This is a genomic window from Corynebacterium xerosis NBRC 16721 = ATCC 373, from assembly GCF_001552415.1.
Lineage (GTDB): Bacteria > Actinomycetota > Actinomycetes > Mycobacteriales > Mycobacteriaceae > Corynebacterium > Corynebacterium xerosis.
Window position 1 is genome coordinate 1 of record NZ_BCRD01000005.1, and the last position, 113,783, is coordinate 113,783.

The following is a 113,783-nucleotide window of genomic DNA, read 5'->3' on the forward strand; positions in this document are numbered from 1 at the left end:
GCCCGCGCGGGAAGCCGGTGAGCTTCCCGCGCGGGCCGATGGACCGGGTGCGGGGCCGTCAGCGCCCCGGGCGCCAGGTGGACGGGCGGGCCTCGCCGGCCTCGCCGTCGCCGCCGTCGCCGCGCTTGGGCGCGATGTCGCCCGCCGCGGTGTTGCGCGTCGGAGGCGTCGGCGTCGCGATCGGGCGGCGCACCGGGGTCTTCGCCGGAGACGACCCGTCGGCCGTGGCGGCCTCCCCGTCGACGTCGTCAAGCGAACCGGTCCGACCGTCGCCGATATGGTCCCCGAACTCCGGGGCCGTGCCCGCCGCGCGGGCGTCGGCGACCTTGCGGTCGTGCTCGGCGTGGATCTTCTGGCGGCGCTTGAGCGACACCAGGAACGACGCGGCCAGGAAAATCGACGAAAACGTGCCCTGGATGATGCCGATGACCTGCACCAGCGCCAGATCCTTCAGGGTCCCCACGCCCAGCATGCCGACGGCGATGACCATCAGCGCGATGATCGGCAGCAGCGACGACACCGTGGTGTTGATCGAGCGCATGATCGTCTGGTTCACCGCCAGGTTGACCTGCTCGGCGTAGGTGCGGCGCGTGGAATTGCGGAAGCCGGCGGTGTTCTCGCGGACCTTGTCGAAGACGACGACGGTGTCGTACAGCGAGAACGACAGCACCGTCAGCAGGCCGATGACGGTCGCGGGGGTGACCTCGAAACCGACCAGCGAGTAAATGCCGGCGATGACCACGCCGTCGACCACCAGCGCGGCGATCGCGGCGATGGCCATGTCGCGCTCGAAGCTGAACGCAATGTAGGCGAACACCAGCGCCAGGAACACCGCCATGGCAAGGATCATGCGTTCGGTGACCGCGCCGCCCCACGACTCGGAGACCGTGGAATCGCCGATGGCGTCCGGCGTCGACTCGCCGGAGGCGTCGACCGGCTGGAACTCCTCGTAGAGCGCCATGCGGGCGTCGTTGATGGTGTCCTCGCCGAGTCGCTCGGAGGTGATCTCCAGGACGCGGGCGTCGCCGGCGCCGATGATCTGCACCAGGTCCGGGGTGACTCCGGTGGCCTCCTCGAAGACCTCCTCCGCCTGCTCCTCGGTGACGTTGGCCGGCGGCATGGTCATGCGGGTGCCGCCCTCGAAGTCGATGCCCAGGGTGAAGCCCCGGAAGACCATCGCGCCGATGCACACCAGCAGGGCCACGGCCGTCACCCAGTACCAGGTGCGGCGCTTGCCGATGACGTCGATGCCGCCCGAACCCGTGTACAGGCGCGTGAAGAACCCGCGCTCGGCCACGGTCGCGTCGCGCTCGTCGACCGCGATGGCCGAGGACGAGGTGGCGGGCGCGGTGGTGTCGGGGGCGGTGATGTTGTCTCGGTTATCCGTCATGGCTACTTCGCCTCCTGGAGCTCGGTGCGGGCCTTGCCCGCTTTACGACGGTTGGCGCCCCGGTCGGACGCCAGCTTCATCACCGAGCCGAAACCGTTCATGGACGGCTTCGCCAGCGACGGGTACTTGCGCGTCGCCAGGATCACCAGCGGCGCGGTGACCAGGAAGGCGGTGACGATGTCGAAGACCGTCGACAGGCCCAGGGTGAACGCGAAGCCGCGGACGTCGCCGACGGCCAGCACGTAGAGCACCACGGCGGCGATGATGGACACGAAGTTGCCGGACAGGATCGTGCGCTTGGCGTTGCGCCACGCGTGCGGCACCGCCGAGCGGAACGTCCTGCCGATGCGCAGCTCGTCCTTGATGCGCTCGAAGAAGACGATGAACGAGTCGGCCGTGGTGCCGATGGAGATGATGATGCCGGCGATGCCGGCCAGATCCAGCGAGTAGCCGATCCAACGGCCCAGCAGGACCAGGACGCCGTAGATCATCGCGCCCGCAGCGGCCATCGAGATGATGGAGATCGCGCCGAGGCCGCGGTAGAGCGCCAGGGCGTAGAGCACGATGAGGCCGATGCCGACCAAGCCGGCGATGACGCCGGCGGACAGCGACGCCGAACCCATCGTCGCGGGGATCGTCGTGGCCGTGCCGCCGGGCTCGCCGTCCTCGCCGGCGAAGCTCAGCGGCAGCGCGCCGTACCGCAAGTTGTTCGCCAGCGTCTGGGCCTCCTCGATGGAGAAGTCGCCCGTGATGCGGGTCGCCTGGCCGACGGGGGTGGGATCCTGGATCACCGGGGCGGAGATGACCTCGGAGTCCAGGACGATGGCCACCTGTCGCTGCAGGTAATCCGTGGTCAGCTGGGTCCAGGTGCGGGCGCCGGCGTCGTTGTTGCCGGACTTGAAGCTGAAGGAGACCTGCACCTCGCCGGACTGCTGGTCGTAGCCGCCGTTGATGGGGGCATCCGTGTCGATGTCGTCGCCCGACAGGCGCTTGCCGTTGACCTCGTCGGTCTCGCCGACGAGCAGCGGGGCCGGGTCGAGGGTCAGCGTGGCGCCCGGGGTGTTCGGGTCGCAGGTGACCAGGGGCTTGGACGGGTCATCGGCGCCGGCCAGGGGGTCGGCGGCCTCGGGATCGTCGCAGCGCATGAGTCCCTGGGCCGCGAACTGCGTCGTCGGGTCGTCCGACTGGCGGGACTCCAGGAGGACGGCGCGCACCGCTTCGCGCTGCTCCGCGGCCTCCACCGAGTTCGAGGGCTCCTCCGGTGCGGCTTCGATGACCTTTCCGGGTTCCCCGACCTCGAACTGGAGCTCCGAGGGAATGGGCTGATCCGGGTTCTGCTCCTCGAACATGGTCCGGGTCCGCTCGAGGTCGGCGCCGAGGGACTCGTGCAGCTGCTCGAGGCCTTCGTTGGCTTCCTCGGGAGTGATCAGGCCGACGGAGACCCACTTGTTGGCCATGTCGAGGGTGGCGTCGGTCAGCGCGGCGGGATCCGGTGCCCCCGGCTCCGCAACGGGGCGGAAGAACAGCTGGGAGGTCTGGCCCAGGGCGCGGGCCTCCTGCGAGTCTTCGCCGGGGACGGTGATCACCAGCGTGTCGCCGTCGGCGACGACCTGGGCGCCGGTGACGCCCATGCCGTTGACGCGGTTTTCGAGGATGCGGCGCGCCTGGTCGAGCTGGTCCTGCGTCGGCTTCTCGCCCTGCGGGACGAGGGTGACGCGGGTGCCGCCCTGCAGATCGATGCCGAGCTTCGGCGTGGCCTCGCGGTTGCCGGTGAAGAACACCAGCACGTAGGTCAGCACGAGCAGGGCGACGAACAGCAGCAGCGACCACTGCGGCCATTTCGCGCGGAAACCGCGGTTGGCTCCGCGGGATGAGCTTGCCAAGGGGAACTCCTGGGGGTGCGGTGTGTGCGGGCTCGGGCCGGTCGTTTAGGAGGTCGCGGCGTCGTCGCCGGCGGCCTTGGGCTCCGGGGCGGCCTGAGGGGCGGTCTGGGAGTTGGGCTGCGCGGAGGCGGACTGCGCGGCGGCGGCCTCCTCTTCGGAGACGTTGCGGACGATGGCGGCGCGCTCCCAGCGGGTCACGATGCCCTCGGCGATCTCGAGATCGACGGTCTTCTCGTCCACGGCGACGACGATGCCGTGCTGCCCGGAGCCCGTGAGGACCTCGGCGCCGACGGCGAGGCGAGCCTGCATGTCGCGGATCTGGCGCAGCTGCTTGTTCTGCCGGAACGTCGTCCAGATGGGCAGCGCCAGCAGAACGACCATGAGAATGAGGAGAAGAATCGGGTCCATGGGCGGAGAGTCTAACGGTTGAGCCTTCCGGCGCAGTGCACCCCGTGCCCCTTGGGACCTTCTGAGACCTTCGTCACCCTCAACGCAGGCCGATGGCCCCTTCCGGCGGCTCCAACCCGAGATGGCGCCAGGCGGTGGTCGTGGCGACGCGGCCGCGGGAGGTTCGCGCGATCATGCCCGCGCGCACCAGATAGGGCTCGCAGACTTCCTCGACGGTCCCGGGCTCCTCGCCGACGGCCAGCGCCAGCGAGTTGACGCCCACCGGTCCCCCGCCGTGGCCGCGGACCAGGGCGTCGAGCACCGCCCGATCGAGACGGTCCAGCCCGAGTTCATCGACGTCGAAGACCAGAAGGGCCGCACGGGCCGCGCCGATGTCGATGACGCCGCCGGCGTGGACGTCGGCGAAATCCCTCACGCGGCGCAGCAGCCGGTTGGCGATGCGGGGCGTGCCGCGGGACCGCGAGGCGATTTCGACCGCGGCGTCGGCGCTGACCTCGACGCCCAGGATGCCGGCGGCGCGGGTGACCACCTTCGTCAGATCGGGGACGTCGTAGAACTCCATCTGCGCGGTGAAGCCGAAGCGGTCGCGCAGCGGGCCGGTGAGCATTCCCGACCGGGTAGTCGCGGCGACGAGCGTGAACGGCGGGATCTCCAACGGAATCGACGTGGCGCCCGGCCCCTTGCCGACGATGACGTCGATGCGGAAGTCCTCCATGGCCATGTACAGCATTTCCTCGGCCGGCCGGGCGATGCGGTGGATCTCGTCGATGAAGAGCACGTCGCCCTCCATCAGGTTCGACAGCATCGCCGCCAGATCGCCCGCCCGCTCCAGGGCGGGGCCCGACGTCATGCGCAGCGAAGTGCCGAGCTCTTGGGCGATGATCATGGCCATGGTCGTCTTGCCCAGGCCGGGCGGCCCCGACAGGAGGATGTGGTCGGGCGTCACTCCCCTGCCGCGCGCGCCGCCGAGCACCAGCTCCAGCTGGCTGCGGACCTTAGGCTGGCCGATGAACTCGTCCAGCGACTTCGGGCGCAGGCTGACTTCGGCGTCCTGCTCGGCCGACTGCACGCGCGCGTCGACGTCACGCGGCCCGGTCAAGTTGAATTCGGTGCGCTCCACATCAGACATGATCCGTCATCCTATTCCCGCCATTGCCGTCACTAGGTCGCACACGCGGTCAGCCGCCGAGCGCCTTCAGCGACGCGCGCAGCGCCGCCGACGTATCCAGTGACGGATCCGCCGCCAGCACCTCGTCGACCGCCGCAGCCGCCTCCTGCTCACGGAAGCCCAGCCCCGTCAGCGCCCCGACGACCTGGTCGACGTCCGCCGCCGGCCCCTTGGCCCCGGCACCCGGGCGCACGGCCCCATCTCCCGTGCCCGCACCGTCGGCCGATGCCGCGGGCGGTGCCGCGAAGACCGCGACCTTGTCCTTGAGCTCGACCAGCATGCGGTCGGCCATCCGCTTGCCGACGCCGCTGGCGGTCTGCAACCGCTTTCCGTCGCCCGCGGTCACCGCGGCCGCCACGTCCGCGGGGTCGAGCACCTGCAGCACCGCCATGGCCAGGCGCGGGCCCAGCCCGGACACCGTCTGCAACAGGTCGAACATGTCGCGCTCGGACGGCGACGCGAACCCGTACAACGTCATGGCGTCCTCGCGGACCACCAGCGTGGTCAACAGGAACCCTTCTTCCCCGCGGGTCAGCGTCCCCGCGGTCTTGGCGGTGACGGTGACCAGATGGCCCACCCCTGCACACTCGACGACGACGTGGGCCGCGCCCATGTCGATGACGGTGCCTCGCACCGATGCGATCATCGCAATGCCTCCTTCGCGCGGGCCAGCAACGGCGCGCGCCAGCAATGGCAGATGGCCAACGCCAGGGCGTCGGCCGCGTCCGCGGGTTTCGGGGGCTCGGACAGCCCGAGGATCCGGGTGACCATGGTGGTCATCTGGGCCTTGTCGGCGCGGCCGTTGCCGGTCAGCGCCTTCTTGACCTCTGACGGCGTGTACATGTGCACCGGCAGTCCCCGCCGGGCCGCCGCGAGCATGAGCACGCCCACCGCGTGCGCGGTGTTCATGACCGTGGAGACGTTGCCGCGCTCGAAGATGCGCTCGATGGCCACCACGTCGGGTTCGTACCGGTCCATCCATTCCTCGGCGGCGTTGGACAGGCGCAGGAGCCGATCCGGCAACTCCGCGTCGGCCGGCGTTCGCGCGACGCCAACGGCAATCGGCGTCACCGCCCGCCCACGGCCGCCCTCGGCGATGGACAGACCGCACCGGGTCAAGCCCGGATCGATGCCCATGACCCGAATCGACATCGCGCGCCCCACCGTGTCCTTCCAGCCGTCGTACGCGGGCACCATCTCCGGCACCCCTTCCGGCCACCATTCTTACCACATCATCCGAACAGATGTGCGCCCGGCACTGGACCGGCGGCCGAAACCCGGGGGCAATCGAAAGTCGGGCGGCGGGACCCGCTTTGGCCCCGGCCCGGGTCACGCCGTAATTTCTTCCACCATGGACACACCCAAGAGCCTGTACCGGAAGCTGGCCCTCGCGGAGATGGTCACCTGGACCATCCTCATCATCGGCCTCGTTCTCAAGTACGCCGCCGACATGCCCATCGCCACCCGCATCGGCGGTTCGATCCACGGCTTCGTGTTCCTCTCCTACGCCGCCGTCACGATTCTCGTGTGGATCAACCAGCGCTGGTCCTTCGGCCGCGGCATCCTGGGGCTGGGCTCGGCCGTCATCCCCTACATGACCGTGCCCTTCGAGCGCGCCACCGAGCGCGCCGGCAAGCTCGACGGCCCGTGGCGCTTCCGCGACACCGACGAGGCCCCGCGTACCCTGCCGGAGAAGGTCCTCGCGCCGATCGTCAAGCGCCCCCTGGCCGCCGGCGTGGTCATCCTCATCGCCGTCGCGGTGGTCTTCTCGCTGCTGCTCCAGGCCGGCCCGCCCACCGAGTGGTTCGCCTGACCCGCGTGACGGCCCCCGCAGCCGGCCCGGATGTCCTCGGCACCGTCCGATCCGCATTCCCCGGCCTGGCCTGGGACCGCGCCGACTTCCCCGACCAGGGCCTCGACCATCACGTCGCGGTCCTGCTCGGGGTGTCCGGCATGCCCGGGGACGGGCGATCGGATGACTCCGAGCCGATCGTCGCCCGGTTGGCCACGGCCACGGGCGTTGTCGGCCGCGCCGACGTCGAGGCCCGCGTCCTCGGCGCGGTCGACGGCACCGCGCCGGCGCTGGTCCCCGTTGCGTTCGCCACCGACGGCGACAGCCTCACGCTGGCCCGGCACGTGCCCGGCGTCCCGCTCTCCGATGACGTGTGGGCCTCGCTTGACGACGGCCGGCGTTCCCGCGCAGCGGCGCACCTCGCCGGAACGCTCGACGCCGTGCACGGCCTCGGCGCCGACGATCCGAGCATCGCCGGAGTGGGGCCCTCATGGTTCCCGGTCAAGCACTCGAAGTTGACGGCGGCCGTCGACAAGCATCTTCTGCCGGTCCTCGACCGGCGCGAGGCCGAGGGCGTGCGCACGATCATGGCGCAGGCGGAGGACGTGTTCATCCGCGAGCCCGCCACGCCCCACCTCATCCACGGCGACCTGCACGAAACGCATCTGCGGTGGGACGGCCGCGCCGACGGCGGAAAGCTCGGCGTCATCGATTTCTCCGACATGACGCTGGCCGATCCCGCCATCGACGTCGCCCATCTGGCGGGCATCTCCCCCGAACTGCACGCACGGGTGGTCGCCGATCTCGCGTCGGCCGACCGGGACCTGGAACGGCGCGCGGCAGTCTATTCACGCTGGGACGCGGTGTTCCTGCTGGCCGACCATGTGGTCACCGGAAGGACCCCGGAAACGACTGCGCGCGCCCTGTTCGGGCGCGCGCTGGAGTCGCTGCGGGGTTAGTGCCTCGGGGACGGTCAGGCGTCGAGTTCCGCCAGCACCTCGTCGGAGATGTCCGCGTTGGAGTAGACGTTCTGCACGTCGTCGGAGTCCTCCAGGGCGTCGACCAGGCGCAGGAACTTCTTCGCGCCGTCGGCGTCGAGGGCGACCTCGGTGCCCGCGCGGTAGTCCTGATCGGCGGAGTCGTACTCGATCTCCGCGTCCTTCAGGGCCGTGCGCACCGCCATCAGATCGGTGAAGGCGCTGACGACCTCGAAGTTCTCGCCGAGATCGTTGACCTCCTCCGCGCCAGCGTCGAGCACGGCCATGAGCAGATCATCCTCGGTCAACTCCGACTCGCCGCCCTTGGGCACCACGACGACGCCCTTGCGCTCGAACATGTACGACACCGAACCGGAATCGCCCATGTTGCCGTTCTGCTTGTTGAACGCCGAGCGCACGTCCGACGCCGCGCGATTGCGGTTGTCCGTCAGGCACTCCACGATGACGGCGACGCCGCCCGGGGCGTAGCCCTCGTAGACGATGGTCTCCCAGTCCGAGCCGCCGGCTTCCTCGCCGGAACCGCGCTTGCGGGCGCGCTCGATGTTGTCGTTGGGGACCGAGGCCTTCTTGGCCTTGCGGATCATGTCGTCCAGCGTCGGGTTGGCCGAGGGATCTCCACCGCCGGTGCGCGCCGCGACCTCGATGTTCTTGATCAGCTTGGCAAATTCCTTGCCGCGCTTGGCATCGTTGGCCGCCTTCTTGTGCTTGGTGGTCGCCCACTTGGAATGGCCCGCCATCTGCTGGTCCAAACTCCCTTTTGTCTCGAGGATGCCGGCGCCCCTCGACCGGGGCTAACCGGTCCGCCGGACCAATTCCGGCGGTCGTGGCGATTATACAGGCCCCGTCATACGGGCACGGTGCGCGCGGCCTTTCAGCCCGCGTCGGGTCAGTCCACGTCGAGGCCCGCGCACTCCCGGAGGAACAACCGGTGCACGCGCACGTCCCCGTCGACCTCGGGATGGAAGCTAGCCGCCATGACCGCGCCATCGCGCACGGCGACGATCGCACCGGCCGCGGGGCCCTCCGGCACCGTCGCCAGCACCTCCACGCCGTCGCCGACCGACTCGACCCACGGGGCGCGGATGAACGTCGCGGGAACGGGGCCGTCGATGCCGGCGAAGGCCAGGTCCGTCTCGAAGGAATCGACCTGGCGACCGAAGGCGTTGCGCCGCACGGTGGCGTCCAGGGCGCCCAACTGCACCGCATCGTCGCGGGTGTCCAGCACCGTCGACGCCAGAAGAATCATCCCGGCGCAGGTGCCGAAAGCGGGCAGTCCCGCGCGCAGGGCGTCGGAAAGCAGCTCGAGCAGCCCGTTGAACCGCATGAGCTTCGACATCGTCGTCGATTCGCCGCCCGGCAGGATCAGGGCGGACAGGCCTTCGAGATGCTCCGGAAGGCGGACCTTGCGATGGGCGACGCCGAGCTCGTCGAGCACTCGCTCATGTTCGATCACGCCGCCCTGCAACGCCAGGACACCGACGACGGGGCCGCCGGCGGGGAGGTCCCGGTCAGTCAATGTTCTCTCCCAGCTTCGCCGTCGACGCGGGCGTGAACGGCACGGGATCGACGACGCCCGGTGGGAGATCGCGGGTCAGGCCCTCCTGGGTCACCACGGCCACCAGATCACCGGAACGGTTGAAGATCCGGCCGTGGGTCAGTGCGCGGCCGGCGTGCGCCGACGGCGACACCTGGTCGTACAACAGCCACTCGTCGGCGCGGAACGGGCGCAGGAACCACATGGCGTGATCCAGGCTCGCCTCCTGGATCTTCGCGCCCGGGTGCGGCACCTTCGCCGACGACAGCAGCGTCATGTCCGACATGTACGCCAGCGTGGACACGTGGAACGTCTCGTCGTCGGGCAGGCGCTCCTTCGCCCGGAACCACACCACCTGCTGCGAGGGCGTGTACGGGTTCTTCTCGTACCGCTCCCCCGGAACGACGCGGATGTCCCAGTCCGACCACTCCTCGAACAGCAGACGGCGGGCGCGCGGCATCGTCGAGGTGTCGACGACGACGTCCTCGGGATCCGGCACCACGCGCATCGTGTCCGAATGCTCGATGCCGGTGTCGCCGCGCACGTGGAAGCTGGACTGCATCATGAAGATCGTCCGGCCGTCCTGGATGGCGCGGACGTGCCGGTGGCAGAACGACCGGCCGTCGCGGATCCGGTCGACCATGTAGATCGTCGGGATGTGCGGCCGGCCCGGGCCGACGAAATACGCGTGCAGCGAATGCACCCTGAAATCGTTGTCCACCGTCCGCGTCGCCGCCGCCAGCGCCTGCCCGGCGACCTGGCCGCCGAAGGTGCGCTGCAGCACAGATTCGATGACGGGGCCCCGGTAGATGTCGCGGTCGATGCGTTCCAGGTCGAGCACTTCGCGGATGTCAGGCATGTGTTCCAGTATCGCGCATCGCGTCACGCCGCGCGCAGCAGCCCCCGGCACCGCTGCCGGTGCCGGGGGCCGAGATGATGACCGCGGCAAACGCCGCCGCCCGCTGCTACCAGCCGCGCTCCGCGAGCCGGTGCGGCTGCGGGATCTCGTCGACGTTGATGCCGACCATCGCCTCGCCCAGGCCACGGGAGACGTCGGCGATCACCTTGGGGTCGTCGTAATGCTGGGTGGCCTGCACGATGGCCTTCGCACGCTCCGACGGGTTGCCCGACTTGAAGATGCCCGAGCCGACGAAGACGCCCTCGGCGCCGAGCTGCATCATCATGGCGGCGTCGGCCGGGGTGGCGATGCCGCCGGCGGTGAACAGCACCACCGGCAGCTTGCCCTTCTCGGCGACCTCGCGGACGAGCTCGTAGGGGGCCTGCAGCTCCTTGGCCGCGACGTAGAGCTCGTCGGGGGCCATCGACGCCAGGCGGTTGATCTCGGCGCGGATCGTGCGCATGTGCGTCACCGCGTTGGACACGTCGCCGGTGCCGGCCTCGCCCTTGGAGCGAATCATCGCCGCGCCCTCATTGATGCGGCGCAGGGCCTCGCCCAGGTTCGTGGCGCCGCAGACGAACGGCACGGTGAACTCGAACTTGTCGATGTGGTTGGCGTAATCCGCCGGGGTGAGGACCTCCGACTCGTCGATGAAGTCGACGCCCAGGGACTCGAGGACCTGCGCCTCGACGAAGTGGCCGATGCGGGCCTTGGCCATCACCGGGATGGAGACGGCCTCGATGATGCCCTGGATCATGTCCGGGTCCGACATGCGGGACACGCCGCCCTCGGCGCGGATGTCGGCGGGCACGCGCTCGAGCGCCATGACGGCGGTGGCGCCGGCGTCTTCGGCGATCTTCGCCTGCTCGGGGGTGACGACGTCCATGATGACGCCGCCCTTCAGCATTTCGGCGAAACCGCGCTTGACGCGGGCGGTGCCGTGGCTGGTGTTGTTGTCGGAGGTGGTCAACGAAACCTGCTTTCTGGAGGTTCTATCCGGTGTTCGCTCCGGGAACCCGTGCGGCGCGGCAATGGCGTCGCCGGTCATCCCGGTAGGTGCCAACTATAGACCTGCCATAGACCAATCCGTCTATCGCCCCTGGACGATGTTCAAGGTCGCGGCGGGGCCTCGACGGACACGTCGAAATACTCCGGGACCGGTGCGGTCCCCGCCAGCCGCAGACCCCGCACGAGCGGCCGCATCCGCAGCAGGCGCGTGTCGGTCACGGCGTCGTTGTAGAAGCGCCGCGCCAGCTCCACCCGGGTCGTCGCATCGTGGAGCTCGATGGCCAGGGCCGGCTCAGGCGGACGCGACTCGATGGCCGCGGCGAGCTTCGCCCCCAGCGAGTTCTCCGCGTCGGCCCGGGCATGCGGGTCGGCGGCGGTCAGACGCAGCGACTCAGCCCCGGCGATGTCGGCGCCGAGCTCCGGGTATGCGGCGCGCGCGACGGCACCGCGCCTGCCCAGCGCCGCCTCCAGCGAGGTGCGGGCAAGGTCCGTGCGCACGTGCATCCGGTTCAGACGGGTGGCGGTGGCCGAGGCCAACAACGCCGCGACCAGCACGACGACGGCCAGGACGGCGAGCAGGACCACCCACCAGGGCACGAGGATCACGAGACCACCACCTTTTCCCCGTCCATGCGGACGGTGTCGTAGACCTGGAGCACGCGGTCGGCGATCGTCGACCAGTCGAACTCCCACGCCCGATCATGCCCGGAGGCCACCAGGGACGCGCGGCGGTCGTCGTCGGAAAGCAAGGCAATGGCGGTGCGCGCGAGATCCGCGGAATCGCCGTTGCGGAAATGCTCGCCGAAACGGCCGTCGTCGAGGACCAGGCGGAACGCGTCGAGGTCGGAGGAAATCACCGCAGCGCCGGCCGCCATGGCCTCCACCAGCACGATGCCGAAGCTCTCGCCGCCGCGCTGCGGGGCGATGTAGGCGTCCGCGGACTTCAGCGCGGCCGCCTTGGCCTCCTCGGAAACCCGGCCGGTGAAGCGCAGCACGTCGGCGTGCTCGCCGGCTCGGCGCACCGCCTGGGCGTGATCGCCGTCACCGATGACCAGGATCTCCAGCTGCGGGAACACACGGCGGATGGCGGGCACGGCGTCGAGCAGCACGGGCAGGCCCTTGCGGGGCTCGTCGAAACGGCCGAGGAACACCAGCCGCTTGAAACCGGGCGCGGGCGCACCGATCTCCGGCACGTCGGCGGCGTCGGGTGCTGCGGCATACTCCGCGACGCGCACGCCGTTGGGGATGAGCACAGGGTCGCCGCCGAGCTGCTCGACCTGCCAGCGCCGCGCCACCTCCGACACGGCGATGCCGCCGCGGATGCGCTCCAGCATCGGCCGCAGCAGGGGCGTGGCCAGCTTCAGCGCCAGCGACTGCGTCGCCGCCGAGTGGTACGTGGCCACGATGGGGCCCACCGCGGCGCGCACGGCGAGCATGGAGTAGCTCGGCGAATTCGGCTCGTGGATGTGCAGCACGTCGAAGTTGCCGTCGGCGATCCAGCGCCGGACCTTCCGCGCCGTCACGGGGCCGAACGCCAGCCGCGCCACCGACCCGTTGTACGGGATCGGGATCGCGCGCCCGCCGCGCTCGACGAATTCGGGTACCTCGGCGGCCGGGCCGGCCGGACCGATCAGGCTGACCTCGTGGCCGCGCGACCGGAACTCCTCGCACAGGTCGATCGCGTGCGCCTGCACGCCGCCGGGCACGTCGAAGGAATACGGGCAGACCATTCCGATGCGCATGTCAGGACTCCCCCGCTTCGCGTGCTTTGCGACGCCGCCGTTCTTCCTTGTCCGCCGTCCACAACGGCTGCAGCATGTGCCAGTCCGCGGGGTGGGCGGCGATGTCGGACTCCATGAGCGCCGCCGAATCCTGCACGATGTCGGCGATCTCGCGTCCCTCGGCGGGGATGCGCGGGTGGACCTTCAGGCCCCATTCGTCGCCGTCGAACCACAGGCCCGCCACGTGCAGCGCGGCACCGGTGTCGCGGGCGAGCTGGGCTGCGCCGATGGGCATGACGGTCTTTTCGCCGAAGAAGTCCACTTCGGCTCCGCGCCCGCCGAAATCGCGTTCGCCTACCAGCGCGATGACGCCGCCGGATTCGAGCTTGGCGCGCAGGCCCGCCATCGGCGGCTCTCCCCCGGTCAGCGGCAGGATCTCGAAGCCCAGGCTTTCCCGGAACTCCACGAAGGCGTCGTAAAGCTCCTCGGGGCGCAGGCGCTCGGCCACCGTGGTGAAGCCACCGAAGCGGCGCGCGGCCCACATCCCCGCCATGTCCCAATTGCCGGAGTGGGTCACCAGCAGGATGATGCCGTCACCGGCGGCGGCGGATTCCTCGAGCAGGTCACGGCCGCGGATCATGCCCTCGATGCGCTGCGCCAGCTCGGGGCCGGCGATCGCGGGCAGACGGAATGCCTCCACCCAGTACCGCAGGTAACTGCGCATCGAGGCCTTGACCAGTGCGTCCGGGACGTCCTCCGGTGCCAGTCCCGTCACGCGCGCGAGGTTGCGGCGCAGCTGCGCCGGGCCGCGGCCATCTGCGGAGAAGCGGTCGGCCGCCTTCTTCGCGGCCCACAGCACGGGCCGTTCGGGAAGCTTGCCCACGACCTTCCACCCGGCCAGGTACCCCAGCGCTGCGAGGTCCTCTCGGGACCGGGGGAACCTCATGCGGTCTCCCCGGCCGGGTGATCCTCGGCGCCGGCGGGCGGGGCGATGGGATCGCCGGCGCCGGGGCCGCGGCCGACCATGACCAGCCGCTGGACGACGGTGATCGTGGAGCCGACTGCAAGCGCCCACAAGCCGATCTCCACCGCGTAGGGCACGCCCAGCCCCTGCAGGCCGATGCCGACCAAGGCGAGGATGAGGCGCTCGGGGCGCTCCACCAGGCCGCCGTTGACGGTGAAACCGGACGCCTCGGCGCGGGCCTTGACGTACGACGTCACCTGGCCCGCGACCAGGCAGATCAACGTGGCCACGATGAGGTGGCCGGGTGCGCCATGCGAATGGAACACCCACCACAGGATCGCGCCGAAGAGCGCGCCATCGGTGATGCGGTCGCAGCTGGCGTCGAGCACCGCGCCGAAGCGGGTGCCGCCGCCGCGCAACCGCGCCATGGTGCCGTCGAGCAAGTCGAACGCGGCGAACAGGCCCGTGAGCACCGCCGCGGCGAACAGGTGCCCGGTCGGGATGAGCGTCACCGAAATCGCGATGGCGGCGACCGTGCCGAATACGGTCATCGCATTCGGCGAGACCCCCATCGAGTTCAGCGCGCGGGCGATCGGCTCGACGACGGGCGCGATGGGCCTGCGGCCGTGGGCGCTGAGCATCCGGGTCCTCTCGGGTTGTCGTTCGCGGTGGTGATGGTGGTGGCGGTCGCGTTACCAGGCGTCCGCGAGCAGGGCGCGGGTGTCCCGCAGCATCTGCGGCAGCACCTTCACGCCGTCGATGACGGTCATGAAGTTCGCGTCGCCGGACCAGCGGGGCACCACGTGCATGTGCAGATGCTCCCCCACCGAACCGCCGGACGCGCGCCCGAGGTTGAACCCGACGTTGAGCGCATGCGGCCGCGACACCTTCTTCAGCGTGCGGATCGCCCGCTGCCCGAAGGCCATCAGCTCCGTCATCTCCTCGTCGGTGAGGTCCTCCAGGTTCGCGACCTGGCGGTACGGCACGACCATGAGATGCCCGGCATTGTACGGGTAGAGGTTGAGCACGCAGTAGACCAGCTCACCGCGCGCCACGATCAACGCGTCCTCGTCGGACCGCGACGGCAACTCGACGAACGGGTTGCGGGAACCGCCCGTGGTTGACGACGAGTCGGTGGCCTCGTGCCCCGCGTCATCCTTCGCGGCGCCGTTGTCCGCGATGTAGTGCATGCGGTACGGCGCCCACAGGCGCTCGAGGCGGTCGGGTTCGCCGGCGCCGCGATCGATCATCGCGTCGTCGGCGGCCCCTGCCGCCTCCCGGTCAGCGTCGCGAAGCAACGTTGTCACCGTTGGGCTGGTCGTTGTTGCGCTCCGCGACCCAGGCCGAGATGAGGTCGGCGGCTTCGGCGACCGGCACGCCGTTGATCTGCGAGCCGTCGAGGAACCGGAACGACACGGCGCCGGCCTCCACGTCGCGGGCACCGGCGAGCACCATGAACGGCACCTTCGCCTGCGTGTGGTTGCGGATCTTCTTCTGCATGCGGTCGTCGGAGACGTCGACGTGGGCGCGCAGGCCCCGCGACTTGAGCTCCTTGGCGAACGCGTCGAGGTGCGGGATGCAGTCGTCGGCGACGGGGATGCCCACGACCTGCTCCGGGGCCAGCCACGCCGGGAACGCGCCGGCGTAGTGCTCCAGCAGAACGCCGAAGAAGCGCTCGATGGAGCCGAACAGCGCGCGGTGGATCATGATCGGGCGCTTCTTCGTGCCGTCCGAAGCCGTGTACTCCAGGTTCATGCGCTCGGGCATGTTGAAGTCGAGCTGGACCGTCGACATCTGCCAGGTGCGGCCGATTGCGTCGCGGGCCTGGACCGAGATCTTCGGGCCGTAGAACGCCGCCCCGCCCGGATCCGGGACCAGTTCCAGGCCGGAGGCGTCGGCGACGCGCTGCAGGATCGCGGTGGAGCGCTCCCAGATCTCGTCGGTGCCCACGAACTTCTTTTCGTCCTTGGTGGACAGCTCCAGGTAGAAGTCGTCCAGGCCGTAGTCCTTCAGCAGCGAGATGATGAAGTCCAGCACGTCCGTCAGCTCCGACTCGAGCTGCTCGTCGGTGCAGTAGATGTGCGCGTCGTCCTGCGTGAAACCGCGGGCGCGGGTCAGGCCGTGGACGACGCCCGACTTCTCGTAGCGGTAGACCGTGCCGAACTCGAACATGCGGATCGGCAGCTCGCGGTATGAACGGCCGCGCGACCCGAACACCAGGTTGTGCATCGGGCAGTTCATCGGCTTGACGTAGTAGTCCTGCGGCTGTTTGGTGCAGTTGCCGTCGGCGTCGTACTCGCCGTCGAGCTGCATCGGCGGGAACATGCCGTCCTTGTAGAAGCCAAGGTGGCCGGACTGCTCGAACAGATCGCCCTTGGTCACGTGCGGGGTGTTGACGAAGTCGTAGCCGGCCTCGAGGTGACGGCGGCGCGAATGCTGCTCCATCTCGTTGCGGATGATGCCGCCCTTGACGTGGAACACCGGCAGGCCGGAGCCGATCTCGTCGGGGAAGCTGAACAGGTCCAGCTCGGAACCCAGGCGGCGGTGATCGCGCTTCTCGGCCTCCAGCAGCATGTCCAGGTAGGCGTCCATGGACTCCTTGGACTCCCACGCGGTGCCGTAGATGCGCTGCAGGCCGGCGTTGGACTGGTCGCCGCGCCAGTAGGCCGCGGAAGAACGGGTCAGCGTGAACGCCGGGATGTACCGGGTGGTGGGCACATGCGGGCCGCGGCACAGGTCGAACCACTCCGTCTCACCGGTGCGCGGGTTGACGTTGCGGTAGCCGGTCAGCTCGGCGCCGCCCACGTCGACGGTGGCGTCCTCGTTGGCGTCGATGTCGCCCGAGGACTTGTCGGCGATGAGCTCCAGCTTGTACGGCTCGGCCGCCAGCTGCTCGGAGGCGTCGGCCGGGGACTCGAACACGAAGCGCTCGAACTTCTGGCCCGACTTGATGATCTTCTTCATGCGCTTTTCGATGCGCTTGAGATCCTCCGGGGTGAACGGCTCCGCGACGTCGAAGTCGTAGTAGAAGCCGCCGTCGATGGCCGGGCCGATGCCCAGCTTCGTGCCGGGGAACTCCGCCTGGACGGCCTGCGCCAGCACGTGGGTGGTCGAGTGGCGGATGACCCCGCGGCCGTCTTCGGTGTTCGCGGCGACGGGCTCGACGGTCTCGTCGGCGTCCGGAACGTAGGACAGGTCTCGCAGGTCACCCCGGGGGTCGCGGACGCAGACGATGGCGTCCGGGCCCTTGTTCGGGTAACCCAGTTCACGCATGGCGGCGCCGGCGGCGACCCCTGCGGGAACGGTGAACGGGGCGGGGATGGTGATGGCTTCGGACACGGCGGGCGTGTGCTCCTTCTCGGATCAGGGCGGGTGTCGCATACCTGGCGACCCCCGCGGACCCCACAACCTTAGCGCCCCGGACGGGCTCAGTCCTCCAGGAGGTCCTGGGCCCAGTACTCGTCGCCCGTGGTGCCGCGCGGCATGACGAAAACGGCGGATCCGATGTGGAAAATCCACTCGTTGAGGCGGTCGGCCTCCGCGAGGCGCTTCTGGATGGGGTCGAACTGCTCCAACGGGTTCTTCTGGTAGCAGATGAACACCAGGCCCGTATTGGACGTGAACCGCCCGTCCGGCTCCGGCGGCAGGTCGTAGTTGTAGACGCGGCGCAGGATCTGCTGGTTCGGGTACTCCTTAGGCGGCATGGACCGCGCGACGTGGCTGTTGCGGTCGATGACCGGCAGGCCGTACTCGTCGGTGGCGTCGAGGTCGACCGGGTCGAACTCGTTTTCCTTGCCCAGCGGAGCACCCGTGTCCAGCGTGCGGCCGGCGACTTCTTCCCGGCTCGGGCGGTCGAGGATGTCCCAGCCGTCGATGTCCATCTCGATGCGGCGCACCACCATCGCCGAACCGCCCCGCAGCCAATCGGGCCCGGAGTCGATCCAGACGATGCGGTTGAAGTCGCCTTCTTCCCGCGGATTGACGGTGCCATCGAGCTGACCGAAGCGGTTGCGCGGGGTGGCGGTGGGCTCCTTGGCGCCGCGAGCGTTGAGGAAACCCATCTGCACCCAACGGACATCGAGGTACGGCGCGCCGTTCTTGATCATGAACCGCGCGGCATGGGACAGCATCAGCGGATCATCGCAGCAGATCTGCAGGCACAGGTCGCCGTCGTTCCACTCGTCGCGAAGCTCGTCGGTGGAATACTCCGGCAGCGGATCCAGCCACTCCGGCTTCTCGTCCTCGCGGTCGGCGGCGGTGAAGAAACCCGGGCCGAGCCCGACCGTGAAGGTCAGGTTCGCCGGGGCCTCGTACATCTCCGGTTCGAGGTCGGTGCGCGGCGCCTCGCCCTTCGACATGCGCCGGGCATCCTGGGTCCACACCCGCATGAGCCCCCGCAGCCGGGCCCGGTCGACGTCTTCTTTGACGTCGAACGCGATCAACCACAGATTGGCCTGCGACGGAGTCGCGATGCCCGCCTGGTGCTCGCCGTCGAATTCGACGACCTGCGTCTGCAACGGCGGCAGTTCGGGCTCGTCGGGCTCACGCTCGAGTCCGATGGCGGCGGCCTCGCCGGCGGCCGCGATGCTCAACGCGCCGGCACCGGCACCCGCCCCGAGTCCCGTGAGGAATCGGCGGCGGGACAGGTTGCTGCTCATGTGGGTGGTGCTCCTCTATCGAAGATGTGGGTTCGTGCGCTCCGGGCGTTGCCCGGGAAGGCCGCGCGCGGGTGGAACTAGTGGCCCGCGTGCTCGTCGTCGACGCCGGCGTCCGGATCGGCGTGGCCCGGAGCCGACAGCTCGCCGTCCTCGCCGTAGTCCTCCTCGCCGGCGGGCTGGACGCGGACCTCGATTTCCTGGGTCAGGGTCGAACCGTCGGAGAAGTCGAGCACGATGGTGTACTGCTGGCCGGGTTCCATCGCCTCGTCATTGTCCATGATCATCAGGTGCGCGCCGCCCGGGGCCAGTTCGAACTCGCCGCCGGCCGGGATGGTGTGGCCGCCCTCGATCTTGAACATCTTGCCGTCTTCGGTGGCGTGCTGCTCGAACGTCGTGCCCTCCTTCAGCCCCTCGACGGTGAAGCCGGTGAGATCGATGTCCTCGTCGGTGTTGTTCTTCAGCACGCCGAAGATGCCGGTCATGCCCTTGTCGGCAGGCTTCTCCTTGATGTAGGCCTCCTCGAACGTCACGGCGGCCGACGACTCGGCCTCCGTGCCATCCGCGGCGGTGGTGGTGGCGGCCGACGACGCGGTGGCGTCCGTGGACGCATCGGTCGAGCAGCCGGCCAACACGAGGGCGATGGCGGCGGAGCCGGCGACGACGGCGGTGGCGGTGCGGTTGAGCTTCATGGTGATCAAGCTGCCTTTCGGTTGATGACGGCCACTGCGGCGACCACGGCGAGGATGACGGCCAACAGGCCGCCTCCGGCAACCCACGCCCAGGTGGGAACGCCGTCGTCCTCTTCGAGTTCCGCCCCTCCCCTTGCGTCGACCTGGTGGTCGCCGACGGAGAAGGACAGTTTGCCGCGGGTGGAATGCCCGTCGGACGAGGTGATCTGGAACCCGACGATGTAGGAGCCGGGACCCGGGTCCACCGATTCGGGAACGTCGAAGGAAATGACCTGGTCCTGGAGTTCCGGCTGCTGGGTGATCAGCACTTCCTTCGTGTCGGCGTCACTGATGGCGACGGTGTTGAAGGAATCCCGCGGGACGCCCGAGAAGGTCATCTCGATGCGGCGGGGAAATTCGTCCAGGTTCTGGCCGTCGGCCGGGACGGAGGCGATCACCGAGTCATGCGCGTGTGCGACCGGGGCGGTGCCGGCCCCGTTCAGTGCGGGCGCGAACGCCAGCCCCGTCGCGAGCGTTGCGGCGACGGCCGCTCGCCCGATGAATCCCTTGCGCATGTTCACGTGCCATTTCCTCCATGCCCGGCGCTTCGCCGAACTCGATAGCGGATTACGCGGGCCGGACGCCTCGCGTTCGACCCATCGGACTAGTCGGGGCAACACGTCGATTGGTTCCCGTGATGAATGGGCACACCCCGCCGAATACCCCCGAGTGTACCCGGGTCCTGCGTTAACTTGACTCACCGGGGCGGTGATTCACGCAACTCGGTTCCCGCGATGCTCCAGGGTCGAACCCCGATTCCCCCGGACTCCGGACATGCGAAAAAGCCGCCGGAGGGTGACCTCCGGCGGCGTTGGTAGTCCCAACTGGGTTCGAACCAGCGACCTTTCCGGTGTGAACGGAACGCTCTTCCGCTGAGCTATGGGACTGCATGTAGCGGGGTTGCTCCCGCTTACGGGTGATTAAGTTAGCACGGCTTTCGCGACGCCGCCTAATCGCATGTTCACCGGCAGTTCACCGCGCTCCACCAACCCAACACGGCTCCGCCACGCCAGCCCTCGTGCCCCCCTTGCATCCGACCGTCCGGACACGCCCCGACCCACCGGTCGCCGCCCCTCTTCCCATCAATCGTTTGCTTTTCGACGGCCCGGCGGAAACCCCGTCCCGCCGAAAGGCCGCGGCGCCGCCCTCCGAACACAGCCGAAACTGCTTACATGCTGGGGATTTGTGCATGTTCGGCGAATCCCGCTATTGTTCTTCTCGCACCGCAAGCGGGGCACGGGAAACCGGGCAAGCGCAACGGCAATGCAGTGCGGATGTAGCGCAGCTGGTAGCGCATCACCTTGCCAAGGTGAGGGTCGCGGGTTCGAGTCCCGTCATCCGCTCGGATTTTCTCCGGAGAGACACCATCTGGTATAACTTCTGAGTGAATCACAAGAGGCGGCAACGCCACGGTGGAATGGCCGAGTGGTGAGGCAACGGCCTGCAAAGCCGTGCACACGGGTTCGATTCCCGTTTCCACCTCGCATCAAATTGCATAAGCAGTTTCTGCACAAGCGCGTTTAGCTCAGCGGGAGAGCGCTTCCCTGACACGGAAGAGGTCACTGGTTCGATCCCAGTATCGCGCACCAAGGCACCTTGGTGCCTCAAGCGGATGTAGCGCAGCTGGTAGCGCATCACCTTGCCAAGGTGAGGGTCGCGGGTTCGAGTCCCGTCATCCGCTCCACTCCCCGCCGGATCTTCGGATCCGGCGGGTTTTTTCTTTCCGGGGGTCCGATTGCCGGCCCGTCATGAAAAACAGCGGCCCATGAATACGGCGGAACCCGCCACCGCGTCGGTCATGCGGTGGCGGGTTCGTCGTCAAGCATCAATCACGCCTTGGAGTCGAGCTCCTCCTGGCGGGCACCCAGCTCCTCGTCGATGCGCAGCAGGCCGTGGCCGTCGGCGCCGATGAGCTCGATGCGGCCGATGATGTTGCGGACGGTGTCCTCTTCCTCGATCTGCTCGTTGATGAAGAAGTCGAGCAGCGGGCGGGAATCGACGTCGCGTTCGTCGGCGGCGAGGTTCCACAGATCGCGGATCGACGCGGAGACCTTCTCCTCGTGCTCGAGAGCGATGCGGAAGGCGTCGATGGCCTTCTCCACCTTCACCTCGGGAGCGGCGACGGCACCGAGCTGGGCGTGGTTGTCGCGGGCGGCGAGGTGGTCGATGAACTTCTCGGCGTGGACGATCTCTTCCTCGGACTGGGCGCGCATCCACTGCGCCATGCCCCCGAGGTCGAGGCGGTCGAGTTCGATGGCCAGCTGGCGGTAGACCGCCGAGGCCTGCATTTCCATGGTGACCTGGTCGTTGAAGGCCTTTTCGAGCTTATCGTTGAGTCGCATGCCGCAAGGATATGCGGATACCGATAAATTCGACAAGGATCATTCGGCTTCCCTGAACAGGGTCGCCTGCCCTCGGCCGCATGGCATGTTCGGCCCCGCGTGCATAGGCTCGGCGACCATGATCCGCTTCGAGGAAATGGACGGCGCGGACGACGGCGGCGCCTTCGTCCCCCCGCTCGACGGGGTCACCGCCATCGCGGTGACGTCCATGGACGGCCGCGCCACCGTCGACGGAGTGTCCGGCGGCCTGGGCAACCCGTCGGACGCGGCCCTGCTGCAGGCGGTGCGCCGGGCGTCGGACCTCATCCTCGTCGGCGCCGGCACCGTTCGCGCCGAAGATTACGGCCCGGCGGCGACGCCGACCCGCCTGGCCGTGCTCAGCCGTTCTCTGGACCTCGACCCGGAATCGCGCCTGTTCTCCGACCCGACCCATCCGCCGATCATCATCGGCGGTGCGGCCGCCGCGCCGGAGCGCCGCGCGGCACTGGCCGCCGCCGGGGCGGAGCTGATCGATTTGGGGGACACCGGCCCGGTCCCCGTTCTCGACGCCGTGCGGCGCCTCGGTTTCCGACGCATCACCGTCGAAGGTGGCCCGCGCGTCTACCGGGATTTCCTTGCCGCCGATGCCGTGGACCGGGTCTTCCTGACGCTGGCGCCGATGATCGTGGGCGCCGGGTCGGCGACGTTCGGCAACGACGTCCGTGACGTCCACGACAACCGCACGACCACGCCGCTCGGGTTCCACGCCGATGCCGCGGCCTTCTCCGACTCGCACGTTTTTGTCCGCTATTCCCGGTTGCGCACCGGGTAGCTTCAGACGGGTGACTACCTCCCCGACGACGCTCGACGGTGCCCGCACGCGGCGCATGGCGGCCATGATGCTGTGGCCCCTCGCGATCCTGCTGATCATCCACCGCGCGTGGTCGCTGCCCCACCAGGTCGGCGCCACCGACGATTTCACCACCGTCTGGCGCGCACTGGTCCGCTTCGGGGACGGCAACCCCGTGTACACCGCGAACTACGCGCACGTGGACCCGCATTACCTCTACTCCCCCGGCGGCTCGCTCGCGCTGCAGCCGGTGACGTGGCTCGGTGATTACGAAACCGCCCGCATGTGGTTCATTTTCGCGCAGGCCGCGGGCATCATCGCCGCGGTCGTCCTGCTGCTGAAGTTTGTGGGCGTCTCGCCGCGCAGTTGGATCGTGCCGCTGGTTTTGTCGCTGGGGTTCCTCACCGAATCGGTGACCAGCACGCTGCGCTTCGCCAACGTCAACGGCACGCTGCTGCTGGCGCAGGTGCTGTTCATCATCTTCCTGCTGAGGGACCGCCGCATCCTGGCGGGTCTGATCCTCGGCCTGGCCATCACGGTCAAGCCGATCGTCGCGCCACTGCTCTTCCTCGCGTTCGTGCGCAAGGACTGGTCGACCATTCTCACCGCCGTCGCGGTGCCCGTCGCCTTCAACATCGTTGCATGGCCGATGGCCGCCGACCCGATGGCCTACATCGAGCGCACCATGCCGTACCTGGGCGAGGTCCGTCTTCACGCCAACGCGTCGATTTCCGGCGAGCTGATCTACTTCGGGGCGCCCGATCTGCTGGTGAAGCTGTGGCTGATCGTCTTCGCGGTGCCCGTTATCCTGTCACTGGTGCTGCTGCTGCGCTGGCAGTGGCGCGACGAAACGTTCTGGGCCCTGACGACGTCGGGCGTGCTCATGACGGGCGTGCTGCTGCTGGGTTCGCTGGGCCAGCAGTATTACTCGCTGCTGCTGTTCCCGACCATCATCGGGGCGTTCCACGCCTTCGGCGGCCGCCGCGACGCGCAGGGCGATCCGACTCGGTCGGTCGTCGCGAACTGGCCGGCGGGCCTGGCCATCGCACTGTTCTACTTCAGCCTCAACTGGTTCATGGACGACTACGCCGTGGGGTCGCAGCTCTGGATCCAGGTCATGGCCTGGATCGGGTGGATGCTGTTCTGCCTGACCATGTTCGGCGCGCTGCTGAAATGGACCATCGAGGAACACGGTGCGGGCTACGACTGGCTGGGCCGCAAGCACGCCGCAGCCTTCTTCGGGCCCGGTTCGGGAACACTCGGCACCGCTTCCGGCGTTGCACGGGGTGAACGCCGCGCAACCGAGGCGGACACCCGAAAGAACAGGACGAACGCATGACGGACGATTCCCGCACCACCGATCCCGCCGCCGACTGGAACCTCACCGACGAGCAGTGGCGCGCGCGCCTGAGCCCCGAAGAGTTCCGCGTGCTGCGCATGGCCGGCACCGAGGCACCCTTCGTCGGCGAGTACACCGACACCGAAGCGGAAGGCGTCTACTCCTGCCGCGCCTGCGGAGCCGAGCTGTTCCGGTCCTCGGAGAAGTTCCACTCCCATTGCGGCTGGCCGTCGTTCTTCTCCCCGCTGGCCGGCGACGCCGTCATCGAGCGCGTCGACGATTCCCTGGGCATGCGCCGCACCGAGATCCTCTGCGCCCGCTGCGAGTCCCACCTGGGCCACGTCTTCACGGGCGAGGGATACCCCACCCCGACCGACCAGCGCTACTGCATCAACTCGATTTGCCTGACGCTGGAGGAAAAGCCGGTCGCGCAGTAGCTTCTCGGTCGACGGCTTTTCGCTCGACGGCTTTTGCTTGACGACGGCCAGCGCCCCCGCAACCCGGTGACCGGGTCGCGGGGGCGCGGGTCGTCGTGAAGCAGGAGCAACGGCCTGCTGCCGCAGGAGTCTTACGGAAGCGCGTTGATGATCTCCGCGATGTCGTCGACGCGGCGGCCCGTGTGGAACGGGATCTCCTCGCGGACGTGCAGGCGGGCCTCGGTGTAGCGCATCTTCCACATCAGGTCGACGATGCGGTCGAGCTCCGGGCCCTCGAAGGCCAGGATCCACTCGTAGTCGCCCAGCGCGAAGGCCGGCACCGTGTTGGCGCGCACGTCCGGGTAGTCACGGCCGGCCTGGCCGTGCTCGGACAGGATGCGGCGGCGGTCGGCCGGCTCGAGCAGGTACCAGTCGTAGGAGCGCACGAACGGGTAGACGGCGACCCAGCGGCCCGGCTCCTCGCCCATGATGAACGACGGCAGGTGCGACTTGTTGAACTCCGCCGGGCGATGCAGCGCCGCGTTGGACCAGTGCGGGGTCGACGCGCGGCCCAGCGGGGTCTCGCGCAGGAACGCGTTGTAGAACGCCTGGACGTCCTCCATCTTTTCGGCGTGGACCCAGAACATGAAGTCGGCCTCGGCGCGCATGCCGGACACGTCGTAGAAACCGCGGACGATCAGGTCCGTGTCATCGCCGTCGTAGCGGGCGAGGAACTCGCGCGTAGCGGCGACCGCGGCGTCGCGGTCCTCGCCGAGCGCACCCGGCGTCACCTTGAAGGTGGACCACATGGTGTAGCGGATGGTGTCGTTGAGCTTCTTGTAGTCGAGCTTCGCCATGAAGTGGCACGTCTCCTTGAAGTCGATGACGCGGGCGTCGGATGTCCGCGTCGGGAAAGCGGGTGTCGGGAAAACAGGTGGTCCGACAGGGGTGCAGCTACGGAATACAGGCTACCCTCACCCGCGCTCGCGGCGCGGGTGAGGGCGTTTCTCAGGCCAAGTCGCCGATGATCTTCGCCGCCGCCGCCTTGGCGTCGGCGATGCACGCCGGAATGCCCGGGCCGCGATGCCAGGCGCCGGCGGCCGCCACGCGCGGGGCGACGTCGAGGGCGGCGTCGGCGAACCGCATCAGGTCGCCGTGGCCGGCGTCGTAGCGCGGAATCCCGCCCCACCAGCGCTGCACGACTACCTCGGTCGGCTGCGCGTCGAAACCGGTCAGGGACTTCAGGTCCGCCAGCGCCTTCGCCGTCAGCTCCTCGTCGGGCAGGTGGACCAGTTCATCGTCGCGGAATCGCCCGAAGGAACCGCGCACGACGGCTCCCCCGCGCTCCCCGAGATGCGGCCACTTGCGCGACGAGAAGGTGAAGGCCTTCGCATCGACGTCGGCGTCGGCGGCGATGAGGATGCCCGAATACTCCGGCAGACCCTCGTCCGTGTCGAAGCACATGGCCACCACGGCCGAGGACGCCAACTCGATGCCGCCGATGATGTCGGCGGCCTCCGGGGCGACGTTCGACAGCAGTGCGCCGGTCGTCGGCGCGGGGGCGGCGAGCACGACGGCGTCGGCGCGGATGACGCGGCCGTCGGACAAGGTCACGTCCTTGCCCGCGGTGCCGTCGGCGGCGTCGGCCACCGCGTCGACTCCCGTGCCCAGCTCCAACTCCGGCGCGGAGAGTTCCACCAACCGGTCGTAGACGGTGCGGTAGCCGGACCGGAACGTGCGGAAGATCGGCGCGGCGACGGTGCCGGAGGCCAGGCGGGCCTCGTTGGCCTCGCGGCGCTGGTCCAGAACGCGCTGGGCGGCGGCGGTGAGGCTGATCGGTTCGCCGGCGGCGGTCATGGTGTCCAGCATCGCCGCCAGCTGCGGCACGGTGGCCCGCAGACCGAGATCCCACGCAGAGCTGGAGTAGACGCCGCCGAGCAGCGGCGACACCAGATGGTCGACGACCTCCTCGCCGAAACGGGACTCCACCAGCTGGCCGAGGTTGACGTCGTCGCCCTGCACCCAGTGCATGGGCGCGGTCGACTGCGGATCGGCCTCGGCGTCGATGCGCGTGCACGTCGCCTCGGACAGCAGGCCGTGCAGGCCCTCGGAGGTGGCCGGCACGCCCATCACCGTGGTGCGCGGCATCGAACGCAGCTCGTCGGCCGCGAAAATCATCGACGGCAGTCCGGACGGCTCGACCAGCTCATCGGCCAGGCCCAGTTCGGTGAAGAAGTCCGTGGCGTCCTGGCGGAAGCCCAGGTACGCCTCGGCGCCGACCTCGATCGGGCCGCCGTCGACGTCGACCGTGCGCAGCTTGCCGCCGACGCGATCGGCCGGATCCGCGACGATGATGCGCGCGCCCGGGCCCAGCCCGCGGCGCAGTTGGTGCGCCGCGACCAGACCGGTGAGCCCGGCACCGGCGATGACGACGGTCAGGGGCGCGGCGCTCACAGTTCGTGCACCATCTTGACGGTGCGGGTGATGGCGTCGGCGTCGGTGTTCGGCGGCACGCCGTGGCCCAGGTTGAAGATGTGGCCGCGGGCGGTGCCGCGGTCGATGGCGCGGTCGGCCTCGCCGCAGATGCGGCGGACCTCCGCCTCGATGGCCGCGTCGCTGGCGAAGAACATCGCCGGGTCCAGGTTGCCCTGCAGGACGCGAGCGTGCTCGGCGCGGTCGCCGGCCGGGTCGGCGGCGGCCAGTGCACCGGAGATGCGGGCCGCGGCGTCGTCGAGCGGGACGCGCCAGTCGACGCCGACGACCTCGGGACCGGCCTCGGCCATGGCGCCGAGCAGCTCGCCGGTGCCCACGCCGAAGTGGATGCGCGGGACGCCCGCGTCGGCGACCTCGTCGAAGATCGCCTTCGAGTGCGGCAGGACGTGGCGGCGGTAATCGCGCTCGGTGAGGAAACCGGCCCACGAGTCGAACAGCTGCAGGGCGTCGATGCCGGCGTCGATCTGCGCGCGCAGGAAGCCGGTGACGATGGGCGTGATGCGGCGCATCAGCGTGTCCCACAGCTCCGGCTCGGAATGCATGAGCGCCTTGGTGCGCTCGTGGTTGCGCGACGGGCCGCCCTCGACCAGGTAGGACGCCAGCGTGAACGGGGCGCCGGCGAAGCCGATGAGCACCTGCTGGTCCGTCAGTTCGTCGAGGATCCGGGCGATGCCGTCGGCGACCGGCTTCAGGCTGTCCGGGTCCAGCTCGGGCAGGCGCTCGATGTCGGAGGCGGTGCGCAGCGGCTCCGCGACGACCGGGCCGCGGCCGGCGACGATGTCCAGGTCCACGCCGGCGGCCTTGACCGGCACGACGATGTCCGAGAACAGGATGGCCGCGTCGACGTCGTGGCGGCGCACCGGCTGCATGGTGATCTCCGCCAGCAGCTCCGGGTTGAAGCAGGAGTCGAGCATCCCGACGTCCTTGCGGATTTCTCGGTACTCGGGCAAAGAACGGCCGGCCTGGCGCATGAACCAGACGGGGCGGCGCGACGGCGTGCGCCCGGCGGCGGCCTCAAGGAACGGGGCGTCGGACAACTGGCGGCGATTAGACATGCCTCCATCATGCCCCATCCGGCATCGGCGACAACGCGGCCCCCTTGCGGCGCGCCTCCCCTATGCGGCGTGATCGCGCCGCTACATTCAAGCACCGTGACCGCCACCGAATCCGCTCCGCAGCCCTTCCGCGACGCCGTCGAGTCGATGCACGCCGCGCACGTGCGCGCCGAGATTTCGCTGAGCGACATCAGGCCCCCGCAGAAGCTGGCCCCGTTCAGCCACGCGGTGGGGTTGGAGGTGCTCCATCCGGAGACCGACATGGTGCCCGAGACCTCCGAGGGCGACGCCTTCGGCCGTCTGATCCTCCTCCACGACCCCCGCGCGGACGACACGTGGGACGGGACCATGCGCCTGGTCGCCTACATCCAGGCCGACATGGACGCCGACGTCGCCTCCGATCCCCTGCTGCCCCAGGTGGCGTGGCAGTGGCTGACGGAGGGTTTCGAGGATTGCGGCGCCGGCTGCAGCAACCTCGGCGGCACCGTGACCACCACCAATTCGGTGCGCTACGGCGAGATCGGCGGCCCGCCGGAGGCCTTCCAGCTGGAAATGCGCGCGTCGTGGACCGCGTCGGGCGACGACCTGTCCCCGCACGTCGAGGCTTTTTCCCGCGTTCTGGCCAACGTCGCGGGACTGCCGCCGGAGGGCGTGGCCCAGCTGGGGCGCTGACGTCCCGGCCGCCGGGCGTGCCCGGCCGAATGCAAAGGAACCGCTTGACGACGATCCGGGGGATCCGTCGTCAAGCGGTTCTTTCGTGAAAGCCCTAGTAGTAGACGGCCAAGCGACCGCGGGGACCGTCGACGACCTCGACCGGGGTGTCGAAGACCTCGGTGAGGATGTCGTCGCGCATGATCTCCTCCGGCGTGCCGAAGTGAACGATGCGGCCGTTCTTCGCCGCGCAGATCCGGTCGGCGTAATGGCCCGCGAAGTTGATGTCGTGCAGGACGATGACGACCGTGCGGCCCAGCTCCGTCGCCGCGCGGTGCAGGTGCTGCATCATCTGCACCGAGTGGCGCATGTCCAGGTTGTTCAGCGGCTCGTCGAGGAGGATGTAGTCGGTGTCCTGCGCGAGCACCATTGCCACGTACGCGCGCTGGCGCTGGCCGCCGGAGAGCTCGTCGAGGTAGCGGCCCTCCAGCTCCGTGAGGCCGAGGAAGTCGATGGAGCGGGTGATGATCTTCTCGTCCTCCGCCGTGATGCGGCCCTTGGAGTACGGGAAACGGCCGAAACCGACCAGCTGGCGCACCGTCAGGCGGGTGACGAAGTGGTTCTCCTGGCGCAGGATGGACACGATCTTGGCCAGGTCCGCCGACTTGGTCGACGTCACGTCGTAGCCCGCGACCTCGATGGTGCCCTCGTCCATGCCGACCAGACGGCCGATCATGGTCAGCAGGGTCGACTTGCCCGCGCCATTGGGGCCGACGAGGGCGGTGACTCCCCCGGCCGGGATCTCCAGATCCACGGGGCCGATGGAGACCTCGTCGTTGTAGTGCTTGGCGACGTTGGTCAGCGTGATCACAGGCGGCCCTTTCGGAGAATGTAGGCGAGGAAGAACGAGCCACCGACGACCTCGATGATGATGCCGACGGAGCCCTCCGCGTAGAAGAAGTTCTTCAGCACGAAGTAGGAACCCGACAGCACCACGAAGCCGACCAGCCAGGCCATCGGGAAGACGTGGCGGTGGTCGTAGGTGTCGGCGAGCTGGTACGCGATCATCGCGACGAGGAAGCCCAGGAAGGTCATCGGGCCGACCAGGGCGGTGGACACGGCCATGAGCATCGACACCATGATCAGGACGATGATGGTGTCCTTCTTGTGGTTGATGCCCAGGTTGGTGGCGGTTTCGCGGCCCAGGCCCAGGACGTTGAGCTTGGTGGAGCGCAGCCACAGGACGGTCCCCGCGAACGCGATGATCGGGAGGCTGACCAACAGGTAGTCGGTGTCGGCGTTGGCGATGGAGCCGATCAGGCGCGCGGTGAGCACGTCGAACTCGCTGGGAGTGAGCATGCGCTGCATGAACGTCGACAGCGCGCCCATGCCGCCGCCGAGGATGATGCCGACCAGCAGCATGATCTGCAGATTGCCGAAACGGCCGCCGAACAGCCAGCCGTAGAGGATGGCGGAGAAGACCACCATCACCGCGACCTGGCCCAGGAACTGCGGGGTGCCCGTGATCGCGGCGACGCCGGCGGCGCCGATGAAGAACACCGCGGCGGTCTGGATGACCACGTACAGGGACTCGAAGCCCATGATCGACGGCGTGAGGATGCGGTTGTGCGTCACCGTCTGGAACGCCACCGTGGCCGTGGCCTGGCAGAACGCGACGACCAGCATGACGGCGAGATTGCTCAGGCGCATCTCGGCGATGAGCCAGAAGCCGCGGGAGCCGAAGGGCATGGGGTTGCCCCAGGCGAGGTTGGCCGTCGCGAAGCCCAGCGCCAGGAGGGCCAAGACGCCGAAGATGATCCAGTAGCGCTTCCGGGCGCGCGGCGTCGGCAGCGGGCCGGTGCCGGGGCGGTCGGCGCTCTTCTTCGCCTCGTGGTCCTTCTCGGGCGCGGCGTCGGCGACGTCGAACTCGTCGATGCCGGCGACCTCCGAAAACTCGGCGAAGGCGTCCTCCGACAGCTCCGGGGTCGTGCGGTCGATCGCGGTGCTCATGGTTCGCTCCTCTCGGCTCCGGCGGTTCATGCGCGGCGGCGCTGGCGCAGCAGCAGGGTGATGAAGACCACGGCGCCGACGATCGCGAGAATCGTGGACACCGGGATCTCGAACGGGCGGATGATGATGCGGCTGATGATGTCGCAGACCGTGACCACCGAGATGCCCAGCAGGCACACCCACGGCAGGTTCGAGCGGAGGTCGTCGCCGCGGAACATGGACACGATGTTGGGGACGATGAGCCCGAGGAAGGGCAGGTTGCCGACGACGACCGTGACGATGCCCGTGGCGATGGCGATGAGGCCCGTGCCGATGAAGACGATGCGGCGGTAGTTGAGGCCGACGTTGGTGGCGATCTCCTCGCCCAGGCCGGCGACCGTGAAGCGGTCGGCGACGAAGAAGACGAGGACCACGACCACGGCGACGAGCCACAGCGGCTCGTACTGGCCCTTGAGCACCGAAGTGAACGATCCGGCGAACCAGATGCCCAGACTCTGCAGCATGTTCGTGGACAACGCGATGTAGCTCGACACGGCGCCGACGACGGCACCGAGCATCATGCCGACGATGGGGACGATGACCGACGATCGCAGGGTGACCCGGCGCAGGAACGCGAAGAACACCATGGTGCCCAGGAAGGCCGCGACGACGGCGGCGGTCATCTTCACCAGGATCGACGACTCGGGGGCGACGATCATCACCAGCAGCAGGCCCAGGCCCGCCCATTCGGTGGTGCCGGTGGTCGTCGGCTCGACGAAGCGGTTCTGCGTCAGCAGCTGCATCACCAGGCCGCACATCGCCATCGCGGCGCCGGCCAGCACCAGGGCGATGGTGCGGGGCACACGGGTGATGCCGAACATCTCGGCGCCGTCGTCGGTGCCGAAGATGTCGTAGACGCCGATGAACAGCGACGTGGCCACCAGGGCCGCCGTGACCAGGATGCCGATCAGCAGGGGCCATGTGAGAAGCCGACCCTTAGCCGCCGCGGGAGCGGCTGCGGGGTCGGCGCCGTTCCGCGCGTCGTGCGCGGCCGGCGGGTTCGTGCTCGGTGCGGTCATTCGGTTACGGCTCTCGGATTGCGGGGTAGGCACGGGATGTCTGCGGGCATCGCGTCACCGGACGTGACGTGGCCCCGCGGCGCCGTGGCGTCGCCGGGCCAGATCCGACCGATGGCGCGAACCGGGTGTGGTTCGCGCCGCGGGTGCTACTTCTTCTCCAGGGCGTCGGCCAGGGAGTTGAAGAACTCGGTGTAGGTTTGGATGCCCTCATCCACGTAAGTGTACTGCGGCATGTAGATGATGCGATCCTCGGTCACCGCGGTGACGTTCTTCAGCGCGGCGGAGTTGGCGATCAGCTCGTTGGCCGGGGTGTACTCCTCGCCGTTGTTCTCGGCGGTGGCGGCGTCGCGGTCCATGACGAGCATGATGTCCGGGTTGGAGTCCGCGATGGCCTCGACGGAGATGTCGTCGCCCTCGTGGTCGGTGGAGGCGTTCTCGACCTCCAGGGCCGGGGTCAGGCCGAGGATCTGGAAGATCGGGCCGAGGGAGCGGCCGGAGCCCGGGGCGGCGTAGTTGACGTTGCCGCCGGAGGTGATGACGCCCATGACCTTGTCCTGCTTGTCGTAGGCGGCCTTGGCGCGCTCGATCGACTTGTCGAAGTCCTCGATGAGCTTGTCGGCCTCGTCCTGCTTGCCGAACATCTCGCCCAGGGCGGTGGTCTGGCGGCGCAGCTCCTCGTCGAACGGCTTGTCCTCGCGCGGCGTCAGGTCGACGATGGCGGCCTCGGGGGCGAGCTTGGCGAAGTCCTCGCCGTACTGCGCGAAGCGCTGGCCGTTGATGATCAGGTCCGGCTCGACGGCGACGACGGCCTCCAGGTCGGGCTCGCGGTGCGTGCCCAGGTTCACGATGGAGTCGTTGGTCTTGTAGTCGAGGTTCGGCGGCATCAGGTTGACGGGCGCGGCCGCGAGCTCGATCCCCCAGTCCTCCAGGGTGCGGAAGACGCGGTTGTCGGTGGCGACGACGTTCTCGGCGGGGACGGTGACCGTCTGGGTGCCGAAGTTGTCCTCGATCTGCACGGTGGCGGTCTCGCCGTTGGCGGCGGCCTCGGTGCCGCCGTTCGAATCGTCGGAGCAGGCGACGAGGCCGAAGGTCAGCGCGGCGGCCGCGGCGACGGCCACGGTGCGGCGGCGAAGCGTGGTGATCAAGAAATTGACTCCTCGATGTTTCGGACGTCCTGCCGGCGTGAAGCGGGCCGCGTCCCCAATACGTCAGTGGGATGCCCGGAAGGAAACGAGCGCTTCCCTCTGGGGCTTAGGACACGCTAACACAACAAAGGCTGCCCCAACCTAATCTAATTTCGCGTGTCCCCGATCACCTCCCCCCATCCGATCCCCCGCGCGTCACGTGGGGCGCATTCACCAGCGGGGTTAAGCTCGTCCTCATGTGCGCAGCCCTGCTCTCGCCCCGCGGCGGAACCCCCGACGTCTTGGTCACCGCCGACGAGATCGCCGATGCGGGACGACTTCTGGCCTCGGGCAGCGGCCCGTTGGCCGTCGACACCGAACGGGCCTCCGCCTACCGCTACGACGACCGCGCGTTCCTGGTGCAGCTGCGCCGCGAGGGCGCCGGCACGATCCTCGTCGACCCCGAGACGATGCCCGGCGCCATCGCGGAGGCGGGCCTGGCCGACGCCCTCAACCCCCTCGACTGGGTCGTCCACGCCGCGGTGTCCGACCTCCCCTGTCTGGCCGACCTCGGGCTGTACCCCGGCAACCTGATGGACACCGAGATAGCCGGCCGCCTCCTCGGCCTGCCCAAGGTCAACCTCGCGGCCATGACCGAGGAGCTCCTCGGCGTGGCCCTGGCCAAGGGCCACGGTCGCGAGGATTGGTCGACGCGGCCGTTGCCCGCCGATTGGCTCGACTACGCCGCTTTGGACGTGGAACTTCTGGTGGAGCTTTCCGACGCCTTGAGCACCGCCCTCGCAGAACTCGACCGGATCGACTGGCTGCGCCAGGAATCCGAGGCGGTTCGTCTGGCCCACGCCCCCGGGACGCACGCCGCGGACGACGGCGAGAAATGGCGGTCGATGCGCGGCGTCGGCAAGCTGAAGCGGCCGGAGCAGCTGGTGGCGGGCCGTGAACTGTGGCTGGCGCGGGACCGGATGGCCCGCGAGCGCGACGTCTCCCCCGTGTCCGTCCTGCCCCACGACGTGCTGGCCCTGATCGCCGAAAAGCTGCCGCGCACCGAAAGCGAACTGACCGCCCTGAAGGGGTTCCCCCGCCGGCGGCGCGGCGCCGCGAAACTGTGGATGGGCGAGCTGCGGGCCGCGCTGGCGCTGCCGCGCGAGGAATGGCCGGCGCGCGAGCGCCCGAAGGGCAAGCCCCGCCCCCACCACCGCACCTGGGAAGAGCGCGCACCCGAGGCCGCGGCTGTCCTGGAGGCCCTGAAACACGGCCACGAGCTGCTGGCCGAGGACCTGGCGATCGCCCCCGAAACCCTGTTCCGCCCCTCGGATCTGCGCGAGGTGGCGTGGATCATGTCCGGTGCAGGCGGCGGCGCAGGAGGAAGTCGGGCCGGAAGCAGAGATGACGTGGCGGTACCGCGCACCGACGGCGAGGTCCGCGCCCTGCTGGCGAAGCTGGGGGCACGCCCGTGGCAGGTGGACGTCATGGCCGGCCTCGTGTCCGAGGCCGTCCTGCTGCCGCGCAGGCAGCCGCTGGGCTGAGCCCGGCCTGGCCCCTGACCGGTCTGGCCTGGTCCCTGACTAATCCCGGGCGAGGTCCGCCCACCACGCCGACACGTCGTCGGCGATGGCGCCGGCGGTCAGGCCGAGCTCATCGAGGATCTCGCCGCGCGAGGCGTGGTCCAGGAACTTCTGGGGCACCGCGAACTGGCGCATGGGCACGTCGATCGCCGACGCGCGCAGCACGTCGCCGAGCAGCGACCCGACGCCCGCGTGCACCACGCCGTCCTCCACGACGACGACCATGCCGTGGTTTTCGACCATGGCCACGATGTCGCCCGCAACGGGCACGACCCATCGCGGATCGACGACGGTGACGTCGACGCCCTCGTCCTCGAGGGTGCGGGCCGCCTCCAGGGAGGCGCCGGCGAAGGAACCGACCGCGACGATGAGCACGTCGCCGCCGTCCTCGCGGGAGCGGTGCAGCACGTCGACGCCGTCGGCGGTGCGCTCGACCGCCTCGATGTCGTCGACGATCCGGCCCTTGGGGAAACGCACCACGATCGGGCCGCCGGTGACGGCGACGGCCTCGCGCAGCTCCTCCACCAGACGAGCGCCGTCGCGGGGCGCCGCCACGCGGATGCCCGGGACGATGGACGTCAGCGCCATGTCCCACACGCCGTTGTGGCTGGCGCCGTCCGAGCCCGTGATGCCCGCGCGGTCGAGGACCAGCGTGACGGGCAGCTTCAACAGCGCCACGTCCATGAGCAGCTGGTCGAAGGCGCGGTTGAGGAACGTCGAGTAGATGGCCACGACCGGGTGCATCCCCGCCATGGCGAGACCGGAGGCGGACGTCAGCGCGTGCTGTTCGGCGATGCCGACGTCGAAGAATCGGTCCGGGTGGGCCTTGCCGAACTTCGCCAGACCGGTCGGGCCGGCCATGGCCGCGGTGATGGCGGCGATGTCGTCGCGCTCGTCGCCGAGCTTGACCAGCTCGTCGGAGAACACGGAGGTCCAGTCGCGGACGGGGCTCGACTTCGACTTGCCGGTGACCGGGTCGATCACGCCCGTGGCGTGCATCAGGTCCGCTTCGTTGGCCTCGGCGGGGGCGAAGCCGCGGCCCTTGTGCGTCTTCGCGTGGACGATGACGGGGCCACCGAACTCGCGGGCGTGGCGCAGCGCGTTCTCCAGCGACCGGATGTTGTGCCCGTCGACGGGGCCCATGTACTTCAGGCCCAGGTCCGAGAACATCTCGTGCGGCATGACGGTGGACTTCAGGCCCTCCTTCGCGCCGTAGACGATGCGCGTGAGGAAATCCCCGACCGGGCCCAGGCGCGCGAGGCCGGACTTGCCCTGCCGCATGACCATGTCATAGGCGGGCTGCAGGGCCAGCGCGGCCAGGTTCTCGGCCAGTCCGCCGATCGTCGGCGAGTAGCTGCGGCCGTTGTCGTTGACCACGATGACCACCGAGCGGTCCTTGCCGGCGGCGATGTTGTTGAGCGCCTCCCAGCACATGCCGCCGGTCAGGGCGCCGTCGCCGACGACGGCGACCACGTGGCGATGATGCTCGCCCCGGATGTCGAAGCCCTTGGCCAGGCCATCGGCGGTCGACAGTGCCGCGGAGGCGTGGGATGACTCGGTCCAGTCATGGGGGCTCTCGGCCCGGCACGGGTAGCCGGACAAGCCGTCCTTCTGGCGAAGGGAGTCGAAGTCGCCGGTGCGGCCGGTGAGCATCTTGTGCACGTAGGCCTGGTGCCCGGTGTCGAAGATGATCGGGTCGGTGGGCGAATCGAAGACGCGGTGCAGCGCCATGGTCAGTTCGACCACGCCGAGGTTCGGCCCCAAGTGGCCGCCGGTCGCGGAGACCTTCTCGACCAGGAAGTCCCGGATTTCCTTGGCCAGGTCATCGAGTTGCTCCGGGCGCAATGCGCGCACGTCGGCGGGTGAGGAGATCGATTCGAGGAGAGCCATGAACCTTGTACCCGTTCCTTTCACGTCTCGGCGGCCCGGCGAACTGTCCGGGTTGGTCATTCAATACTACGGTCGTTCACCTCGGGCTCGCGGGTAAGGCGACCCTCGCGAGTCGCCCGCCCGGGTCACTTCGAGGGGACCAGAACCGCGATGGTTTCCAGGTGGTGGGTGCCCGGGAACGCGTCGACGACCTCGAGGGAATCGATGCGGTACCCGTTGTCGGCCCAGGTCCGGGCGTCGCGGGCGAAGGTGGCGGGGTCGCAGCCGATGTGGACCACGCGGGAAGGGTGGGCCGCGGCGATCGCCCTGATGGTCTGGTCGCCGGCACCGGTGCGCGGAGGGTCGAGCACGACCAGATCCACCTTGTGCCCCAGCTTGCCGACGGCCGCCTCCACGCGGGAGGTGCGGAATTCCACGGGAAGGTCGGCCAGCGCCTCGCGCCCGACCGAGGCTGCGTCCGCGAACGTCTCGACGGACGTCACTTTGCCGTCGGGGCCGACGATGTCGGCGAGTGCCGCGGCGAAGACGCCGACGCCCCCGTAGAGGTCCCAGGCGCGACCGCCCGGCGTGGCCGGCAGCAGCTCGCCGATGCGGCGGACATAATGGTCGGCCGCGGCCCGGTGGGCCTGCCAGAAGCCGTCGACTGGCACGCGGAATTCCCGGCCGCCGGCGCGTTCCACGGCCACGGGGTCGCCCTCCACCTGGGTGACGCGGCGCTTGCGGCCCTTGCCGATGACGTGCAGCGCATGTCGCTTCCCATCGGCGTCGCGGACGACGTGGAGCTCTCCCCCGGCCGGCGCGGCACCCTCCTCGCCGAGGCCGTCCATCAGGCCGTCGACGTTCTGGGCGCAGGCCACGCCCGTCACCAGGTCGCGGGATTTGCGCATCCGCAGACCGGCGCGGCCGGCGTCGTCGACGCCGAGACGGATGCGGGTGCGCCAGCCGGTCGCCGGGGGCAGCGCCGTCATGGTGGGTTCCGGCAGCTCCGACGTGTCGAAGCGGCCGATGCGGCGCAGGCCGTCGAGAAGCACGTCCTTCTTCAATTCGACCGCGAAGGCCGGATCGACGAAGCCGAGGTCGCAGCACCCCGCGCCGGCCGCCGCCGCCTCGCACGCGGGCTCGATGCGGTGCGGAGAGGGTTCGAGGATCTCGGTGGCGACGCCCCTCCACAGCTTCGCGTCGGCGTCGTCGAGCGTGATGCGCACGCTTTCGCCGGGGATGGCGCCGCGGACGAGGATGACGCGCCCGTCGAGCAGCGCAATCGATTCACCGCCGTGCGCCGGCCGGTCGACGACCGCTTCGATGGTCGTGGGGTGGGTGGCCGGTGTGGTCATGCGGTGATCCTCCTGGATCTAGGTGAAACGGGGCGTGCGGGGTGGGCGCGGGGATGCGACCCGTTACTCCCCGGGGTTGCCCTGGGGCGCGGCGCCGCCCTGCGGCTGTGCCTGCCCCTGCTGGCCCTGCTGCTGTGCGGCGTAGGCCTGGCGGAGCTGCTCCGCCATGGCGACCGGCAGCGTCACCGGCAGCGGCTGGCCGGCGGGCATCGGGTTGTCGCCGCGGTTGACGAAGCAGCGCGCCATGATGCCGCGGCCGATCTCGGCGAGTTCATCGGCGGAAGCCGTGGGGCCGGACAGCGTCAGGCGCATCATCCAGCGCGGCCCATCGGCGCCGATGATCCTCATCTGCATGTCGTCGCGGACGCCCACGACCTCATCGCCCCACGGGCCATCCTCGAAACGCACCTCCAGCCCGTCCTTTTCCAGGCCCTCGGCGATCTCGCGGCCGGAGGTCCCCCACAGGCCGCCGGAGGTCGGAGCGGCAAAGGCGACCGGGGTGATGCGGCCGGCGGTGGTGACGACATGGAGCATCGTCGGGCCCTGCGGACCCATCTCCACCTGGATGTCGCCGACGTGGGGCACGGCCAGCAGAACCGAACCGAGGTTGACGCTGGCCTTGGCGAAGTCGGAGAAGTCGAACTCCTCCGGCTTGGCGTCGGCGATGTCGAAGGGGCCGAGTTCGAGCGGCTGGAGGCCGTCCTCGCGGACCTCGCCCACCGGGTTCACGGTGCCGCGGTCGACGGTCGCGGAATCGGCGGCGGCTGCGTCGTCGCGCTCCCGGTCATCGTTCTTCTTGTTGCCAAAGGGCCACATGGCCATGGTCTCCCTAATGTCGTCTGACAGTGTCGTCTGATCGTGTCGTCGATTATGGCGTTGTTTCGCGCACCATGCTTCAGCGTAACGGCTGCCGCGCGGCCGGGGCCCGGGATCGGCCCCGGGATCGGGGCAGGATCGGGGCAGGATCGGGGCCGGGTCCAGCTCCGATTCAGGCGCGCGGTGCGAAACCGCCGACGCCGGTGGAACCGTGCCCGCGGGCCCCGCGCTCGGTGTCGTCGAGCTCGTCGACGACGACGAACGGGCTGAGTTCGACCTTCTGCACCAGCAGCTGGGCGATGCGATCGCCCTTGGCGATGGTGATCGGCTCCCGCGGATCGAGGTTGATCAGGCTGACCTTGATCTCGCCCCGGTACCCCGCGTCGACGGTGCCGGGCGCGTTGACGATCGACAGTCCCGCGCGCGCCGCCAGGCCCGAACGGGGATGGACCAGACCCACCGTCCCGGCGGGCAGGGCGATGGCGATGCCGGTGCCGACCAGCGCCCTCTCGCCCGGTTCGAGCACCAGATCCTCGGCGGAGGACAAGTCCACGCCGGCGTCGTCGTGATGAGCCCGGACGGGGGCGACGGCATCGGCCGTCAACAGGCGCACGAGCACCGGGGGGAACCCGTGGTCCGGGCCGCCGTGGTCGCCGCTTCGTTTCTGATTTCGCTGCTGGTCGTCGTTCACGCCCCCAGACGATACGGCACCCCGATCGACTCCCGGACCACCCCGGGTAGGATGGGCACCCGTGAGCACCTCGAACAACAGCACCGCGACGGCCGCCGACGGCGACATCATCTACCGGGAACGTCTGTGGGTGCCCTGGTGGTACTGGGCCCTGGCCATTCCTGCGATCATCGTCTGCACCGCCCAGATCGCGTTCAACCGCAGCATCATCTGGCTGATCATCGGCGGGTCGATCATCACCCTCATCGGCCTATGGATCCTGGTCACTCTGTCGAAGACGAAGGTCTCGGTCGAGGTCGACGGATCCGGCGAACGCTGGCTGCATGCGGGCACGGCGGTGCTGCCGGCGTCGGTGGTGTCCAAGTCGCTGGTGGTCCCCGAGTCCGCGCACCGCAACGCCCTGGGCCGCCAGCTCGACCCCGCGGCGTTCCTGGTCACCCACAGCTGGGTGCGCACCATGGTGCTGCTGGTGCTGGATGATCCGGAGGACCCGACCCCTTATTGGCTGGTGTCCACGCGCAGGCCCGAAGAGCTTCTCGACGCCTTCCTGGGCAAGGACCGCCGAAGCGCCTGACGCGCCGGACGATCGCGCCCCTTGCACGACGACGCCCCGCACGACTGATCCAGCGGATCGGTCGTGCGAGGCGTCGTCGTCAAGCGAAGTCGCGTCGCGGCGGGACCCGACGGCTGCCTGCTACGCGCAGTCGCGGCAGATCGGGAAACCGTCGCCCGGGTCGTGCGCGAGCATCGAACGGTGCTGCACCAGGAAGCAGGAACCGCAGGTGAACTCGTCGTCCTGGCGCGGCACGACGGAAATTTCCAGCTCCTCGCCGGACAGGTCGGCACCGGGGAGCTCGTAGGGCTCCACGATCTCGCCGTCATCGTCATCGGCGATGCGGGCGTCGTCGCCGGCGGCCTGCAGGCCCTCGAGCGAGTCGGTGGCGATGTCCTCGTCCTCGCGGGTACGGGGCGAATCGTAATCGACAGCCATGTTCTAGGCCCTCCTCCAAAGGGGATCGCGGCACACCGTGTGTTGCACCGTGGTTCTTCGCGGATATTAGGTGAATTCTCAGAATCTGTCATATCCCCTGGTCAACACCGGAAAATCGGAGTTCTGCGACATCAAGTGAATGCCTTGCACTTGCGCCGGGTTAGCATTGGCCCCATGACGCACCGTCAGCCGGACCTCCCCGCGCCCCGCAGGTTCCTCCCCTACGGCATCATCGTCGCCGTCGTCGCGGTGGCCGCGGTCATCGCCTGGACCGTCGTTTTCACCCGGACGGTCGAGGCCACCAGCGTCGTGTGCGAACGCCCCGACGCCGGTGCCGTCGTCTCGGCGGCGGACCTGATCGGCGAGGCCCCCGCGGCGCCGCGCGACATCCCCGTGCGGGTGCTCAACGCCAACGGCGAGTCGGGGCAGGCGACGGAGGTGTCGGAGGGCCTGGTTTCCCTAGGCTTCGCGGCAGTGCCGGCGAACCCGGTGGGCAACGACCCGCTGTCCCCCGGGCTCGACCTGGATTGCTACGGCCAGCTGCGATTCGGCCCGGCGTTCACGGCCCACGCAGCCACGCTGCACGCGGTGTTCCCGTGCCTGGAACTCGTCCACGACGGCCGGGAGGACGGGTCCGTCGACGTCGCCCTGGGCACCGGCTTCCGGGGGCTCGACGATTCCGGCCCCGTGCGTTCGGCCATGGAGACCCTGCAGTCCGGCGAGGGCGTCGACGCCTCGACCCTGCAGTCGCTCAGCGGCCGCACCTGCTGATCGGCCCCAGCGCGCCGCGCGCGTCCAGCGCCCCGAAGAATTCCTCCGCGACGGTCGGCGCGGATGCCGCGACCAGTTCGCCGTCCGCGGATGCGGCTTCCGGATCCGGGAGCTTCACGACGGCGCCCGCCTCCCCCGCGATCAACGCGCCCGCAGCCCAATCCCACAGGTTGAGGCCGTGCTCGAAGTAGCAGTCCACCGCACCGGCGGCGAGCAGGCAGAGGTCCAGGGCCGCGGAGCCGATGCGGCGGATGTCGCGGACGTCGCCGAGCAAATCGGCGACCAGCCTGCCCTGCGTCGCCCTGCGCGTCGAGTCGTAGCCGAATCCCGTGGCGACGAGCGAGACTCCCAGGTCATCGGGCGCGGAGCAGCGCAGGGTTTCCTCCCGCCCGTCCACGGTGCGCACGACGGCGCCCGCGCCGAGGCCGGCATGGAAAACGCGGCCGCCGGCGACGTCGGCGACGGCACCCGCGACGATGCGGCCGTCGACCTCGCACGCCACGCTCACCCCGTATGCGGGGATGCCGTAGAGGAAATTGACGGTTCCGTCGATGGGGTCGACGATCCAGCGGACGCCGCCGGGCACGGCCGCGGCACCGCCGTCTTCTTCGCCGAAGACCGCGTCACCCGGCCGCAGGGAGGCCACCAGGCGGCGGATCAGCGCCTCCGATTCGCGGTCGACGACGGTGACCGGGTCGACGCGGCTGGATTTGACGCCGGTGCCCTCCGCTCGACCGCCGCCGACGCCCAACTCGAGGCGGCGGGCGCGGATGTGGTCGGCGGCCGCGGAGGCCAAAAGGACCGACATGGAGCGGAGATCGTCGATGTCGCGGGTGAAGGCGGGTTCGGCGGCGTTGTCGTTCATGGGGCCATTGTCCCCCTTTTCGTATGATCGGCCATATGGCAGACAACATCGGTTTTGGCGTGGACGTGGGCGGTTCCGGCATCAAGGGAGGAGTCGTCGACCTGGATACCGGGGAGTTGGTCGGCGAGCGGATCAAGATCCTGACGCCGCAGCCGGCGACGCCGGACGCGGTGGCGGAGACCATCGCGGAGATCGTGCGGATCGCCGAGTGGACCGGGCCGGTGGGCGTGACCCTGCCGTCGGTGGTGCGCGATCAGACGGCGCTGCTGGCCGCGAACATCGATCCCTCGTGGGTCGACATGGATTGCCGCGAGCTGTTCGGCCGCCACCTTCCCGACAATCGGGTGCACGTGCTCAACGACGCCGATGCCGCAGGTCTGGCGGAGGCCCGTTTCGGCGACGCCCACGCCCGACAGGGGTCGGTCGTGCTGTTGACGTTCGGCACGGGCATCGGGTCGGCCCTGCTTCACGACGGCCTGCTGTACCCCAACTCCGAGCTGGGTCATTTGATCATCGACGGCGAGGAGGCCGAGCACATCGCTTCCGCGGCGGTGAAGGAGCGCGAGGATCTGTCGTACAAGAAGTGGACGAAGCGGGTCTCGAAGGTGCTGCGGACGTACGAGGCGCTGTTTTGGCCGACGTTGTTCGTCGTCGGCGGCGGCATCAGCCGCAAGCACGAGAAGTGGGTGCCGCTGTTGGATTGCAAGACGCCGGTGGTTCCGGCGAAGTTGCACAACAACGCCGGTATCGCGGGTGCGGCGTTGGCCGCCGAGCAGGGGCTGCTGCCCTGATTCGCGGGAACCCGGCGCAACCCTCGCACGGGGGCGCGCCGGGGTCCCTGTCCTCTTTGGGTTACACTGGGGAGTTGATTCACGGACGGTTGAACATGACGAAGCCGGGGCGGCGCGACCGAACCCCGCGATACGGCAGCCGAGATCCGTGGCACGAAACATCGACATTGCAGGCATTTGGCCGGCGGTGGCGCTCTTGAGGCGTCCCGTCCCCCGTTTACCCGGACCGGGTTTTCGGGGCCGCGCACCGGTTCACCCCGGCACGCCGGCGGCAATCGACATCATCGTGAAAGGGCTTTCGTGACAGCCAACGAATCTGAACAGCCGGACGGTCAGGGCACCGCGGGCGGCGCAGCCGACTCGCCGACCCCGGCCAAGAAGGCCGTGAAGAAGGCGATCAAGAAGGCCGTTAAGAAGACGGCGGCCAAGAAGACCGTGGCCAAGAAGGCGGCGCCGGCGAAGTCCGCTGCGCCCGATTCGGCTGCTCCGGCGGAGTCGGCTGGTTCGGTTGCCGGTGCGGAGGTCCCGGCCGAGGCTCCGGAGGTGAAGGCCGCGCCGGCGAAGAAGGCCGCGGCAAAGAGGACCGCCGCAAAGAAGACCGTCAAGAAGGCGGCGGCGAAGAAGACGGCCGCCAAGAAGACGACGGCCCGCAAGACCACCGCGAAGAAGACCGCCGCAAAGAAGACGGCCGCGAAGGCGACCAGCGCGAAGGCGAAGGACGCGCAGGCTGCGGAGGGTGCCGAGGACGAGGAAATCGAGGACGACTCGGACCTCGCGATCGACGGAGATTTCGACCCGGAGCTCGATGAGGGCGTCACCGCTTCCGATGATGAGGAAGAGGAAGAGGCCGACACCGTCGACGAGGTGTGGAACGAGGACGAGTCCGCGGCTCTGCGCCAGGCCCGCAAGGATGCGGAGCTCACCGCCTCGGCCGACTCGGTCCGCGCCTACCTCAAGCAGATCGGCAAGGTCGCGCTGCTGACCGCCGAGGAGGAAGTGTCGCTGGCCAAGCGCATCGAGGCCGGCCTGTACGCGCAGTACAAGATCGACATGGCCAAGGAGGCCGGCGAGCGTCTGGCCCATGCCCAGCGCCGCGACCTGCGCGAGATTTCCCGTGATGGCCAGCGCGCGAAGAATCATCTGCTCGAGGCGAACCTGCGACTGGTGGTGTCGCTGGCCAAGCGCTACACCGGCCGTGGCATGGCGTTCCTGGATTTGATCCAGGAGGGCAACCTGGGTCTGATTCGCGCGGTGGAGAAGTTCGACTACTCCAAGGGCTACAAGTTCTCGACGTACGCGACGTGGTGGATCCGTCAGGCCGTCACCCGCGCGATGGCCGATCAGGCCCGCACCATCCGCATTCCGGTGCACATGGTCGAGGTCATCAACAAGCTCGGCCGCATTCAGCGTGAGCTGCTCCAGGATCTGGGCCGCGAGCCCACTCCGGAGGAGCTGGCCCGCGAGATGGACATCACCGAGGAGAAGGTGCTGGAGATCCAGCAGTACGCCCGTGAGCCCATCTCCCTGGACCAGACGATCGGCGATGAGGGCGACAGCCAGCTCGGCGACTTCATCGAGGACTCGGAGGCCGTCATCGCCGTGGATGCGGTGAGCTTCACGCTGCTGCAGGATCAGCTCGGCGATGTGCTCGAGACGCTGTCGGAGCGCGAAGCCGGCGTGGTCCGCCTGCGTTTCGGCCTGACCGACGGCATGCCCCGCACGCTCGACGAGATCGGCCAGGTCTACGGCGTCACGCGCGAGCGTATCCGCCAGATCGAGTCGAAGACGATGTCGAAGCTGCGCCACCCGTCGCGTTCGCAGGTTCTGCGCGACTACTTGGAGTAGGGCCGCTTGACGACGGATACCGGGCCGTCCCCGCACCGCACTTGGTGAGGGGGCGGCCTTTTCCCATTCCCCACGCGGACATGAAAAAGGGGCGGCACACCGGACAATCGGTGCGCCGCCCCGTCGTCGAGCCAAAGGCCCCGGGGAAACTCCGCGACCTAGTAGACGACTCCGAAGACCCAGCCGAGCAGCGTCATCGACGCGGCCGAAATCACGACCAGCGCCACGATGTTCAGCCAGATGCCGGCGCGCACCATGTTGCCCATGGACACGTAACCCGAGCCGTAGGCGATGGCGTTGGGCGGGGTGGCCACGGGCATCATGAACGCCGACGTCGCGGCCAACGCGACCGGCACGGCCAGCAGCATCTGGTCCATGCCCAGGCCGATGGCCATGGCGCCGACCAGCGGCAGGAACGTCGCCGCGGTGGCGGTGTTGGAGGTGAATTCGGTCAGCACCAGCACCACCAGCGCGACCACGACCACCAACAGCACCAACGGCAGGAAGCCGAGGCCGGACAGCTGCTCGCCGATCCAGTCGGACAGGCCGGATTCGGTGAACTGCGTCGACAGCGCCAGGCCACCGCCGAAGAGCAGGAGCACGCCCCACGGCAGCTCGAGCGCGTCTTCCCAGCGCATGAGCTTCACGCCGTCGGGCCCGCCGGGGATCAGGAACATGGCGATGCCCACCGCCATGGCGATGACGGCGTCGGCGATCATCGTTTCCGGCCAGAACACCGGCACGAACACCCAGGAAAGCGCGGCGATGACGAACACCGCGAGCACGCGGATCTCGCCGGCCGACATGGGGCCGAGCTTGCGCAGCTCCTGCCGCATCAGGTCGCGGCCGCCGGGGATGTGGTCGATTTCGGGCTTGAACAGCACGTTGGTCAGCAGGAACCATGCCGCGGCCATGAGGATCACGGCCACGGGCACGCCGACGAGCATCCACTGGCCGAAGCCGATGTTGACGCCCTGCTCGGCCATGTACGCCGCCAGCATCGCGTTCGGCGGCGTGCCGATGATCGTGCCCAGCGAGCCGATCGACGCCGCGTAGGCGATGCCGAGCATAAGCGCGATGCCGAAGTTCGACTTCGGTTCGACGTCGGTGGAGTGCTCGTAGCCCTTCTCCCCGTCGGCGTCCTCGGCCGCGGCGGCATCGGATTCGGCGTCGAGCATCTCGGCGGCGCCGTCGGAAAGCTCTTCGCTTGACGACGCCCCGGCCTTCCCCGCCTTCGCCTCGTCGCGAAGCATGCCGACGATCAGCGACAGGACCGAGACGCCGATGGGCAGCATCATGACGGCGGTGGCGGTGTTGGACACCCACATGGACAGGAAGCCGGTGGCGATCATGAACCCGAGGACCAGCATCTTCGGCGACGACCCCATGGCCACCAGCACCCACAGCGCGACGCGCCGGTGCAGGTTCCACCGCTGCATGCCCAGAGCCAGCAGGAATCCGCCCATGAACAGGAAGATCGTCGGCGCGGTGTATTGGCCGGAGAAGTCGCCGATCTCCGCGATGCCCAGCGCCGGGAACAGCACCAGCGGCAGCAGGGCGGTCACGGAGATCGGGATCGCCTCCGACATCCACCATGCGGCCATGAGCACGGCGATGGCCGCCGTGCCGCGCAGCATGTGGTCGAGGTCGGACGGCATGAAGAAGTACACCGCCAGCGCCAGGACGATGCCGGTGATCAGGCCGAAGCGCCTGCGGAACAGTTCGCGGGGGCCAATGCCCCGGTCCTTCTGGCCCGGCGACGGTTCCGCCGCCGCGCCTCCCGTGGTTTTCGCCGTCGTGGCGTTCTTCGTCGACATTGCGGTCGGCGCTCCCCTTCTACGCGGGCGCCGGAAATCGCCGGGTGAAACCGGTCACGGCGCGGGCCTGAACGTGATACAGATCGACCATAACCGATTCAGGGCCCCCTCTTATCACCGGCCCGTCATAGGACCGCTTTACGACGCCGCCCCGCCCCGTCAGCCCTTCGGCCCGTAGGTCAGCCGCCTGTGCAGGGTTTCGAGCGGACCGGGCTTGCCCGCCGTGGCCAGCAGCCACGCGGCGATGAGGGTGATTAGCCAGACGCCGGTGGCCCACAGGCTGACGATGGTGACGGACTCGCCGGAGAAGAGATCCAGCATCCATGCCGCGGACAGCACGAGGAAGAACACCGACTGGGCGACGTAGCCCGACATCGATCGCTGCCCCAGCGCCTGCATCATCGCCAGCGGCAGGGGCGGCGTCAGCGCACTGCCCTGCGCGGCCGCCGCCCGAATGCGGCGCTGCACGGGCATGCACAGCAATGCGATGAGGGCGATGAGGCCCGGGCCCGCCAGCAGACCGGCGGATTGGCTCAGCGCCTGCGCCCAGCTGCCGCCGATGGCGCCGAGTTTCGACAGTCCCGACAACACGCCCGTCACCACCGCCGCGCCCGCGCCGACCGCGGCGACGGTGATCAGGAGCTTCTTGTGCGCCTCGGCGTCCTCGAGCACCCGCATGCGGGCCGCCACGAGCCCGACGAGCATGAGCGCCAACAACTGCGGACCGGCCATGATCACGATGAAGGGCACGGTCACCACCGTGATGGCGCCGACGACGAGCTGTTGTCCCACGTACCCGTCGCCCAGGCCGAAGTCGTCCATGGCGGAGACGTCGGCGCCGGCGCCGCCGCCGAAGGACTGCGCGATGCCGCTGAACAGGAACGCCGACCCGACGGACAGCACGGCCAGCACCCCGGCGATCCACAGCAGCGTCTTGTTCTTCAGCGGCACCATCAGCGCCACGACCAGCCCGAGCAGCGCGTAGGTCAGCAGGATGTCGCCGAAGAAGAAGAAAACCGCGTGGACGACGCCGAACAGCGCCAGCCACGCGTACCTCTTCAGCAGCAGGCCCCGGGCCGCGGGCCACGGCACGCCGCGGGCGTATTCGCGCATGACCAGCATGCCGATGCCGTAACCGAACAGCGTCGCGAACATCGGCAGCCCGCGGGTGTGGACCAGCACGTCGTTGATCACCGTCACCGCGGCGTCGGTGGGCAGGGTCCGCTTCTCCCCCGTCGCCGACGAGCCCATGATCACCCACGCGGTGACGGCGTTGGCCACGGCGATGCCCAGGAGCATGAACCCCCGCGCGACGTCGGGCGCGAGGATGCGTTCCTTCACGCCCGTGTGGTGGAAGGAAGGCGTGTGCTTGACGACGGGCCGCTGGTCCATCAGGTTCTCCGGTTCTCGGGGGCTGCCGGGGAGGGTCCGGCGTGGTTACTGGGCGGTGTTCTCGCGCAGGCAGTCGGCGTACTCGGCCGTGGTCTTGTCCAGGTGGCCGCAGGCCTTGTCGGCTTCTTCGACGATGTTGTTGGCGGCGACCAGCAGCGCCAGGGAAATCGCGATGGCCAGTCCGCCCGTGATGACGCCGATCAGGCCCATGCCGAAGGCGCCGCCCGTGCGGGGTTCGCGGCCGGCGGCCTCGATGCGGCGGTGGGCGCCGATGGACTTGACGATCGCGATGAGGCCCAGGGCCACCGCCACGGCGCCGAACGGGGCTCCGATGATGAACGCCGAGGTGATCAGCGCGCCGAGGCCGATGGCCAGCGAGATCAGCCCGAGCTGGCGGCCGACGGCGGAACCGTCGATTCCGTCGGGTCCGTAACCGTCGGTGGCGGGGTTGCTCATGTTCGTGGTGCTCCTGGGTGGGGATGGTGGACGGATGATGCGGGTGGTGGTGATGCGGACGCTGGTGAAGCGGGTGGTGCGTGATGCGCGTGGTTGGCGCAGCACCTCGCCGGACGGCGACGCCCCTCGCCGTCAGTTCAGGCCGAGGCGTCCCATGAGGGATTCCTCGACGCAGGCGTCGAAGGCAGTTTGATTGTCGATGAGGTGCTGGCAGTCCATTGCGGCACCGCCGCCCACGACGACCGCCCACACCATGAACGCGAAAATGAGAAGCCCGACGATGGCGGCGGCGATGCCGATGACCGACATCGCGGTGGTGCCACCGGTTCTGGTGGACCCGAGCTTCCGCGCCTTCGAGCCAGTGCGCAGGGCGAAGAAGGCGAGAATGATGCCGATGATCGCCAGCAGGCCACCGATGAGAATCGGCGCGGTGACCACGGACAACAGCCCGAGGACCAGAGCGGAGACGGCCAGCCCCGTGCCCGTGGACACGTTCGGCTGGCCACCGGGGAACCCGGGCGCCGCGTGGGGGTTGCCGGACGGGGCCGAGTAGTAGCCGCCGTATCCGGAGCCATTGCCGTAGCCCGAGCCGCCCCCGTATCCGGAGCCATCGCCGTAACCGGAACCTCCGCCATATCCGGAGCCACCCGTTTGAGGGGACCCGCCAGAATCGAATGGGTCGTATCCGGAGTTGTCGGGTCGCGACATCGGGGTTCCTTCCGTCGGGCGAATCATTTCGTTGCGGCGTTCACGCTACCGCAATCGGCCAGGGGGCCAACCGTCGGCGGGCCGACCCCACAAACGAGGCCGGCCGCGCGTCACCAGCGGCGCAGATAACCGATCCGGTCGCGCAGCTGCTGTTCGGAGCACAGCGCGGTCGGCGGGCCCCCGCAGTTTCTGCGGACCTCGTTGTGGATCTCGCCGTGCTTGCGCCCGGTCCTCGCCGCCGTCATGGCGACCAGGGTGTTCAACTCCTTGCGGAGCTTCGGCAACGCTTCGCTGGCCACCGAACCGGGCCGGGGCATGGGCACCTCGGGAGCACCGTCGGCACCCGCCGCAGGCGGCACACCGGGAGCGCCGGCGCCGGTACCACCCGCGCCCATCGACTCCCCCAGATCCAGCTCGCCCATCTTGCGTTCGTGCTCCGACCGCGCAGACGACGCCTTCAACTGCTCTTCCTGCCGCTTCTGCAGCAGAGCCTTCATTTGGTCAGCGTCGAGAAGCCCGGGCAGGCCCAGGTAGTCGGCCTCCTCCTCGGAACCGGCCATGGTCGCGGTGCCATAGTTGGAACCGTCGTAGATCAGGTAGTCGAGCTCGGCGTCGGCGCCGATGGACTCGTAGGCCGGAAGATCGTCGGGCTCGTTCTGGGTGCGGTTGGCCTCGGCGACGAGGTCGTCCTCCCAGCCCTCGCTCGGCCGGTGCGGCTTTCCCAGGATGTGGTTGCGCTGCACCTCCATCTGCGACGCCAGATCCAACAAAACCGGCACCGACGGCAGGAACACCGACGCCGTCTCACCGGGCCTGCGCGAACGCACGAAACGGCCGATGGCCTGGGCGAAGAACAGCGGCGTCGACGAGCTGGTGGCGTAGACGCCCACGGCCAGGCGCGGCACGTCGACGCCCTCGGACACCATGCGCACCGCGACCATCCACTCGTCGGTCGAATCGGAGAAGGTCTTGATCCTCTCGGAGGACCCCGGCTCGTCGGAAAGCACCAGGGCCACCGGAGTCGAGCTGAGCTGCTCCAGCACCCGCTTGTAGGCGCGCGCCGTCGTCGCATCCGTGGCGATGACCAAGCCGCCGGCATCGGGGATGTGCTTGCGCATCTGGATCAGGCGGGTGTGGGCGGCGCGCAGCACCGACGGAATCCAGTCGCCGCCCGGGTCCAGCGCGGTGCGCCAGGCGCGGGTGGTCTCCTCCGGGCTCATGATCGTGCCGAGCCGCGCCGAAAACTCCTCGCCCGCCGAGTCCCGCCACCGGGCCTCGCCGGAGTACGCCAGGAACACCACGGGACGCACGACGCCGTCGCGCAACGCGTCGGCGTAGCCGTAAACATGGTCGGCGACGGACTTCTGGTGGCCCTCGCCGTCGTCGGCGTAGCGGACGAAGGGGATCGCCGCGTCGTCGGAGCGGAAGGGCGTGCCGGTCAGGCACAGGCGGCGGGCCGCTCCCCCGTACGCCTCGGCGATGCCGTCGCCCCAGCTCTTCGCGTCGCCACCGTGGTGGACCTCGTCGAGGATGACCAGCGTCGGCCGGGCGTCGGCCACCGCACGGTGCTTGAACGGGTGCACGGCCACCTGCGCGTAGGTGACCACGATGCCGTGGTACGACGGATTGACCACGCCCTTGGCGTTGGTGAACGCCGGATCCAGGGCGATGCCCGACCTCGCCGCCGACTCCGACCACTGCACCTTCAGGTGCTCGGTGGGAACGACGACGACCACCCGCTCGACGATGCGGCGGGCCAGCAGCTCGGCGGCGATGCGCAGGGCGAAGGTCGTCTTGCCCGCGCCCGGCGTCGCCACCGCGAGAAAATCACGCGGATTGGCGGACAGGTACTTGTCCAGCGCCTCCTGCTGCCATTTGCGCAGCCCGCTCACTTGCGGCGGAGGGTCTTGTAGATCCGCTCGCAGTCCGGGCACACCGGCGAACCGGGCTTGGCGGACTTGGTCACCGGGAAGGTCTCGCCGCACAACGCGACGACGTAGTTGCCCGACACGGCGGAGTCGACGATCCGGTCCTTCTTGACGTAGTGGAAGAACTTCGGGGTGTCGTCGCGCGTCGTCTCGTCGACGCGGGTGTCGGTCCGTTCGATGGTCTTCGTGGTCTTCAGGGGCGTGCTCACGGTTCCCGATTGTGCACCATCGGCCGGACCGGCGAGATCGCGACCCCGGAATGCGGGAGTTTTCGCGGGGAGTACCGTTGTGGCCATGTCGAGTCGGCGGACGACCCGTCGGGGCAGGCGCGGCTCCGATGCGGTGCTGATCACGGACGCGCGGCAGTCGCGCATTCGCAACTACAACTACCGGCGCCAGACCTACGCCATCCTGCAGTGGTCGCGCATCCCGATGCTGCTGCTGGCCGCCGCCGCATTCCTGTGGTGGGACCTGGCGTGGCTGGCGGCGATCCTCACCGTGCTGTCGGTGCCCATGCCGTGGATCGCGGTGGTCATCGCCAATGGCGTCGGAGAGCCGGCGGACAAGCGCTCGCCGCGCGTGTACAAGCCGGGCGTGGTCCGCGAGCAGAACCGCCGGTGGGAAGAGGCGCAGCGCGAGCGGATGGCGCAACTCGCCGACGGCCCCGCGCATGCCCTGGGCCCGGCGGCCACGGAGCAGGCGGACATCAACCTTCCCGCCGTCGTCGCCGATGAGCCGGATTTGGGCGCGTACGGCGGCTTCGATCCCTCGATGATCATCGACATGGACGACCTGGGCGACGACGACCTCGACATCGCCGACTTTTCAGAAGACCGATCACCGGAGAACCCCAAGAAGTGAGCATCGACCCGATCACCGCCCCGCCCACCGACGAGGAGCTGGCCGGGCTGCCGGCGCTCGCCCCGCGTCTCGCCGAGGTACTGCGGGACCTCGGTTACGGGGTCGCGGGCCTGCGGCAGTTGCTTGGCGACGCCGGCCTCGCCGCCCTCGACCGGGGCGAACCGGAAGCCGTGGTGCGTTCGATCCATCTCGCACTCGACCGCCCCGGGTTGGCCGCGGCCGTCGCCGCGTTCATCGTCGGCGATCCCGTGGATCTCGTCCCGTGGCTGGGCGAGGACTCCGTGGCCGAGTGCCTCGCCTGCGGTGTCCTGCGCGAGGTGCACGGACGGGATGGAGCGGGCGGAAACGACGTCCGCCACGTCGCCGCCATCGACGTCCGCCCGGTGGAGGTCGACGGCGTCGAGCGCCTCGTCTTCTCCGACCGCGATGCGTCGATGACGGCGCACGTGCCCGGCCCCGACCACGTGCTGGGCGTCGGCCGGGCTTCCCGGTCGCTGCTGGACATCACGCCGACCGATCCCGTCGGCTCGGTGCTGGACCTCGGCACCGGTTGCGGCGTGCAGGCGCTCGGCCAGCACCGCGCCGGGTCGATCACCGCGACCGACGTCCACCCCCGGGCGTGCCTGTACGCCTCGGCGACGCTCGCCGCCGCCGGACTCGACTCCTCGGAGCAGGTTGTTTCGGAGCCTTCTTCCGAAGTGATCGAGGGCTCCTGGTTCCACCCCGTGGCGGGGCGGCGCTTCGACCGCATCGTGGCCAATCCACCGTTCGTCGTCGGCGTCCCCGAGGTCGGCCACGTCTACCGCGACTCCGGGCTCGACCTCGACGGCGCGACCGAATTGATGCTGCGCGAAGTCCCGGACCACCTGGAACCGGACGGCACCGCACACTTGCTCGGCGCGTGGGCGCACGTCGACGGGGAGGACTGGACCACCCGCGTCGCTTCCTGGCTGCCCAAGGAGGGCGTAGAGGCGTGGATCATCCAGCGCGACGTCGTAGATCCCGCGGCCTACGTGGGCACGTGGCTCCGCGACGAATCCATCGACCCTCGCGGGCCCGAGGGGCGGGCGAAGACGCGGACGTGGCTCGACCATTTCGCCGCCCACGGGGTCACGGGCATCGGATTCGGATACGTCACCATTCAGCGCATCGACGGCCCGTCCTCCATCACCTGCGAGGACATGCCCCAGCCGCTCGGCGGTCCCTTCCGCGACGAAGCGGCCGAATGGTTGCTGCGCACGGCTTGGCTCCGCGACCGGAACGCCGCCGGCATCCTCGATGCCCGATTCCGCGTGCGCCCCGGGGTCGCCGTCGAACGCGTCGAATTGGCCGGGTCCGCGCACGATCCCGAACAGGGCTTCTCCCCCGCCGCGCTGCGCATCACGCGCACCGACGGCCCCAGGTGGAGCCACGACACGGACGATTCGATCGTGCGGATCCTCTCGGCGATCACGCCCGATGCGCCATTGTCGACGGTCCTCGACGTCATGGCCATGCTCGGGGCGCTTCCGGAAGACGGCTTGGGCGAGATCAGGGAAGCGCTCGTGCCGGTCATCGTCGATCTCGTCCGTCATGGACTCGTGCTGCCGGCGGAGCTGCTCGGCGGCGGCGACGATGACGCCGCAGGCGACCGGGCGGCAACCGCGGACCACGCGGAAGCCACCGACGAGAAAGACGAAAAGGACGAGAAGGGCGAAAAGGAAGAGGAGAAGCGATGAAGGCGGTTCTGACGCGGGTCACCCGCGCGGCGGTACGGGTGGACGGCGACGTCGTTGGCGAGATCGACGGCGGGGACACGGGCGGGATTCTCGCGCTCGTCGGGGTCGGCCGGGAGGATGCGCCCGACGCCTGGGAGACGATGGCGCGCAAGATCGCCGAGCTCCGCATCCTCGACGGCGAGACCTCCGCCGTGGACGCCGGCGCCCCGGTTCTGGTGGTCAGCCAGTTCACGCTCATGGGCGCGACGAAAAAGGGCCGTCGCCCGTCGTGGACCGACGCGGCACCCGGTGACGAGGCCGAACCCGTCATCGCGAAGATTGTCGGGCGCCTCCGGGAGCGTGGCCTGGAGGTGGCGGAAGGCCGGTTCGGCGCAATGATGGACGTCGAGTCGGTCAACTCCGGACCCTTCACCGTGCTCGTGGAATGCTGACACAGCCACCAATCCCGCGCTTTTCGCGTCTTGCCCGTCACCGTCGAAAAGCCTTGCCCCTCCCCCGAATTGGGGCACTTGAAAACCAGGTGAAACGCATCTCTGTAATGCAGTTCGCGCGGTGTGACGCAGCCCACCTGCACTTTTGCAGGAGAAACCCATCGGTCGCCGAAAGAACCGCATGATCACCGTTCGCCGGGAACCCCATCCCGGGAACAATCCGCGGGGCAGGCCCGTTGAACCCAGTGAGATCGTCGACTTCGCAATGAAAGGCCGGATCACATGACTAGTGCCGATGTCCGAAATGACGAACAGAACGCCCGGGAGCGAGATCGCGGGCGCCGCAGCGGGAACAACAACAACCCCTCCGCGGACCTGGTTCGCGTGTATTTGAACGGAATCGGCAAGGTCGCCTTGCTCAGCGCGGAGGAAGAGGTCGAACTCTCCAAGCGCATCGAGGCCGGCGTCTACGCCGAGCACCTTCTGGTCAGCGGCGCGAAGATGACGCGCGCGATGAAGCGCGACGTGAAGATCATCGCCAAGGAGGGCAAGGCCGCCCGCGCCCACCTGCTGGAAGCGAACCTGCGTCTGGTCGTGTCCCTGGCCAAGCGCTACACCGGCCGCGGCATGCCGCTGCTGGACCTCATCCAGGAAGGCAACCTGGGGCTCATCCGCGCGATGGAGAAGTTCGACTACTCGAAGGGCTACAAGTTCTCGACCTACGCGACGTGGTGGATCCGCCAGGCGATCACCCGCGGCATGGCCGACCAGTCCCGCACCATCCGCCTCCCCGTCCACCTGGTGGAGCAGGTCAACAAGATTTCCCGCATCAAGCGCGAGCTCTACCAGCAGCTGGGCCGCGAGGCCACGAACGAGGAGCTGGCGGAGGAATCGGGCATCGCCGAGGCGAAGATCGAGATGCTGCTGCGCCAGTCCCGCGACCCGGTGAGCCTGGACATGCCGGTGGGCACGGACGAGGAGGCGCCGCTGGGCGACTTCATCGAGGATTCGGAGGCCACCGACGCCGAGGAGGCCGTCGTCGCGTCGCTGCGCCACCACGACGTGCGCCGCGTGCTGTCGACGCTGGAGATCCGCGAGCAGGAGGTCATCAAGCTGCGCTACGGCCTGGACGATGGCCTGCCCCGCACGCTCGACCAGATCGGCCGCCACTTCGGCCTGTCCCGCGAGCGCGTCCGACAGATCGAGCGCGAGGTCATGGCGAAGCTCCGCGAGGGCGACCGCGCCGATCGCCTGCGCGCCTACGCCAAGTAGGCGGTCGGGGAGGTCTTCTCCCCTCAGGACTCCCCCGAACGCCCCCGATTTCCCGAATGCCCCGTCGCCGCTTTCCCGCGGTGACGGGGCGCGCCGCTTCTTCGGGAACAATCCGGCCCCCATTGCGGTTATTGTTGGAGTATCCGCGCAGCCCGTCGTCTTATCGATGAGCGCGCGCATCGCCGCGCACGGGCGCGGCCAGTCGTTTCGAGCACCCGGAGGACAGCAGTGAGGGATCTGGTAGACACCACGGAGATGTATTTGCGCACCATCTTCGAGCTCGAGGAAGAGGGCATCATCCCCCTGCGCGCGCGCATCGCGGAGCGGCTGGATCAGTCCGGGCCGACCGTGAGCCAGACCGTCGCCCGCATGGAGCGCGATGGCCTGCTGGCCGTGGCCCCGGATCGCAGCCTCAAGCTGTCGGAGGAAGGCCGCGCCCGCGCGACGTCCGTGATGCGCAAGCATCGTCTGGCGGAGCGGCTGCTCACCGACGTCATCGGCCTGGAGTGGGACAAGGTCCACGACGAGGCGTGCCGATGGGAGCACGTTATGAGCGACGAGGTGGAGCGTAAGCTCCTGGGTGTGCTCGAGGAGCACACGCTGTCGCCTTTCGGCAACCCCATCCCGGGCCTGTCGGAGCTGGATTCCACCGCGGCCGCCGACATGCCGGCCGATGCGGTGCGCCTGTCCGACCTGCCCGCCGGTGGCCCGTACGAGGTGACGGTGCTGCAGATCAACGAGATTCTTCAGGTCGAGCCGACCTACATGAAGCGACTCCACACGGCCGGCATCATGCCGGGCGCCGAAGCCGAGGTCGAGCTCCATCCGGGGCGAGTGACCTTGGCGCGTGGCGATCATTCGCTGGACATCCCGGACACGCTTTCCCACGCGGTTATGGTGGTGCGAAACAAGTGAAACTCCTGGTGACGGGCGGTGCCGGTTACGTCGGCGGCGTCAATGCCGCTGTTCTCCTCTCCGAGGGCCACGAGGTCACGGTCCTCGACGACCTGTCCACGGGAAACCGTGACGGCGTGCCGGAGGGCGCCGAGTTCATCGAGGCCAACGTCGCCGACGTCATCGGCGACGTTTTGTCGGACGGAGCGTTCGACGGCGTGCTGCACTTCGCCGCGCGGTCCCTGGTCGGCGAGTCGGTGGAGGTTCCGTCGGAGTACTGGCACGGCAACGTGGGCACGACGCTGACGTTGCTCGACGCCATGCGCGACACCGGCACGAACAATTTGGTCTTCTCCTCCACCGCGGCGACGTACGGCGAGCCCGCGCAGGTCCCGATCACGGAGGACATGCCCACCGCCCCGACGAACGCGTACGGCGCGACGAAGTTGTCCATCGACTACGCGATCACGTCCTACGCTCGCGCGTACGGTCTGGGCGCGACGAGCCTGCGGTACTTCAACGTCGCCGGCGCCTGGAACGGCCACGGCGAGAACCGCGTCGTGGAGACGCACCTCATCCCGCTGGTGCTGCAGGTCGCCCTGGGCCACCGCGACAAGATCATGGTCTTCGGCGACGATTGGCCGACGCCGGACGGCACTGCGGTCCGCGACTACATCCACGTCAAGGATCTCGCGGACGCCCATCTGCTGGCGTTGTCCTCGAACGAGCCGGGCACGCACCGCATCTTCAATCTCGGTTCGGGCGACGGCTACTCGGTGCGCCAGGTCATCGAAGCCTGCCGCGAGGTCACCGGCCACCCGATCCCCGCCGAGGATGCCCCTCGCCGCGGCGGCGACCCGGCGACCCTCATCGCGTCTTCGGCCCGTGCCATCTCGGAGCTGGGATGGGATCCGAAGTTGACTGATCTGAAGACCATCGTCGCCGATGCTTGGGAGTTCACCGGAGCCCTCGGCGATCGCGCCCATTCCGCGCATCGCTGATCCTCCTTCGCTTGACGACGGCCCCGTCCCCCGCACTTCAGCGGGAGGCGGGGCCGTCGCCGTCCTCGTCTTCGACGTCCACGGCGGCGTCCGGGTGCACTTCGCCGAGGATCGCCGTGGTCGCCTCGAGCATGGAGCGGAGCGCCTCGTGCCCGCGCCCCGATGCCATGGCGGCGAACAGCAGCTGCGACAGGGAGTGGTCGGGATCGGTCTCGAGAGCCGCGTCGAGCGCGGCGCGGGCGATCGCGGGATTGCCGTGGACGTGCCGGTCGATGGCGTAACACGCAAGAGCGTTGGCCCTCGCCGATCCCCTGAACAGCCGCCCGCACCCCAGCCACAGCGCGCGCACGGTCTCCGCGGCCGAGCCGAGGATCTCGCACATTGTCATATCCCGCAGCAGGAGGCTGACCAGCGGGCGCGCCAGAGTGCGCAGGTGCAGCGCGTCCGTGAGGGCGTCGTCCACGCAGATGTCGCCGCGGTCGACGGCATCGATCAGCGCCAGCCATTCCAGGTGGTGTTCACGCACCTGCGCCATGGCCTCGAGGCCGGGCAGGCCACCGGACCTGCGCACCCCGCGGACGTCGTCGTGGGCTCGGCGCAGGGCCTCGCCGGCGGCGATCCGGCATGCGGCGGGCTCGGGCCGAAACCGTTCCCGCAATGCGTCGGCGTCGCGCGAGATCGCCTCGCCGGTGCCGTGCAGCTTCCCGGACGCCCACGACGCCGCGGGGTCGCGCAGCGTTCCGAGCCGTTCGCCGTCCGGGGTCGAGACGACGGATCCCGCGCACAGGTGGTCGGTGCGTGCGGCGATGATGACGTCGAAGCCCTCTTCCTCGAGGTCGAAGGAGATCCCCGATAGAATCGCCTGCCAGCCGCCGGGGCCCGCACCCCGGTTTTCGGTGATCACGTAGGCGTCGGCGCGCTCGTGCCCTTCGGCGGCCATGGCCTCCGACGCCATGCGGACGGCGCCGCTCTCCCCTCCGTCGAGATCGCGCACCAGCACCGGCCCGGGGTCGTCCAAGTACCGGTCGCCGAAGACCAGCACGAGAGATTCGGCCGGGTAGTAGCCGAGCAGTCCGGGGAGGTTGGTCAGGAAGTCGACGGGATCGGCGGCGTCCATCGTGGGCTCCAGCGGGTGGTCGACGGGCGTGGGGTACGGATCGCGGGTTCGGCTATCCCGGGCGAAATGGCTCGGATGGCACGGATTCGTCGGTTCCGGAAAGTCGGCGTCGTGGCCTGGGTTCGTCATGCCCGCAGGATGCGTGACGCGCCGGGAAGGGGCTCGTCGTAAAGCTGCCCGGGGAACGCCTAATGTGGATGAAACCCGCCCTGTGGAATATTCACCGGGCGAAGGTGGTTGCATGGATCAGTCGCCCACTCGGGCACTGGGATTCACCCCGACGGTGAGAAGGAGGCGCAGACCATGGACGAGGGACACGAGATGTACGAGATGCATTTCCCCGCCCCGGATGTGGGGCCGAAGAATGGCGGCCTGACCATGGTCGTGGCGCTCCAGGGCTACGCCGATGCGGGTCTGGCCGTCGCGGGGTCGGCGAGCCATCTCATCGATGCGCTGGATCACCGCCCGCTGGTCAACTTCAACAACGACGAGCTGGTGGATTACCGCTCGCGTCGACCTGCCGTGACCATGGTGGGAGACGCCGTCGCGGAGAGCGCCGAGTTGGATCTGTCGCTGCAGGTCGTGCGCGACAACGCCGGCAAGCCCTTCCTGCTGTTGTCCGGCCCCGAGCCGGATTTGCGGTGGGACGCCTTTTCGGAGGCCGTCGCCGATCTGGCCGAGCGGTTCAACGTGCAGCGCACCGTGTCGCTGTACTCGGCGCCGATGACGGTCCCGCACACGCGGCCGCTGGGAGTCATCGCGCACGGCAATGATCGAGAGCTGCTGACCGGCCACCGTACGTGGGGTCAGCGGGTGACCGTACCGGGGGCCGCGAGCCTGCGCATCGAACTGGAGCTGAACCGCCGCGGCCGCAAGACCTGCGGTTTCACCGCCCAGGTTCCTCACTACGTCGCGGCGTCGGATTACCCGCTGGCGGCGCTGCGTCTGCTCGAGGCCGTCGCCGACGCCGGCGATCTGGACTTCCCGTTGACCGCGCTCGAGCGTGAAGCGGACAAGGTAGCCGAGATCCTCGCAGAACAGGCGACGGAGTCCGAGGAGGTCGCGGGCATCGTCCGCATGCTCGAGCACCAGCACGACGAAGAGGAGCGCCGCCGCGCCACCCTCGAGTCGAACCCGCTGGTCCGGGCGGACGGCACAATGCCGTCGGCGGATGAGTTGGGCGCGGAGTTCGAGCGATTCCTGGCCTCCCAGATCAGCGCGCCTCCGCGTGACGACGAGCCGACCCCGGACTCCCCCGCCGAATCCATGGACTCCGGCCTGGAGGACACTCACGACTCGGACGCCGCGGACGCCACGGATGTCGCAGACGATGCAATCGAGTCGGAGGGCACAGCCGTCACCGACGATGAGACCGACACCGACGGACCCGATGACTCGGACGGGGACGACGGCGACGGTGATGGAGGCCGTCGCCCGCGGCGCCCCTGGTTCCGTTTCTAGGCGGAGCCGAGCGCCGCGGAACTCGTGATGGCGTCGGTGCCGAGGTGCCGGGCCAGGAACTCCAGCGCCGCCGATTCCGTCGCCACCGAGGCGACCGAGTGATTCAGCGCGGTCCCCTGGGCCACCGCGGGAAACTCGTCGACGACCATCTCGACGTCCGCTCCGCGTGAGCGCCACGTTTCGGCCAGCGCCGCGGCCTGGTCGTACGGGACGAGGTCGTCGTGGCGGCCGATGGAGATCAACACCGGAGCCGATGGCGTCAACCGGCCGATGGCCTGTTCGTCGATGATCCGGGTGAACTCCGGCGAGTCAGCGATGTGGGCGGCGATGGGCCGGCCGTCGACGGTCCACGTCCGGGTCTCCTGCCCCATGGTCAGCAGCCCGGTCTTTTCGACGCACAGACCGGACACGGAGTCGAGGATGCGGCGCCCGTGGGAATTCAGGATCTCCTCCTTCTTCGCCGCCAGGTGTGGGTCACGCTCCGCGAAGCCGTTGATGGCCCACCCGATCGCCCCGGCGAGAATCGACCCGTCGATGCGCTCCAGCACGGCGCCGAGATCGGCCGGCGGCGCACCGGCGTAGGCGGCGCGCAGGTTCACGTCCGGGGCCAGCGTGGGCGCCATTTCCACGGCCGCGGCGACGGCGCCGCCGCCCTGCGAGTAACCCCACAACGCCACCGGCGAATCGGCCGGCAACCCATCCACGGCCAGTCCGGCGCGGGCGGCGTCGAGAAGCACGCGGCCCGATTCCAATCGGTGACCGTAGGCGTGCATGCGGTCGTCGCCGAGGCCGATGTAGTCGGAGATGACCACACGGTATCCCTGGCCGAGCAGCAGCCGCGCCTGGGCGATGTGACCGCCGCCCGGTCGGCCGAAGGTCGCCGACGGCGCGCACTGATCGCCCTGCCCCACCGTGCCCGGGGCCACGACGACGGTGGGCCGGGGCCCGTCGCCCGTCCATGGAGCTTCGGGAACGAGGACGGTGCCGCCGACGGTGACCGGGAGACCATGCGCGTCCCTCGAAGTGAAGGCGATGGTCCGCGCCGACGCGGCGATCTGCTGCCCCGGCGCGTAACTGCCGTCGATGAGCGGGGCGGGCGCGGGCATCACGGTGTCGCGCACGGAAAGCACCGCACCGGGGGCGTCGGCGGCAAAATCAGCCGGGGCCGGATCCGCCCAGGCGGGCGTCGTCAAGCAAGATGCCGCAACCAATCCGACCAAGACCGGGAGGGCGCGCACGCCGCATCGTTTCATGCCCCCATCCAATCACGGCGCCCCGAAAAGGCGGGGCAGGACGCGTAACGGGCGACCCCCAAAATCTGCCGCAACCAAGACCCGGATAGACGGACCGGATACGGGCCTCAGAATTGGCAGGTGCCGGGCAGCGAGATGTCGCCCCCGGAACCGCTCGCCGACGCCTCCTTCAGCGCGATTCCGAATGCGGTGGCCAGGTAGTGGGTCGCGAGCTCGGAGCCGGACATCATCGGGGCGGTGTGCCCGATGCCCAGGCCCGGGGCGATGCGCGGAATCTCCGCGGGGACGAAGGTGACGTCGGCGCCGAGCGAGCACCAGTCGCGGGCCATCTGTTCGGCCTGCTGGAACGGGATGACGTCATCGTTGCGCCCGTTGAGCACCAGGACGGGCGCATTGGGCTTCAGGCGCCCGATGCGGTGCTGGTCGAGGACCGACACGATTTCGGGGTGCTCGGCGAAGTGCGCCGACAGGCTGCGACCGTCGCGGGTCCACGAGTTCGTGCGGTGCAGGCCGACGCGTTCGACGGAGTCGCCGATGCAGTCCTCGGACAGCTCACCGAGGATCCGTTTACCGTAGGGCGAGGCGATCTCGTCCATGATCGGGCGCAGCTCCGGGTTCGTTTCCAGGAACCCGTTCACCGCGTAGCCGATGGCCCCCATGATCATGTTGCCGTCGATGCGGGTGAGCACCTGCGACAGATCGGCCGGCGGTGCGCCCGCGAAGGTGACCACCACGTTGAGTTCGGGTGCATAGGTCTGTGCGAGCTCCGCGGCCGACGCCGTGGCGCCGCCGCCCTGCGAGTAACCCCAGAACGCGACCGGGGAATCCGCGGGCAGGCCGTCGACGGCCAACCCTGCGCGCGCGGCGTCGAGGATCGTCTGCCCCTGATCGAGGCGGTTGGCGTAGGTGTGCACGCCCGGGGCGCCCAACCCGATGTAGTCGCTGACCACGACGCGGAACCCCTGCTCCAGCAGCGGCTGGACCTGGCTGATCTGGCCTCCTCCGGGCTCGCCATAGGTCGCCGACGGAGCGCACTTGTCCGCCTGCCCGACGGTGCCCGGTGCGACGACCACGGTGGGCCGCTGGCCCGCGTGCTCCCACGGGGCGTCCGGCACCACGACGATTCCCCCGACCTCGCGTCCGCGGCCCGAGCCATCACGGGTGGCGAAGCTCATGATGCGCGCCGAAAAGTCGACGGACGACTCGCCGGAGGACCCGGCGCCGAGGGCCTCGCCGAGCCCGCCGCTGCCTCCACTTCCACCACTTCCACCACTGCCACCGTTGTCCCCCGCCGGCTCCGGGGCGGGGCGCGACGACAACACGGTGCCGGGTGCCGCGTCGATGACGGGAAGCACCTCGCCGCCGGCGACGGTCTCACTGCCCGAACCACCCGTCCCTCCGGGGCCGCCGGCTCCCGGTTCCCCCGTTTCCGCGGTGGCCGTCGCCGTCCCCGCTCCCAGGACGGCGCCCGCCGCAAGTCCGACGGTGGCCAGCGCCGCCACGACGCGCTTCAGTTCAATTGCACTCGACACATGAGCATCGAACCATGCCAAAGCCGCCCACGCTGGGCAATTGGTTAGTCTGGACGGCGTGTCTCTCTCCGCCATGCTGCCCGACCTCGCCGACGTCCCCGAATCCTTGATCGACGACGCGATCGTCGACTCCTTCATCGCCTGGACGCGGGATTCGGGCATCACGCTGTACCCCGCGCAGGAGGAGGCGACGCTGGCGCTGGCCGGCGGTGACCACGTCATCCTGGCCACACCGACGGGTTCGGGAAAGTCGATGGTGGCCATCGCCGCTCATTTCGCGGCGTTGGCCCGCGGTCAGCGCAGTTTCTACACCGCGCCGATCAAGGCTCTGGTCAGCGAGAAGTTCTTCGCCCTGTGCGAGGTCTTCGGGGCGGAGAACGTCGGCATGATGACCGGCGACGCGACCGTCAACGGCGGCGCGCCGATCGTGTGCGCCACCGCGGAGATCGTGGCCAACATCGCGTTGCGCGAGGGGCCCGACGCCCACATCGACCAGGTTGTCATGGACGAGTTCCACTTCTACGCCGAACCGGACCGCGGTTGGGCGTGGCAGGTGCCGCTGCTGCTGCTCAACCGCGCGCAGTTCCTGCTCATGTCGGCCACGCTCGGCGACGTGTCCATGTTCCGGAAGGACCTCAAGCAGCGCACCGGCACCGACGTCGAGCTCGTCGCGGGCACGACCCGCCCGGTGCCGCTGGATTTCCATTACGTGCACACGCCCGTCCACGACACCCTCGACGAGCTGCTCGCCGACGGCAAGGCGCCCATTTACGTGGTGCACTTTTCGCAGCGCGAGGCCGCGGAGCGCGCGCAAGCGTTGACCGGCCTGAAACTGCTGACCCCGGAGGAGAAGGAGAGGATCCGGGAAGAGATCGGTGATTTCCGCTTCACGACGTCCTTCGGCCGGGTCCTGTCGAAGCTGGTGCGCCAGGGCATCGGCGTCCACCACGCAGGCATGCTGCCGAAGTACCGGCGCCTGGTCGAACGACTGTCGCAGACCGGCCTGCTCAAGGTCATCTGTGGCACCGACACGCTGGGCGTGGGCATCAACGTGCCCATCCGCACGGTGCTGATGACCGGCCTGGTCAAGTACGACGGCACCCGCCAGCGCATTCTCAAGTCCCGCGAGTTCCACCAGATCGCCGGTCGCGCGGGCCGTGCGGGCTACGACACCGAGGGCACGGTCGTGGTGCAGGCCCCGGACCACGAGATCGAGAACTTCAAGCTGCGCCGCCGTGCCGGGCAGGACGAGGCGAAGATGAAGAAGCTTCGCCTCAAGGCCGCGCCGAAGGGCGAGGTCACGTGGTCGCAGCAGGCCTACGACAAGCTCGTCGATCAGCCGCCGGAGGCTTTGACCAGCCGTTTCCGCGTCAGCAACGGGATGTTGCTCAACGTCATCGCCCGCGGCGGCGACACCTTCGCCAACATGCGGGATCTGCTGCGCGGCAACCATGACACGCGCCACCAGCAGAACCAGGCGATCCTGACGTCGATCGAGCTCTACCGCGGCCTGGTCGCCGCCGGCATCGTCGAGGAACAGGAGGGCCCGGGCGGCGCCGACGACATCCGGCCGCGCCTGACGGTGGAGCTGCAGCGCGACTTCGCGCTGAATCAACCGTTGGCCCCCTTCGCACTGGCGGCGCTGGAGCTGCTCGATACGGAGGCCGACGACTACGCGCTCGACGTCATCTCGGTGTTCGAGGCCATCCTCGACGACCCGCGCCAGCTGCTCACCGCACAGCAGAAGGCGGCCCGTGGCGCGGAGATCGCTGCGCTGAAGTCGGAGGGCGTCGACTACACCGAGCGCATGAACATCGTCGAGGACATCACGTGGCCGAAGCCGCTGGAGGAGGAACTGGAGCAGGCCTTCCAGACTTACGCCAAGGGCCATCCGTGGGTCCGCGAGTTCGAACTGTCCCCCAAGTCGGTGGTCCGCGAGATGGTGGAAAAGGGCATGACCTTCTCCGACGTCGTATCCGAGTACGGCATCGCCCGCGCCGAGGGCGTCCTTCTGCGCTACCTCACCGACGCCTGGCGTACGCTGCGGCACACGCTCCCCCGCGAGGCGTCCAACGACGAGCTCGCCGACATCGTCGAGTGGTTGGGCGAGTTGATCCAGCAGGTGGATTCCTCGCTGGTCGACGAGTGGGCGCGCATGGCCGACCCGGACAAGCCCGTCGACGAAGAGACGCTGCGCGAGGCGGCGTTCGGCGGCGACGAGTCGCGCCCGCTGACGGGCAACGTCCGCGCGTTCACGCGCATGGTGCGCAACCTGATGTTCCGCCACGTGCAGCTGTTCGCCTATGAGAAGGAACGCGAACTGGCCGAGCTCGATTCGCTCGTCGACGACGCACCGGACTGGCCGTCGCTGATGGACGACTATTTCGGCGAGTACGACGACGTGGATCTCGGCCCCGCCGCGCGGGGGCCGGAGCTGTTCCGCGTGGACATGGCCCACACGACCAACGATGCCGCCGACGGCCGTCTCTGGAGGGTCGAGCAGACCATCCTCGACCCCGAGGACGACCGCGGCTGGCGGTTGATCGCCGTAGTGGATCTGGCGGCCTCCGATGAGGCCGGCGAGGTGCGCCTGCGTTCACTCGAGGTCAAGGCCGGCTGACCCCGCTGAGGATCAGTCCTCGGCGATGGCCTTCTCGTAGGACTGCTTGACCAGCTCGCCGATGCGGGAGAACTCGTCGCCGCGCACCGAGGACGCGCGGTGGACCAGGCCGACGGTGCGGCCGGGACGGGCGGGGCCCTCGAAGCGGGCGGTGGCCAGGCCCGGGCGCTGGGCCTCGACCTTCAGGGCCGAGGCCGGAACCAGGGTTTCGCCGAGGCCGCCGGCGACGCACTGCACGACCGTTGACAGGGACGCCGCGCGGGTCTCCAGGCCGAGGGTGTCCTCGCGGTGGGCGTCGACGCGGCGGCACAAATCGAGCACCTGGTCGCGCAGGCAGTGGCCGTCGTCAAGCAAAAGCAGGTCCAAGTCGCCGAGGACGTCCAGGGGCACGTCGTCGCGCCCGGCCAGGGCGTGGCCCTCGGGCAGGACGAGGTGGAACTCCTCCTCGTACAGCGGGGTCTCCGCGAAGGAGGACACGCCGGAGGGCAGGGCCAGCACCGCGGCGTCGATGGCGCCGGAACGCAGGGCCTCGATGAGGTGCGCGGTCGGCTCCTCGACGATGCGCGGCTCCAGCTCCGGCAGCTCCTCGCGGACGCTGAGCAGGAAGTTGGGCAGGATATAGGGCGCGATCGTCGGAATGAAACCGATGGCCAGCGGGCCGGCGAGCTCATCGGTGCGGCCCGACGCGCGGGCGACGATGTCGTCCACGATCTCCGAGACCTGGCGCGCGTAGGGCAGGATGCCGCGGCCGAGTGGCGTGACCAGGACCCGACGGGTCGAGCGCTCCACGAGCTGGACGCCGAGGCCACCTTCGAGGGTGGACAGCGCCTGTGACAGGGACGGCTGGGAAATGCCGAGTCGCTGGGCGGCCTGGCCGAAGTGGCCGGTGTCCGCGATCGCGACGAACGCGCGAAGCTGAGGCAGGGTGGGGCGGTATTCGCGATTACGCATACCTATGAGCTTACACGACACTGTTTCGAATTACCTCTTGACTTCGCCGGGTTTCATAGGCATAATGGTCCGTGCACCGGATGGAGCGATTGTTTTGCCAGGTGCGAATCCTTGATGGGGGACGTGTCATCTACCCCCGCGAGGTTCGGAATTTCTGGAGCTCCTGCCCGATCGCACCGTACGAATCATATTTTCGACTTTGAAGCCGATTCTTTAGGAGGATCACATGGCTCTGCTCACCGTTGGCGACCAGTTCCCCGAGTTCAACCTCACCGCCCTCAAGGGCGGCAACCTCCGCGAGGCCAACGCCGCCTCGCCGGACGACTACTTCGAGCAGGTCACCAACAACTCGTACGAGGGCAAGTGGAAGATCGTCTTCTTCTACCCGAAGGACTTCACCTTCGTCTGCCCGACCGAGATCGCCGCGTTCGGCAAGCTGAACGAGGAGTTCGAGGACCGCGACACCATCGTGCTCGGCGGCTCCGGCGACAACGAGTTCTCCCACTTCAACTGGCGCGCCACCAACGAGGAGCTCCTCGAGGTGCCGTTCCCGATGTTCGCCGACGTGCGCCACGACCTGATGCGCGCCCTGGGCGTCGAGAACGCCGACGGCGTCGCCGACCGCGCGACCTTCATCATCGACCCGGATGGCGTCATCCAGTTCGTCTCCGTCACCCCGGACGCCGTCGGCCGCAACGTCGACGAGGTCCTGCGCGTCCTCGACGCCCTGCAGTCGGAGGAGGTCTGCGCCTGCAACTGGCAGAAGAACGACCCGACCAAGAACATCGACAAGATGGACGTCCTGAAGCAGGAGCTGAAGTAATACATGAGCATCGACAACCTTCGTTCCGGCCTGCCGGAGTACGCCAAGGATCAGAAGCTGAACCTGGGCTCCCTGACCCGTTCCACCGAGCTGAGCGAGCAGCAGCTGTGGGGCACCCTCCTGGCGTCGGCGGCCGCGACCCGCAATGACACCGTCTTCTCGGAGATCTCCGAGGAGGCCAAGGAGCACCTGTCCGACGAGGCTTTCGAGGCCGCGCTCGGCGCCGCCACCGTCATGGCGATGAACAACGTCGCCTACCGCGCCAAGGGCTGGCTCGGCGACGACTACGCCCAGGTGAAGTTCGGCCTGCGCATGAACATCATCTCGAAGCCCGGCGTGGAGAAGGCCGACTTCGAGCTGTGGTCGCTGGCCGTGTCCACGATCAACGGCTGCGAGCACTGCGCCGTCGCCCACGACAAGACCGTCCGCGAGGAGGGTCTGACCAAGGAGCAGGTGTGGGAGGCCGTGAAGATCGCTGCGGTGATCCAGGCCATCGCCCAGACCGTCCAGGTCGAGGGCGCGCGCTAAGCGCTCCCCATTGCGCCGGTTCGCGTCGGCGCTGCGCCGGGTGCTCCCGGCACACCGAAACCGCCGCACTCCCCCGATCAATCGGGTGGCGTGCGGCGGTTTTCGCGTGCGGTGGTTTTTCGGGTGCGGCCGTCGTCGCGCGCGGGACTTCCACGCGGACCGTGAGCTTGCTAGCGGACCAGCTTGCCCTCGCCGCACTTGTCGATGGTGAACTCGTCGAGGACGCTCCCGGCGCCGGCGGCGTCGTTGGAGGTGACGCGATCGTCGCCTTCGACGGTGATGACCGCCGTGACCTCCATCGTGCAGGCGTCGACGGTGATCTTCTGGAACGTCGACGTCTGCTGCGCCCACACCGCCCGCTCGGCGCCTTGACCGGACCACGACGGGTTGTCGGCGGAGGTCTCGTAGAACTTCGATCCCGCGGTGGCGACCATGTACACCGGGCCGGTGTTGACCCCGTCGACGACGTTGGCGGTCTTGTGGCCGCGGGCGTAGGCGTGGTCGTGGCCGTTGAGCACCAGGTCCACGTTGTGCCGCTCGATGGTCTCGGCGAAGGCATCGCCGTAGGACCGGTCGTCCCGGGCGGTGCCGGCGTTGTGGACCGGCTGGTGGAACATGACGACCGACCACTGGTTGGGGTTGTCGGCCAGGGCGGCGTCCAGGAACTCGCGCTGCTGGTCCAGGAAGATGGAGTTGGCCATCAGCGTGATGATGCGCACCCCGCCCCGATCGACGTAGTACGTGGCGTTGCGCAAGATCTCGGGGCCGTTGGCCGGGTGCGTGTAGTGGTTGTTGTACACCGTGGCGAACGGGTCGACCGTGAACTCGTGGTTGCCGATGGCGGCCAACAACGGCGTGGTCGCGGGCTTGCCGTCCATCGCGGCGTACCAGTCGCCCCACTCCCCGTCCAGGTGGGCCTGGTCGATCATGTCGCCGGACTGCAGGATCAGCTCGGCGTCGGGAACGGTGGCGAACGCCGATTGCGCCGTCGTGCGCCATTCCTCCGTCAGCCCGTTCTGGGCGTCGCCGAAAAAGAGCATGTCGACGGGGCCGGCGTGGCCGTCGGGCGCGGTGCTGAACTGGCGCCACGGCCCGGCGTCACCACCGGCGGTGACGATGCGGTACTCGTAGGCCGTGGCCGGGGCCAGATCGGTCATTGCCGCCGTCTGGTGGATTCCACCGGCAAGCGCGGTCCCCTTGGGCGTCGCGTCGACCCGGACGGACTCCGCGTCGCCGCCGGCCGGGCGGTACTCCACCGCGGCACCCTGTTCGGCGGCGCGGAACGTGACGGTCATGCCGCGGGCGGCGTCGGCGGCCGGGGCCAGAATGACGCGCTCGGCGACGTCGTGGGCGGGCGCGGCCGGCTGGGCTGCGGCGACGCCGGTGAGCGCGGTAATGGCGGTGGCACCGGCCAAGGCGCTCGCGGCGAGCACGGCGGTGATGGGGGCGGCGGGACGTCGTGAAGCGACGATGCGGGAATTCACTGTTCGGTTGCTTTCGGGTCGTGCGGCGGTGCGGGCGTGGCCCGTCGGACCCGACGATGATCCCCGATACACATGACCCCGGAGCGTCCGCCGGGTGAACGGCGGGCGACTCCGGGGTGAGTGCCGAATGAAATGGTGCGGCGGCGGCGCGGAAACCGCTACGCCATGGGCACGGGGCGGCGTCCGCCGATGAGCTGGCGGTAGATCTCCGCGTAGGCGACCATCTGGATCGGCATGGTGTACAGCGCACCGATGTAGCAGAGCATGATGCCGATGGCGCCGACCAGGCCGGCCAGCAGCATTGCGCCGAGAACCGACCAGAATCGGCCCTTGACCAGGTTCCACGCCAGTGCGGGGGCCTCCAGCACCTTCGCGCGGCCGTCCATGACCAGCAGCGGGATCAGCGCGGTGATCGGGGCCACGGCGATGGAACCGGCGATGAGGAGGAGGTAGGACAAGAGGACCAGTGCCCCGCCCGCGCCCTCGGACTGCGTCGACGTGCCGAGCCCCACGAACATCAGGATGTAACCCGGGATCTGCGCGGCTACGGCCATCAGGCCGGAAATCAACCACGCGCCGATCAGCGCGCCCCATCGGTTGACCCGGAAGAAGGTGCCGAAGGAGGGCCTGCGGCCGTCGATTTCCTCGAATGCGCCTCGGTACATGAACACCATGACCACGAACATCAAGGCGAACAACACCGGGTACATGAGCAAGATCCCGGTGAACGCCGCACCGATGCCCGCCGCCGACGGATCGACGGACGTGGGGTCGGACGGGTCGTACGCCGAAATGCTCGAGAACAGGCCACCGAAGATGACCGTCATGAACACCAGGAAAAGCACGACGAGCGACACGATGGCGAGGGCGGAAAACCCGAGCCACGGTCCGATGTTGGCGTTGACGCGCTTGAAGGCGGTCGACAACGGCTGCGTGATGTTGAACGGCGCCGGGCCCGAGAACACGGGGGACGTCGGCGGCTCGTCGCCACCGGGCTGGGCCACGCCCACGCCGGGGTCACCGAAATTCTGCTGGGAGAACTGGCCCTGGCCCGCGTAACCGCCGTAGCCCTGGTAACCCTGCTGGCCCTGGTAGCCCTGGTAACCCTGCTGGCCGTACTGGCCCTGGTCGCCCGGGAAACCCTGCTGGCCGTAGGGGTCCTGGCCGTACTGGTTTCCGCCGTACTGGCCCTGCTGACCGTAAGGGTCCTGGCCGTACTGATTCGGGTCGTAACCCTGCTGGCCATGGGGGCCCGACTCACCGGACTGGCCCGACTGGCCCTCGTTCCAGCCGCCCTGGTCTCCCTGGCCATAGCCGTAGCCGTAGCCGTTGCCGTTGCCCTGGCCGTTGCCGTTGCCCTGGCCGGGCTGCCCGTCGGAATTGTCCCCGGGTTGGCCGTCGGGGCGACCCTTGTCTTCGGTCATGGTGGAGTGCTCCTAATGCGTCGATAAACGTCGATTGCAGGTTCACAGTGTAAAACGTTCGCGTCCCACCCGCTCGACCCGGCCCGCTTGACCCGGCCCACGGCAGCCGCCTCACTGCAGCCGGGCCGCTATGCCACGGTCACGGTCGACGAGCCCTCGAACGGGGTCAGGCCGCCGCCGATGCCGCGTGCCGAGCCGCGGTAGCGGATCACGTACTCCCCCGGCGCCGCGCCGGAGCTGTCCCACGTGATGGTCGCGGTCGTCTGCGCGGCCTCCTTTTTCCATTCGATGACGGTCGCCTCATGCGAGTCGTCGGCCACGCGGGTGCCGTCCTGCTTTTCGACGGACAGAAAACCCGTCTCATGCCGCAGATCCGAGTTGGGGTTCGCGCCGGCGAACGCCACGGCCACGGCGGTGCCCGCGGCGACCGGGCCCTCCGGCGCGGACAGCACGTCCCCGAAGTTTTTGCCCAACGGCGCGACGTCGACAAGCGGGTTTCCCATGGGTGACGGCGGGATCTTGCCGGTCAGATCCCCTTCCGGAGCGCCGGCGTCGACGGGCACGCCCGATCGCATCGCCGCGGCCAGGCCGTCGAAGATCTGGGTGGCGGCGGGCAGGGTCAGGCGGCCGAAGATGGTGGCGCCGCCCTCGTAGTCCTGCTGCTCGTATTCCTCTGGGGTGGTGATGTAGTGGCCGTAGCCCGACACGTAGCCCTGCACGATGACCACATCCATGGGCACGTCGAGCGCCTCGGCGATGGCGCGCCGCATGCGCAGGCCGGCCACCACGGTCGGCTCGAACGCCAGCGACGCGATGACGATGCCGCCGATGCGGTGCAGGTGGAACACGTGCGTCTGCTGCACCAGGCCGGGGATGTAGCCGACGGGCAGGAGGTTCTCCTTCGCGCCGTGGATCGCCGACGCCGACGCGGGCACCGCCACCTGATTGACCTGCCGCACCCAGGGCGTCCCGCCGCGGGAGCCCTCGTTGAATCCGAGCATGGGTTCGCCGCCGCCGTCCTCCTGCGACGACGCCGCGAACGCCGCGCCGAGGATCGCCGGGCCGGTGGTGCCGGGCTGGCCGTCCGGAGTCCAACGGCCGTCGATCTTGACCTCGCGCATGTTCACCCACTGGTGGCGGGCGTCGATGCCGCCGCCGCCCAGCGCGATGGCGCGGCCGGTGATGCCGTCGAGCTGGCGGCGGCCGAGGATCCGCGCCGACTCGTATTCGTTGCCCTCCCCCGGCCCGGAGTTGGGCACCAGTCCATGGTTGGGGCTGACGTCGCCGGGGGCGGACATGGCGAACGCCGCCACGTATGGCGCCTCGGCGGGGTTGGCGTGGTCGACGCCGGCCTTGTGCTCCGCCAGCCACGCCGCGTAGCCCTTGTTGTCGCCGGAGATGATGGTGTGCTCGGGGCCGAACGTCGTCGGGTGGATGCCGTACCAGTTGATCAGGCCGATCGCCGCCCCGTCGCGGATGACGTGGAGGGTCACCGAGTCGCGGTCGACGCCGTCGGGGAACACGGCCTTGTCGGCGTCGGGGTTGCGGTCGAACGCGCCCCGGGAGCGGTTGATGCCGGCGTCGGCGACGGTGCCCCGGGTCAGCGCGATCTGCGACGGCGCCAGGTCGGCGTCGGCCCGTTCGATGGCCAGCACGATGCCGGTGACGGTGGCCTCGAAGGTCACGGGCCTGAAACCCAGCGTGGTCAGGTCGACCATCAGGTGCCCCGAGGTGCCGCCCGGCGCGACGTGGGTGTGCGAGGCCCCGATGAGCACGTTGCCCTCGTGGTACGTGTCGCCGAAGCGCGCCTGCAGGCGGCGGATGACCTCCAACTGGATGGATTGGAACATCAGTCCCATGTCGGCGGTGACGTGGGCGACGCGGCCGCCGTTGCCGTCGTCGAAGACGAAGGCGCGGGCGAACTGCCGCTGCCGCAGCCCCGAGGTCTGCTGTTCCAGCACCGCGTAGCCGTTCATGCCGGCGCCGAGGGGTTCGCCGGTCATGTCGGCCATGCCGCGGCCCACGGTCATGGGCACGGTTGACGACGCCGACGTGCCCGCTTCCCCGTCCCCCGGGCGGGCATGGGCGGTTCCCTGCCGGGCGAGCCCGGTGGCGGCGAACGCGCCCAGTGCCGCCGCAGTGGCGGAACCCCCGAGAAACGCCCTGCGCGGGATGGACGGGATGCGTGCTGTTGCGGTGTCGGTCATGACGTGGTGCCCCCTATGCGGCGTCGCGAACGGTCGGGTCCAGGTTGCTGGCCGATGCCGATCGTTCACGCGAACGAATTGTTGTTGGGGAACCGTAGTGCTCCATTCACCGAAATAATGTCCTTTTGGGCCAAAACGGTGTTTTCCACGTCGTTTGCGGCGACGGACGGCCGAAAGGGTTTGTTGTCCCATAGCTACCGACACAATCGCCGGCTTTTTTCAAAATGAATATAATTTTCTAAGTTCCCGTATTACGTGCTTCGCCGGGGCGCCGTCCGACGCCCGCGCACAACGCCCCGCCCGGCGGGGTCCGGAACACGAACAGGAACGCCGTTGCCGATCAGTCGCACGCACGCCCGCACCGCGGGCACCATGGGAACCCTCGCCGCACTCGCCGAATCACTCTTCGGAGTCGCTCCCGGCGGATCTGACTAGCGTGGTCGGCGCGGTCCAGGAAAACCTCATCGTCGGCGCGCTGGGATACGCCATGAACGGATTCATCGAGCGCTACCCGGAAAGCCGCCCGGCATTCGAGGGGGTCATGAACCCCGTCGGACTCGACTACCTGGAGCGCACGGAAACCCAGTGCATCGTCGACTCGTTGGTCAGCTACGGCGTACCCGGGGCACTCGGACCGGAGCCGTCGCGGGCGCTGACCGTCGACGGCGAAACCCTGGGACACCACCTGCTGACCAACCCGGAACTGAAGCAGTACGCCGACCGCCAGCTCATCGGCACGCTCACCCCGACGACGCCCGCCCTCATCGCCAACAGCACCAACGACGACGCCATCCCCTTCGGCCAGGCCCGCGCGCTGGCGCAGCGCTGGTGCGACGCCGGCGCGGACGTGACCTTCCGCCGCGCCGACGTGCCGTCGACCGTCCCGCGCATGGCCTTCGACCACCTGCTGCCCATCCCGGTCGGATTCCTCCAGGGCCAAAGCTGGATCATGGATCGCTTCAACGGCGTCGAGACCTCCGGCTGCCACCTGGAGGGGTGACCGGCGGGGCGCGGCGGCGACATCCGGATCGGTGGCGACGATTCAATGGATTTATTTCGGGAACGTCATATGTTCGCCGCGATAACTGGTTAAGGTGCGTAACCGGAACGCCACCCGGCGTTCGTTACATGCCAGCCCCGAAAGTGGGGCCCAGAGAGTGAACAGGAACTCCGTTGCCGCGTAGCCGCAAGAACTCCATCGCCGTCGGAGCCGCGGGAGCCGCCGTCGCCGTCGCCGCTTCCCTGCTGGTCGCCCCGTCCATCGCCTCCGCCCAGGAAATGGCCGCCCCGCATCCGATGTCCCCGGGAGAAAACCCCGCCGACTTCGAGGGCGCCAACGCCTTCTACATGCCGCCGGAGCAGATCCCCGCGGCCCCTGGCTCGGTCATCCGCCGCGAGCCGATGGACCTGTACGTCACGCTGCCCAACGTCGACGGCCCGTGGCCGGGCAAGGCCGAGCGGTTCATGTACACCTCCACCGACAACAACGGCGTGCCCACCGCCGTGACGGGCATGGTCATGGAGCCCATCGCGGAGTGGACGGGCGAGGGCGCGCGCCCGACCATCGTCATCGGCCCCGGCACCATCGGGCAGGGCGACCAGTGCGCGCCGTCGCGGCTGGGGTCGACGATGCTCGGCATCGACCCGCAGAAGCCGTCGATCGGCATCAACTACGAGCTCCTGTTCGCCAACGTCATGCTGCGCGACGGCGTGCGCGTGGTCATGACCGACTACATCGGTCTGGGCACCCCGGGCGTCCACACGTACATGAACCGCCTCGACCAGGGCCACGCGATGCTCGACGCGGCACGGGCCATCCCGGCGCTGACCGGACAGGCCGACGCGCCGGTCGGCTTCTGGGGTTACTCGCAGGGCGGCGGCGCGGCGGCCGCGGCGGCGGAACTGGCGGAAAGCTACGCCCCCGACGTCGACGTGCGCGCCACCTTCGCCGGCGCCCCGCCCGCCGACCTGGAGGCCGTCGCCGGTGGGGTGCAGGAGAACCTGATCGTCGGCGTGCTCGGCTACACCATCAACGGCCTGCTCGAGCGGCACCCGGAGAGCCAGGCGCCCATCGACGCGATCATCAGCCCCCGGGGCCAGGAGGTCCTCGAGGCCACCCGCACCCAGTGCATCGGCGACAGCATCATCGAGTTCGGTGCGCTCGGCGCCATCGCCCCGGACCCCACGAGCATGATGACCAAGGACGGCCGCAACATCCAGGAGCAGATCCGCACCATCCCGCGGCTGAAGGAGATGACGGACCGCCAGCTCATCGGCACCCTGCGCCCCAATGCGCCGGTGCTGGTGACCAACAACATCAACGACGACGCGATCCCCCACGATCAGGCGCAGGCGCTGGCCGAGCGCTGGAGCGCCCTCGGTGCCGATGTCGAGTTCCGTTCGGTGCCGCTGCCGACCGTCGCCGATCGTTTCGCCATCGGCCACCTGCTGCCCATGCCCCTGGGCTTCCTCGATGCGAAGAACTGGCTGATCGGCCAGTTCAACGGCGTCGACGTCGCCCCGGGTTCGTCGACCGAGGGTTCGGCCGCGGGACTTCCCCCGGTGGGCTCGTCGTAAAGCAGGCCCCAAAGCCCGACCCCGCGCCCGCGCTCACCTGCCCGGCGCGGCCGTGATCGCCTCGACCACGAGGTCCCAAAACTTCCCGTGGTCCAGCGTCACGGCGACCTGCGTGGTGCAGTCCGCGGGGATGGGCGCGCGGAAGTCGGCGACGGTCATGCCGGCGGTCAACGCCCCCTGCAGCTCCACGTCCAGCGGCACCTTCGTGGTCGACACCACCGACGGGTCGATGAGGTACGCCACCGCGCACGGGTCGTGGACGGGCGGGTCGTCGAAGCCCTGGTTCTCGCGGTAGGCCTCGCGGAAGAACCCGATCAGGCCGACGACGAAGTCCGCGACGTCGGTGCCGATGGCCTTGATGTGCTGCTCCACCTCCGGGGTCGCCAGCGCCTGGTGCGTCAGATCCAGGCCGACCATGGTCAGCGGCCACTTCTCGTTGAACACGATGTGGGCGGCCTCCGGGTCGACGCTGATGTTGAACTCCGCCACGGCGGTCTTGTTGCCCTCGTGGTACCCGCCGCCCATGAGCACGACCTCCGCGACGCGGTCGACGATGGCGGGTTCCTTGCGCGCGGCCATGGCGATGTTGGTCAGCGGGCCGGTCGGCACCAGCGTCACCGTCCCGGCCGGCTCGGACATGACGGTGTCGATGATGAAGTCGACCGCATGGGCGTCGTCAAGCGGAACCGTCGGCACGGGCACGGCGTAACCATGGACGTCCATGCCGGAGTCGCCGTGGACCTCCGCGGCCACGACGCCCTGCCGCACCAGCGGGCGCGTGCAGCCAGCGTGGACGGGCACGCCGTCGATGCCGGCGATGGTCAGCACCGCGCGGGCGTTGCGGGTGACCTTCTCCAGAGTCTGGTTGCCGCCGATGGTGGTGACGCCCACCAGCTCGATCGCCGGGTTGCCCGCGGCCAGGAGAATCGCGACGGCGTCGTCGTGGCCGGGATCGCAGTCGAGGATGATCTTGCGGTGCTCGTTCGTGGCGGGCATGGGGGCTCCTTTGCGCCGGTGGTCGGGTCGGGCCGTTGCCTCAAGCATCACCACGGCCGCCCGGCGCGTCAACGACTTCCGGTCGCCGGGTGACGCGTCGGCGTCCTCCGCCATGGTCAGCATCGGGCCGTCGACGACGCTGACGGTGCTGACCACGACCATCTCCATGACGCTGATCGTGCTGCAGGTGGCGTCCGGCAATTTCTCGCATCAGCTGTTGCGCGATTACATCCAGTCCCGCGCCGTCCGCGGGATCCTCGCGGTCTACGTCGGCGTGGTCGCCTATTCCATCACCCTGCAGCGCTCCATGGACGCCGACGCCGGGTTCGTGCCGCAGCTGCCATGACCATGGCCATGTTGCTCATCGCCGTGTCCCTGGCCACGTTCATCTGGTACGTCTCGCGCGTGGTGGACATGGTGCGCGTCGATGCCATCATCGACGGGACGGTGCGCCAGACCGTGGCGAACATCGATGAGCGCATCCGGGTCACCGATTGCCCGCGGCACGAGCCTCGCCCCCTGGTGCCCGGCGGCGCGCGGACGTTGACCAGCTCCGGCCACGGGTACGTGCTGTCCGTCGACGTCGCCGCGGCCGAGCGGTGGGCGCGGCGCCACGATGCGGTAATCGTCATCGACGCCCGCCCCGGCGATCTGATCATCCAGGGGCAGGCCTGGGGACGGTGGTGGCCGGCGGACGGTTTCGGGGCCGTGGGGTCGGGCTCGCGGCAGGGCGATGAGCTTGGCGACGCGCACCGCGACGGCTCATCCGGCCTGCGCGCGCGTCTCACCCGGTTGTTTCGCGGCGAGGAGGACGTCGGCGACGAGACCGGTCCGCCGCAGTTGCTCAGGCTGGACGCCGAACACGTGTCCCGCGTGGACTTTTCCCTGGGCATCCGTCAGGTGCTGGACATCGGGGTGCGGGCGCTGAGTTCCGGCGTCAACGACAACACCACCGCAGTCCACGCCATCGGCCAGCTGACCACGATTATGCGCCACTTGGCGCTCAACCCGGTTCATCCGGCGGTGCGGTACCGCGACAATCAGGTGGCCGTGTGGTCGGCCAACCACGATTTCATGGAGGTTCTCGACGACGTCACCACCGAGATCCGGCGGTATGGCTGCGATGACGTGGGCGTCGTCAGGCAAACCCTGCGGATGCTGGACATCATCGAGGACGTCGTCGCCGAGCCCGCCGACCGGGGTGCGACCGCCCGCGGAGGCAACGGTGACACGGAGCTCGGCCACGGGACGCGAGTGGCGGTGCGAAGGTTCATCGCCGAGGCGCGCCGGCGCATCGTCAACGCCGCCCGGCGGCTCATCCCCGACGCCCACGACATGATGCGCGTGGAAACCGCCGCCTTCGACCGCGACGCCGCCCACGATCCGCCGCCCGAGCCGGGGGTGTGAGCGGCGGCGGGCCCGCGAACCTGCACACGGCAATGGATCGGCACCGTCGCAAAGCTACCGCGCCCGCCCAGAGCGCACAGAAAGAATCCGCCTCGTGCGGTCATTTCGGGCCCTGAAAAGGCGGTGAAATGACCGATAGAGACGGATTCTCGGGGGCGGTCGCGAGGGGCGACTGCGATGGTGAAGGCGATTGCCGCCTAGAGCACCATCGCCGCGATCCAGCCCGCCACCAGCAGCGGCAGGTTGAAGTGGATGAAGGTCGGGATGACCGAGTCGCGGATGTGATCGTGCTGGCCGTCGGCGTTGAGGCCGGCCGTCGGGCCCAGCGTGGAGTCCGACGCCGGCGAACCCGCGTCACCCAGCGCACCGGCGGTGCCGATGATGGCGACGGTGGCCAGCGGCGAGAACCCCAGCTCCGCGCACAGCGGCACGTAGATGGCGGAGATGATCGGCAACGTCGAGAACGACGAACCGATGCCCATGGTGACGATGAGGCCGACGATGAGCATCGCGAAGGCGGCGGCGGCCTGGGAGCCGGCGAACATGTCGGCGGAGGCCTCGACCAGCGGCTCGACGTCGCCGGTCTCGGTCATGACGGCGGCGAAGCCCTGGGCGGAGATCATGATGAAACCGATCAGGGCCATCATCTTCATGCCGGCCGTGAACACGTCATCGGCCTGGCGCCAGTTGACGCCGCCGGTGATCATGAACACCGCCAGGCCGGCCAGCGCGCCGATGAGCAGGGAGTCGGCCTCGAAATCGGTCGACTGCATCCAGACCTGGATGGCGAAAGTGACGAAGATGGCGATCAGGGCGATGACGATCTTGCGCTTCTCGATCGGCTTGGCCGCCGCGCGGGCGATGGTGCCCACCGCCGCGCCGTCGCCGGCGGCGTCCGGATCGGCGATGCCGGCCGGGGCGGAACCGGAGTCATCGGATCCGAAACCGTTGCCCGCATCCGACATGGCCTTGTCGGCGTAGGTCCGGGGCTTGCGGTAGCTGAAGAAAAGCGCGATGAGCAGGCCGATGAACATGCCCGCGGCCGGGATGCCCATGGCCTGCAGGATGTTGATGCCGCCGGTGTCCATGCCGGCCATCTCGATGTTGCCCAGCAAAATGTCGTTGAGGAAGATCGAGCCGAAGCCCAGCGGGATGAACATGTAAGTGGTCACCAAGCCGAACGTCAGCGCGCAGGCGGCGGCGCGGCGGTCGATGTTCAGCTTGTTCATGACCACCAGCAGCGGCGGGACGATCAGCGGGATGAACGCGATGTGCACCGGGATGAGGTTCTGCGACAGGACCGCCATCAGGGTGAAGCCGCCGAGCAGCGACCACTTCACCACGCCCACGGCCTTGGCGTTTGCCTCGGGCTCCTTGCGGGTGACCGCCCCGATGATCTTGGTGGCCAACAACTGCGGCAGTCCGGACTCCGCGACGGCCATGGCGAAGGCGCCGAGTAGCGCATAGCTGAGCGCGATGCGCGCGCCGCCGGACAGACCCTCCTGGAACGCCACCAGCGTCCCGTCGAAGCCGAGCCCGCCGAGCAGGCCGCCGACGAGTGCACCGATGAACAGGGACAAGACGACGTGCACGCGGCACAACGCCAGGATCAACATCACCGCGACGGCGATCAACACGGAGTTCATGAGAAAAACCTTAGTGAACGCCAAAGACATCTCCGCATCGAACGGCCTCGCGTGCCAGTGAGATTCCTAACGTCGCCAGCGGCTACCCTGGTCTGCAACCATGTCTGAGCAGAAGAAGAACCCCGGCCGCGCCAACCGCAGCAGCCAGCGACGCGGCCGCCGCTCCCCCGACGCACGGCCGGACGAGGCCACCCGGGGCGCGCGCCCCCAAATGGACAAGCGGCCCATCTACGCCCGCCTGGACGGCGTGACGTACGCGGAGGCCCGCAGCTTCCGCCGCCGCCTCAAGCGCGCCTCGGCACCCAACGCCGTCCACGCCATCGCCGAGGACATCGAGCTGGCGCGGCTGCGCGTCGAGGAACGCCGCGCCTCTCTGCCGACTATCACGTACCCGGAGTCGCTGCCGGTCTCCGCCCGCCGCGACGACATCGCCGAGGCCATCGAGAACAACCAGGTCACCGTCATCGCCGGCGAAACCGGCTCGGGCAAGACCACGCAGATCCCAAAGATCCTGCTCGACCTGGGCCGCGGCGTGCTGGGCAAGATCGGCCACACGCAGCCGCGCCGCCTTGCCGCGCGCACGGTGGCCGAGCGCATCGCCGACGAGCTCGGCGAGAAGATCGGCGGCCACGTCGGCTACGCCATCCGTTTCGACGACCGCATCGGCCGCGACACGTGCGTCAAACTCATGACCGACGGCATCCTGCTCGTCGAGATCCAGCGTGACCGGCTGCTGCTCGACTACGACACGATCATCATCGACGAGGCCCACGAACGCAGCCTCAACATCGATTTCCTGCTGGGCTACCTCAAGCGGCTGCTGCCCAAGCGCCCGGACCTGAAGGTCATCATCACCTCGGCGACCATCGACCCGGAGCGGTTCGCGGAGCATTTCGCCGACGCCGACGGCACGCCCGCACCGATCATCGAGGTCTCCGGCCGCACGTTCCCGGTCGAGGTCCGCTACCGCCCGTTGACCGTCGAGGAAACCGTCACGCGCAAGAACGGCCAGGTCGAAACCCGGGTCACGGACATCGACCAGATCGACGGCGTCGTCGGCGCCTGCCGCGAGCTCATGCACGAGGGCGACGGCGACATCCTGGTGTTCTTCTCCGGCGAGCGCGAGATCCGCGAGGCCGCCGAAGCCATCGAGGGCCAGAAGTGGCGCGGCGTCGAGGTCCTTCCCTTGTTCGGCCGATTGTCGAATGCGGAGCAGCACCGGGTTTTCGGGCCGCATGCTTCACGACGCATCGTCCTGGCCACCAACATCGCGGAAACGTCGCTGACGGTGCCGGGCATCCATTACGTGGTCGACACCGGTACCGCGCGCATCTCCCGGTACTCGACGCGCACGAAGGTCCAGCGCCTGCCCGTCGAGCCGGTGAGCCAGGCCAGCGCCAACCAGCGTTCGGGCCGGTGCGGCCGCGTGGCCGACGGCATCGCCATCCGTCTGTACTCCGAGGAGGACTTTCTCTCCCGTCCGGAGTTCACCGACCCGGAGATCCAGCGCACCAACCTCGCGTCGGTGATCCTGCAGATGGCCAACCTCGGCCTCGGTGACGTCGCGGCCTTCCCGTTCGTCGACGCCCCCGACCACAAGGCCATCCGCGACGGCGTGCAGCTTCTCGACGAACTCGGGGCCCTGGCCAAACCGGAGGAAGACGCCGGGCCGTCGTCAAGCAAGACCGGATCCAACGCGCTCGCCCTGACCCCCACCGGCCGCGAACTGGCGCGCATCCCCGTCGACCCGCGGCTGGCGCGCATGCTGGTCGAGGCCCACGCCAATGGCGCGCTCAAACCCGTGACCGTGGTCGTGGCGGCGCTGAGCCTGCAGGACGTGCGTGAACGGCCATTGGAAAAGCAGGCGCAGGCCGACCAGGCGCACGCCCGCTTCAAGGACGCCACCAGCGACTTCCTGTCCTACTTGAAGCTGTGGGAGCACCTGCAGGACAAGCGCCGCGAGCTGTCCGGCAACCAGTTCCGCAAGATGTGCCAGCGCGAGTTCCTGCACTACATGCGCGTGCGCGAGTGGCAGGACCTGATCCGCCAGCTCAACCAGGTCGTCGCCGATCTGGGTTGGAACTGGTCGGCCGAGGGCAACGAGCCCTCCCCCGATTCCATCCACCAGTCGCTGCTGGCCGGCCTGCTGTCGCAGATCGGCGTGCGCGAGGGCGAGGGCAAGGAGTTCACCGGCACCCGCAACACCAAGTTCCTGGTGCACCCGGCGTCGGCGCTGTCGAAGAAGCCGCCGCGCTGGGTGATGGCCGCGGAGATCGTCGAGACCTCCCGCACCTTCGCCCGCGACGCCGCGCGCATCGAGCCGGCGTGGGTGGAAAAGCTGGCCTCGCACCTGCTCAAGCACCAGTACTCCGAGCCGCATTGGTCCACCAAGCGCGGCGCGGCCATGGCGTACCAGAAGTCGACGCTCTATGGTGTGCCCGTCGTCGTCGACCGCGCGGTGCCGTACCACCGCGTCGATCCGACCGCCGCCCGCGAGATGTTCATCCGCCACGCGCTCGTCGACGGCGAGTGGACCACCCACCACAAGTTCTTCGCCGACAACCGCGCGAAGCTCGAGGAGGCCGCGCAGCTGGAGGACAAGGCGCGCCGCCGCGGCATCGTCGTCGACGACGACACGCTGTACGCCTTCTACGACGCCAAGATCCCGCACACCGCGACCACCGCCGCGAACTTCGACCGGTGGTGGAAGAAGACGTCGCAGTCGGACCCGCGCCTGCTCGACTTCGACCCGCACGCGCTGGTCAACCCCGATTCCCACGACGTCGACGCCGCCGCCTTCCCCGACCTGTGGCAGCAGGGCACCCTGGATTTCCAGTTGTCCTACCGCTTCGAGCCGGGCGCCGACGATGACGGCGTCACCCTCCACGTCCCCGTGCCACTGTTGGCGGGACTGCGCATGGAGGGCTTCGACTGGCTGGTGCCGGGTCTGCGGCAGGAGCTCGTGGAGTCGTTGATCCGCACGTTGCCCAAGGCTTCACGACGCTCCGTTGTCCCCGCCCCGGACTTCGCCGCACGGGCTCTGGCGTCCATGACCCCCTACGCCAGGCCCCTGCGTGAATCGCTTGCCGACGCCTTGCGACAATTGGGCGGTTCGGGCATCAACGCCGACGACTTCGACGTATCCAAGTTGCCGGCGCACCTGCGCTTCAACTTCGCCACCGTGGATCGGCGCGGGAAGATCACCGACCAGGACCGCGACCTGAAGGCACTGCAGCGGCGCCGCGCCGGCCAGGTGACCACCGCGGTGTCCAAGGCCGCCGGCGACTCCGAACATGCCGCGGTGAAGGAATGGACCGCCGACAACCTCGGTGCCGTGCCGGAAACCGTCCAGAACACCGTCGACGGCCAGAAGGTGACCGCCTACCCGACGCTGGTGGCCACGAAGGAGGGCGTGGCCGTCAAGGTCGTGCCCACCGAAGCCCAGGCGAAGGCGTCGTTGGTCACGGCGACGCTGACCATGCTGCTGCGCGATTGCCCCGTCCAGGCCAAGTCGATGGTCAAGGGTCTGCCCCTGCAGCAGCGGGTGGCCGTCGACGCGTGGCCGCACGGTGGTGCCGAGGGTCTGGTCGAGGATTGCCGCGTGACGGTGATCCGCGATCTGATGATGGCCGGGGGCGGTCCGGTGCGCGATCCTGACGAGTACGCGAAGCTGCGTGATTCCGTGAAGCCCCAGGTGCCGGGTCAGGTGCGGCAGTTGGTGGTCGGCATGGCCAAGGCCTTGCCGGCGTATCACCGTGTCGTGTCGCAGTTGGCCGAGTGGGACGGCCCCGCCATCGACGACATGCGGGCGCAGCTGGAGTTCATGCTGCCCAAGGGCGCCGTCGCGCGGCACGGCTGGTCGAACCTGCGGCATTTGCCACGGTACCTGGAGGCCATGGAGATCCGGTTGGCGGACATGGCGCTGGATCCCGATCGGGACGCCGAGTTGGAGGACGAGATCGCCGAGGTCGGCGAGTACCTGGAGAAGCGCCTGCAGCGTTTGCCCGAGGGGCGGCGCAAGTCGGTGGCCGTGCGGGACATCGGGTGGATGGTGCAGGAGTTGCGCGTCAGCTTGTTCGCCCAGCGCCTGGGCACCGCGAGGACGGTGTCGCCGCAGCGGATCAAGAAGGCGATAGACAAGCTGAAGTAGGCGCCGCCCCGGTATTCATGGGTGCCGTCAAGGCCATCAGCGCCGTCTGCGCCGTCTGCACCGTCAGGCGTCGCCGTTGCGCAGCGACAGGATCTCGTTTTCGAAGTCCTGGGCCGAGCTGAAGGACTTGTACACGGAGGCGAAGCGGAGATATCCGACTTCGTCCAGGTCGCGGAGCGGCTCGAGGATGGCCAGGCCGATGTCGTTGGAGTTGACCCGTGGGGTGGCCTTGGAACGCAGCGTTTCCTCGACTTGCTGGGCCAGCAGTTTCAGCGAGGCTTCGGGGACGTCGCGGCCCTGGCAGGCCCGGCGAACGCCGCGGATCACCTTGTCGCGGCTGAAGTCCTCGACCACGCCGTCGCGCTTGACCACGATCAGCTGGGACCGTTCGAGCGTGGTGAAGCGTTTACCGCACGCCAGGCACTCGCGCCGGCGGCGGATGGTCATCCCGTCGTCGATGAGACGCGAATCGATGACCTTCGTTTGGTCGTGGTGACAGAACTGGCAGTGCACGCTTCCGAGCATACGGTGCCGTCCGCTGCCCCCGGTGCCGAGCACCACCTCTTGCACTACCTGTTGCGCCGCAGCTACTTCAGCTGGGCGTCGGCCGCCCCGACGTAGGTGGGCGCCGGAGGGGCATCCGGAGCCGGCGCACCGAGTCCGGAGAAGTGCAGCATCAAGCCGAACACGGCGCCGACGCCGGCGACGACGGCCACGGACGCGCGATTGCGGCGCACCCCCTGCACGGGTCCGCGGACCACCGAACGCCCGCCGCGGATGTGGCCGGTGTTCGAAACTCCGGGCGTCGGCGAGGAAGTGAGCGCCATTCGCCGTGTGTTCGGACGGCGGGACGAACCCGAAACGCCGCCCGGGCGACCGTTCGACGGCCTGCGAGACGTGCGCACCCGCGTTCGATCCTTAGGAGCCGACTTTCGAACACCCGGCGCCGAGGGCCGACGTGCGACGGAAGGGCGAGACACGGAGGGGGCGGAATCCATCCACTCGGGGACATCCAGGTCATGGGTTCCATCAACGCCGGTCAGGGTGGTGGTGCGGTAGTCTTCGATAAAGGCGGTCATCGGTTGGTTCCTTCCATCCGGGGATCCGTGGAGAGTCGGTGAAACGGATTCGAAAATCCCTCTCGAACGCACTGCACGGATGTTCGACTGCGTTCCTGTGTTCGATTTATATCACCCGCCCCGGATCCCGTCCAGAGATGGGGGCGAAAACTTCGAACAGTTGTGCCACCCGGCATTGTTTTGGTGTAGGGTCGTGTTCGAACGGCAGGCACGATCGAACCGAGCGGGACCGAACCCAGTGGGAGTGGAGACATGGCCGAGAAGAAGAAGCCGACAAAGATGGAATTGACCGATCGCCAACGGCGCATCCTCGAAGTCATTCAGGACGCCGTGTCGCTGCGCGGGTACCCGCCGAGCATCCGGGAGATCGGTGACGCGGTGGGCCTCAACTCGACGTCTTCGGTGGCGTACCAGCTGAAGGAACTGGAGAAGAAGGGCGCGCTGCGCCGCGATCCCCACAAGCCCCGCGCCGTGGACGTCCGCGATCTGAAGCAGAAGCTGGACAAGCACGCGGGCAAGCCCGGCCCCAAGCCGAAGGGCTCGGCGGGCATCCCCGATGTTCCGGAAGGTGCCGCCGCCCCGACCTACGTCCCCATCGTCGGGCAGATCGCCGCGGGCAATCCGATTCTGGCCGAGCAGAGCATCGATGAGCACATGGCGCTGCCCGCCGAGCTCGTCGGGTCCGGTGACCTGTACATGCTCCGCGTGGTCGGCGAGTCGATGGTCGACGCCGGCATCTTCGACGGCGACTGGGTCGTGGTGAAGTCGCAGCAGACCGCGAACAACGGCGACTTCGTGGCCGCGATGATCGAGGGCGACGGCGAAAGCGAGGCCACCGTCAAGGAATGGCACGAGGACCGCGCCGGCAAGTGGCTGCTCCCCCACAACGACGCGTTCGAGCCGATCTCAGTCGATGGCCGGGTCACCATTCTCGGCCGCGTCGTCAGCGTGCTGCGCAGGCTCTGACGCCACGGCTGCGGTGAACACCGGATGCACCAGATCCGGATGCACGAGGGCCGGGCCCCGGGATCATTCCCGGGGCCCGGCCCTTTCTTCGTGCGCGCTACCGCGATGATTCGACGACTCGGCGATCGGCGACTTCTACGCCAGGCCGAGCACCTCTCGAACGGCCGCGCGCGCGCCATCGGCGTCGGAGGCGTTCAGTGCGGCGCGGGCGGCGGCCGCGCACTGCTCGGAGGTGACCTCCGCCAACTGCGCGCCGACCCCGGACAGCGCGGTGGCCGCCGCCGACAGCGAGTTGACGCCCAGGCCGACCAGCACGCAGGCCAGCAACGGATCGGCGGCGGCTTCGCCGCACACGCCGACCGGCGTGCCCGAATCCCGGCCGGAACGGCAGGTCATGTCGATCAGGCGCAGCACCGCCGGCTGCCACGGATCCGTCAGGTAGGCCAGGTGCGGCGAGAGACGATCCGCCGCCATCGCGTACTGGGTCAGGTCGTTGGTGCCGATGGACACGAAGTCGAGAACCTTCATCAGGTCATGGCTCATCAAGGCCGCGGCGGGAATCTCGATCATCGCGCCGGGGGTCAGGCCACGCTCGCGGCACAACCCGGCGAACCACTCCGCTTCCTCCAGTGTCGCGACCATCGGGGCCATGACCCACGTCGGCGCCTCCGGGTCCCGCCCGGCCTTGGTGCCTGCCAGAGCAATGGCATCGAGCTGGCGCTCCATTAACCCCGAATTCGAACGCGAGATGCGCAGGCCGCGCACGCCGAGCGCCGGGTTGTCCTCGTGCTCCAAGTTCGCGAACGCCAGCGGCTTGTCGGAGCCGGCGTCGAGGGTCCGCAGCACGATCTTCTGCTGGGGGAAGGCCTTGAGCACCGTCGCGTAGATGTCGGCCTGATTCTCCACCGTCGGTTCGGTCGCGGCGGACAAGAAGCACAGCTCGGTGCGGAACAAGCCGATGCCCTCCGCCGCACCCTGGGCCGCGATGCGTGCGGCATTGCCGTCGCCGACGTTGGCCAGAAGCTGCACCCGGTCGCCATCGGCCGTGCGGCCCGGCCCCTCCCAGGCGGCGATCTTGTCGGCCATGCGGGCGGCTTCCGCCACTGCCGCCGCGGCGACCTCCGGGTCCGGGTCCACGGTCACGGTTCCACTGGCCCCGTCGACGAGGGTCATCGCCCCGGAGTCGATGTCTCGCAGACCCGCACCGGCGGCGACGACGCAGGGCACGCCCAGCTGGCGGGCAATGATGGCCGTATGCGAGGTCGGGCCGCCGAGGGCGGTGACCATGGCGACGAACAGGTCGGGATCCAATGTGGCGGTGTCTGCGGGAGACAGGTCGTCGGCAAGCAAAACGGACGGCGCAGCCACCGCGGGCAGCCCCGGCTCCTCCTCGCCACGAAGCTCGGCGATGACGCGGTCGCGGATATCCTCCAGGTCGGTGGTGCGCTCGGCCATGACGCCGCCGGCGGCCTTGAACATTTCCACGAACTTCTCGATCGCCGCCATCGTCGCGGCATCGCCGCGTTCGCCGCCCTTGATCTTCTTCACCGCCGCCCGGTGCCAGCCGCGGTCCAGGGTCAACTTCGACGTGGCCAACAGCACTTCCGCGGCGCTGCCCTCGGCGCGATTGGCGCGGGCCGCCAAACGCTCGGACACCGCGTTCGTCGCCGTGCGGAACCGCTCGATTTCCAAGTCAACGTCACCGCCCGGAATCGGCGTGCCCTCCTGGGGCAGGGCGGGACGGGGGCGCGCCCACACGGCGGGCGCATAACCCACTCCCGGGACGACTGCGGTTGCCTTCAATGCTGCGGACGGGGACATGGGGCTCCTCGGGACGGCGATGGTGTACCGCGAATTCGGACGAAAGTTTCGCTGCACCAAGCCTACTCCAAATTTCCCACATTGAAACCAAAATCTTTCTTGACTTTCCAACATAATCGGGCATGATTGAAGGCAACGGAGCCGCGGCTTTCGCCAAGGTCACACGACTTATTACCAGCCCACCAAAATCGGGCACCGGAACCGGACATGATTCGCCGAAACGGGCATCGCCCGCCGGCCAGTACAGGAGACCACCGTGTACGCAGAAGAACGCCGACGCAAAATCGCATCACTGACGGCGGTGGAGGGCCGCGTGACGGTCTCCGACCTCGCCCACCACTTCGACGTCACCGCGGAGACCATCCGGCGCGACCTGGCGCAGCTCGACGGCGAGGGCGCCGTCCACCGCGTCCACGGCGGCGCCGTGGCGGCGAAATCCTTCCAGACCGTCGAGGTCAGCGTCGACGCCCGCAAGAAGGCGCAGAAGGACGCCAAGCGCTCCATCGCCCGGGCGGCCGTGGATTATCTGCCGTCCTCCGGCGGCGGCGTCTTCCTCGACGCCGGCACCACCACCGAGGCGTTGGCCGAGCTGATGGCCGCCTTCCCCGAGGAACGCCACTGGTCGGTGGTGACCAACTCGCTGCCCAGCGCCCTGACGCTGGCGGGCGCGCCGTACATCGAACTGCAGCTGCTCGGCGGCCAGGTCCGCGCCATCACGCAGGCCGTCGTCGGCGATGCCGCCCTGCGCGCGCTGGCGCTCATGCGCGCCGACGTCGCGTTCATCGGCTCCAACGCCCTGACCATCGACCACGGCCTGTCCACCGCCGACCCGCAGGAAGCCGCCGTCAAGCGCACCATGATCACCAACGCCCGCAAGGTGGTGGTCATGTGCGATTCGACGAAGCTCGGCCGCGACTTCCTGGTCAGCTTCGCCGCCCTCGACGACATCGACGTGGTCATCACGGACCCGTCGGCGCCGCAGGCGTTCATCGACGAGCTCCGGGACCACGACGTCAAGGTGATCGTGGCGCGATGATCCTGACCCTGACCGCGAACCCGTCCATCGACCGCACCACCACCGTCAAAGGCCGCCTGGAACGCGGCGGGGTCTACCGCCTGGCCATGCAGTCGGACGTCCCGGGCGGCAAGGGGGTCAACGTGTCCGCGGCCGTGGCCAACGCCGGCCACGACACGCTGGCGCTGTATCCGGCGGCGAACAACGGGCGGTTTTCCCGCCTGCTGGCCGAGACGAACATCCCGCACGAGGCCATCGACTTGCCCGACGAAGCCCGCGTGAACCTGACCATCGTCGAGGACGACGGCACGACCACGAAGCTGAACACCCCGGGCGCGCTGCTCTCGCAGGCCGACGCCGACCGCATCCTGGAGCGTCTTTCCCACCACGCCCCCGGTGCATCGTGGGTGGTGCTGGCCGGTTCCCTGCCCCCGGGCGTCCCGGTCGACTTCTGGGCCACCTGCGTGCGCGCCGTGCGGGACGCCAACCCCGATGCCGGCATCGCTGTCGACACCTCCGATGCGCCGCTGCTGGCCCTCGGCGAGGCGTTTCCCGCCTCCGCCCCCGAGGTCATGAAGCCCAATGGCCTGGAGCTCGGCCAACTCGCCGGACTCGACGGCGTCGAGCTGGAAAAGCGCGCCGCCGCCGGGGACCTCGCCCCCGTCGTCGCCGCGGCCCGTCGCCTCAACGATTCCGGCGTCGGCGAAGTGCTGGTCACCCTCGGCGCAGCCGGTGCGGTGCTCGTGCTTTCCGACGCCCCCGCCCTCGCGGCCACGCCGCCGCCCATCGTCCCGCTGTCCACCGTCGGCGCCGGGGACAGCTCCCTGGCCGGTTACCTGCTCGCCCGCGAAGACGGGCTCGACGCCGCCGGGGCCCTGGCCCGCGCCGTCGCCTACGGTTCCGCCGCCACGTCGCTTCCCGGCACCACCATCCCCCGCCCCGATCAGACCAAGCCCGGCGACGTCGTCGTCCGCGAAATCTGAGCCCCTCCACCGCACGAGGAGTACCCATGACTTCCCAGGTCATCCTCCCGGAGCTCGTCGAACTCGACGTCGCACCGGGCGACACCCCCGAATCCGTCATCCGGCATCTGGCGTCGCTGGTCACCGCCGCCGGCCGCGCGGCCGATGCCGACGAGCTCGCCGCAGACGCCCTGGCCCGCGAGGCCAAGTCCGGCACCGGCGTGCCCGGCGGCGTGGCCATCCCCCACTGCCGCTCCGAGTCGGTCACCGAGCCGACCCTGGCGTTCGCCCGTCTGTCCCGCCCGGTCGACTTCTCCGGCCCCGACGGGCCGGCTGACCTGGTGTTCCTCATCGCCGCCCCCGCCGGCGGCGGAAAGGCGCACCTGAAGATCCTGTCCAAGCTGGCCCGCGGCCTGGTGAAGAAGGATTTCCGCGCCGCACTGCGCGGTGCCGCCACCGCCGAAGAAATCGTCGACGTCGTCGATGCCCGCATCGCCGGCACCGCCCAGAAGACGGCCTCGGAGCCCACGTCGGCCTCCGAGCGTTCCGCCCCCGTCGCCGCGGCCACCGCCACGAAGGCGGTCACCCGCATCGTCGCGGTCACCGCGTGCCCGACCGGCATCGCCCACACCTACATGGCCGCCGACTCGCTGACGCAGGTCGCCGACGAGCGCGACGACGTCGAGCTGGTCGTGGAAACCCAGGGTTCCTCCGCAGTCAAGCCAGTGCCCGCGGAGACCATCGCCGCCGCCGACGCGGTCATCTTCGCCACCGACGTCGGCGTCAAGGACCGCGGCCGCTTCGCCGGAAAGCCCGTCGTGGAATCCGGCGTCAAGCGCGCCATCAACGAACCCGCCGTGATGGTCGACGAGGCCATCGCCGCCGCCAAGGACCCCAACGCCAAGAAGGTGGCGGGCACGGTTGCGGTGGACGACGCCGGGTCGTCGTCAAGCGAAGGCGGTTCCACCCTCGGCTGGGGCAAGCGCATCCAGCAGGCGGTGATGACCGGCGTCAGCTACATGGTGCCCTTCGTCGCCGCCGGCGGTCTGCTGCTGGCGCTGGGCTTCCTGTTCGGCGGCTATGAAGTCGCCGGGGTCGCCGACCGCGTCTCGCAGGGCTACACGCTGTGGAACCTGCCCGGCAACGAGATCCCCATGGACGACGGCACCGTCACCACGGTCGACCGCTCCGGGATCCTGCTGTACATCGGCGCGATCCTGTTCGCGACCGGCAACTTCGGCATGGGCGTCATCGTGGCGATCCTGTCGGCGTTCATCGCCTACGGCCTGGCCGGCCGCCCCGGCATCGCCCCCGGCTTCATCGGCGGCGCGATCTCCGTGGCCATCGGCGCGGGCTTCCTCGGCGGCCTGGTCACCGGCATCATCGCCGGCCTGATCGCCCTGTGGCTGACGTCGCTGGCCGTGCCGCGCTGGCTGGCGTCGCTGATGCCCGTGGTCATCGTGCCGCTGGTCGCCTCCGTCGGCGTCGGCCTGCTGATGTTCCTGTTCCTCGGCCGCCCGCTGACCTCGCTGATGAACTCCATGGCCGAGTGGCTCGGCGGCATGTCCGGCAGCTCCGCGATCCTGCTGGGCATCATCGTCGGCCTGATGATGTGCGCCGACATGGGCGGGCCGATCAACAAGGCCGCCTACCTCTTCGCCACCGCCGGGTTGTCCACCGGTGACGAGGCCTCCATGCAGGTCATGGCCGCCGTCATGGGTGCGGGCATGGTGCCGCCGCTGGCGCTGGCCCTGTCCTCCGCGCTGCGCCCGAAGCTGTACACGCAGGCCGAGCGCGAAAACGGCAAGGCCGGCTGGCTGCTCGGCGCATCCTTCATCTCCGAGGGCGCCATCCCGTTCGCCGCCGCGGACCCGCTGCGCGTCATCCCGTCGATCATGGCCGGCGGCGCGGTCACCGGTGCCCTGTCCATGGCCTTCGGCGCCGCGTCGCGCGCCCCGCACGGCGGCGTGTTCGTCTTCTTCGCCATCGACAACGTGCTCGGCTGGTTCGCCGCGATCATCGCCGGCGCGATCGTCGGCGCGGTGCTGGTCAGCGCCCTGAAGCAACTGTGGCCGCGCAAGGTCGCCGCAGCCCCGGCCGGAACCCCGGCCGCGACCGCCGCTTCCGCGTAAAATCGTCAATCAAAAGCCACCATCGAAAGGACCATCAACAATGGCCTCCAAGACCGTGACCGTCGGCTCGACCGTCGGCCTGCACGCCCGTCCCGCGACGCTGATCGCCGATGCCGCCGCCGAGTACGACGAGGAGATCCTCATCGAGCTCGTCGAGTCCGACGACGATGACGAGCCCGCCGACGCCGCCAGCTCCCTGATGATCATGGCGCTGGGCGCCGAGCACGGCGACCAGGTCACCGTCACTTCCGACGATGCCGCCGCGGTGGAGAAGATCGCCGCGCTCATCGAGCAGAACCTCGACGAGGAGTAGCCTCCCCCGGTTGCTTCGGCGGCCCGGGCTCTGCAGTCCCCTGCTTTGCGACGGCCGCCCGCACCACGGCACCTCGCACGAGAATGGCCCCGCCCGGATTCTTCCGGGCGGGGCCTCGTGCGTCGCCCACGTGGGCGTCGTCAAGCGAAAAGGAGCGGGGACGCTATTCCCTGAAGGCCGCGAACTGGCCCTCGCCGATGCGGCGGTAGAGCCAGCGCAGGATCGGGTAGCCGACGATGATGCCGACCGACCCCCAGGCGATGCCCTCCAGCTCCAGCGAACCGATGGACAGCGTGAGGTTGCCGATGCCGGCGATCATCGCGGTGGCCGCCGCGACGAGGTTGACGGGGTTGTTGAAGTCGACGCCGTTGTCCATCCAGATGCGGATGCCCAGCATGCCGATCAGGCCGTAGAGCACCAGCGTCGCGCCACCGAGGACGCCCTCGGGGATGGTGAGGATCAGCGCGCCGAACTTGGGGATGAACGCCAGCGCGATCGCCGTGAACGCCGCGACCCAGTAGGCGGCCGTGGAGTACACGCGGGTGGCGGCCATGACGCCGATGTTCTCCGCGTAGGTCGTGGTGCCCGAACCGCCGGCGCCACCGGCCAGCGTGGTGGCCAGACCATCGGCGATGAGCGCGTCGCCGGCGAGATCGTCGAGGTTGCGGCCCGTCATCGCCGAGACCGCCTTGACGTGGCCGACGTTTTCCGCGATGAGAACCACGATCACCGGCAGGCCGATGAGCATGGCGTTGAGGTGGAATTCCGGGGCGTGGAAGTCCGGCAGGCCGAACCAGGCGGCCTCGCGCACCGAGGCGGTCGCGTCCGGCGACAGGTTGCCGGTGACGGTGGCGAAGGCCCAGCCGACGACGACGCCGATGAGCACGCCCAGGCGCGCGATCATGCCGCGGCCCGCGACCGTGGCCACCAGGATCGACAGCATGGTCACCGCGGCGACCAGGGGCTGCGCCGAGAAGTTCGTGGCGGCCACCGGGGCCAGGTTGAAGCCGATCAGCGCCACGATGGCGCCGGTGACGGCCGGCGGCATCACCGCGTCGAGTGCGGCGCGGCCGGCCTTCTTCACTATGACGCCGACGAGGACCAGCACGATGCCGGCGGTGATGACCACGCCGGACTGCGCGGCGATGCCCTGCGCCTGCGTCGCCGTCAGCGGCGCGATGAACGCGAAGGACGAGCCGAGGTAGCTGGGCAGCCGGTTGCGGGTGATCAGCAGGAACAGGATCGTGCCGATGCCCGAGAACAGCAGCGTGGTGTTGACCGGGAAGCCGGTCAGCAGGGGCACCAGCAGCGTGGCGCCGAACATGGCGATCACGTGCTGCATGCCGATGCCGATGGTGCGCGGCCAGTCCAGCCGCTCCTCCGGGGCCACGACCGCGCCGGGCGCGATGGTGCGGCCGTCGCCGTGGAGGTCCCAGCCGAACAGGCGGCCGCGGGCGGCCGGGTGGTCGGGGTGATCCGGGTGATCGGGATGGGCGGGGTCGATGGCCGGGCGGCCCTGGCCGCCGTCGGCCGGTGAATGCTCGTTGGTCACGGGCGTGATGTTACCGCCCGGACCCGCGGACACGGACCTCTACGCGGGTTCCGGCTCCGGCAGCTCGGGGTCGACGATGAACTCCTCGAGTTCGCGGGCCATCGAGCGCGGCAACCGGACGTCGAGGACGGTGCCGTCGGCGCCGTACTGCTCGTCGAGGACGGTCGCCTGCTCGTGGAGGCGGGAGACGAGGTCGCCGCGGTCGAACGGGATGAGCACCGACACGTGGGCGTCCATGGCGTTCAGAGCCAGCTCGATGCGCGTTTCCAGCTCCGCGATGCCCTCACCGGTGGCGGCGGAGGTGAACACGACGTCGTCGAGGACGTGGCGCATCTCGGCCAGCGTCGCGGGGTCGGCCAGGTCGACCTTGTTGACCACCAGCAGCTCCGGCGGCACCTCCGCCTTCTGCTCGGCGGCGATGTCGCCGATGACGGTGTTGACGGTGCGGATCTGCTCCAGCGGGAACGGGTCGGAGCCGTCGACGACGTGGAGGATCAGGTCGGCCTCGAGGATCTCCTCCAGCGTCGAGCGGAACGCCTCGACCAGCTGCGTGGGCAGGTGCCGGACGAAGCCGACGGTGTCGGTCATGATCACGGTGCGGCCGTCGCGCAGCTCCGCGCGGCGCGTCGTCGGGTCGAGGGTGGCGAACAGCGCGTCCTCCACCAGCACGCCCGCGCCGGTCAGGGCGTTGAGCAGCGAGGACTTGCCGGCGTTGGTGTAGCCGGCGATGGCGATGCGCGGCAGGTGGCCGGCCTTGCGGCGGGCGCGCTTGATCTCGCGGGAGGTCTTCATCCCCTCGAGTTCCTTGCGGATGCGCGCCATGTCCTGGCGCAGGCGGCGGCGGTCGGTCTCGATCTTCGTCTCGCCGGGGCCGCGCAGGCCGACGCCGCCGTTGGAGCCGGCGCGGCCGCCCGCCTGGCGCGACAGGGAGTGGCCCCAACCGCGCAGACGCGTAATCAGGTACTGCATCTGGGCCAGCGACACCTGCGCCTTGCCCTCCTTGGACTTCGCGTGCTGGGCGAAGATGTCCAGGATGAGCATGGTGCGGTCGATGACCTTCGCGTCGAGCTTGTCCTCCAGCGCCACCAGCTGGCCGGGCGAGAGCTCGCCGTCGGCGATGACGGTGTCGGCGCCGGTGGCCTTGACTATGTCGCGCAGCTCGGCGACCTTGCCGGAGCCGATGTAGGTGCCGGGGTCGGGCTTGTCGCGGCGCTGCAGCACGGATTCCAGGACCTCGGAGCCGGCGGTTTCCGCCAGCGCGGCGAGCTCGCCCATCGCTGCTTCGGCTTCTGCGAGAGTGCCCTGCGTCCACACGCCGAGCAGGATGACCCGTTCCAGGCGCAGCTGGCGGTACTCGACTTCGGTGATGTCCTCGGCGTCGGTGACGTGCGTCGCCGCGCGGGTCAGGCGGCGCAGCGATGAGCGCGCCTCCAGATCCAGGTCGCCGGTGGTGGGCTGCGGGGCCCGGAGGGAATCGTCGATGTCGCGGTCGTTCATGGGGGTGTCAGTCATGTTCCGGCCATTGTCTCATGACCACCGCGAAAGCCCATATCCCCCGCGGGGTCAGGACCTGCGGGTCAGGACGAGGGCGACGGGTCCGGGCGGGCCGTCGCCGATGCGTGACGACGGGCACGCCGACCCGTCCCCGCCCGCATGCGCGCAGCCACCGCACCCGCTCGACGGGCACGACGACGCCATGCGTTCCCGGCGCAGGGAGCCCGTGCGCTCGAGGTGGTCGATCGCCGCGTCGACGGTGGACCGGGACAGGCCGGTGGCGGCGGCGATGGCGGAACGCGACGTCACTCCGTCGGCGATGGCGGAGCGGACCGCAGCCAACGGGGTGCCCGTGGCCGACGAATGAAGGGTGGTCTGGACGGACGCCGGGCCGTCGTCACGCGAAGCTCGCAGCGTGCGGGAAAACAGGGAGCTCAGAAAGGTGCTCACAGGAACAACCTCAGAATCTGGAAGGCGGCGACGGCGAGCACCCACGCGCCGACGAGCTGCGATGCCAGGCCGAACATCGTCCATTTCAGGCCGATCTCGCGTTTCTGCGCGGCGAGCGTGGCCACGCATGGGGTGTAGGCGAGCAGGAAGATCATGAAGGCCCACACCGCGGCGAGCGCGTGCCCGCCGGAGGCGTCGTCGAAGTCGGCGCGGATGCGGTCGGCGAGGTCGCTGCTGCGCTGTTCGTCGGCCTCGGCGTCGGTGACGTCCTCCACCGCGTAGGTCTGCGCCCACGTGGAGATGACGGCCTCCTTGGCCACGAACCCGGTCAGCAACGTGCCCGTCAGCGACCAGGACCCGAAACCGGCCGGAGCGAAGACCGGCGAGACGGTCTCGGAGACCACGCCGTAGGCGGAGTCGCGCGGCGGCAGGTTCTCGTCCGCGAAGCCGTATCCCGGGGCGACGGGCACGGACATCAGCGCCCACACCGCGACGACGGTGACCACGATGATGCCGCCGGCGGTCTTCAGGAATCCCTTCAATCGGGTCCACGCCACGGACAGCGCCAGGCGCGGCATCGGCAGCTGATACGTCGGCAGGTCGATGACCAGCGGCTCCGACGGCATCGCGCGCCACAGGGTGTGCCGCAGCACCAGGCCGGTGAGCACGACCAGGCCGATGGAGATCAGGTACATGAGGAACACGACCGAGCCGGCGTTGCCCGGGAAGAACACCGCGGCGAGCATGACGTAGACGGTCAGTCGCGCGCTGCAGGACGTGAACGGGATGAGCAGTGCGGTGAGAATGCGGTGGCGCGGATTGCCCAGGACGCGGGTGGCCGAGATGGCCGGGACGTTGCAGCCGAAGCCGACGATGAGCGGGATGAACGCCTTGCCCGGCAGGCCGATGGCGCGCATGACGCGGTCGGTGACCACGGCGGCGCGGGCCATGTAACCGGAGTCCTCCAGCACCGCCAGGCACAGGAACATCAGGGCCATCAGCGGGGCGAAGGTCAGCACCATGCCCACGCCGCCGATGAGCCCGTCGACGACCAGCCCCGTCGGCACCGGGCCGCCGAGCCCGACGGCCTCCATGCCGGAGCGCACCCAGTCGGAGACCGGGCCGGTGACCAGCGATTCCAGTCCATCCTGCAGGGGTGCGGCGACGACGGTGGTGATCTGGAAGACAACCCACATCACCCCCAGGAACAGCAGCGGTCCGGCGAAGGAGTTGAGGGCGACGCGGTCGATGCGGTCCGACCAGGTGACGCGGGCCCCGCGGTCCGTGGTGGAGGCGGCGACGACGCGGTCGATGAAGGCGAAGCGGGCCTCGTCGGCGGCGTCGGTGTCGGCGTCTCCCCCGGCCGCGTCCCCGGCTTCCGCGCCCGCCCGGATGACGCGGGCGCAGCCGGTCATGGCGCCGGCGACGGCCGTGCGCACGTCATCGACTCCGGCCCGGCGGCGCGGGTCGACGGCGACGACGGGCACGCCCAACGCCCGCTGCATGGCTCCGGCGTCGACGTCCAGGCCCTGTGCCGCGGCGACGTCGACCTTGGTCAGCACCACGACGAGCCGGTAGGAATGCTCGGCGATCTCGGAGAACAGGTACAGGCCGCGGGCCGGGGCGGTCGCGTCGACCGCGACGATCACCAGATCCGGGCGTTCGCCTTCGGGGCGGTTGATCAGCATCTCGCGGGTGAGCTCCTCGTCGGGACTCATCGCGTCGAGGGAGTAGGCGCCGGGGAAATCGATGACGTCGTAGGTGACGTCGTCGGCCTTCCATGCGCCGCGGCTGATTTCCACGGTGGTGCCGGGCCAGTTGCCCATCTGCGCCTTCGCGCCGGTCAGGGCGTTGAACAGCGTCGACTTTCCGGAGTTGGGGGCACCGACCAGACCGATCACCGGGGCGCCCGCGGGTGCGGGCGAGCCATTGGCGCAGGCGTGGCAGCTGGGAGCGACGGCCATCGCGGTGGTGCCGGTCATGGTGGCGCGGCCGGGCGTGGTGGCCTTCATCGCAGCACGTCCATCATCTCGAGGGTGGCGCGGTCGATCGCGTAGCGCGAGGTCCCGGACTTGATCACCCGTCCCCCGCCGGCGGTGCGCGGCCCGATGGTGACCGCCATCCCGGGGCGCAGGCCCAACTGGGCGAGGCGGCGGCACAGGCGCGGCTCGGTGCGCGGCGCCGACAACACGACGGTTGCGCCTGCCGCTACGTCGGAGAGTCGTTCCACGGCGGGTGCGTCGGTGACGGCCGCCTCGATGGTGCCGGTGCCGGGGGCCCGATCGCCGTTTTGCCGAATTGCCATGTTGGCCATTCCTCCACGTCAACGAAGTCGTTTTCTGCATGCATAGTGGACACTGACTTAAATAACTAAGGTCAGCCTAGCCCCGCCGAATAGGTGAACGCTACTCCATTTTCGCGTCAACCGATGAGTGATGCCTCACATCTCCCCGGCTTCGCCGACCCGCCGCGCCGCACCGTCTCGCGCCCGCCCGGAATGGGTTCGCGGACGGGCCGGGACTAAGATGTCGGACCATGACTTCCGACCTGAAGAGCATCGGCCTCGACTACCCGCGTTGGCAGGACGCCATCGAGGCGGCCATCAACACCGAGCATCTCTCCGTCATCGGCGAGGTCCGCGGCGGCCAGCTCGTCCGCTTCGAGGATCCGTCGGGCGCGCGCCTGCATGTCCTGGGCGTCGAGCCGTTTTCCACCTTCGCCGGTTTCGCGGGGCTGACCCAGGTCACGGCACATGTTTCCGCGCTTGACGACGTCCTGGCGCTCATCGAGATCGTCGCCGACGACCCGTCCCACCCGGATTTCGACAAGGTCGTCGCCACCGCCACGTGCCATCTGGCGCAGTCTCCGCTTTTGGTCGACGAGGGCACGCAGACCTTCGAGCACGTCAACCTGGCGGCGCTGGGCGTGGAGGTGGCCGTCGACGTCGACGCCACCGCGTTCGAGGCCCGCACCGGCGAACGCCCGGGCGGTGTTCGCTTCACCGGCGCAGAAGCCGTCACGGGTGCCGCCGCCGGCACCAAGGCCCCCGACGCATCGGCGACGATGTCCGGCGTGGTCAATTCCGCCACGAAGCGCACCAACCGCCTGACCGGCCAGGAGTTCTGGCTGCTGCACCTCGACGTGCCGCTGCCCATCGACGTACTGGTTCCGGCCGAGGTCACCCCGGCGCCGGAACCGGGCACCGTCGTATCCGGCACGTTCCTGCTGGCCGGCGAAGTCATCGCACCCCAGGGCTGCGGTGATTCCTGCGGCGACGGCGGCTGCAGCTGCGGCTCGGGCGGCTGCGGCGGCCACTAGCCACCGGGCCACCCCGCGTGCGTCAGCGCGTCAGCAACACCGCGTCAGCGACGCAGCATCAGACGAGCAGCGCAGAAACGTCGATCTCTCCCCTGGCCACCAGCACGGATGGGCCGGTGAGGATCGACGTTTCTTCGTTGACCTCCACCGTCACCGTGCCACCGGGCACGTGGACGTCGACGGTTCCGGTGCCGCGGCCAGCATCGGCCAGCGCGGCCACCGCAGCGGCGACGGTGCCGGTGCCGCAGGAGCGGGTCTCCCCCACCCCACGTTCGATGACGCGCATGTGGATCGCACCCGACTGCGCCAGCGGCGTCACCACCTCCAGGTTCACGCCCGCGGGGAACATCTCCGCGCCCACCTCGGGCACCCCGGCCAGGTCCAGCCGGGCCAGGCCATCGGGGTCGAGCCCGGGCAGCACGCACGCGAGATGCGGGTTGCCCATGTCCACGCCCACGCCCGCGTAGCGGCCGGCGCCCAGAAACGCCGTCGCCGCACCCAGCACCACGGGGGCGCCCATGTCGACGGAAACGGTGGCGCGATTGCCGGCGACGTCGTCAAGCGACACGATCTTGACCCCCGCCCGCGTGCCCACCCGCAGCGCGGACATTTCCTCGGTCAGGCCGGACGCGAACAGATGATGCGCGAAGACGCGGACGCCGTTGCCGCACATTTCGGCGATGGAGCCGTCGGCGTTGCGGTAGTCCATGAACCAGTCGTCGGCGTGGACCTCGTCGGGCCGACCGGCATGCGGCAGCGCGTCGAGGACCCCCGCCTCCACCAGCGCACCGGCGCGGGCGACCCGCAGCAGCCCGTCGCCGCCGACGCCCGCACGGCGATCGCACAGGGCCGCGACCAGGGATTCGGTCAGGTCGAGGGCGGCGCCGGCATCGGTGGGGATGACGAAATCGTTCTCCGTGCCGTGGCCCTTGACGAAGGCGATGGTTCCGGTGGCGGTGGTTCCGGCGTTGCCGGTCTCCGAAGCATGCGTGTGCGAGCTCATTGGCGCGATGCTACGCCGCCGATGTTGCCGTCACGTTAACGACGACAAGGCCGACAGCGCCTGTTCCCGCACACCGCCTGCCCCGGTTCCCGCCGCATCGAGCCACGTCACGCGCGGATCGCGGTTGAACCACGACTTCTGGCGCCGGACGTAGCGGCGGGTACCGGTGATGGTGCGCTCGACGGCCTCCGCCAGGTCGTATTCGCCGTCGATGTGCGCCAGCACCTGCGCGTACCCGATGGCGCGGGAGGCGGTGACGCCGTCGCGCAGCCCCTCGCCAAGCAGCGCGTCGACTTCCTCCGGGAGGCCCAGCTCGAACATCAGGCGCGTGCGGCGGTCGATGCGCTCGTTGAGCCAGGCGGCCTCCGTGCCCAGCCCGAGGATCCGCGTGCCCCACCGCGGCGGCGCGTCGATCGGCGGCTTCGACGCACCGAACGGCTCGCCGGTCAGCTCGATGACCTCCAGCGCGCGGACGATGCGCCGGGGGTCGCGCCGCTCGATGATCGCGGCCGCAGCCGGGTCCACCTCGGCCAGGCGGTCATGAAGCTTTTCGACGCCCACCTCCTCCTGCACGGCCTCCCACTTCGCGCGGACCGCCGGATCCGTCGGCGGGAAGCGCCAATCGTCGACGAGCGCCTGGACGTAGAGCATCGACCCGCCCACCAGGATGGGGACGCGGCCGCGCGCCAGGATCGCCTCGACGTCGGCGACGGCCTCCTCCTGGTACCGCGCCACCGACGCCGGTTCGGTGACGTCGAGGACGTCGAGCTGGTGGTGCGGGATGCCCCTGCGCTCCTCCACCGTCAGCTTGGCCGTGCCGATGTCCATGCCGCGGTAGAGCTGCATGGAGTCGACGTTGACGATCTCGCCGCCGAATTCCTCCGCCAACGCCAGGCCCAAGTCGGACTTGCCCGAGGCAGTCGGGCCGATGACGGCGATGGGTGCCACGTTCCCGGTCACAGTGCCCACTCCCATTCCGCCACGTGGTACCCGACGCCGTGCGGCGCGCCGCGGTAGGTGGCCTCCGCCGTAAATGACCGCGCGTCGAGCGACAGCTCGGCGCCGAAGTTCGCCAGGTCCTGCCACACGCCCAAGGTGTACAGGCCGACGGCGTCGCACGCCCGGGGGCCGAACTCGCCGAAGGGATCATGGCCGGGCTCGCCGTTGAAGCGACCATCCGCGATCGCCGCGCACGCGTCGTCGATGGGCGCAGCTTCGGGCAACAGGGTCAGGGGCGCCCGGGCCGTCAACGCGGCGGGCCCCTCCGCGACGACGATGATCGGGCCATCGCCATCGCCCGCGCCGCCGACCTCGAACGGATCGGGCAACTGCGCTGCGACGTCGACGTGCTCGGGATCGAGCCCGGCCTCGCGCACCACCCAGCGGGCCACGAGCTCCGGCAGATGCGTCCCCCCGCCGACCGCCACGTCCGCGCCCCAGGCCCGGAAGGAACCGGCGTGGGACGTCGTGAAGCGGTCATCCGGGCGGCGCACGATCAACGGCCGCGACGCGCCACCACCGGCCGGACCGGCGTCGCCCAGCACCCGCCGGGCGGCGGCCAGCACCGCGGCCCGCACCTCGGCGGCGCCGGCGTCCGCGCCCGAAAGTTCCGGGACCAGCAGCGGGGCGCCGGGAATGAGCAGGAGTCGTCGTGTCACGCACACGAATCTACCCGGCCCACCTGCCCCGACCGGAAACAGTTGCGGCGCGAGGCCGCGCGGTTTGCGATACTCGATGGGAGGAATGTGATCCGGCAGCCGTGCCGCGCGGCTAAAGCACCGATTGGACGAAGAACCCATGACCGACAACACCCCCGCCAAGAAGCCCGGCCCCCGCCCCGGTCCCCGACCGGGAGCCATGCCCCGGCGCCCCGCGGCCACGGCCGGCAAGCCCGTGGCCCCCGCCGCCCCGCGCAAGAGCAACCCCGCCGAGTGGGGCCGCGTCGACGCCGACGGCACCGTGTGGGTGCGCACCGCCGACGGCGAGCGCCAGGTCGGATCGTGGCAGGCCGGCACCCCGGAGGAGGGCCTGGCCCACTACGGGGCGCGTTTCGACGACCTGGCCACCGAAATCGAGCTGCTCGAGGCCCGCATCCAGTCCCACCCGGAGGAGGCCGCCACCGTGCGTGCGTCCGCCGAAGAACTGAAGGGACAGCTTCCCGACGCCGCCGTGGTCGGCGACATTGCCGCACTGGACAAGCGGCTGGGCGTCGTCCTCTCCCACGCCGATCAGGCCGGCGAGAAGGCCAAGGCCGACAAGGCCGAGCGCCGCGCCGCCGCCATCGCGCAGAAGGAGAAGCTCGCCGCCGAGGCCGAGGACATCGCCGAAAACTCCGAGGAGTGGAAGGTCGCCGGCGATCGCATCCGGGAGATCCTCACCGAGTGGAAGCAGATCCGCGGCATCGACCGCAAGACCGACGACCTGCTGTGGAAGCGCTACTCCCGCGCCCGCGACGCCTTCAACCGCCGCCGCGGCAGCCACTTCGCGGACCTCGACCGCAACCGGGCGGCCGCGCGCCGGGCGAAGGAGGCCCTGATCGAAGAGGCCGAGGCCCTGCAGCACTCCACCGACTGGGGCGAGACCGCCGCCGCCTACCGCGATCTGATGAACCGCTGGAAGGAAGCCGGCCGCGCGCCCCGCGAGGTCGACGACAAGCTGTGGAAGCGCTTCAAGGGCGCCCAGGACACGTTCTTCGCCGCGCGCAACGCCGTCAACGCCGAGCGCGACAAGGAGTTCGAGGCCAACGCCGAGGCGAAGGAGGCGCTGCTGGCCGAGTACGACGAGCGCATCCGCCCGGACAAGGACCTCGACCACGCCCGCGCGGAGCTGCGCAAGCTCCAGGAACGCTGGGAGGAAATCGGCTTCGTCCCGCGTGGCCGCGTCCGCGAGTTCGAGGACAAGATCGGCAAGCTGGAAAAGCGCGTCTCGGAGGCCGCCGATTCCCAATGGCGCCGCACCGACCCCGAGGCGATGGCGCGCGTCCAGCAGTTCGCCGACCGCGCCGCCGAGTTCGAGGCCAAGGCCGCCGAGTTCGAGGCCGCCGGCAAGGCCAAGAAGGCCGAGGACGCCCGCGCCCAGGCCGCGCAGTGGCGCGAGTGGGCCGACGCCGCCGAGCGCGCCCTCGAGGAGATGTAGGCCCCGGCCCGACGACGAAGGACCTCGCCGGATCTCCGTGCCATGTGGCGCGGGATCCGGCGGGGTCCTTTTCGGTCTTCTCCGGTGGTCGGAAGTGCGGGCTATTCCGCGTCGCCGGTGCCGGGCTCGCCCGTCGCACCGGGCTCTCCGGCGCGCTTTTCGCGACGGCGCTTGGAACGGTCGCGGCGATCGTCGACCATCGCGTCGATGTCCGTGCCCGTGTTGTCGATCAGGCCGGCGCGCAGGTACTGCTGCTGGGCGCGCAGGACGGGGTCATCGTGGACCTCGTCGCGACGGGCCGCCGCCAGCGCCGCCTGGAACGTCGACTTGCGGAACACCACGAAGCACATGGTGATGGCCATGGCGATGGAAAACGCGATGCCCATGGCCAGGCCCCAGCCGATGCCCTCCGACGCCTCCGACGGCGGACGCGACTGCCGCATCCAGCCGGCGAACACCGAATACACGGCCTGGATGCACGCCACCACCCACGTCACGAAGGCCACCACGGCCGACCGCGACAGAATCGTGGCCACCACCAGCAGGATGCCGACCAGCAGGATGATCGAGTAGATCCGCTCGGGCACCATGGTGAAGTAGCGCTGCGCGACGTCGGTGTCCAGCAGGACGTCGAAGCCGAGCACGGAGCCCGAGTGCGGGGCGAAGAAGGTGAAGATCAGCCCGACGAGCAGGATGCCCATGGGCACGACCTGCTTGCCCAGCGTGATCTCGCCGCTGGCGCGCCGTTCGGCGGCCCGCAGGTCGCCGCGGAATTCGGAGAGCTTGTCGCGCTCGGCGGTCCCGGGCTTCCCGGCCTTCCCGCTCGTGTCCGCGTCACCGTTCGGTTCCACGTTTGACTCAGTCACAACCGCAACCCCTGTCCTGATTCTCCGGCCGTTGGATGGTCGGCGACGGCCGACCCACCCCGGGCAAGCCTAGTCCCACGCCGATCGGCGCCGTGGTCGGGGTGTTGCCCGCCTCCCACATGTCGCCGGCGCGGGTGCGGCGGTGGCCGGTGACCCCGGAGTCGGCGATGAGGAAGTGCGGCGCCGATTCCGTCACCGTCACGGTCACGTAATCGCCGGGGCGGATCTTGCCGTCGACGTGGTTCGCGTCGGCGTCGTCGTCAAGCGGAACCGGGGCGAAGTGCACCAGCCTGCCGTCGACCGCGCGGCCGGACATGCGGCGGGTTTCGGTGTTCTTCTTGCCGTCATCGGCGGTGACCAGCAGATCGAGGGTGCGGCCGACCTGCTTGGCGTTCTCCTCGGCGCTGATGCGCTCCTGCAGCTCGATCAGGCGGCCGTAGCGCTCCTTGACCACGTGCGGCGGCACCTGGTCGGCCATGTCGGCGGCGGGCGTGCCCGGGCGCGGCGAGTACTGGAAGGTGAACGCCGAGGTGAAGCGGGCGCGCTCCACCACGTCGAGCGTCGCCTGGAAATCCTCCTCCGTCTCTCCGGGGAAGCCGACGATGATGTCGGTGGTGATCGCCGCATCCGGCATCCGCTCGCGGACCTTGTCCAGGATGCCCAGGAACTTCTTCGAGCGGTAGGACCGGCGCATGTCCTTGAGCACCTTGTCCGAGCCCGACTGCAGCGGCATGTGCAGCTGCGGGGCGACGTTGGCGGTTTCGGCCATCGCGTCGATGACGTCGTCGGTGAACTCCGCCGGGTGCGGCGAGGTGAAGCGCACGCGCTCCAGGCCCTCGATCTGCCCGCACGCGCGCAACAGCTTGGAAAACGCGCTGCGATCGCGCTCCAGCGACGGGTCGTCGAAATGCACGCCGTAGGCGTTGACGTTCTGCCCCAGCAGCGTCACCTCGGACACGCCCTGCTCGACCAGCGCCTGCACCTCGGCGAGGATGTCGCCGGGGCGGCGGTCGCGCTCCTTGCCGCGCAGCGACGGCACGATGCAGAAGGTGCAGGTGTTGTTGCAGCCCACCGACACCGACACCCAGCCGGCGTACGGCGACTCGCGCTTGGCGGGCAGCACCGACGGGAAGTCCTCCAGCGCATCCTTGATCTCGACCTGCGCCTCGTGGTTGTGCGCCGCGCGCTCCAGCAGGGCGGGCAGCGAACCGAGATTGTGGGTGCCGAAGACCACGTCGACCCACGGTGCCTTCTTCACCACGGTCGCCTTGTCCTTCTGGGCCAGGCAGCCGCCGACGGCGATCTGCATGCCGGGGTTGGCGTCCTTGAGCGGCTTGAGCTGGCCGAGCGTGCCGTAGAGGCGATTGTCGGCGTTTTCGCGCACCGCGCAGGTGTTGAACACGATCAGGTCGGGGCGATCGCCCTCGACCGCGGCGGCGTAGCCGTTGTCCTCGAGCAGGCCGGACAGGCGCTCGGAGTCGTGGACGTTCATCTGGCAACCGAACGTGCGCACTTCGTAGGTGCGGGGTCCGGCCGCCGAAGCTGCGTTCGGGGTGGTGGGGCTGGCATTCGGGCTGGCGTGCGTCACGCGGGAAAGGGTATCGCGACCGGGGACGGGTTCCCCAATTGCGCGGCCCGCACGGGTCCCGGTTTCTCGCTTGACGACGCCCGCCGGGCCACCGCCGGACCGATTCGGGCATCGCAACGGGGAAAGATGCCCGATTGTTTTACCGATCGGAAACGAAATATGAGCTTCGCCGCTTCTGCCCCGGGCAGTGATCGGAGTAACTTCATCGTCATGACAGATTCACGCATGGGCGGCGGGACCGCCATGATCGCGATGGAGGGCGTCGAGAAGTACTTCGACGACTTCCACGCCCTGAAGAACATCAACCTGGAGATCCCCCGCGGCCAGGTCGTGGTCGTGCTCGGCCCGTCCGGCTCCGGCAAGTCCACCCTGTGCCGGACCATCAACCGCCTGGAGACCATCGAGGAAGGCTCCATCTACATCGATGGCGAGAAGCTGCCGGAGGAAGGCAAGCAGCTGGCCGGCCTGCGCGCCGACGTCGGCATGGTCTTCCAGTCCTTCAACCTGTTTTCGCACCTGACCATCAAGGACAACGTCACCCTCGCTCCGATGAAGGTGCGCAAGATGTCCAAGGCGGACGCCTCCGAGCTGGCCATGCGCCTGCTCGACCGCGTCGGCATCGCGGCGCAGGCCGACAAGTACCCGGCGCAGCTGTCGGGCGGGCAGCAGCAGCGCGTGGCCATCGCCCGCGCGCTGGCCATGAACCCGAAGGTCATGCTTTTCGACGAGCCGACCTCCGCGCTCGACCCGGAGATGGTCAACGAGGTCCTCGACGTCATGGCCTCGCTGGCCAAGGAGGGCATGACCATGGTGTGCGTCACCCACGAGATGGGCTTCGCCCGCAAGGCCGCCGACCGCATCCTGTTCATGGCCGACGGCGAGATCCTCGAGGACACCGATCCCGACTCCTTCTTCGACTCCCCCGCCACCGATCGCGCCCGGGACTTCCTGGGCAAGATCCTCGGACACTAGGGGCGGTCATGATGATGAACAAACCCCTGATCCGGCGCGTGGCCGCCGCGGTGACCGCCATTGGCGCGGCCGCCGCGATGGTCGCCTGCGGGTCGTCGGAGCCGCGCAGCGTCGTCGGCGACGTGCAGGCCGGCGAGGTGATCCTGGGCACCAAGTACGACCAGCCGGGGCTCGGCCTGCGCCACCCCGACAAGTCCATGGCCGGCATCGACGTCGACGTGGCCACCTACGTGGTCAACCACATCGCCGACGCCAACGGCTGGGCGCACCCCGAGATCAAGTGGCGCGAGACCCCGTCTGCGCAGCGCGAGACGCTGATCAACAACGGCGAGGTCACCATGATCACCGCGACGTACTCGATCAACACCGGCCGCGCGAAGACCGTCGATTTCGGCGGCCCGTACCTGCTCACCCACCAGGCGCTGCTGGTGCGCGACGATGACCGCACGCTGGAGTCCCTCGAGGACCTGGCCAACGGCCGCAAGCTGTGCTCGGTGACGGGTTCGACGCCCGCGCAGAAGATCAAGGACGCCCTGCCCGGCGTGCAGCTGCAGGAATTCGACTCCTATTCGTCCTGCGTGGAAGCGCTGTACCGGGGCAAGGTCGACGCCTTGACCACTGACGCGACCATTCTCGCCGGTTACGCCGCCCAGTACGACAACGAGCTGCGGGTCGTTCCCATGAACACCGCCGACGGCGAGCCGTTCACCAACGAGCACTACGGCATCGGCCACGCCAAGGGCGACGAGGCTTCCACGGAGGCCATCAACGAGGCCTTGCGCGAGATGTACGCCTCCGGCGAGTTCCGCCGCATCCTCGAGCGCAACCTCGGCGAAAACGCCGACACCGCCGACGAGGACGCCATCGGCGACCTGTCCTTCCTGGAAGAAAGTTAGGAGGCGCGACGACAATGACCGATTTTTGGACCGAAGTCGGCCCGGCACTGCTGCCGGCCTTCTGGGTCACCATCAAGCTGACGTTCTTCTCGGCGATCGGCGCCCTGATCCTGGGCACCATCCTCACCGCGATGCGCGTCTCCCCCGTCGCCATTTTGCGGTCGCTGGCCACCGGCTACATCGAGGTGCTGCGCAATACGCCGCTGACGCTCATCGTCCTGTTCTGCTCCATCGGCCTGTACCAGAATCTGGGGCTGGCCCTGGCGCCGGAGAACGACGAGTTCATCGTCAACAACAACTTCTGGCTCGCCGTCCTCGGCTTCACGCTCTACACGGCGGCGTTCGTCGCCGAGTCGCTGCGCTCGGGAATCAACACCGTGCCGTTCGGCCAGGCCGAGGCGGCCCGGTCGCTGGGCCTGCCCTTCAGCCAGGTGTTCTCCAAGATCATCTTCCCGCAGGCGTTCCGCGCGGCGATCATCCCGCTGGGCAACACGGCCATCGCCTTGACCAAGAACACGACCATCGCGTCGATGATCGGCGTCGCCGAAGCATCGCTGCTGATGAAGGAAACCCTGGAAAACAACGCCGACCTGCTGTTCCCGACCTTCGGGTTGTTCGCGCTCGGCTTCGTGATCCTGACCTTGCCCATGGGCCTGATCTTCGGACGGGTCGGACGGAAGATGGCGGTGAAGCACTGATGAGCACCAGGGCAACCGTCCTGTACGACACCCCGGGCCCCCGGGGACGCAGGACCAATCTGATCCTCACCGTGGCGACGATCATCGTCACCGCGCTGATCTTGTGGTGGGTCGGCTCGACGCTGGCCGCCAACGGCCAGTTCGAGGCCGACAAGTGGACGCCGTTCCTCAAGTCCACGACCTGGACGACGTACCTGTTGCCGGGCTTGGTCGGCACGCTGACGGCCGCGGCGCTGTCGATCGTGCTGGCGCTGGCCATCGGCGCGGCTTTGGGGCTGGGCCGGCTGTCGGAGAAGGCCTGGCTGCGGTGGATCTGCGCCATCCTCGTGGAGTTCTTCCGCGCGGTGCCGGTGCTGATCCTGATCATCTTCGCCTACCAGCTATTCGCCCAGTACGCGGTGTTCCCGTCGGCGATGCTGTCCTTCGCGGCGGTCGTCTTCGGCCTGACGCTGTACAACGGGTCCGTCATCGCGGAGATCCTGCGGTCGGGCATCATGTCGCTGCCGAAGGGGCAGACGGAGGCCGCCTTGGCCCTGGGCCTGACCCGCCGCCAGACGACGATCACCATCCTGCTCCCCCAGGCGGTGGCGGCGATGCTGCCGGCGCTGATCGCACAGATGGTCATCGCGCTGAAGGACTCCGCCCTGGGTTACACAATCGGCTACGTCGAGGTCGTGCGCTCCGGCATCCAGTCGGCGTCGTACTACCGGAACTTCTTCGCGGCGCTGTTGGTGGTCGCGGCGATCATGTTCCTGATCAACTTCGCCCTGACCCGCGTGGCGCAGCGCATCGAGTACCAGCTGCGCGCGGGCCGCGCCCGGCGCAACATCGTCGCGGCGGTCCCCCACCAGCCCGATCAGGGCCTGGAGACCAAGGACGAGGTCATGGTCGACTGGCACGATCCCGAGTACAAGGAGATCCGCAACCCCGGCCAGTAGGCCCGGGACCCGGATCTTCGGCCCCGCCGCCCTTCACAAGGCCGTGTACGAGGCCCCTACGACGCCCGTTACGACGACAGTTCGTCGTAACGGGCGTCGATGGCGTCTATGGCGATGGACATGGACAGCCCCTGGTTGAATCCGCGGCGGGCCAGCACGCCGACGACGCGCCGGAGATCCTTGTCGCGGGCCGCCCGGTCAGCGGGGACGGTTTTGATGGTGCGGGCCTTCTTCTCCGCCAGCGACCGGGCGATCGCCGATTCGTCGGCGTCGCTGACCTGTTCCAGCGCTTCTTCCCGCAGATGCGCGGGAATGCCCTTTTCCACCAGCTCCCGGTCGAGCACCATGCGCGACTTTCCGCGTCCCGCATGGCGCTGGCGCACCCATTCGCGGGCGAAGTGGGCGTCGTCGAGGAGCTTCGATGCCGTCAGGTCGTCCAGCACCTCGTCGATGGCCACCGCCGGCCATTCCTCGTTTTCGGCGAGCCGCCCCCGCAGCTCCGCCCGGGACCGGGCCCGGGAATCGAGGAGCCGCAGGGCGCGGGACCGGATGGGGGCCTTCACGGCCTCCGCGTCGGCGTCGATGATCGGCTCACCGCCCTCGGCGGCGACCTTCTCCATCGCGGCGCGGAGCTTCTCCAGCTTCGCGTCCCGCGCCTCACCCGTGCCCGTCATGCGTCCCCCCGTGTTCTCCTACTCGTCGTCCTCGTCATCGAAATCGATGTCGGGCACCACATCCACCGGCGCGTCGGCATCCGGCTCCTCGTCGGTTGCGTTGGCGTACTCGCCGACGCCGAGCTTGCGCTTGATCTTGTCCTCGAGCTCCGCCGCCAGGTCGGGATTCGCCTTGAGGTAATCGCGCGACTTCTCCTTGCCCTGCCCCAGCTGATCGCCCTCGTAGGTGAACCACGAACCCGACTTCTTGATGATGCCGTTGTCCACGCCCATGTCCAGGATCGACCCCTCGCGGGAAATGCCCTGGCCGTAGATGATGTCGAACTCGGCGATCTTGAACGGCGGCGACACCTTGTTCTTGACCACCTTGAGCTTGGTGCGGTTGCCCACCGCGTCCTGGCCGTCCTTCAGGGTCTGGATGCGACGCACGTCGATGCGCACGGACGCGTAGAACTTCAGCGCCTTGCCGCCCGTGGTCGTCTCCGGCGAACCGAACATCACGCCGATCTTCTCGCGCAGCTGGTTGATGAACACCGCCGTGGTCCCCGAGTTGGACACCGCACCGGTCATCTTTCGCAGCGCCTGGCTCATCAGGCGCGCCTGCAGGCCGACGTGGGAATCGCCCATCTCGCCGTCGATCTCGGCCTTCGGCGTCAACGCCGCCACCGAGTCCACCACAATGATGTCGATGGCCCCCGAACGCACCAGCATGTCGGTGATCTCCAGCGCCTGCTCACCGTTGTCCGGCTGCGACACCAACAGGTTGTCCGTGTCCACGCCCAGCTTGCGGGCGTAATCCGGGTCAAGCGCGTGCTCGGCGTCGACGAACGCCGCGATGCCGCCGGCGCGCTGCGCCTCGGCGATGGCGTGCAGGGCCACGGTCGTCTTGCCCGACGACTCCGGCCCATAGATCTCCACGATGCGGCCACGCGGGAAACCGCCGATGCCCAGCGCCACGTCAATGGCGATGTTGCCGGAGGAAATCGCCCGAATCGGCGGACGATCCTCGTCGCCCAGGCGCATCACGGCGCCCTTGCCGAAATCCTTCTCGATGTTCGCCAGCGCCACATCCAGCGCCTTGAGCCGATCGCCGCTGCTCGCGCCGTTCGTCTTCTTCCGAGTTGCCTTCGCCATGTCCGTCTCCCGTCCACGCGCCGTCTCCGCCGCGTCTAGATCCGTTTCGTCCCGTACCTGATGCGCGCCCGGCGCCATTGTCTGCGTCACGCCCTATTGGACGCGCCCCGGAGCGAATCGGTTCCATTTCGTTTTTCCGCGGCACCCTCGCCGCCCACACCCGTGGTTGTACAGGGCGAGACGGATCCGAAGACCGCACGGGTTCGACTATAGACGAACGGCCGTTCGAATGCCCATCGAAACCCGCCGACACGCCGCTTGCGCCCAATCGTCGCAAAGCACTGTGCCCGACTCAGTCGTCCGGCCCGTACCAGCGCTCCTCCGGCACGTCATGGTCGCGGCACAGCGCCCACCACACGTCCCGGGGTTCAACGCCACGTTCGATCAACTCGGCGGGCGTGGCGCCGTACTCGGCGAGCACATGCGACTCCAACAGCCAGGACCCGTGGGGGTCGCCGAACTCGGCCTCGACGAAGCGGTGAAAATCGGCCAAACGCATGCGGACACGGTAGCACCGGCGACCCGCCCGACCATGGCGACACCGCCGCCCGAACGGCCCCGACCCCGACGCGCACCCCACGCTGAACACTGATCAAGCGGACCGCTAAGATTCCTTCTCATGCAGAAGCAAGCGATCCAGTCTCTGGTCTACATCGCGGCGTTCGCCGCCCTCATCATCGTCCTGGGCGCCGTGTCCATCCCGGTCGGCGCCGCCGGCGTGCCCATCGTCCTGCAGAACATGGGCATCGCCCTGGTCGCCATGCTCCTCGGCTGGCGCCGAGGCACCCTGGCCGTTCTTCTGTTCCTCGGCGTCGGCCTCATCGGCGTGCCCAACCTCGCGGGCTTCCGCACCACTCTGTCCGCCCTGCCCGGCCCCACCGCCGGCTACATCGTCGGCTACATCTTCGCAGCGCTGGTCATCGGGCTGCTGACCGTCCGTCGCCCGCGCCGCGCCGGCGCCATGATCGGCCTGTTCATCGTCGCCGGCCTCGTCGGCGTCCTCGTGCAGTACTTCTTCGGCGCCCTCGGCCTGATGGTCCGCGCCGACATGGGCGCCGGCGAGGCCATCGTGGCCAACGCCCCGTTCATCCCGGGCGATATCATCAAGATCGTCGTCGCCGCGCTCATCGCGGCGCCGGTGCTGCGCGCCTTCCCGGACCTGCGCCCGGGCCGCCGCCGCGCCACCGCCGATGCCAACGCCACCTCCCCGGAGACCACCACCATCCGATGACCGTCATCCGCTTCGATTCCGTCACCTGCGATTACGAGGGCCGCCGCGCCCTCGGCCCGGTGACGGTCGAGCTGTCCGAGCGCCGCATCGGCATCATCGGGCCCAACGGCGGCGGCAAGTCCACGTTCGTCCGCCTGATCAACGGGCTCGCCGACGCGTCGTCCGGCCGCATCGACGTCGGCGGCCTGGACCCCGCCCGCAAAGGCCGCGAGGTCCGCCGCAACGTCGGCTTCGTCTTCTCCGACGCCGACAACCAGATCGTCATGCCCACCGTCGCCGAGGACGTCTCCTTTTCCCTGCGCCAGCGCGGCGTGCCGCCGAAGCAGCGCGAGGAACTGACCGCGGCCGCTTTACGGCGCTTCGACCTCGCCGGCCACGCGGACCATTCCCCGCACCTGCTGTCGGGCGGGCAAAAGCAGCTGCTGGCGCTGACGTCGGTGCTCGTGCTCGAACCGGAGCTGGTCATCGCAGACGAACCGACGACGCTTCTGGACCTGCGCAACCGAAAGCTGCTGGCCTCGACGTTCGCGCAGTTGGACCAGCAGCTCATCGTGGTCACCCACGACCTGGATTTCGTCGCCGATTTCGATCGCGTGCTGTGCATCGAAGACGGCCTCATCGTCGACGACGGCGATCCCCGTTGCGTCATCGACGGTTACGTCGCGCGGATGGGCGCCTGATGGCCGGCCGCGGCGCCCTGGTCGTGCCCCTGTCCGTCTACGTCAAGGGCGATTCGCCCGTGCACCGCATGCCCGTCGGCCCGAAGCTGGCGCTGGTCGTGGGGTTCATCGTCCTGGCGACGCTGCTGGCCCGCACCATCCCGACCGCCGCCATCGCGTTGGCCATCGCACTGTCGGGCTACGCCGTCGCCCGCATCCCGTGGAAGGTGGCGGTCTCGCAGCTGCTCGGCGCGGTCCCCCTGCTGGCGTTCATCGCCATCATCCAGGCCTTGACCGGCAAGTGGGAGCTGGGCATCACGCTTTTCCTGCAGATCCTCGCCTCCGTCATCGCGGCGACGATCCTGACCCTGACCACGCGCGTGTCGGCCCTCATGGACACCTTCGACCGCATGCTCGCGCCCCTGGGCAAGCTGGGCCTGCCGGTGTCCACGATCTCGCTGGCGATGTCCCTGACGCTGCGGCTGATCCCCCTGCAGGTCCAGGCGGTGCGCGAAGTCCTCGACGCCCGCCGCGCCCGCGGCGCCTCCGCATCCGTGACGGCGTTCGGCGTGCCGGTGATCATCCGGACCATCCGCCGCTCCCGCGCCATGTCCGACGCTTTGCTCGCCCGCGGCGTCGGCGACTAGCTTCACGACGCGCCGCCGCGCACGCCGGCGCGTCGCCACGCAAAAACCGGCGGCCGACCACGCAATGTGGTCGGCCGCCGGTCAGTGTTGGCGTACGGCTAGTTGCCGCCGCGCAGCTCGCGGAGCTTGGCCTCGACGGCCGGGTCGGCAGCGCCGGACTGGCCGCCCTGGCCCTGCTCGATGGCACCCTGGGCGCCACCGGCGGACAGCTGGTTGCCGCCGCGCATCTCGGAGCGGATCTGCTCCAGGCGCGAGTGACCGGCCATCTGGATGCCGGCCTGCTCCACCTCGGCCATGCGGCCCTGGACCGAATTCTGCGCCAGCTCGGCCTGGCCGAGGGCGTTGGCGTAGCGTCGCTCGATCTTGTCGCGCACCTGATCCAGGTTCGGCGTCGAACCGGAGGACAGCTCGTTCATCGACTGCAGCGACTCCGAGACCTTCTCCTGCATCTTCGCCTGCTCCAGCTGCGACAGCAGCTTGGTGCGCTCGGCGACCTTCTGCTGCAGGGCCATGGAGTTGCGCTCCACGGCCTTCTTGGCCTGGGCGGCCTGCTGCAGAGACTGGTCGTGCAGGCCCTTGAGGTCCTCCACCGACTGCTCGGCGGTGACCAGCTGGGCGGCGAACGCCTCCGCGGCGTTCTCGTACTCCACGGCCTTGGCCTGGTCGCCCTCGCCGCGGGCCTTGTCCGCGAGCTGGAGCGCCTGGCGGGTGTTGCCCTGGAGCTTCTCGATCTCCGCCAACTGGCGGTTGAGGCGCATTTCGAGCTGACGCTGGTTGCCGATGACGGCCGCCGCCTGCTGGGAAAGCTCCTGGTGCTGACGCTGGGCGTCTTCGATGGCCTGCTGGATCTGGACCTTGGGGTCCGCGTTCTCCTCGATCTTCGAGTCGAACAGGGCCATCATGTAGTTCCACAGCTTGGCGAAGGGGTTTGCCATTGTTGCTCGGTACCTTCCTCAGGGAGTCGACGGATGTGCGGTGGGAGACCCGGGGCCGTCCGGCGTCCCAGGATACCCGGCGGCGTGTCGCGCCGCAGCGGCGGCTCGCCTACATCGCGGCCATTTCGGGGCGGGCGGCGTGCAGGGCCATGGTGCCGGCGGCGTCGATGATGACGTCGGAAACCGAGACGGACAGTCCCTGGCACACCGACGCCAGCAATTCCGACGACACCTCCTTGCGGCCGCGCTCCAGCTCGGACAGGTAACCGGGGCTGATGGCGGCGATGTCGGACAACTCGCGCAGGGTCATCCCGTTGCGGGTGCGGATGTCGCGCAGCGCTTCCCCGAGGGCTTCGCGCAGCAGCGGTTCACGCGCCGGTTCCGCGGTCGGCAGCGGCGTGCGCGCGGGCGGGTTCGCCGGCGCGGGGGCGGAAATGGTCATCGTGTCGTTGATCATCACCCCCATTAACGCACGACCTCACCGGTTTGTTCCCGACAACCCCGATTCCGCGGCGGATTCTTCCCGTCGCGGCCACCCCGGGGTGCCCCGCCTCAGCGGGCGGCGAGTTGATCCGCGAGCAGCTCCAGCGCCGCCGCGACCGCTCCG

At 69.2% G+C, this 113,783-nt stretch carries 104 protein-coding genes, 5 tRNA genes and 3 pseudogenes (1 of these 112 running past the window's edge); 43 read left to right on the forward strand and 69 right to left on the reverse strand.

The features are described 5' to 3' along the window. Positions 1 to 58 precede the first annotated feature (58 nt). The 6 genes from secF to ruvC all read right to left on the reverse strand — a co-directional run bounded on the left by secF (position 59) and on the right by ruvC (position 6,001). Positions 59 to 1,390 (reverse strand): protein translocase subunit SecF, encoded by a 1,332-nt coding sequence (gene secF, locus CX1_RS08730; protein ID WP_082719256.1) that lies wholly within the window; start codon positions 1,388 to 1,390, stop codon positions 59 to 61. 2 nt (positions 1,391 to 1,392) lie between these two features. Continuing rightward, positions 1,393 to 3,273, reverse strand: coding sequence for a protein translocase subunit SecD (gene secD / locus CX1_RS08735; RefSeq protein ID WP_060925542.1), 1,881 nt, complete (start codon positions 3,271 to 3,273; stop codon positions 1,393 to 1,395). A gap of 45 nt (positions 3,274 to 3,318) precedes the next feature. Then, a complete protein-coding gene (yajC, locus tag CX1_RS08740) occupies positions 3,319 to 3,681 on the reverse strand; it encodes a preprotein translocase subunit YajC (protein ID WP_046649788.1) in 363 nt (120 codons plus the stop codon). Between the two features lie 79 nt (positions 3,682 to 3,760). Continuing rightward, on the reverse strand, positions 3,761 to 4,810 hold the full coding sequence (gene ruvB / locus CX1_RS08745; protein ID WP_046649789.1) for a Holliday junction branch migration DNA helicase RuvB: 1,050 nt from the start codon (positions 4,808 to 4,810) through the stop codon (positions 3,761 to 3,763). A gap of 49 nt (positions 4,811 to 4,859) precedes the next feature. Continuing rightward, on the reverse strand, positions 4,860 to 5,495 hold the full coding sequence (gene ruvA, locus CX1_RS08750) for a Holliday junction branch migration protein RuvA (protein ID WP_060925543.1): 636 nt from the start codon (positions 5,493 to 5,495) through the stop codon (positions 4,860 to 4,862). Beyond that, positions 5,492 to 6,001 (reverse strand): crossover junction endodeoxyribonuclease RuvC, encoded by a 510-nt coding sequence (gene ruvC, locus CX1_RS08755; protein ID WP_046649848.1) that lies wholly within the window; start codon positions 5,999 to 6,001, stop codon positions 5,492 to 5,494. The genes ruvA and ruvC overlap by 4 nt, the downstream gene beginning before the upstream one ends. Positions 6,002 to 6,200: 199 nt before the next feature. Here ruvC and CX1_RS08760 point away from each other — a divergent pair, with 199 nt between their 5' ends. Both CX1_RS08760 and CX1_RS08765 read left to right on the forward strand, forming a co-directional pair. Beyond that, the gene (locus tag CX1_RS08760) at positions 6,201 to 6,662 is read left to right on the forward strand and encodes a DUF3817 domain-containing protein (protein WP_046649790.1); all 462 of its coding nucleotides are present in this window, start codon (positions 6,201 to 6,203) and stop codon (positions 6,660 to 6,662) included. Between the two features lie 5 nt (positions 6,663 to 6,667). Continuing rightward, on the forward strand, positions 6,668 to 7,600 hold the full coding sequence (locus CX1_RS08765) for a phosphotransferase family protein (protein WP_060925544.1): 933 nt from the start codon (positions 6,668 to 6,670) through the stop codon (positions 7,598 to 7,600). 14 nt (positions 7,601 to 7,614) lie between these two features. Here CX1_RS08765 and CX1_RS08770 read toward each other — a convergent pair whose 3' ends face one another. From CX1_RS08770 to CX1_RS08835, 14 genes are all read right to left on the reverse strand, one after another. Next, a complete protein-coding gene (locus CX1_RS08770) occupies positions 7,615 to 8,376 on the reverse strand; it encodes a YebC/PmpR family DNA-binding transcriptional regulator (RefSeq protein WP_046649849.1) in 762 nt (253 codons plus the stop codon). A gap of 149 nt (positions 8,377 to 8,525) precedes the next feature. Next, entirely contained in the window at positions 8,526 to 9,155 is a 630-nt protein-coding gene (gene pdxT, locus CX1_RS08775; protein ID WP_046649792.1) for a pyridoxal 5'-phosphate synthase glutaminase subunit PdxT, read from the reverse strand. Beyond that, positions 9,148 to 10,032, reverse strand: coding sequence for an acyl-CoA thioesterase (locus CX1_RS08780; protein ID WP_046649793.1), 885 nt, complete (start codon positions 10,030 to 10,032; stop codon positions 9,148 to 9,150). Before CX1_RS08780 ends, pdxT begins: the two co-directional genes overlap by 8 nt. A gap of 106 nt (positions 10,033 to 10,138) precedes the next feature. Then, positions 10,139 to 11,041 (reverse strand): pyridoxal 5'-phosphate synthase lyase subunit PdxS, encoded by a 903-nt coding sequence (pdxS, locus tag CX1_RS08785; RefSeq protein ID WP_082719257.1) that lies wholly within the window; start codon positions 11,039 to 11,041, stop codon positions 10,139 to 10,141. Positions 11,042 to 11,181: 140 nt separating this feature from the next. Continuing rightward, entirely contained in the window at positions 11,182 to 11,685 is a 504-nt protein-coding gene (locus CX1_RS08790; protein WP_046649794.1) for a hypothetical protein, read from the reverse strand. After that, a complete protein-coding gene (locus tag CX1_RS08795) occupies positions 11,682 to 12,821 on the reverse strand; it encodes a glycosyltransferase family 4 protein (RefSeq protein ID WP_046649795.1) in 1,140 nt (379 codons plus the stop codon). The genes CX1_RS08790 and CX1_RS08795 overlap by 4 nt, the downstream gene beginning before the upstream one ends. Position 12,822: 1 nt before the next feature. Next, positions 12,823 to 13,746, reverse strand: coding sequence for a phosphatidylinositol mannoside acyltransferase (locus tag CX1_RS08800; protein WP_046649796.1), 924 nt, complete (start codon positions 13,744 to 13,746; stop codon positions 12,823 to 12,825). Beyond that, positions 13,743 to 14,405, reverse strand: coding sequence for a phosphatidylinositol phosphate synthase (pgsA, locus tag CX1_RS08805; RefSeq protein ID WP_046649797.1), 663 nt, complete (start codon positions 14,403 to 14,405; stop codon positions 13,743 to 13,745). The genes CX1_RS08800 and pgsA overlap by 4 nt, the downstream gene beginning before the upstream one ends. A gap of 51 nt (positions 14,406 to 14,456) precedes the next feature. Then, positions 14,457 to 15,014, reverse strand: coding sequence for an ATP adenylyltransferase (locus CX1_RS08810; RefSeq protein ID WP_046649798.1), 558 nt, complete (start codon positions 15,012 to 15,014; stop codon positions 14,457 to 14,459). Between the two features lie 31 nt (positions 15,015 to 15,045). Next, the gene (thrS, locus tag CX1_RS08815) at positions 15,046 to 17,103 is read right to left on the reverse strand and encodes a threonine--tRNA ligase (RefSeq protein WP_060925545.1); all 2,058 of its coding nucleotides are present in this window, start codon (positions 17,101 to 17,103) and stop codon (positions 15,046 to 15,048) included. An 89-nt stretch (positions 17,104 to 17,192) separates the two neighbouring features. Further along, entirely contained in the window at positions 17,193 to 18,422 is a 1,230-nt protein-coding gene (locus CX1_RS08820; protein ID WP_046649799.1) for a Dyp-type peroxidase, read from the reverse strand. A gap of 77 nt (positions 18,423 to 18,499) precedes the next feature. After that, a complete protein-coding gene (locus tag CX1_RS08825) occupies positions 18,500 to 19,111 on the reverse strand; it encodes a copper chaperone PCu(A)C (RefSeq protein WP_046649851.1) in 612 nt (203 codons plus the stop codon). A gap of 5 nt (positions 19,112 to 19,116) precedes the next feature. Then, entirely contained in the window at positions 19,117 to 19,665 is a 549-nt protein-coding gene (locus CX1_RS08830) for a copper resistance CopC family protein (RefSeq protein WP_046649852.1), read from the reverse strand. Between the two features lie 297 nt (positions 19,666 to 19,962). Continuing rightward, positions 19,963 to 20,037, reverse strand: a tRNA-Val gene (locus tag CX1_RS08835). Between the two features lie 383 nt (positions 20,038 to 20,420). Here CX1_RS08835 and CX1_RS08840 point away from each other — a divergent pair. From CX1_RS08840 to CX1_RS08855, 4 genes are all read left to right on the forward strand, one after another. Next, positions 20,421 to 20,493: transfer RNA gene (locus CX1_RS08840), tRNA-Gly, on the forward strand. Positions 20,494 to 20,561: 68 nt separating this feature from the next. Beyond that, positions 20,562 to 20,632: transfer RNA gene (locus CX1_RS08845), tRNA-Cys, on the forward strand. 32 nt (positions 20,633 to 20,664) lie between these two features. After that, positions 20,665 to 20,739: transfer RNA gene (locus CX1_RS08850), tRNA-Val, on the forward strand. Between the two features lie 19 nt (positions 20,740 to 20,758). Further along, a tRNA-Gly gene (locus CX1_RS08855) sits at positions 20,759 to 20,834 on the forward strand. A 145-nt stretch (positions 20,835 to 20,979) separates the two neighbouring features. On the opposite strand, the gene CX1_RS08860 is transcribed toward CX1_RS08855, so the two are convergent. Next, complete coding sequence (locus CX1_RS08860) at positions 20,980 to 21,492, reverse strand: ferritin (protein ID WP_046649800.1); 513 nt, start codon at positions 21,490 to 21,492, stop codon at positions 20,980 to 20,982. A 118-nt stretch (positions 21,493 to 21,610) separates the two neighbouring features. Here CX1_RS08860 and CX1_RS08865 point away from each other — a divergent pair, with 118 nt between their 5' ends. From CX1_RS08865 to msrB, 3 genes are read left to right on the forward strand one after another with little or no spacing between them, the layout of a single operon-like run. Continuing rightward, the gene (locus CX1_RS08865; RefSeq protein WP_169793211.1) at positions 21,611 to 22,303 is read left to right on the forward strand and encodes a dihydrofolate reductase family protein; all 693 of its coding nucleotides are present in this window, start codon (positions 21,611 to 21,613) and stop codon (positions 22,301 to 22,303) included. Positions 22,304 to 22,313: 10 nt separating this feature from the next. Next, a complete protein-coding gene (locus CX1_RS08870; RefSeq protein ID WP_160298005.1) occupies positions 22,314 to 23,660 on the forward strand; it encodes a glycosyltransferase family 87 protein in 1,347 nt (448 codons plus the stop codon). Beyond that, complete coding sequence (gene msrB / locus CX1_RS08875; protein ID WP_046649801.1) at positions 23,657 to 24,097, forward strand: peptide-methionine (R)-S-oxide reductase MsrB; 441 nt, start codon at positions 23,657 to 23,659, stop codon at positions 24,095 to 24,097. The genes CX1_RS08870 and msrB overlap by 4 nt, the downstream gene beginning before the upstream one ends. Positions 24,098 to 24,228: 131 nt before the next feature. Here msrB and hemQ read toward each other — a convergent pair whose 3' ends face one another. From hemQ to hemE, 3 genes are all read right to left on the reverse strand, one after another. Next, the gene (gene hemQ / locus CX1_RS08880) at positions 24,229 to 24,933 is read right to left on the reverse strand and encodes a hydrogen peroxide-dependent heme synthase (RefSeq protein ID WP_046649802.1); all 705 of its coding nucleotides are present in this window, start codon (positions 24,931 to 24,933) and stop codon (positions 24,229 to 24,231) included. Between the two features lie 151 nt (positions 24,934 to 25,084). Next, positions 25,085 to 26,530, reverse strand: coding sequence for a protoporphyrinogen oxidase (gene hemG / locus CX1_RS08885; RefSeq protein ID WP_052753074.1), 1,446 nt, complete (start codon positions 26,528 to 26,530; stop codon positions 25,085 to 25,087). After that, positions 26,527 to 27,624: a uroporphyrinogen decarboxylase gene (gene hemE / locus CX1_RS08890; RefSeq protein ID WP_060925546.1), complete on the reverse strand. Its 1,098-nt coding sequence runs from the start codon at positions 27,622 to 27,624 to the stop codon at positions 26,527 to 26,529. Before hemE ends, hemG begins: the two co-directional genes overlap by 4 nt. A 9-nt stretch (positions 27,625 to 27,633) precedes the next feature. Between hemE and CX1_RS08895 the strand changes: the two genes are divergently transcribed. Next, positions 27,634 to 28,296 carry a DUF3000 domain-containing protein gene (locus tag CX1_RS08895; RefSeq protein ID WP_082719259.1) on the forward strand — a complete coding sequence of 221 codons (663 nt, stop codon included), beginning with the start codon at positions 27,634 to 27,636 and terminating at the stop codon, positions 28,294 to 28,296. A 94-nt stretch (positions 28,297 to 28,390) separates the two neighbouring features. On the opposite strand, the gene CX1_RS08900 is transcribed toward CX1_RS08895, so the two are convergent. From CX1_RS08900 to CX1_RS08915, 4 genes are all read right to left on the reverse strand, one after another. Beyond that, positions 28,391 to 29,146, reverse strand: coding sequence for an iron ABC transporter ATP-binding protein (locus tag CX1_RS08900; RefSeq protein WP_046649804.1), 756 nt, complete (start codon positions 29,144 to 29,146; stop codon positions 28,391 to 28,393). Continuing rightward, the gene (locus CX1_RS08905; RefSeq protein ID WP_082719260.1) at positions 29,143 to 30,285 is read right to left on the reverse strand and encodes an iron chelate uptake ABC transporter family permease subunit; all 1,143 of its coding nucleotides are present in this window, start codon (positions 30,283 to 30,285) and stop codon (positions 29,143 to 29,145) included. The genes CX1_RS08900 and CX1_RS08905 overlap by 4 nt, the downstream gene beginning before the upstream one ends. A gap of 26 nt (positions 30,286 to 30,311) precedes the next feature. Further along, positions 30,312 to 31,343 (reverse strand): ABC transporter permease, encoded by a 1,032-nt coding sequence (locus tag CX1_RS08910; protein WP_046649805.1) that lies wholly within the window; start codon positions 31,341 to 31,343, stop codon positions 30,312 to 30,314. A gap of 146 nt (positions 31,344 to 31,489) precedes the next feature. Continuing rightward, entirely contained in the window at positions 31,490 to 32,488 is a 999-nt protein-coding gene (locus CX1_RS08915; RefSeq protein WP_244465414.1) for a siderophore ABC transporter substrate-binding protein, read from the reverse strand. 236 nt (positions 32,489 to 32,724) lie between these two features. On the opposite strand from CX1_RS08915, the gene CX1_RS08920 reads away from it, so the two are divergent. Then, entirely contained in the window at positions 32,725 to 34,011 is a 1,287-nt protein-coding gene (locus tag CX1_RS08920) for an HRDC domain-containing protein (RefSeq protein ID WP_046649806.1), read from the forward strand. A gap of 39 nt (positions 34,012 to 34,050) precedes the next feature. On the opposite strand, the gene dxs is transcribed toward CX1_RS08920, so the two are convergent. The 4 genes from dxs to dut all read right to left on the reverse strand — a co-directional run bounded on the left by dxs (position 34,051) and on the right by dut (position 38,709). Continuing rightward, entirely contained in the window at positions 34,051 to 35,940 is a 1,890-nt protein-coding gene (dxs, locus tag CX1_RS08925) for a 1-deoxy-D-xylulose-5-phosphate synthase (RefSeq protein WP_060925547.1), read from the reverse strand. A gap of 125 nt (positions 35,941 to 36,065) precedes the next feature. After that, positions 36,066 to 37,274: a class I SAM-dependent RNA methyltransferase gene (locus tag CX1_RS08930; protein ID WP_060925548.1), complete on the reverse strand. Its 1,209-nt coding sequence runs from the start codon at positions 37,272 to 37,274 to the stop codon at positions 36,066 to 36,068. Between the two features lie 63 nt (positions 37,275 to 37,337). Continuing rightward, the gene (locus CX1_RS08935) at positions 37,338 to 38,096 is read right to left on the reverse strand and encodes a DUF3710 domain-containing protein (protein WP_113569990.1); all 759 of its coding nucleotides are present in this window, start codon (positions 38,094 to 38,096) and stop codon (positions 37,338 to 37,340) included. Between the two features lie 166 nt (positions 38,097 to 38,262). Continuing rightward, a complete protein-coding gene (gene dut, locus CX1_RS08940; protein ID WP_046649859.1) occupies positions 38,263 to 38,709 on the reverse strand; it encodes a dUTP diphosphatase in 447 nt (148 codons plus the stop codon). Between the two features lie 133 nt (positions 38,710 to 38,842). On the opposite strand from dut, the gene CX1_RS08945 reads away from it, so the two are divergent. After that, a complete protein-coding gene (locus CX1_RS08945; RefSeq protein ID WP_046649808.1) occupies positions 38,843 to 39,355 on the forward strand; it encodes a DUF3093 domain-containing protein in 513 nt (170 codons plus the stop codon). A 120-nt stretch (positions 39,356 to 39,475) separates the two neighbouring features. On the opposite strand, the gene CX1_RS08950 is transcribed toward CX1_RS08945, so the two are convergent. Next, positions 39,476 to 39,772 (reverse strand): DUF4193 domain-containing protein, encoded by a 297-nt coding sequence (locus CX1_RS08950; protein WP_046649810.1) that lies wholly within the window; start codon positions 39,770 to 39,772, stop codon positions 39,476 to 39,478. A gap of 174 nt (positions 39,773 to 39,946) precedes the next feature. On the opposite strand from CX1_RS08950, the gene cei reads away from it, so the two are divergent. Continuing rightward, positions 39,947 to 40,543 carry an envelope integrity protein Cei gene (gene cei / locus CX1_RS08955; protein ID WP_046649811.1) on the forward strand — a complete coding sequence of 199 codons (597 nt, stop codon included), beginning with the start codon at positions 39,947 to 39,949 and terminating at the stop codon, positions 40,541 to 40,543. Here cei and CX1_RS08960 read toward each other — a convergent pair. After that, the gene (locus tag CX1_RS08960) at positions 40,524 to 41,408 is read right to left on the reverse strand and encodes an inositol monophosphatase family protein (RefSeq protein ID WP_060925549.1); all 885 of its coding nucleotides are present in this window, start codon (positions 41,406 to 41,408) and stop codon (positions 40,524 to 40,526) included. The genes cei and CX1_RS08960 overlap by 20 nt on opposite strands. A 35-nt stretch (positions 41,409 to 41,443) precedes the next feature. Between CX1_RS08960 and ppgK the strand changes: the two genes are divergently transcribed. Then, on the forward strand, positions 41,444 to 42,199 hold the full coding sequence (ppgK, locus tag CX1_RS08965; RefSeq protein ID WP_113569989.1) for a polyphosphate--glucose phosphotransferase: 756 nt from the start codon (positions 41,444 to 41,446) through the stop codon (positions 42,197 to 42,199). 300 nt (positions 42,200 to 42,499) lie between these two features. Then, complete coding sequence (locus CX1_RS08970; RefSeq protein ID WP_046649813.1) at positions 42,500 to 44,044, forward strand: RNA polymerase sigma factor; 1,545 nt, start codon at positions 42,500 to 42,502, stop codon at positions 44,042 to 44,044. A gap of 158 nt (positions 44,045 to 44,202) precedes the next feature. Here CX1_RS08970 and CX1_RS08975 read toward each other — a convergent pair whose 3' ends face one another. The 6 genes from CX1_RS08975 to CX1_RS09000 all read right to left on the reverse strand — a co-directional run bounded on the left by CX1_RS08975 (position 44,203) and on the right by CX1_RS09000 (position 50,554). Further along, positions 44,203 to 45,861: an SLC13 family permease gene (locus CX1_RS08975; protein ID WP_046649815.1), complete on the reverse strand. Its 1,659-nt coding sequence runs from the start codon at positions 45,859 to 45,861 to the stop codon at positions 44,203 to 44,205. A gap of 159 nt (positions 45,862 to 46,020) precedes the next feature. Then, on the reverse strand, positions 46,021 to 47,253 hold the full coding sequence (locus CX1_RS08980; RefSeq protein WP_060925550.1) for a DUF418 domain-containing protein: 1,233 nt from the start codon (positions 47,251 to 47,253) through the stop codon (positions 46,021 to 46,023). 45 nt (positions 47,254 to 47,298) lie between these two features. Further along, positions 47,299 to 47,709 carry a hypothetical protein gene (locus CX1_RS08985; protein ID WP_046649816.1) on the reverse strand — a complete coding sequence of 137 codons (411 nt, stop codon included), beginning with the start codon at positions 47,707 to 47,709 and terminating at the stop codon, positions 47,299 to 47,301. A 132-nt stretch (positions 47,710 to 47,841) separates the two neighbouring features. Then, entirely contained in the window at positions 47,842 to 48,417 is a 576-nt protein-coding gene (locus CX1_RS12625; protein ID WP_060925551.1) for a hypothetical protein, read from the reverse strand. A 110-nt stretch (positions 48,418 to 48,527) separates the two neighbouring features. Then, on the reverse strand, positions 48,528 to 50,309 hold the full coding sequence (locus tag CX1_RS08995; protein WP_060925552.1) for a DEAD/DEAH box helicase: 1,782 nt from the start codon (positions 50,307 to 50,309) through the stop codon (positions 48,528 to 48,530). Further along, positions 50,306 to 50,554, reverse strand: a complete 249-nt coding sequence (locus CX1_RS09000) for a DUF3039 domain-containing protein (protein ID WP_046649818.1) — start codon at positions 50,552 to 50,554, stop codon at positions 50,306 to 50,308. Before CX1_RS09000 ends, CX1_RS08995 begins: the two co-directional genes overlap by 4 nt. A gap of 85 nt (positions 50,555 to 50,639) precedes the next feature. On the opposite strand from CX1_RS09000, the gene CX1_RS09005 reads away from it, so the two are divergent. The 6 genes from CX1_RS09005 to galE all read left to right on the forward strand — a co-directional run bounded on the left by CX1_RS09005 (position 50,640) and on the right by galE (position 56,522). Further along, on the forward strand, positions 50,640 to 51,206 hold the full coding sequence (locus tag CX1_RS09005; RefSeq protein WP_046649860.1) for a DUF3099 domain-containing protein: 567 nt from the start codon (positions 50,640 to 50,642) through the stop codon (positions 51,204 to 51,206). A gap of 2 nt (positions 51,207 to 51,208) precedes the next feature. Then, positions 51,209 to 52,924, forward strand: coding sequence for a DUF7782 domain-containing protein (locus CX1_RS09010; protein WP_432264156.1), 1,716 nt, complete (start codon positions 51,209 to 51,211; stop codon positions 52,922 to 52,924). After that, entirely contained in the window at positions 52,921 to 53,355 is a 435-nt protein-coding gene (dtd, locus tag CX1_RS09015; protein ID WP_046649819.1) for a D-aminoacyl-tRNA deacylase, read from the forward strand. The genes CX1_RS09010 and dtd overlap by 4 nt, the downstream gene beginning before the upstream one ends. A gap of 282 nt (positions 53,356 to 53,637) precedes the next feature. After that, entirely contained in the window at positions 53,638 to 54,627 is a 990-nt protein-coding gene (locus CX1_RS09020; protein ID WP_046649821.1) for a sigma-70 family RNA polymerase sigma factor, read from the forward strand. 228 nt (positions 54,628 to 54,855) lie between these two features. Continuing rightward, positions 54,856 to 55,542, forward strand: coding sequence for an iron-dependent transcriptional repressor DtxR (locus CX1_RS09025; protein ID WP_046649822.1), 687 nt, complete (start codon positions 54,856 to 54,858; stop codon positions 55,540 to 55,542). After that, positions 55,539 to 56,522 (forward strand): UDP-glucose 4-epimerase GalE, encoded by a 984-nt coding sequence (galE, locus tag CX1_RS09030; RefSeq protein ID WP_046649823.1) that lies wholly within the window; start codon positions 55,539 to 55,541, stop codon positions 56,520 to 56,522. Before CX1_RS09025 ends, galE begins: the two co-directional genes overlap by 4 nt. Positions 56,523 to 56,559: 37 nt before the next feature. Here galE and CX1_RS09035 read toward each other — a convergent pair whose 3' ends face one another. Further along, positions 56,560 to 57,768, reverse strand: coding sequence for a DUF4192 domain-containing protein (locus CX1_RS09035; RefSeq protein WP_046649824.1), 1,209 nt, complete (start codon positions 57,766 to 57,768; stop codon positions 56,560 to 56,562). Between the two features lie 174 nt (positions 57,769 to 57,942). Here CX1_RS09035 and CX1_RS09040 point away from each other — a divergent pair, with 174 nt between their 5' ends. Then, positions 57,943 to 59,100, forward strand: coding sequence for a PAC2 family protein (locus CX1_RS09040; protein WP_046649825.1), 1,158 nt, complete (start codon positions 57,943 to 57,945; stop codon positions 59,098 to 59,100). Here the strand turns inward: CX1_RS09040 and CX1_RS09045 are convergent. Together CX1_RS09045 and CX1_RS09050 are read right to left on the reverse strand one after the other, a co-directional pair. Continuing rightward, a complete protein-coding gene (locus CX1_RS09045) occupies positions 59,097 to 60,293 on the reverse strand; it encodes an alpha/beta fold hydrolase (protein ID WP_160298006.1) in 1,197 nt (398 codons plus the stop codon). The two genes, CX1_RS09040 and CX1_RS09045, sit on opposite strands and share 4 nt — an antisense overlap. Before the next feature lie 167 nt (positions 60,294 to 60,460). Further along, the gene (locus CX1_RS09050; RefSeq protein WP_169793212.1) at positions 60,461 to 61,885 is read right to left on the reverse strand and encodes a lipase family protein; all 1,425 of its coding nucleotides are present in this window, start codon (positions 61,883 to 61,885) and stop codon (positions 60,461 to 60,463) included. Positions 61,886 to 61,958: 73 nt separating this feature from the next. Between CX1_RS09050 and CX1_RS09055 the strand changes: the two genes are divergently transcribed. Then, entirely contained in the window at positions 61,959 to 64,505 is a 2,547-nt protein-coding gene (locus CX1_RS09055; RefSeq protein ID WP_046649827.1) for a DEAD/DEAH box helicase, read from the forward strand. A gap of 12 nt (positions 64,506 to 64,517) precedes the next feature. On the opposite strand, the gene CX1_RS09060 is transcribed toward CX1_RS09055, so the two are convergent. Then, positions 64,518 to 65,456, reverse strand: a complete 939-nt coding sequence (locus tag CX1_RS09060) for a hydrogen peroxide-inducible genes activator (RefSeq protein WP_046649828.1) — start codon at positions 65,454 to 65,456, stop codon at positions 64,518 to 64,520. 226 nt (positions 65,457 to 65,682) lie between these two features. Here CX1_RS09060 and CX1_RS09065 point away from each other — a divergent pair, with 226 nt between their 5' ends. Both CX1_RS09065 and ahpD read left to right on the forward strand, forming a co-directional pair. Then, entirely contained in the window at positions 65,683 to 66,279 is a 597-nt protein-coding gene (locus CX1_RS09065; protein WP_046649829.1) for a peroxiredoxin, read from the forward strand. A 3-nt stretch (positions 66,280 to 66,282) separates the two neighbouring features. Continuing rightward, on the forward strand, positions 66,283 to 66,807 hold the full coding sequence (ahpD, locus tag CX1_RS09070; RefSeq protein WP_046649830.1) for an alkylhydroperoxidase, AhpD family: 525 nt from the start codon (positions 66,283 to 66,285) through the stop codon (positions 66,805 to 66,807). Between the two features lie 170 nt (positions 66,808 to 66,977). On the opposite strand, the gene CX1_RS09075 is transcribed toward ahpD, so the two are convergent. From CX1_RS09075 to CX1_RS09085, 3 genes are all read right to left on the reverse strand, one after another. After that, positions 66,978 to 68,291, reverse strand: a complete 1,314-nt coding sequence (locus CX1_RS09075; RefSeq protein ID WP_060925554.1) for a purple acid phosphatase family protein — start codon at positions 68,289 to 68,291, stop codon at positions 66,978 to 66,980. A 158-nt stretch (positions 68,292 to 68,449) separates the two neighbouring features. Further along, a complete protein-coding gene (locus CX1_RS12550; protein ID WP_052753080.1) occupies positions 68,450 to 69,715 on the reverse strand; it encodes a hypothetical protein in 1,266 nt (421 codons plus the stop codon). 128 nt (positions 69,716 to 69,843) lie between these two features. Further along, complete coding sequence (locus tag CX1_RS09085) at positions 69,844 to 71,922, reverse strand: neutral/alkaline non-lysosomal ceramidase N-terminal domain-containing protein (RefSeq protein WP_046649832.1); 2,079 nt, start codon at positions 71,920 to 71,922, stop codon at positions 69,844 to 69,846. 154 nt (positions 71,923 to 72,076) lie between these two features. Between CX1_RS09085 and CX1_RS09090 the strand changes: the two genes are divergently transcribed. Both CX1_RS09090 and CX1_RS09095 read left to right on the forward strand, forming a co-directional pair. After that, entirely contained in the window at positions 72,077 to 72,922 is an 846-nt protein-coding gene (locus tag CX1_RS09090; RefSeq protein ID WP_082719264.1) for a lipase family protein, read from the forward strand. 173 nt (positions 72,923 to 73,095) lie between these two features. After that, the gene (locus CX1_RS09095; protein ID WP_052753082.1) at positions 73,096 to 74,499 is read left to right on the forward strand and encodes a lipase family protein; all 1,404 of its coding nucleotides are present in this window, start codon (positions 73,096 to 73,098) and stop codon (positions 74,497 to 74,499) included. Between the two features lie 33 nt (positions 74,500 to 74,532). Here CX1_RS09095 and uriH read toward each other — a convergent pair whose 3' ends face one another. Beyond that, the gene (uriH, locus tag CX1_RS09100) at positions 74,533 to 75,495 is read right to left on the reverse strand and encodes a uridine-preferring nucleoside hydrolase UriH (RefSeq protein WP_046649866.1); all 963 of its coding nucleotides are present in this window, start codon (positions 75,493 to 75,495) and stop codon (positions 74,533 to 74,535) included. A 112-nt stretch (positions 75,496 to 75,607) separates the two neighbouring features. Here uriH and CX1_RS09110 point away from each other — a divergent pair. Continuing rightward, positions 75,608 to 76,902, forward strand: a pseudogene (locus tag CX1_RS09110) (DUF2254 family protein). Positions 76,903 to 77,099: 197 nt separating this feature from the next. Here CX1_RS09110 and CX1_RS09115 read toward each other — a convergent pair. Together CX1_RS09115 and CX1_RS12930 are read right to left on the reverse strand one after the other, a co-directional pair. Continuing rightward, positions 77,100 to 78,209, reverse strand: a pseudogene (locus CX1_RS09115) (Na+/H+ antiporter NhaC family protein); the annotation flags it as partial. A gap of 141 nt (positions 78,210 to 78,350) precedes the next feature. Beyond that, positions 78,351 to 78,578, reverse strand: a pseudogene (locus CX1_RS12930) (transporter permease); the annotation flags it as partial. Between the two features lie 181 nt (positions 78,579 to 78,759). Between CX1_RS12930 and hrpA the strand changes: the two are divergent. Beyond that, positions 78,760 to 82,698: an ATP-dependent RNA helicase HrpA gene (hrpA, locus tag CX1_RS09120; RefSeq protein WP_046649836.1), complete on the forward strand. Its 3,939-nt coding sequence runs from the start codon at positions 78,760 to 78,762 to the stop codon at positions 82,696 to 82,698. 63 nt (positions 82,699 to 82,761) lie between these two features. On the opposite strand, the gene nrdR is transcribed toward hrpA, so the two are convergent. Next, positions 82,762 to 83,211, reverse strand: a complete 450-nt coding sequence (gene nrdR, locus CX1_RS09125; RefSeq protein ID WP_046649867.1) for a transcriptional regulator NrdR — start codon at positions 83,209 to 83,211, stop codon at positions 82,762 to 82,764. A gap of 74 nt (positions 83,212 to 83,285) precedes the next feature. Beyond that, on the reverse strand, positions 83,286 to 83,525 hold the full coding sequence (locus CX1_RS09130; RefSeq protein ID WP_046649838.1) for a hypothetical protein: 240 nt from the start codon (positions 83,523 to 83,525) through the stop codon (positions 83,286 to 83,288). Between the two features lie 504 nt (positions 83,526 to 84,029). Here CX1_RS09130 and lexA point away from each other — a divergent pair. Continuing rightward, entirely contained in the window at positions 84,030 to 84,743 is a 714-nt protein-coding gene (gene lexA, locus CX1_RS09135; protein ID WP_046649839.1) for a transcriptional repressor LexA, read from the forward strand. A gap of 135 nt (positions 84,744 to 84,878) precedes the next feature. Here the strand turns inward: lexA and ptsP are convergent, their stop codons facing one another. Further along, the gene (gene ptsP, locus CX1_RS09140; protein ID WP_060925557.1) at positions 84,879 to 86,564 is read right to left on the reverse strand and encodes a phosphoenolpyruvate--protein phosphotransferase; all 1,686 of its coding nucleotides are present in this window, start codon (positions 86,562 to 86,564) and stop codon (positions 84,879 to 84,881) included. A 256-nt stretch (positions 86,565 to 86,820) separates the two neighbouring features. Between ptsP and CX1_RS09145 the strand changes: the two genes are divergently transcribed. Genes CX1_RS09145 through CX1_RS09160 form a run of 4 tightly spaced genes read left to right on the forward strand, consistent with a single transcriptional unit; the run spans position 86,821 to position 90,986 of the window. Beyond that, positions 86,821 to 87,600: a DeoR/GlpR family DNA-binding transcription regulator gene (locus CX1_RS09145; RefSeq protein WP_046649841.1), complete on the forward strand. Its 780-nt coding sequence runs from the start codon at positions 86,821 to 86,823 to the stop codon at positions 87,598 to 87,600. Next, entirely contained in the window at positions 87,597 to 88,562 is a 966-nt protein-coding gene (locus CX1_RS09150; protein ID WP_060925558.1) for a 1-phosphofructokinase family hexose kinase, read from the forward strand. The genes CX1_RS09145 and CX1_RS09150 overlap by 4 nt, the downstream gene beginning before the upstream one ends. 26 nt (positions 88,563 to 88,588) lie before the next feature. Next, on the forward strand, positions 88,589 to 90,673 hold the full coding sequence (locus CX1_RS09155; RefSeq protein ID WP_060925559.1) for a PTS fructose transporter subunit IIABC: 2,085 nt from the start codon (positions 88,589 to 88,591) through the stop codon (positions 90,671 to 90,673). A 40-nt stretch (positions 90,674 to 90,713) separates the two neighbouring features. After that, positions 90,714 to 90,986: an HPr family phosphocarrier protein gene (locus CX1_RS09160; protein ID WP_046649843.1), complete on the forward strand. Its 273-nt coding sequence runs from the start codon at positions 90,714 to 90,716 to the stop codon at positions 90,984 to 90,986. Positions 90,987 to 91,149: 163 nt separating this feature from the next. On the opposite strand, the gene CX1_RS09165 is transcribed toward CX1_RS09160, so the two are convergent. The 5 genes from CX1_RS09165 to CX1_RS09185 all read right to left on the reverse strand — a co-directional run bounded on the left by CX1_RS09165 (position 91,150) and on the right by CX1_RS09185 (position 96,787). Then, on the reverse strand, positions 91,150 to 92,430 hold the full coding sequence (locus tag CX1_RS09165; protein ID WP_046649868.1) for a uracil-xanthine permease family protein: 1,281 nt from the start codon (positions 92,428 to 92,430) through the stop codon (positions 91,150 to 91,152). 147 nt (positions 92,431 to 92,577) lie between these two features. Next, positions 92,578 to 94,050 carry a GTPase HflX gene (hflX, locus tag CX1_RS09170; protein ID WP_046649844.1) on the reverse strand — a complete coding sequence of 491 codons (1,473 nt, stop codon included), beginning with the start codon at positions 94,048 to 94,050 and terminating at the stop codon, positions 92,578 to 92,580. A gap of 51 nt (positions 94,051 to 94,101) precedes the next feature. Continuing rightward, a complete protein-coding gene (locus CX1_RS09175) occupies positions 94,102 to 94,482 on the reverse strand; it encodes a FeoC-like transcriptional regulator (protein ID WP_052753083.1) in 381 nt (126 codons plus the stop codon). Beyond that, a complete protein-coding gene (feoB, locus tag CX1_RS09180) occupies positions 94,479 to 96,446 on the reverse strand; it encodes a ferrous iron transport protein B (protein WP_060925611.1) in 1,968 nt (655 codons plus the stop codon). The genes CX1_RS09175 and feoB overlap by 4 nt, the downstream gene beginning before the upstream one ends. A 44-nt stretch (positions 96,447 to 96,490) precedes the next feature. Continuing rightward, complete coding sequence (locus CX1_RS09185) at positions 96,491 to 96,787, reverse strand: ferrous iron transport protein A (RefSeq protein WP_082719284.1); 297 nt, start codon at positions 96,785 to 96,787, stop codon at positions 96,491 to 96,493. 230 nt (positions 96,788 to 97,017) lie between these two features. Here CX1_RS09185 and CX1_RS09190 point away from each other — a divergent pair, with 230 nt between their 5' ends. Then, entirely contained in the window at positions 97,018 to 97,800 is a 783-nt protein-coding gene (locus tag CX1_RS09190) for a hypothetical protein (protein ID WP_046649845.1), read from the forward strand. Positions 97,801 to 97,858: 58 nt separating this feature from the next. Here the strand turns inward: CX1_RS09190 and dapF are convergent, their stop codons facing one another. The 3 genes from dapF to CX1_RS09205 are packed head-to-tail and all read right to left on the reverse strand — an operon-like array spanning position 97,859 to position 100,461. Then, complete coding sequence (dapF, locus tag CX1_RS09195; RefSeq protein WP_060925560.1) at positions 97,859 to 98,803, reverse strand: diaminopimelate epimerase; 945 nt, start codon at positions 98,801 to 98,803, stop codon at positions 97,859 to 97,861. Positions 98,804 to 98,833: 30 nt separating this feature from the next. Further along, positions 98,834 to 99,751 (reverse strand): tRNA (adenosine(37)-N6)-dimethylallyltransferase MiaA, encoded by a 918-nt coding sequence (gene miaA / locus CX1_RS09200; RefSeq protein WP_046649872.1) that lies wholly within the window; start codon positions 99,749 to 99,751, stop codon positions 98,834 to 98,836. An 8-nt stretch (positions 99,752 to 99,759) separates the two neighbouring features. After that, positions 99,760 to 100,461 (reverse strand): class III extradiol ring-cleavage dioxygenase family protein, encoded by a 702-nt coding sequence (locus CX1_RS09205; RefSeq protein WP_060925561.1) that lies wholly within the window; start codon positions 100,459 to 100,461, stop codon positions 99,760 to 99,762. Between the two features lie 139 nt (positions 100,462 to 100,600). Between CX1_RS09205 and CX1_RS09210 the strand changes: the two genes are divergently transcribed. Continuing rightward, positions 100,601 to 101,938: a DUF349 domain-containing protein gene (locus tag CX1_RS09210; RefSeq protein ID WP_060925562.1), complete on the forward strand. Its 1,338-nt coding sequence runs from the start codon at positions 100,601 to 100,603 to the stop codon at positions 101,936 to 101,938. A 101-nt stretch (positions 101,939 to 102,039) separates the two neighbouring features. Here the strand turns inward: CX1_RS09210 and CX1_RS09215 are convergent, their stop codons facing one another. Both CX1_RS09215 and miaB read right to left on the reverse strand, forming a co-directional pair. Further along, positions 102,040 to 102,789 (reverse strand): Rv2732c family membrane protein, encoded by a 750-nt coding sequence (locus tag CX1_RS09215; RefSeq protein ID WP_046650763.1) that lies wholly within the window; start codon positions 102,787 to 102,789, stop codon positions 102,040 to 102,042. A 7-nt stretch (positions 102,790 to 102,796) separates the two neighbouring features. Beyond that, positions 102,797 to 104,296, reverse strand: a complete 1,500-nt coding sequence (gene miaB, locus CX1_RS09220) for a tRNA (N6-isopentenyl adenosine(37)-C2)-methylthiotransferase MiaB (RefSeq protein ID WP_244465500.1) — start codon at positions 104,294 to 104,296, stop codon at positions 102,797 to 102,799. A 339-nt stretch (positions 104,297 to 104,635) separates the two neighbouring features. Between miaB and gluA the strand changes: the two genes are divergently transcribed. From gluA to CX1_RS09240, 4 genes are read left to right on the forward strand one after another with little or no spacing between them, the layout of a single operon-like run. Beyond that, positions 104,636 to 105,364, forward strand: a complete 729-nt coding sequence (gluA, locus tag CX1_RS09225; RefSeq protein ID WP_113570029.1) for a glutamate ABC transporter ATP-binding protein GluA — start codon at positions 104,636 to 104,638, stop codon at positions 105,362 to 105,364. An 11-nt stretch (positions 105,365 to 105,375) separates the two neighbouring features. Next, positions 105,376 to 106,260, forward strand: coding sequence for a glutamate ABC transporter substrate-binding protein (locus CX1_RS09230; protein ID WP_046650765.1), 885 nt, complete (start codon positions 105,376 to 105,378; stop codon positions 106,258 to 106,260). 14 nt (positions 106,261 to 106,274) lie between these two features. After that, positions 106,275 to 106,958, forward strand: coding sequence for an amino acid ABC transporter permease (locus tag CX1_RS09235; RefSeq protein WP_046650760.1), 684 nt, complete (start codon positions 106,275 to 106,277; stop codon positions 106,956 to 106,958). Then, the gene (locus CX1_RS09240; protein WP_046650759.1) at positions 106,958 to 107,896 is read left to right on the forward strand and encodes an amino acid ABC transporter permease; all 939 of its coding nucleotides are present in this window, start codon (positions 106,958 to 106,960) and stop codon (positions 107,894 to 107,896) included. The genes CX1_RS09235 and CX1_RS09240 overlap by 1 nt, the downstream gene beginning before the upstream one ends. Before the next feature lie 68 nt (positions 107,897 to 107,964). On the opposite strand, the gene CX1_RS09245 is transcribed toward CX1_RS09240, so the two are convergent. From CX1_RS09245 to CX1_RS09255, 3 genes are all read right to left on the reverse strand, one after another. Next, positions 107,965 to 108,570, reverse strand: a complete 606-nt coding sequence (locus CX1_RS09245) for a regulatory protein RecX (protein WP_060925563.1) — start codon at positions 108,568 to 108,570, stop codon at positions 107,965 to 107,967. 18 nt (positions 108,571 to 108,588) lie between these two features. After that, on the reverse strand, positions 108,589 to 109,704 hold the full coding sequence (gene recA, locus CX1_RS09250) for a recombinase RecA (protein WP_046650758.1): 1,116 nt from the start codon (positions 109,702 to 109,704) through the stop codon (positions 108,589 to 108,591). A gap of 292 nt (positions 109,705 to 109,996) precedes the next feature. Continuing rightward, on the reverse strand, positions 109,997 to 110,203 hold the full coding sequence (locus CX1_RS09255; RefSeq protein ID WP_046650757.1) for a DUF3046 domain-containing protein: 207 nt from the start codon (positions 110,201 to 110,203) through the stop codon (positions 109,997 to 109,999). Between the two features lie 120 nt (positions 110,204 to 110,323). On the opposite strand from CX1_RS09255, the gene CX1_RS09260 reads away from it, so the two are divergent. From CX1_RS09260 to CX1_RS09270, 3 genes are read left to right on the forward strand one after another with little or no spacing between them, the layout of a single operon-like run. After that, positions 110,324 to 110,935: a biotin transporter BioY gene (locus CX1_RS09260; RefSeq protein WP_046650756.1), complete on the forward strand. Its 612-nt coding sequence runs from the start codon at positions 110,324 to 110,326 to the stop codon at positions 110,933 to 110,935. Next, positions 110,932 to 111,615 (forward strand): energy-coupling factor ABC transporter ATP-binding protein, encoded by a 684-nt coding sequence (locus tag CX1_RS09265; protein WP_060925564.1) that lies wholly within the window; start codon positions 110,932 to 110,934, stop codon positions 111,613 to 111,615. The genes CX1_RS09260 and CX1_RS09265 overlap by 4 nt, the downstream gene beginning before the upstream one ends. Beyond that, positions 111,615 to 112,241, forward strand: coding sequence for an energy-coupling factor transporter transmembrane component T family protein (locus CX1_RS09270; RefSeq protein WP_046650753.1), 627 nt, complete (start codon positions 111,615 to 111,617; stop codon positions 112,239 to 112,241). Before CX1_RS09265 ends, CX1_RS09270 begins: the two co-directional genes overlap by 1 nt. Positions 112,242 to 112,339: 98 nt before the next feature. Here CX1_RS09270 and CX1_RS09275 read toward each other — a convergent pair whose 3' ends face one another. From CX1_RS09275 to CX1_RS09285, 3 genes are all read right to left on the reverse strand, one after another. Beyond that, a complete protein-coding gene (locus CX1_RS09275) occupies positions 112,340 to 113,176 on the reverse strand; it encodes a PspA/IM30 family protein (RefSeq protein ID WP_046650752.1) in 837 nt (278 codons plus the stop codon). Between the two features lie 109 nt (positions 113,177 to 113,285). Beyond that, positions 113,286 to 113,618: a helix-turn-helix domain-containing protein gene (locus CX1_RS09280; protein ID WP_113570030.1), complete on the reverse strand. Its 333-nt coding sequence runs from the start codon at positions 113,616 to 113,618 to the stop codon at positions 113,286 to 113,288. 110 nt (positions 113,619 to 113,728) lie between these two features. Next, on the reverse strand, positions 113,729 to 113,783 hold the end of the coding sequence (locus CX1_RS09285) for a CinA family protein (protein ID WP_060925565.1). The gene runs 485 nt beyond the window's last position; the window shows 55 of its 540 coding nt (coding positions 486-540); the start codon falls outside the window, past its right edge; the stop codon is at positions 113,729 to 113,731.

Coding starts and splice junctions, on each gene's coding strand:
- secF (WP_082719256.1), bottom strand. CDS start 1,390: ATGACGGATAACCGAGACAACATCACCGCCCCCGACACCACCGCGCCC.
- yajC (WP_046649788.1), bottom strand. CDS start 3,681: ATGGACCCGATTCTTCTCCTCATTCTCATGGTCGTTCTGCTGGCGCTG.
- ruvB (WP_046649789.1), bottom strand. CDS start 4,810: ATGTCTGATGTGGAGCGCACCGAATTCAACTTGACCGGGCCGCGTGAC.
- ruvA (WP_060925543.1), bottom strand. CDS start 5,495: ATGATCGCATCGGTGCGAGGCACCGTCATCGACATGGGCGCGGCCCAC.
- ruvC (WP_046649848.1), bottom strand. CDS start 6,001: ATGTCGATTCGGGTCATGGGCATCGATCCGGGCTTGACCCGGTGCGGT.
- CX1_RS08760 (WP_046649790.1), top strand. CDS start 6,201: ATGGACACACCCAAGAGCCTGTACCGGAAGCTGGCCCTCGCGGAGATG.
- CX1_RS08770 (WP_046649849.1), bottom strand. CDS start 8,376: ATGGCGGGCCATTCCAAGTGGGCGACCACCAAGCACAAGAAGGCGGCC.
- CX1_RS08780 (WP_046649793.1), bottom strand. CDS start 10,032: ATGCCTGACATCCGCGAAGTGCTCGACCTGGAACGCATCGACCGCGAC.
- CX1_RS08795 (WP_046649795.1), bottom strand. CDS start 12,821: ATGCGCATCGGAATGGTCTGCCCGTATTCCTTCGACGTGCCCGGCGGC.
- CX1_RS08800 (WP_046649796.1), bottom strand. CDS start 13,746: ATGAGGTTCCCCCGGTCCCGAGAGGACCTCGCAGCGCTGGGGTACCTG.
- pgsA (WP_046649797.1), bottom strand. CDS start 14,405: ATGCTCAGCGCCCACGGCCGCAGGCCCATCGCGCCCGTCGTCGAGCCG.
- CX1_RS08810 (WP_046649798.1), bottom strand. CDS start 15,014: ATGATCGATCGCGGCGCCGGCGAACCCGACCGCCTCGAGCGCCTGTGG.
- CX1_RS08820 (WP_046649799.1), bottom strand. CDS start 18,422: ATGAGCAGCAACCTGTCCCGCCGCCGATTCCTCACGGGACTCGGGGCG.
- CX1_RS08825 (WP_046649851.1), bottom strand. CDS start 19,111: ATGAAGCTCAACCGCACCGCCACCGCCGTCGTCGCCGGCTCCGCCGCC.
- CX1_RS08830 (WP_046649852.1), bottom strand. CDS start 19,665: ATGCGCAAGGGATTCATCGGGCGAGCGGCCGTCGCCGCAACGCTCGCG.
- CX1_RS08860 (WP_046649800.1), bottom strand. CDS start 21,492: ATGCGACTCAACGATAAGCTCGAAAAGGCCTTCAACGACCAGGTCACC.
- CX1_RS08865 (WP_169793211.1), top strand. CDS start 21,611: ATGATCCGCTTCGAGGAAATGGACGGCGCGGACGACGGCGGCGCCTTC.
- msrB (WP_046649801.1), top strand. CDS start 23,657: ATGACGGACGATTCCCGCACCACCGATCCCGCCGCCGACTGGAACCTC.
- hemQ (WP_046649802.1), bottom strand. CDS start 24,933: ATGGCGAAGCTCGACTACAAGAAGCTCAACGACACCATCCGCTACACC.
- hemE (WP_060925546.1), bottom strand. CDS start 27,624: ATGTCTAATCGCCGCCAGTTGTCCGACGCCCCGTTCCTTGAGGCCGCC.
- CX1_RS08895 (WP_082719259.1), top strand. CDS start 27,634: ATGCCCCATCCGGCATCGGCGACAACGCGGCCCCCTTGCGGCGCGCCT.
- CX1_RS08905 (WP_082719260.1), bottom strand. CDS start 30,285: ATGAGCACCGCGATCGACCGCACGACCCCGGAGCTGTCGGAGGACGCC.
- CX1_RS08910 (WP_046649805.1), bottom strand. CDS start 31,343: ATGACCGCACCGAGCACGAACCCGCCGGCCGCGCACGACGCGCGGAAC.
- CX1_RS08920 (WP_046649806.1), top strand. CDS start 32,725: ATGTGCGCAGCCCTGCTCTCGCCCCGCGGCGGAACCCCCGACGTCTTG.
- dxs (WP_060925547.1), bottom strand. CDS start 35,940: ATGGCTCTCCTCGAATCGATCTCCTCACCCGCCGACGTGCGCGCATTG.
- CX1_RS08930 (WP_060925548.1), bottom strand. CDS start 37,274: ATGACCACACCGGCCACCCACCCCACGACCATCGAAGCGGTCGTCGAC.
- CX1_RS08935 (WP_113569990.1), bottom strand. CDS start 38,096: ATGGCCATGTGGCCCTTTGGCAACAAGAAGAACGATGACCGGGAGCGC.
- CX1_RS08950 (WP_046649810.1), bottom strand. CDS start 39,772: ATGGCTGTCGATTACGATTCGCCCCGTACCCGCGAGGACGAGGACATC.
- cei (WP_046649811.1), top strand. CDS start 39,947: ATGACGCACCGTCAGCCGGACCTCCCCGCGCCCCGCAGGTTCCTCCCC.
- CX1_RS08960 (WP_060925549.1), bottom strand. CDS start 41,408: ATGAACGACAACGCCGCCGAACCCGCCTTCACCCGCGACATCGACGAT.
- ppgK (WP_113569989.1), top strand. CDS start 41,444: ATGGCAGACAACATCGGTTTTGGCGTGGACGTGGGCGGTTCCGGCATC.
- CX1_RS08975 (WP_046649815.1), bottom strand. CDS start 45,861: ATGTCGACGAAGAACGCCACGACGGCGAAAACCACGGGAGGCGCGGCG.
- CX1_RS08980 (WP_060925550.1), bottom strand. CDS start 47,253: ATGGACCAGCGGCCCGTCGTCAAGCACACGCCTTCCTTCCACCACACG.
- CX1_RS08985 (WP_046649816.1), bottom strand. CDS start 47,709: ATGAGCAACCCCGCCACCGACGGTTACGGACCCGACGGAATCGACGGT.
- CX1_RS12625 (WP_060925551.1), bottom strand. CDS start 48,417: ATGTCGCGACCCGACAACTCCGGATACGACCCATTCGATTCTGGCGGG.
- CX1_RS09005 (WP_046649860.1), top strand. CDS start 50,640: ATGTCGAGTCGGCGGACGACCCGTCGGGGCAGGCGCGGCTCCGATGCG.
- dtd (WP_046649819.1), top strand. CDS start 52,921: ATGAAGGCGGTTCTGACGCGGGTCACCCGCGCGGCGGTACGGGTGGAC.
- CX1_RS09020 (WP_046649821.1), top strand. CDS start 53,638: ATGACTAGTGCCGATGTCCGAAATGACGAACAGAACGCCCGGGAGCGA.
- CX1_RS09035 (WP_046649824.1), bottom strand. CDS start 57,768: ATGACGAACCCAGGCCACGACGCCGACTTTCCGGAACCGACGAATCCG.
- CX1_RS09040 (WP_046649825.1), top strand. CDS start 57,943: ATGGACGAGGGACACGAGATGTACGAGATGCATTTCCCCGCCCCGGAT.
- CX1_RS09055 (WP_046649827.1), top strand. CDS start 61,959: ATGCTGCCCGACCTCGCCGACGTCCCCGAATCCTTGATCGACGACGCG.
- CX1_RS09060 (WP_046649828.1), bottom strand. CDS start 65,456: ATGCGTAATCGCGAATACCGCCCCACCCTGCCTCAGCTTCGCGCGTTC.
- CX1_RS09065 (WP_046649829.1), top strand. CDS start 65,683: ATGGCTCTGCTCACCGTTGGCGACCAGTTCCCCGAGTTCAACCTCACC.
- ahpD (WP_046649830.1), top strand. CDS start 66,283: ATGAGCATCGACAACCTTCGTTCCGGCCTGCCGGAGTACGCCAAGGAT.
- CX1_RS12550 (WP_052753080.1), bottom strand. CDS start 69,715: ATGACCGAAGACAAGGGTCGCCCCGACGGCCAACCCGGGGACAATTCC.
- CX1_RS09085 (WP_046649832.1), bottom strand. CDS start 71,922: ATGACCGACACCGCAACAGCACGCATCCCGTCCATCCCGCGCAGGGCG.
- uriH (WP_046649866.1), bottom strand. CDS start 75,495: ATGCCCGCCACGAACGAGCACCGCAAGATCATCCTCGACTGCGATCCC.
- hrpA (WP_046649836.1), top strand. CDS start 78,760: ATGGACAAGCGGCCCATCTACGCCCGCCTGGACGGCGTGACGTACGCG.
- CX1_RS09130 (WP_046649838.1), bottom strand. CDS start 83,525: ATGGCGCTCACTTCCTCGCCGACGCCCGGAGTTTCGAACACCGGCCAC.
- lexA (WP_046649839.1), top strand. CDS start 84,030: ATGGCCGAGAAGAAGAAGCCGACAAAGATGGAATTGACCGATCGCCAA.
- ptsP (WP_060925557.1), bottom strand. CDS start 86,564: ATGTCCCCGTCCGCAGCATTGAAGGCAACCGCAGTCGTCCCGGGAGTG.
- CX1_RS09150 (WP_060925558.1), top strand. CDS start 87,597: ATGATCCTGACCCTGACCGCGAACCCGTCCATCGACCGCACCACCACC.
- CX1_RS09155 (WP_060925559.1), top strand. CDS start 88,589: ATGACTTCCCAGGTCATCCTCCCGGAGCTCGTCGAACTCGACGTCGCA.
- CX1_RS09160 (WP_046649843.1), top strand. CDS start 90,714: ATGGCCTCCAAGACCGTGACCGTCGGCTCGACCGTCGGCCTGCACGCC.
- hflX (WP_046649844.1), bottom strand. CDS start 94,050: ATGACTGACACCCCCATGAACGACCGCGACATCGACGATTCCCTCCGG.
- feoB (WP_060925611.1), bottom strand. CDS start 96,446: ATGGCCGTCGCTCCCAGCTGCCACGCCTGCGCCAATGGCTCGCCCGCA.
- CX1_RS09185 (WP_082719284.1), bottom strand. CDS start 96,787: ATGGCAATTCGGCAAAACGGCGATCGGGCCCCCGGCACCGGCACCATC.
- CX1_RS09190 (WP_046649845.1), top strand. CDS start 97,018: ATGACTTCCGACCTGAAGAGCATCGGCCTCGACTACCCGCGTTGGCAG.
- dapF (WP_060925560.1), bottom strand. CDS start 98,803: ATGAGCTCGCACACGCATGCTTCGGAGACCGGCAACGCCGGAACCACC.
- CX1_RS09210 (WP_060925562.1), top strand. CDS start 100,601: ATGACCGACAACACCCCCGCCAAGAAGCCCGGCCCCCGCCCCGGTCCC.
- miaB (WP_244465500.1), bottom strand. CDS start 104,296: ATGAACGTCCACGACTCCGAGCGCCTGTCCGGCCTGCTCGAGGACAAC.
- gluA (WP_113570029.1), top strand. CDS start 104,636: ATGATCGCGATGGAGGGCGTCGAGAAGTACTTCGACGACTTCCACGCC.
- CX1_RS09230 (WP_046650765.1), top strand. CDS start 105,376: ATGATGAACAAACCCCTGATCCGGCGCGTGGCCGCCGCGGTGACCGCC.
- CX1_RS09235 (WP_046650760.1), top strand. CDS start 106,275: ATGACCGATTTTTGGACCGAAGTCGGCCCGGCACTGCTGCCGGCCTTC.
- CX1_RS09240 (WP_046650759.1), top strand. CDS start 106,958: ATGAGCACCAGGGCAACCGTCCTGTACGACACCCCGGGCCCCCGGGGA.
- CX1_RS09245 (WP_060925563.1), bottom strand. CDS start 108,570: ATGACGGGCACGGGTGAGGCGCGGGACGCGAAGCTGGAGAAGCTCCGC.
- recA (WP_046650758.1), bottom strand. CDS start 109,704: ATGGCGAAGGCAACTCGGAAGAAGACGAACGGCGCGAGCAGCGGCGAT.
- CX1_RS09255 (WP_046650757.1), bottom strand. CDS start 110,203: ATGCGTTTGGCCGATTTTCACCGCTTCGTCGAGGCCGAGTTCGGCGAC.
- CX1_RS09260 (WP_046650756.1), top strand. CDS start 110,324: ATGCAGAAGCAAGCGATCCAGTCTCTGGTCTACATCGCGGCGTTCGCC.
- CX1_RS09265 (WP_060925564.1), top strand. CDS start 110,932: ATGACCGTCATCCGCTTCGATTCCGTCACCTGCGATTACGAGGGCCGC.
- CX1_RS09270 (WP_046650753.1), top strand. CDS start 111,615: ATGGCCGGCCGCGGCGCCCTGGTCGTGCCCCTGTCCGTCTACGTCAAG.
- CX1_RS09275 (WP_046650752.1), bottom strand. CDS start 113,176: ATGGCAAACCCCTTCGCCAAGCTGTGGAACTACATGATGGCCCTGTTC.
- CX1_RS09280 (WP_113570030.1), bottom strand. CDS start 113,618: ATGACCATTTCCGCCCCCGCGCCGGCGAACCCGCCCGCGCGCACGCCG.